The following is a 115343-nucleotide window of genomic DNA, read 5'->3' as shown; positions in this document are numbered from 1 at the left end:
ATTACTATTGATTCTTCTTGTGCTGCTTAAGAAAGTGCCGCGTGCTATTTCAAACGCAGCGCGCCCGATGCTTTCACATATGGCTTTATTTCTGATACCTGCAATGGTGTCGGTACTTCTGTATATGGAGGTGTTCGCGGAGCAAGCTCTAGCGCTATTGCTTGCTATTGTTGTGAGCACAGCGTTGAGTTTAGCACTAACGCTTTGGGCCGGGCATAAGTTGCTTAGTCGAGTGGAACGTAAGCTGGAAGATAGAGCGAACCATGGGCGCTGAAGATAGTTTATTTCACGTAGCCAAGCTATTTCAGCCTTTATGGTCAATTTCCCTTACTTATTTGATTAGTAGCGTGTTGGTTACCTTTGGTATTTATCTGGTTGCTCGGAAGCTTTACTTGCTCAGCCATCAGCATTCGTTGCTGCATCCTCTTGTTACAGCTACTGTATGTATTGGTCTTGTACTTCATGTGCTTGATCTTGGCGTTGAGGAGTATAAACAGTCAATAAGCTTGCTTGATTTGTTACTTGGGCCAGCAACCGTTGCTCTTGCTGTTCCGCTTTATCATCAGCTATCTACGCTAAGACAGTTAGGGTTTAAAGCTTTGCTACCTATTGTGATTGGGGGAACACTCGCTCCCATACTCGCATGGTGTAGCGTTTACATCCTCGACGCAAACACAAGCCTGCAGATGACAATATTGGTGAAGTCGATCACAACGCCACTGGCGATAGGCACTGCGGAGTTGATTGGTGGTTTACCTGAGCTATCGGCGGTTATTGTGATTCTTACTGGTATTGTTGGGGCCACTTTTGCGCCATGGCTAATACTGTTGACTAAAGCCGATTCGCAGTATGCTCAAGGCCTTGCGCTTGGCTCGGTAGCGCATGTAGTCGGCACTACCAAAGCACTAAGTATCAGTGAAACTTGTGGAGCATTTGCTACCTTAGGGCTGTGTATTAATGGCGTGTTAACTGCGTTTATCTTACCTCTTCTTTTCTCGTGAACTTCGCTCAAGTAACCGCCTTTTCGGTCGTTAACCTTTAGATAAGATATAACGCTGCTGCAATACGTTGGGCGCAAACACATGTCTAATTCAGCATGCAATAAATGCACTAATACATAACTTTGGTCTGTAAATGATTTCTATACTTATCTGCGACGACTCTCTTGTTGCCAGAAAGCAAGTGGCTAAGTGTCTTCCACAAGATTGGGACGTAAACGTACACTTTGCGAAACATGGTGAAGAAGCACTTCAAGCTCTGTGCGAAGGCAAGGGCCAAGTATTGCTACTTGATCTAAACATGCCCGTAATGGATGGGTATGAAACACTTCAGGCAATACAGAAACAACAATTGCTAACCAAAACGATTGTAGTGTCGGGAGACATTCAACCTGAAGCAAAAGCAAGAGTGCTCGCTTTAGGTGCCGTCGACTTTATTCAAAAACCGGTTAACTCAGAAGCTTTAGCCGCTGTACTGCGAAAGCATAAAGTACTTGAGTTAGAAGACAGTCCACAAGTTGAGCCAGAGGGCTTGGATGAGCAGCTTAGAGATTGTTATCAAGAAGTCACCAACGTAGCGATGGGTCAGGCCGGAGACCATCTTGCACGCATTATGAATGTGTTCGTTAAACTGCCAATCCCAAATGTAAACCTTATTGAAACATCGGAACTGCATATGATGCTTTCGGATGTTGAACAACACGAACAAACGTCTGGCGTTTGCCAGGGTTTTCTTGGCGATGGTATTAGCGGCGAAGCCCTTTGCGTGCTCAGCGACTCAGGCTTTGGCGACTTAGCCAATATACTTAACATTAATGAGTCGGTTGATGATGAAATGCAGTTAGAAATTCTAATGGACGTGGCGAGCATTCTCATCGGTACTTGCTTAGCAGGTTTAGCTAAGCAACTCGATATGCACTTTAGGCAAGGCCACCCGATGGTGCTGGGGCAACATCAAAGTGTGGAAGAACTCATTAAAACCAATAAAAGTAATTGGCGAAAAACACTCGCCATAGAGTTGAGTTATGGGCTTGAAGGCTACAATGTACAGTGTGACTTATTGCTTTTATTCACAGAGGATTCCCTCGACACCTTAAATTCAAAACTCGCTCATTTGTTGGAGGAATAACGATGTCGGATAGTGCCTTAGACGAAATACTAGAATTTCATTGGATGATGGACATGCTGCAAACGGTGGACGTAGGCATCGTGGTGTTGAATCGAGAGTTTGAAATAAAAGTCTGGAATGGCTTCATGGAAGCTCACAGCGGCTTGTTACCCAGTGAAGCGCGCGATAAAACCTTGTTCTCGTTGTTTCCCGACATTTCAGAAGAGTGGTTTAAACGAAAGGTCAAAGCTGTTTTTGAATTGCGAACCAGAGCTTTTGTGACGTGGGAACAAAGACCGTACTTGTTCAAGTTTAGGAACTTTAGACCTATTACAGGCACCGAGCCGTACATGTACCAGAACATTGCTCTTTCAGCTTTAGTTTCAGCCACTGGTGCAGTTGATCATATTTGTATGATGGTTTACGACATGACCGACGCTGCCGCTGCGAAAAAGCAGCTTCTAGCGCTACAAGTTCAACAACACGAAATGGCGCAGAATCAGTAGCTAACAATCATTCCTCCAAAAACCTTATCTTAAAACCCAATATTTTATAAATAGTGGTTTAATTTTTGCTCAGAACCTTCGTAGCGAGTATGCGTTTGCCTACTTATCAAATAAGTGTGAAATGAGTAACTGGAATATTTAATGAAGCGACTAAGAATGAAAGCGAGGACTCTGCGTGTTGCGCTGATGGGGGCTTGTTTATTGCTAGTTCAGGCCTGCGGCGGTGGCGACGCTGATAGGCCCGAGCCAAGCATGGTACTCGTGAATGCCGGTGCAGACTTCAGCGTTAATGAAGAAACGACGGCGACTTTGCAGGGCGATGCAAGATTGTCCGGCAGCGATAACGCCAGTTTAGTTTATGCTTGGTCGTCGCAACCAAGCTTGGTAATAACTCACGACGATACGACTACCGGCATTGCGAGCTTCAGTGCGCCAACGGTAACAAGCTCAGAGAGTTTCCAACTCACGCTCACAGTTACTTATGAAGATGGAACACAGGGCAGTGATAGCTTAATAGTCACGGTAAATCCAGTTAATCAACCGCCAATTGCCCTGATTTCAGTAGAGCAAGATCCTAATTACGATACCGATACTTTTCCTATACTCAGTACCATCTTATTGGATGGCAGCGGAAGTTCTGATGCCGATCCTCAAACAAGTGCTTCCGCAATCTCAGCATATTCATGGCAACAAACTGCCGGGCCAAACTTACTCAATGGGCTCAACGTAAACACTGCAAGCCTGCAACTGAGCTCACCACTCGTTGAGCAAGACACCGAGCTTACAATTGTGTTGGAGGTAACTGATCAAGAAGGGGCTGTGAGTCAGCAATCAAAAACGATTACCTTGTTAGCTGAATCGAAAACCATTCCAGAGCTTAGTGTGGGTAACCCGCAAGCGGTGAGCCCAGGTGAATACTTTAATTTGTCGGCTAGCGCAAGTAGCAAGGCTAGAGGGGCGGCACCTTTCTCAGTAAGGTGGAGCAGTAACTCGCCGTTGGCTCCGATTATAGATGACTTCAACAGCCTCAAGACCTTTAGTATCGCGCCAAGTGTTAGCGAAACAACAGCAATTACTTACACAGTGGAAATAGAAGATAGTTACGGAAACAAGAGAGAGCTGAGCACAGAAATGACAATACTTGCCCCAGTGCAAACCCGCATCAACGATACTGGTGTAAGCATCAATGCTAATAATATAGCCTTGCTGGAAACTTATCAGGGTGAATTTGCAGGCCAAGATGCCCACTTCGGAAACGATACCATAGCCCAGAGTGGCCTGGCTAACAAAGCTGGTAGAGGGGAGCGCGGATTTGATTTTACTCGACTTAACCAAAACGGTGATGAAATTGACCAAGACACCAGCGATTGGCGTTGTGTTCGCGATAATATAACGGGTTTAATATGGGAAAACAAAACCAACGATAGCAATGATATTCACTTTGCAGACAACACTTTTACTTGGTATCAACTGGCGGATAATGGCGGTTTTGAGGGCGCTGTGAACTCGTCGAGTATGACTTGCAATTTGAGTTCGCAAACTTGCAATACTGCGGCCTTTGTCGACGAAGTGAATGCGCAAGGCTTGTGTGGTTTCTTTGATTGGCGCTTACCCACGCATACTGAATTGATGTCGTTGGTGCATTTCGGCGCAACAAACCTTCCCTTGGTTGATAGTGAGTACTTTCCTTTTATGGGGCAAAGTAGTACTGACTTTTTATGGTACTGGACTTCTCAGACTAATGTTGATGGTGTAAATGAACTCGGCTCTCAAAGCGCATGGGCAATCGATTATTATTCCGGTGTAGATAATTTTATTGATAAACGTGAAGGTTTTAGAGTTAAGTTGGTAAGGGCAGGACGATGAAAAAAAACAAACTTAGCAAAGTTTCAAAGTTACTTTTCTGCATATTGATGTTTGCCACCGGGCAGCTTCATGCGGAGCAATTTTGCTTGTCTACCGCAGCCGTAACAGCTCCTGAAGATGAATTTTTAAAATTTGATAATGGGCAAGTTCTGCACCTCAGCACTAACTTGATGTGGATGCGCTGCAGTTTAGGACAAACATGGACAGGCGATGAATGCACCGGTGAAGCTTTGAGCCTCACTTGGAAAGAAGCCCTAAATATGAGTGTGGGTTACGAGTTTAATGAGTCAAACGGTTGGCGTTTGCCGAATGTGAAAGAATTGGCGTCGATCACCGAGCGCTCATGCGCCAGACCCTCTATAAATATCAGTTTGTTCCCCAACACACTCGAAGATGACTACTGGTCTTCAACGCCCTCTTTAACTGACCCTCAACGAGCTTGGGTAGTTGCCTTCTTTAACAGCAGTAACTCGATTAAAGAGAAAGATCGGGCAGTTTTTGTGCGTCTAGTGCGAACAGCGACAAGAGCCGAACGAGAACTGGAATAGTGTAGGGCTATCATCTCGATAGCTTATACAAACAGATCGAGTAAGCTATTTAGGTAGCGTTTGCCGAGGTCGGTAACTTGCCATGCGTCAGGGCTCTCATTGAGCAAGCCCATGGCGACTGCTTTTTCTATGTGTTGCTTATTGAGTTCAGATAACTCTGTGCCTGTACAGCGTTGGAATTCAGATTTTTGACAAACTTCAAATATTCGGAAGCGGTTCATAAAAAACTCAAAAGCAAGGTCGTCATGCTCAACGTCGATAATTTTATCAAGGTAGGGCTTAGTGAGATCCATAAAGCCCTTCGGATGCTTCACTTTCACCGTACGTTGTATCGTTAGGCTCGACTTTGCTGACGCTGATAGCCTAGACACCTCTGATAGCCCAGACACTTCCGATGGCCTAGAGATTTTGCCATGCGCGCCGCAGCCGATACCGAGGTAATCACCAAAACGCCAATAATTCAAATTATGCTGGCACTGATGCCCAGGCTTCGAATAAGCCGATATTTCATATTGCAAGTAACCCGCTTTAGCAAGCATAGCGTGGCCTTGTTCTTGAATTTCCCACAACACGTCGTCGTCGGGTAAGGTAGGCGGTTTTGAATGAAATGAAGTGTTTGGCTCAATCGTGAGTTGGTACCAAGATAAATGCGGCGGATTGAGCGCTATCGCTTGTTCGAGATCCTCCATCGCATCATCTATCGATTGACCTGGTAAGCCATGCATAAGGTCAAGATTGAAGCTACGTATATTCAAAGATGAGGCTAGCTCAATGGCCGACACTGCCTGTTGGCTATCGTGAATTCGACCCAGAGCGCTGAGCTGCTTTTGATTGAAACTCTGCACGCCCACCGATATTCGAGTGATGCCAGCTTCTGCAAAACCAACAAATTTGTCGGCTTCTACGGTTCCCGGATTCGCTTCCATTGTAATTTCAGCGCCAATTTTTACTGGCATACGCTGCTTAATACCCTGAAGCAAACGTGCCATGGCATCAACAGATAATAAGCTTGGTGTACCACCGCCAATAAAGATAGTGCTAACTTCGCGTAAACTGCCATCACTGCGCCGCACTAAGTCCAGATCAGCGCTTAGATCATCGAGGACATGACTCACATACTCACTTTCAGGCATGCCACCTTTTAAATTATGCGAGTTAAAGTCGCAGTATGGACACTTTTGCACGCACCACGGAATATGCACATAGAGGCCAAGACTCTGCTCGTTATTTGGAAGTGTCATGACCTGTGCTCTCTTACTAAAATAGGATTAAAAACGAACTTAATGGTATTCGCTGCTTATCATTTGTTATTTACATTAAAGAGCGCATTTTTTCCATAAGCTGCACCAATGCTTTACCACGATGGCTAACTGCATTTTTAGTACTTTTATCTAACTGAGCGGCGCTGCAGTTTTGTTCAGGTAGCCAGAATACAGGGTCATAGCCGAAGCCACCGTCACCATGACGCGTCGTGCTGATAACACCATGCCACTCACCTTGGCAAATGAGCGGTGTTGGGTCTAATTCATGCTCCATAAAAACCAGCACACAAAGAAAACGAGCACTGCGTAAATCGCCTACGGCGCGTTTTTCATCAAGCGCCCCGAGCAATTTATCTATATTGCTTGAGTCTGTGGCACCTTCGCCCGCATAGCGCGACGAGTATATACCTGGGGCACCGCCAAGTGCATTTACGGCTAAGCCGCTGTCGTCAGCAATCGCCGGCAAGCCAGTGACCTTCGCAGCATGGCGAGCTTTGATAATGGCATTTTCTACGAAGGTGGTGCCTGTTTCAGGCACTTCGGCAACGTCGAATTCAGACTGAGGTGATATTTTCACAGAATATTGTTCGAACAAAGAGGTGAATTCTGCCACCTTGCCTTTGTTGCCGGTGGCTAAAACGATGTGTTTAATACTGTTGCTAGTTGTCATTATTTCGCCTTTTTGCTCTTTGACCTAGTCTTCGATTTAGCTTTAGTCTTTGATTTGGATTTAGCCGGCGTTTTCACTTTTTTCTTTTTAGTCACTTGTGGTGGCTTGTTTTTTGGACGTAAGTCTTTAATAAAACGCGACTTTAATACTTCTTTAGTGTAACGCTCGACCTTACCTACCATTTCAAAATCATGTGCTTCAACAATAGATATTGCTGTGCCTTTAGCTCCTGCTCTGCCCGTTCGCCCTATACGATGCACAAAAACATCGGCGCTTCTAGGCATGTCGTAGTTAATAACATGGCTAATATTCTGAACATCGATGCCGCGAGCTGCCACATCGGTGGCAATCAAGATATTGGTTGCGCCAGTTTTGAAGCTTTCCAATGCGGCGTTGCGTTTATCTTGTGGCATCTCACCCTGTAAGTAAGTTACTTTGATGTCTTGCGATTGCAGGTAGTCTTTTAGATTGTGTAAACGCTCACGCGTTTTTACAAACACGATGCACGACGTGATAGTGTGTTGTAAGTGATGCATCAATATAGCGTTTTTATGCGTAAGATCATCGGCTAAGTGATACCACTGAATGATTTTGTTTTTTTCTTTTCTCGACGGGTTCGCTGAGTGCATAACCGGTTCGTTCAACAACTCTTTGGCAAACTCACGCACACCTCGGCCTTCGAGCGTTGCTGAGAAGAGCATACTTTGTTTGCGCCAGCGAGCCTCGCTTGCAATTTGATGAACGATTGACGAGAAGCCCATGTCGAGCATGCGGTCGGCTTCGTCCAGTATCAGCGACTCAACATCCCGACAATCAAAGCTCTCTTGTTCAATGTGTTCAAACAAACGCCCCGGTGTCGCAACAAGAATATCGCAGTGGCTCGACAGCGTGTCTCGGTCGGTGCCATAATTTATGCCACCGGTAATAACGCCACAACTTAAGTCGGTAAATTTGGTGATGGCAAGAGCTTGCTCATGCACTTGGTTGGCCAGTTCACGAGTAGGCACTAAAATCAGTACGCGGGATGACCCTGGTTCACGTCTCGGGTAGTCTAGTAAAAACTGACAAACAGGCAGCAAAAATGCAGCTGTTTTGCCAGTGCCGGTAGGCGCCTCGGCCATAATGTCTTTGCCTTCCATTGCATCTGGAATGACTAAAGACTGAATACTGGTGGGGCTAGCGTAGCCCATTTCGGCGACTGCTTTACACAGATCGTCGTCTAAATCGAGTTGGTCAAACATAAGTCTCTTAACTATCGCTTTTAATGCGCGTAGTTTACATCAATTGCAAGCAAAACCCTACAAGCATTGACTTAAAGCGTGATACTCGCTAGTTTATCCCAAGGATAATTATCGAAGCGCAGATTACGTGTATTTAAGCTATTTTGGGTTAGCGGACAACCCTTTTTCAATCGCCCCAAATCCCGACTACCTATTTATGAGCCCCCGTCATCGGGAGGCGCTCGCCCACCTCACTTTTGGTTTAAAAGAATCAGGTGGATTTGTCATGCTCACGGGTGAAGTCGGCACGGGTAAAACAACTGTGTCGCGCAAGCTTTTACAAGACTTATCCGACGACACCCAAACAGCGGTGATCCTCAATCCTACGCTTTCCGCGCTGGAACTATTAGCCACGGTTTGTGATGAGCTAGGTATTGCTTATGAAGCTCAAACTAGCAGCTTGAAGAGTTTTACCGACATGATATTACGCAAGCTTGCCGACAACCATGCAAACAATATCAGTACTGTATTGATTATCGACGAAGCACAACACCTTATGCCTGAGGTATTGGAGCAATTAAGGTTGCTAACAAATCTCGAAACCACGCGCGAAAAATTACTTAAAGTTGTGTTGATTGGCCAACCGGAACTTCAGCACTTACTAAGGCGCAATGAACTTCGCCAACTAGCACAGCGTGTTACGGCTCGTTATCACTTACTGCCACTTACAAAAGATGAGGTAGCCTTATATGTGGCGCATCGCTTACATGTGGCTAACGGAAACCCGAATATTTTTGCAAAAACAGCACTGAATACCCTGTTTACGATTAGTGGTGGTATTCCAAGAGTCATTAATTTGTTATGCGATAAGGCCATGACTTTGGCTTACACCATGCAAAAACCGACGATTAAACATCAACTTATCATGGCCGCTAGTTACCAAGTGTTAGGCGAGGACATTGTGCAACAGCGTGAAAATGAGCGCTGGAAAAAAATATTTATTAGCACTTTTGTTTCCTCGGTAGTTGTGGGTGCAGTAGTTGGAGGTTTTTATGCTTAAGCTTATGCCGGTATCAGCACTTCAACCCGGAATGATGGTTCACAAAGTAGTTGAGCAGCACGGCCCAGTAAAAATTCGTAAAGTTGGCATGATACGATCACCCGAAATGATAAAAGGCCTAGTTGAAATGGGTGTTACTGAGCTTGAAATAGACCTATCTCAAAGTGTTGGGATTGACCTAGGCTCTGAGGCGCAAGACTTTCATCAGCGGCAAGTTGATACATATGACTCTAACGCTCAAGAATTGGCTAGCCAACCAGCAATAACGCCAACCCAGCAGTTGTTACGTAATGAGCGGCAAATAGCCAAAGCATCGACTGCCGCCGAACAATTACATCATCGTTCTTTGTTTATGCCTTCGTCCGATTCTTTGCCATCTGCTTGGCAACTTTATGGTAAGAAGGTGAGTTTGTTGTCTATCCTGTTACTCGGCGGCTTATGTGTTGGCTGGAGCCTATCGCATACAGGACAATGGATATCGGCTATACAAGATAGTCGCTACATTGCTTCGATACCTGATGCTGAAAGAGCTGCTTCCAATGAAGAAGTCTTAAAGAAAGCGCAAATGCTGATAGACGCTCAACAACAGTTACTTGAAGAGCAGAGTGTCAACACGGCAGCCGCTGATAGCAAAGAAACGCAAATGTCTACCCCCTCGAGAGAGGAGCAAGCCGAAGCTGCAGAATCTATTCCAGCCCCTATTGTCTTGGGTTACCAAGAGGGGAGTGATATAGACTTGAGCGACTTGGCCGACGAGCAGGGGAGAGAGCTGACCTCGAATGATTTGTTTAGCGTTCAAGGCTCTGAAGAATCATCGTTATCAGGCCTTTCTGCCGACTTACTCAATAAAGTAAACCAAGCTGCTGCTGAGATTGACGAAAATTCTGAATTTACCGCTAGCCCTGAGACAGACTTAAGTCGCGCCAACAATGGTGAATACATATCGGGTAATCCTGCTCGGCAATCGAATAATGATTCCTTTCAAGATCTTCCTCGTATAGACCAGTTATCTATAGCTTTGCAGACTAAGATCCCGTCTATGCAGTTTTCAGCTCATTTATATTCATCGAATGCTGAAAATCGTTGGGTAAGAATCAATGGCCGACGTTTAATGGAAGGGGATTACATTGCTGAAGGATTGCAGTTAGTGAACATCGAACCACAATCAGTGGTGCTGGCATTTGAAGATGAGGTCTTCACCATGAATGCGCTCACCAATTGGTAGTTTGAAGCTTAACCAGCTTTTGGCATAAAGGCATTCTTGAAGAATTTACTTAAGTTCATGCTGAATTCTTCAGGCCTTACTCCTGTTATAATATTGTCGTCGGTAGTGCTGAGATCTAAGCGTTGAATTTCGGTATGTAATTGCGTTTTTAAAGAGTAAAACACCATCACGATAGGGTCGAGTGGATGCGCTGCTTGGCGCTGACTTACAATCGCTAACTTTTGGCTTTCTAGTTGTACTAGCGAGCCGACTGGGTGCAAACCAATAGCGTGAATAAATTCTTTTACCAAATCACGATCGAGGGATTCGTCTTGTTCTAGTTTTTTAAGCGCCACTGTGGCGTTGTCTGAACTACGGTAACCACGGTCGGAAATCATCGCGTCATAACTATCAACAATGGCAGCCATCTGTGAATATATGCTAATTTCGGAGGCGGTTTTTGCTTTCGGGTAGCCACTGCCGTTCACTCTTTCATGATGGTTTGCGATCACATCAAGTACTATCGGAGCAACGTCGTCGATACGTTCGATTAACTCAAGCCCAATATCTACATGACTGCGGATCATCGTCCAATCTGCTTCGCTAAAATCATTTGTTTTGGTGAGTAATTCTCGAGGTAGCGAAGCCATACCTAAATCCATAAGCAGGCCTGCCATGGTGAGATCTTCAATCTCAGCCTGCGACATTTTTCGAGAACTGGCAAAAATTGCTAACAGGATTGAGCAGTTCAACGCATGTTCAACTAAGTACTCTTCGGAGTCTTTCAGCATAATGAGGCAAGACAAAGCATCTGCGTTGTCGAAAACAGAGTCAATAATGTCCTGCGATAAGTTATTAAGCTCTTTAAGCTTAGGAGTGGCACCTGAGCGTAGTTGTTTCACAAACTCTTGCTGCACCTCTTTGGCTTGACCATAGAGTTCGTTAGCTTGTTGTAGTGACTCTTGGTGAAGAATCGGGTTTATGGCTGTGGCTGGAATGAGAGGATGACTATCCTCGGTTTCAGGCTTAAGTACTGGTGCATTTGGGTTTTCCATATGCGCGCTGTCGTCAAACGCTTCTACGGGCTCTTTCTTGGTTTCAGGCTTAGTTTCCGATGGAGGAAGCTTAGATTTCTCAAAATCAACCTCAACTTCAAGGATCCCCTTTTTCTTAAGCGCATCGAGAACGGCTTGGCTTTTGACCAAACCTCTGCTCTTTATACGAACATTACCTTTTTGCTTTACGACTTGTTCGACGTACATACCTAAAGTGAGATCAGAAATTGATATTATGCTAGCCATATATTCTTAAAAAATTTCCTGTACACGCGCTTCGAAAAAGTGCTCAAATTATACACCCTAAACCACTTTTCATTAGCAGGAAAAACATACTCGCCAAGGTATGTTTTTTAATATAAAAGTATAGTCAATAATGAAGATTAGCTACAACCATTGTGGTCTGGCAGCTTCAAATTGACTGATACTTGTGTCGTACTCGAGAGTTTGGCCAATAGCATCAAGCCCTTTTAACATATTTTGCTTATGATGCTCAGCAATATCGAAGGTAAAAGACAAGCTTCCAACCACTACGCTTTGGCTCTCTAAATCGATATGAAACTCCACAGATGGGTCTTCATTTACAGCTGCAAAAAGCGCATCCATCTCAGCACTTAATAAGGTTATCGGCAGCAATTGATTATTTATACAGTTTCCGTAAAAAATATCTGCATAACTTGTCGCGATAATACATTCGAAGCCAAAATCAGCGAGCGCCCATGGTGCATGTTCACGACTTGAACCACAACCGAAGTTTTCACGTGCTAGTAACACTTTTGCGCCTTTATGTTGATCTTTGTTAAGCGCAAAGTCGGGGTTTGGCTCTTGCTCATGCAAATCGAGATAGCGCCAATCATGAAACAAATGCTTACCATAGCCTGCGCGAGTGACACCGGTTAGAAATTGTTTTGGAATTATCTGATCAGTATCAATATTTGCTTGGTCTAGTGGCGCAGCTTTACCGCGTAAGCTCGTAAATCCAGTCATTATTTTTCTCTTTTGTTCATTCTTTCTATTGAAGCGCTCAGGCGCTCGCATAAATTGATGCTCTTGTGCCTAAGCTTCAAATTTTCTGGAATCGGTGAAGTTACCTTGTATTGCTGCAGCCACAGCCATTTCGGGGCTAACGAGGTGAGTTCGTGCGCCTCGGCCTTGGCGACCTTCAAAGTTCCGGTTACTCGTTGAGGCACATCTGTCGCCTGGCTGAAGAATGTCGTCGTTCATTCCTAAACACATTGAGCAACCTGGTAAGCGCCATTCAAAGCCAGCATCAATAAATACTTTGTCGAGCTTCTCTTCTTCGGCTTGCTGTTTAACTTCTACCGAACCAGGCACGACAATAGCAGTGATATCACTTTTAACTTTGCCTTTTGCCGCTACTGTAGCTGCTGCACGTAAGTCTTCGATTCGACTATTCGTACACGAACCGATAAATACGTGAGAGACTTTAACATCATCCCAAGTCTGACCTGCTTCTAAGCCCATATATTTAAGTGCTTTAATTGCCGACTCTTTCTCAATAGGGTCGTCAAAGTCATCTGGCGATGGTATTGCTTGATTCACGCCAACAACCTGCCCGGGGTTCGTACCCCAAGTAATTTGCGGTTCGATGTCTTTTGCTTGAAGTACAACAACAGCATCAAACTCGGCGTTGTCGTCGGAGTATAGACTTTCCCAATATTGACGGGCCTCATCAAATTGTGCGCCTTTCGGTGCAAATTCACGGCCTTGTAAATAGTCGACTGTTTTATTGTCTGGAGCAATTAGGCCAGCTTTAGCGCCAGCTTCGATACTCATATTGCAGATGGTCATGCGCTCTTCCATTGACAGCTCGCTGATTGCTTGACCACAATACTCGATAACATGACCTGTAGCACCGGCATGGCCAATTTCGCCAATAATCGCAAGAATGATATCTTTAGCTGTAACGCCAAGCGGTAAAGAACCACTTACTTCTACCTTCATGCTTTTGGCTTTGCTTTGTTTCAAGGTTTGGGTTGCCAGTACGTGTTCGACTTGAGAGGTGCCAATACCAAAGGCTAAGGCACCAAAAGCGCCATGAGTAGCAGTATGGCTATCACCACAAACAACCGTCATGCCCGGTTGAATTAGACCGAGTTGTGGGCCAATTACGTGCACTATTCCTTGGTTCTTATGGCCGACAGGATACAGTTCGATATTATGCTGCTCGCAGTTTATTGCCAGTGTTTGTAACTGTAATTTATTTTGTGGACCACAGGCATCAAGTGCCAAGGAGCGTGTTGAAATGCTGTGATCCATGGTGCCGAAAGTCAGGTCAGGACGACGTACTTTTCGTCCTTTTTCATTTAATCCTGCAAAGGCTTGCGGTGAAGTCACTTCATGTATCAAATGCCTGTCGATGTAGAGCAAGGTGTCTTCACCTAACTGCTCTACGATATGAGCGTTGAATACTTTGTCATAAAGGGTTTGAGCCATAATTTTTCCTTCCCTTTACTTAAGAGAGTTGTTGTAAAATGTAATCGCCAACTTGTTCAGTTGAGCTGGCGTTTTCGCGTTGTTCTTTTGGTAATAACTCGCCGGTTAACACGCCATCTTCGAGAGTTTTAACCACAGCTTTGTCAATTGCGTCAGCAGCAGCCTCTTCACCAAGACTATAGCGTAACATCATTGAGGCGCTGAGGATTTGCGCAATCGGGTTAGCAATTCCTTTGCCTGCTATGTCGGGAGCAGAACCGCCTGCGGGTTCATACATACCGAAGCCTTCACCATTTATACTGGCAGAGGGTAGTAAGCCCATTGATCCCGTTAGCATGGCGCATTCATCACTGATAATATCACCAAATAAATTAGAACAGAGCATTACGTCGAATTGAGCAGGATCGCACAGCAGTTGCATGGTCGCATTATCAATATAGATATGTTCTAGAGTTACGCTTGGATAATCGTTAGCCACTTCTTCTACAACTTCGCGCCATAGCCTACTACAAACCAATACGTTTGCTTTGTCGACAGAAGTGACTTTCTTACCGCGTTTCATTGCAGCTTCGAAGGCGCTGATGGCTATCCGACGAATTTCTTTTCTAGAATATCGCATGGTATCAAAGGCATACTGTTCCTCTCCGCTTCCTTCCAAACCTTTTGGTTGGCCGAAGTAAATGCCGGAGGTAAGCTCTCGCACCACCAGCACATCTACACCAGACTTTGCGATGTCGGTGCGCAGAGGAGACAAATGAGCCAAACCTTCGTAAATTTTGGCAGGGCGCAAGTTACTGAATAAGTCGAAATGACTGCGAAGCGTTAACAATGCCGCTCGCTCAGGGCGTTTTTCTAGTGGCAGAGAATCCCATTTTGGACCGCCTATTGAGCCAAATAATATGGCATCTGCTTTTTCACAGCCAACTAAAGTTTCTGGTGGAAGGGCTTCACCATGGTGGTCGATAGCATAACCGCCAACAGGGTAGGTGTTGCGCATCAAAGTGATGTTATATTTGTCGCATACTGCGTCTAATACGCGGTTTGCTTGTTTCATTACTTCAGGCCCAATACCGTCCCCGGGTAGCACTGCTATGTGGTATGTGGCCATACTATACTCCTGTAATTTGTTGTTTTTGTTCGTCTATTTGGTCGGCTAAATGAGTGTTGTTCAGCACAAATATTAATGCTCTTACGCCAGACTCAACTATGTCAGTTGCCAAGCCAATGCCATTGAATCGGCGGCCATTATATTCGGCTACTACACTCACTTGGGCGAGAGCGTCTGCACCTTCCCCTTTTGAGTCTAGTTTAAAGTCGACAATGGTAATTTTTCTACCTTTTACAACCTTCATGATCGCATTATAAGCAGCGTCAACCGGGCCATTCCCCGTTGACGATTCAGTAATGCTTTGCTCACCCACTTTTAACTTTACCGTTGCGCTTGGAATGATATTTCTTCCTGAGTTGGCTTGAAGGTATTCAAGTTGGTAATGAGCTTGCTCATGTTTTTGCTGATCGAAGAATAATAATGCTTCTAAGTCATAATCAAATACTTGACCCTTTTTATCAGCTAGCCTTAAAAAAGCTTCATAAATGGCGTCTAAATCGTATTCATCATTCTGATAGCCTAACTCGGCTAAACGGTGTTTTATCACGTGGCGCCCAGAGCGCGATGTCAGATTTAAATTGTTTTTATTAATCCCAACACTTTCTGGTGTCATTATCTCGTAAGTGTTTTGACCTTTCAGCACACCATCTTGATGTATGCCCGAAGAGTGACTGAAGGCATTTGCGCCAACGATCGCCTTATTTGCCTGAACGGGCATATTACAAAGGTTGCTAACAAGCTTTGAGGCTTTTGATATTTCTTGTGATTGAATGTTGGTATCAAGGCCGAGCATGGCGTAACGAGTCTGCAAAATCATCGCGATTTCTTCTAAAGAACAGTTTCCTGCGCGCTCACCAATACCATTAACCGTGCACTCTACTTGGCGAGCTCCTTGTTCAACGGCGGCAAGTGAATTAGCAACAGCTAAACCTAAGTCATTATGACAATGTACAGATATTATCGCTTTGTCGATATTTGGCACGCGATTGAATAGCTTGTGGATAATGCCACCAAATTCACTCGGCGTTGTGTAGCCAACGGTATCAGGTATGTTGACAGTTGTTGCACCAGCATTAATTGCTGCTTCTACCATTCGACACAAGTAGTCGATATGTGTTCTACCGGCATCCTCGCAACTAAATTCCACATCGTTAGTATAATTACGTGCGTGCTTAATGGCTTTCACTGCCATTTCGACTACTTCGTCTTGTGACTTTCTTAGCTTAGTATCAACGTGAATGTCGGAAGTAGCGATAAAAGTGTGAATTCTGAAGTGATCAGCGATGTTAAGGGATTGACCGCAGGCATCAATATCTTTCTCTAGCGCGCGCGACAAACCGCAAACGGTGGCATTTTTGACCTCTTGAGCAATCATGCGAACCGATTCAAAATCACCAGGCGATGACACTGGAAAGCCAGCTTCAATAATATCCACACCGAGTTTTTCGAGCATAAGAGCGATTTGTAGCTTGTCTCTTTTATTCAAGCTAGCAGGAAGTGCCTGCTCACCATCTCGAAGCGTGGTATCAAATATTTTGACTCGGTTTTTATCGCTATTCATTCTTTGCTACTCGTTAATATCTTACATTTAAGGCAAGCTGGAAAGCTTGTCATGGGCTACTTGTCGCTCGTTTTACTTACGTATACATACAAAAAACCCGTGCTTGGCACGGGTTTTTTTAATCAGTATTACTTACCCGTGCACTGAAGCGTCCATCAGTAGCAGGAGAAAAGAAATTGATGAAATTGTGTTTTTTGATGATAAATTTTTCATTTCAATCCCTTTTTGGCAAGTTTTATTTCAATACCGACACTTTACTTGCCAAAGCCTGTTGGGTCAACATGCTAAAAGCACTTTTTATTATTAACTTTGCGCTAATTTGGCCTTCATTTCCTTTCTGCGTTTGTGCAAAAGTGGTTCTGTATAGCCAGAAGGTTGCTCTTTTCCTAACAATATTAGGTCTTTAGCTGCTTGGAAGCCAATCGACTCTTTAGTGTTTGGCGTCATCGGAACATAGTCATCATCATCGCTGTTTTGAGCATCAACAAGTATTGCCATACGTTCTAATGATTCTAGGACCTGATCAGTAGTTACAAGTTTGTGCTCCAACCAATTAGCAATATGTTGGCTACTTATACGCAAAGTCGCCCTGTCTTCCATCAGCCCAACGTTATTTATGTCGAGTACTTTTGAACAACCGATACCTTGATGTACCCAACGTACTACGTATCCCAAAATACCCTGTACGTTGTTATCAAGTTCGCGCGTGATTTCTTGTGAACTCAGCTCGCGATCCTTTGCCATTAAAGGGATGTCGAGTATTTTATCGAGATAGTCTAAATGACTGTTTTTGTTATCACTTTGAATACCTTTTTGTACACCGAAAACGTCAATTTCATGATAGTGAAGGGCATGTAGGGTTGCGGCGGTAGGTGACGGAACCCAAGCGGTATTAGCGCCTGCATTTGGATGCACTGTTTTTGCTTCCATCATATTAGCCATTTGGTCTGGAATAGGCCACATGCCTTTGCCAATTTGCGCCTTACCCGATAAGCCAAAGTTTAGGCCTGTAGCTACGTTAGCTAACTCGTATGCATTAATCCACGGACGTGCTTTTAATTCTGCCTTCGGTGCAAAGCAGCCTTTGAGCATACTAGTGTGAATCTCATCGCCAGTGCGATCTAAGAAACCTGTATTGATAAATACTACGCGTTCGTTTGCTGCCTGTATGCAGGCTGCTAGATTGAGGCTTGTACGGCGCTCCTCATCCATGATGCCCATTTTAATAGTGTTTTTAGGCAAAGACAGCATGTTTTCGACGCGCGCAAATAAGGTGTTAGTAAAGGCAACTTCGTCGGCACCGTGCATTTTTGGCTTGACGATATAAATGCTATTTTGTTTCGCATTTTTGTAAGCACTGTTGTTTTGTATGTCATGTTTGGCAATTAAACTAGTGATCACGGCATCCATTATGCCCTCGGGAATTTCGTTTCCATTGAAAAGAACGGCATCGTTAGTCATCAGGTGCCCAACATTTCGAATAAACATAAGACTTCGTCCCGACAGGGTGAGCGTTGCATCACCTTGGGTAGGAAAGGCTCTGTACTCGCGATCTGCGTTCATCTTTCGAGTGAAAGTCTTACCGTTTTTTTCCACTTCAACGCTAAGACTCCCTTGCATAAGGCCTAGCCAATTTTGATAAACAAGGGTTTTGTCTTCAGCATCAACAGCGGCTACGCTATCTTCGCAGTCCATAATAGTGGTCAGCGCTGATTCTAAGAGTATATCTTTGAGATGACTTGGGTCAGACTTTCCAATTGCATGCTCTGCATCAAATTGAAGCTCTGCGTGCAAGCCATTATGCTTTATTAAAATCGTGTCGGGGCTAAGCTTGTTACCGGTGAAACCAACAAGTTGCTCTGGGTCTTTTAGTTCGCTTCTTTCGCCATTTTCAAAGCTTACAACTAAACCCGAATCGGTGAGGGCATAATTTATGGAAGAAGCATGTGAACCCTTCTCCAGTGGCGCAATGGTGTCTAAGTAATTGCGCGCTTTCGCAATTACCTTCGCCCCTCGTTTAGGGTTATAACCCTTTCCAGCTTCGGCGCCACCTTCATCGTCTATAACGTCAGTACCGTATAATGCGTCGTATAGACTGCCCCAACGAGCGTTAACGGCGTTAAGGGCATAGCGTGAGTTATTAATTGGAACGACTAACTGAGGACCAGCCATACGCGCTATTTCGTCATCGACATTTTCAGTTCGAATGGCTTGTGCTTCTGGCGCTTCAACTAAATATGAAATAGATTGGAGAAATGCCTTGTATTCAGCTGCACTGGCTTGATTGTTTTCTTGATGAAAACTGTCGATCTTAGCTTGCAAGTTTGCTCGTTCAGCCAAGAGAGCTTGGTTTAACGGGATTAAATCTTCAAGGATGCTTTCAAAGCCAGTCCAAAATTCATTGGACGTCGTGCCCGAGTTAGGCAGTGCATTATTTTCTATAAAATCAAACAGTACGGAGGCAACAGAAAGCGTGCCTTTATTTATATAGTGAGTTTGCATAATCATTGCCTTTTTAGTTGCTATTAGGATCTTAGCCACCAGTGTAGAGAAGGAAAGGCTAAAGTTTTAGTTTATGCTAAGTATGTTTGCTATAAATTGCATGAATAGTACTATGGTAAAGTCACAGAAGTGCTTACACAGGGCTAGCTTTAGCCCTGATATTCGCTATTCATGGCATTTGCGACGTCAGTAATTAGCCTACGTAGCCAAATATGGCCAGCGTCATGATGCAATAACGCACTCCATGCCATTTTTAAGGCAATCGGGGGAATATCAAAGGGGGGTTCTACTACTGTAACGCTGGGGTCGTCTTTGAATATTTTGGCCGCTTTGGTTGGTAACGTAGCGATGAGGTTCTGCGTTTTAGCTAACTGAAGGGCTGCATGGTAGTGACGAGTGAATACGCGAATATCACGTTGTTTTCCTATTTTGGTTAGCTCAGCATCAACCCATCCAAGCTTTTGTACTTCGTTCGGGTCGATACCAACGCCAACACCGAATCCTGTTTTACTCACCCAAATGTGTTGACCCTTTAAGTACGCGCTTAAGTCAAAATGGCTTTTTAACGGATGATCGCTACTAATGACACACGAGAATGAGTCGTACCAAATTACTTTTTGGTGGAAGGAAAGAGGTAGTTCATCGAAACGATTTATTGCCATATCTACCTTTCCTTGCTCAACGTCATGAAAAGTCACATCACTTGGTGTTATTAGGTCTAGCGTGATATTTGGCGCAAGTGTCGCGAGTCTGCCAATCAATTCAAGTAGTAAGGTGGACTCCGCATAATCACTGGTCATTATGCGAAAAGTACGAACACTTGTTTCTGGGCTAAATTCAACTTCAGGCTGAATAGACGATTCGAGTTTACTAAGAACATCTCTGATCACGGGCTGCAGTTCCAAGGCTCGTTTGGTTGGTGTCATACCATCACTGGTTCGCACCAAAAGAGGGTCTTTAAACAGATCACGCAAACGTTTTAAGCCATTACTCATTGCTGGCTGCGTGATACTGAGTTGATTCGCGGCTTTAGTAACACTTCCTTCTCTCAGTAGCACATCCAGATAAACTAAGAGGTTCAAATCAACTTTTGCAATATTCAATTTCTATATCCATTGGTTGTTGGGTTAACGGGTTATGAGGCTCGCCATCCCTTGCTTTTGTTTAATTCTATCAAATCGAAGGCCGGGGAGAAATATGTCGGTAGCTATTATATAAGCATAAACAAGAACGGATTGATAATACCTTGGTAGTGCAAATCAGAAGTAATTGATTTATATCAGTTAGTAATTGATAAAACAAAAAAACGCCCCGAAGGGCGCTGAACAAGAGATGTTTAGAGGTAGTGTGTTTATGCAACTACATCGAATTGATTCATGGTGTTATCTTCACCTGAAGCTTTAAGGGCCTGATCACCGGAGAAATATTCTTTGTGAGTGTCTCCGAGGTCTGAGCCAGCCATTGCTTGGTGCTTCACACATGCTAAGCCTTGACGCAACTCTTGGCGCTGAACTCCTTTCACATAAGCCAGCATGCCTTCGTCACCGAAGTAGCCTTTCGCTAAGTTGTCGGTAGACAATGCCGCTGTATGATAGGTAGGTAGTGTAATCAAGTGATGGAAAATACCCGCTTCCCTTGCAGCATCTGCTTGGAAAGTTCTGACTTTTTCGTCAGCCTCTAAGGCCAACTCACTGCTGTCATATTGTGCCGACATGAGCAGAGCGCGGTCGTAGTCTGACAAGTCTTTTCCAGCTTCAGCCCAGGCATCAAATACCTGTTGACGGAAGTTTAGTGTCCAGTTAAACGACGGACTATTGTTGTAAACTAGCTTGGCATTTGGTGCTTGCTCTCTGATAGCGCGAACCATATCACCGATCTGACCCACATGTGGCTTCTCAGTCTCTATCCATAATAAATCAGCACCATTTTGTAGTGAAGTAACGCAATCTAGTACTACTCGATCAAAGCCCGTATTTTCTTTGAACTTATATAGACCATTTGGAAGGCGAACAGGTTTCACAAGCTTACCATCTAGTTTTAGTACCGAATCACCTTCACCAAGATCATCTACTGAGTTGACCGGTGTGGTTTCTAAGAAAGCATTGTATTGCGCAGCTAAATCGCCTTTAGACTGTGATACAGGAATTTTTTGCGTCAGGCCAGCACCTAGTGAGTCGGTTCTAGCAACAATAACGCCATCGTCAACGCCTAGCTCAAGAAATGCATAACGCACGGCATTAATTTTAGCTAAGAAGTCCTCGTGTGGCACGGTTACTTTGCCATCTTGGTGACCGCATTGCTTAGCATCAGACACCTGATTTTCTATTTGTATACAGCAAGCGCCTGCTTCAATCATTTTCTTAGCTAGCAGATAGGTAGCTTCTTCATTACCAAAACCGGCATCAATATCAGCTATGATCGGTACAACGTGAGTTTCATATTCATCAATTTGTGTTTGTATCGCACTGGTGTCTTTGCCAGCTGCTCTTGCTGCATCAAGCTCGTCAAATAATTTGCCTAGCTCTCGTGCATCCGCTTGACGTAAGAAAGTATAAAGCTCTTCGATCAGCGACGACACAGATGTTTTTTCATGCATAGACTGGTCGGGTAGTGGGCCGAATTCTGAGCGTAAAGCAGCTACCATCCAACCTGACAAATATAAGTAGCTTTTATTAGTGGTACCTTGATGCTTTTTCACGGCAAGCATTTTTTGTTGCCCTATAAATCCATGCCAACAACCTAAAGACTGGGTATATTGTGACGAATCTTGATCATATTCGGCCATATCTTTACGCATAATAGCAGCAGTGTAACGGGCTATATCGAGGCCTGTTTTGAAGCGATTCTGTGCTTTCATTCTTGCCGCATACTCTGGGCTTATTGCATTCCAAGGAGCTCCCTGTTTGTTCTTCAATTCCGTCATGGCTGCTACATCTTTTTGATACTGTGACATGGTTGTTTCCCCTTGTTACTCTTCTGTAAACATGAATGTTGTAAAATTTATTAATAGTTGCGAGTGGATGTTTATACATACTGACTCGCTGACGACCTAAACATCCTAAATCCGTTCGTTAAATAAAAATAGATTATGAAAACTATCTTCATTATATGTTTGGTGAATGTTAAGTGGGAGGGGCTAGTCGCTCATTCGATAATGATGCAAAACAAGGAGCTAACTCTATGATTAATTTACTAAAGATATTCTGTAACAATTTTCTAATGTTGAGTTAAACATCGCTGCTTCATTCCGCTGAATAACGTGTATAATTTGGGTAAATGTTGACGACCTGTTCGTCTTAGTTGTTTTTCTATTTTGAGTCTTAATATGAAACTAAAAAATATTGCCTTTATCTCATTGGCGTCTGCAAGCACCTTATTGTTGAGTGCTTGTGGTTCTACGCCAGAGAAAAGTGATACTGATGTTGTGCCTAAAAACATCATAATGGTTGTCGCCGACGGTATGGGTCCAGCGTATACCACCGCATATCGTTTATACAAAGACCTGCCAGAAACGCCAATGATTGAACCTACGGTGTTAGATGAGTTTCTTGTGGGTACGGCAAGAACTTATCCGGCGCCTGTATCAGGCTATGTGACAGATTCAGCTGCGAGTGCAACCGCGCTTGCCGCCGGCGTGAAAACCTACAACGGTGCGATTGGTTTAGATGTAAATAAACAGCCCGTTGAGTCTGTGCTGCACAGAGCGAAGCGTTTAGGTAAAAAGACAGGTGTAGCAGTTACCTCGCAAATTGTACATGCCACACCCGCTTCATATATTGCTCACAATGAATCGAGAAGGAACTATGATGCCATCGCAGACTCCTTCCTTGATGATAGGCTAGGCGATGCAATGGTAGCAGACGTTATGCTTGGCGGTGGCTGGCGTTATTTCATCCGAGAAGACCGTAATCTTGTTGATGAATTTAAAGCTCAAGGCTATCAATACGCTGATTCATACACTGATTTACTTTCTCTTCCAAAAGGTAAACCAACGTTGGGTTTGTTCGCTGATGTTGGCTTACCGAAAGCATTGGATGACACAAATGAGCACCGTCTGTCGATGATGACAGAGGCAGCGATATCGCAGTTAGAAAATGCAAAAGGCTTTTTCTTGCTAGTTGAAGCTAGTCAAGTCGATTGGGCAGGGCATGCCAATGATATTGCTTCAGCGATGAAAGAAATGGAAGATCTTGAACAAACGATGCTTTTATTGAAAAACTATGTTGCCGCTAACCCGGATACGCTGGTGATTTTAACCGCTGATCACAGTACTGGTGGTCTGACTATCGGTGCGAATGGTGATTATCGTTGGAGTCCGGAATTTATTCATAATATGAAATCGTCGGTCACGGCAATATCTGAAGCTGTTCTTGAGCAGGAAGATATGGCCTTGTATGTTGAACAAGAGTTTGGCTTTGCATTAACTGACGAAGAAATCAATCTAGTAAGTACGCTTAATTCGAAAATGACACTACGAGAGCGAGAGGGTGTGTTGAAATTGATTATAGATGCTCGAACCAATACTGGTTGGACAACATCTGGGCATACCGGTGTTGATGTAGAAGTTTACGCTTTTGGGCCTGGTTCAGAAAACTTTGCTGGCAATCTAAATAATACTGATATCGCCGAAAAAATATTTGCTGTGCTTGGTAGTGTTAAATAATGAATATTGACTTAGGCCTGTTATCAAGTAGTAGTGTTTACCACTTAATGACGCAAAGCATTATACCAAGGCCTATAGCCTGGGTGCTGTCGGAAAATACTGATGCCAGCCATAACTTAGCGCCTTTTTCTTATTTTAACGCCATTGCTAGTGATCCGCCTCTTTGTGTTTTATCTATGGGTAAAAAGCCGAGCGGTGGGCCCAAGGATACCGCTGAAAACTTAACTAAAGGGAGCTTTTGTGTCGTGCATATTGCTTCCGCAGATATGGCCGCCGATGTAACTGCAACAGCAGCAACGCTGGACTATGGTGAGAGTGAGCTAGAGCATAGCGGTCTCGTAACATGTAAACACGAAAACTGGAAACTTCCTCGCGTAACGGCATGCCCCATTGCTTTTTATTGCAAAGTATATGACACCCAAGAGATAGGTAACGCGCCACAGCAACTTGTGTTCGTTGAAATTTTATCAATCTATATCGACGATGCTGTTTGCGGTGAAGATGAAAAAGGTCGGCTAAGTATTGATGCCTTAAAAGTAAATCCACTGGCCCGCTTAGGGGCAAATCAGTATGCTAGCTTAGGTGAAATACTTAACAATAAACGCCCTAACTAGAGAGTGCTTCATACCGATTAGTATTGATAGGGCGCGTTCACTTGCTTGTTTATGATTAATATCCGGTGAGCTCTAAGAAACCTTCACCAGATTCCGAGCCGCTTACCAGCACGCCTCCTTCATAATAGGGCAGCAAGGCTGGGTTATACTGGTCTTCCTTTTTAGCTTGAATCATTAGGTTGATGTTTTCGTCTGGAATAAGTAAACGCCACACTAGCGGAAAGGATTTGCTGCCAACGATGATATGTTCTACCGGCTCAAGTGATAGATCTGAGGGTGTTAGGTGTTTTGCTTTGCCAGTAGGCGAAATAAGAGTGCCAGTGATATAGTCTTCTTGCGAAGCTAAACGCATACGGAAAGCCATGATTTTTTCGCCATTGTCTAGGTGTAATGACAACCAGTCCCAGCCGAGAGTTTCCTCATCCAAAAGCTGTGATGTCCATTCTTGGTCAAACCAAGCCTTTCCCTGAACTTTCATCGGGAGTAGATCGCTAGACCTTGTGCTTTCAGAGTCGTTAAAGACCGGGGTAATACGGCCCTCAATTTCAATAAATGGGGCACTATAATAATGAGATGCATGTTGAGCATTTCCTGATTTGATGCTGTAACCCTGTTCACCTTGCAACACAAACGGACCTTTGTTTTCCAATGCCAAAGTGAGAGATAGAGTCGATGGAACTTCATTGCTTACTGCCTTTCTTGCTACGTCTTGTTTCACCAAATTCACGTTAAAATTCAGTTGCGCTGGAAGCAAAGCAAAACTCTCTTGGCTATTTCTCCACTGCCAATCGTCAATAAAAAGTGAGAAAACATCTTTAATATCATCAGATGAACTCGCTGCTGCGATACCTGTTCCGCCACGCGCAAACTTTTCACTGAACCAATGATGCTCTCCTGAATGCACTGAGGCGTGCGCCATATAGCTATGCTCGTTCGCCCAACTACTATTTGGCTCGTGATTCATCATATTTTTGAAGCGGAATAGTGTCCATTGCAAGTCGTAGTCTTTACCTTTTTCATCTTTTAAGTTGGCGGTTAGATACCACCACTCAATGTCAAAATCATTGTGCGAACCATGGTCTTTTGGAAAAGTGATTGTATAGTTGGGGTCCGCTTTTTTACCCGCAGTCATAGGATTGTTATCTGATGACTGGAAGCTACGTCCGAACAAAGCTGTGCTTTGTGAATTTGTTGCTTCGGAAGCGTTGCCATCAAGGGCTTTAGGTGAACTCTTTGTATTTACTAAAATTAGTACACTAACAATCAACACAATGGCTAGAAAGCAAAGCGTTTTAAAGTTGAACGACATAAAAGGACGGTTATTTTTCATAGTGCTCGCTCAGTTCATTTGTCGAATATCACTTATTAGCGGTCTTTTACCCGCACGAATAAGTGGTATGGCAATTACAATACAAACAACGCAGAGGCTGGTGACGTATACTTTTGCAATTTTGCTTGCGCTGAGCAATAGAGGGTAGGTCCAAGAGAATGCTTGGTAATTGATTTCAAATATGAGCACCCAACTCAATAAAATACCAAATGGTGTAGCAAATATGAGTGCGACAAAGCAAAGAAGTAAATATTGAAAGAGTGCCAATATTTGAGTTTTGAATGCCGACACACCGAGGCTGCGAACCAGCATATTCTGCGGGCGAACATCATTCATGATCACAACGATAGCACAGGCCAAAGACAAGGCAGCAACAAGCAAGGTAACGATATTCAAGCCGTCGGTGATAATAAAAGTGTCGTCGAAAGCCTTCATTGATAACTTGAGAAGTTCGCTTGTGGAAATCATTCTATCTTGCGCATCTAAACCCTTAGCTTCAAGGGCTTTTTTAAATGAAGAGAGTTGTTCGGGATTAGCTTGTATCGAATAGATGAAAAAAGCTGAGGTAGAGGGATCAAACATATCTACCGGCATAAGTACTTGAGGGCTCGGGTTGCCAAAGTCATAAATAATACCAAGAACAAGATAATTGTTGAGTTGACCAGTGCTAGGGTGAGGTATCGCGATTTGATCGCCAGCGCCCACGTCAAAGCCAAATGCAAATTGTTGGTTTATGAGTACTCCATTTTTTTCTTCGAAGCTGGCCCACAAATTTTGAATATTGTTTTGCTGAAAAGCGGGTGCTAGGTCATAAAACGACATCGCCTCTTGATAGCGCGGAGTTGAAGGGTAGCTAAACTGCTGGATGTCTTTGCCTTGGTATTTTGTGTAATTATCGAAACGTTGATGAATAATCACACCCGATGCCGCGGCTATGTCGTTAATGCCTAGCTCGGTGTTTGAATAAATATAGTAGTCGGCGCTTAGTCGTTGCTCTAACCAAGTGAAGGTGGCACCACGAAAGCTGTCAACCATCAGATTCATACCTATATTGCTGGTGGCAGCAATAAAAAAAGCACAGCAGGCTATTTTGGTTTTTCCAGACAGTGCCATGCTTTGTTTTGCACTCATACTAAGTAGGGGCATTGAAGAAGGGATTAACTTGTTGATTTGTTTCAATGCCAAGGGGTAATTGACTAACAGTACACAGCAACCGGCCAAAATAACGCATGCCGTTGCAATAAGAAGCATCCAAAGGGCTTGTGCGAAGTTAAGGAGTAAAAAGCCCGTGAATGAAAAGGCAATAAAAAGCCCCCATGTTATGCGTGTCCAGAGTTTTTGTCTAGCGGGATGGTCACTGCTTTTAGTTGAGCTAAGATCTTGATTGAGTTTTTGCAAGGGTAAAATACTTGCCGCAACACAACCTAATAAACTGATGAAAAAAACTTGTATGAACAAACCAGTGAGTGAAATATTTCCAAAGCCTACATTTACCTGATACAGATTCTCAAGTGTTGATTGGACTGTAGGTGATGCTAGTTTGGCGAGTTCAATACCCAACAACATGCCTGCTATCGTCGCGATAAGAGTCAATATAACAACTTCGCATAGTTGTACCAGAAATAGTTGTTGGCGGCCTATGCCGAGCTGGCGACATATTTTTAACCAAGCTAAACGAGCATGCAGCAATAGATTGACCGCATTAACGACTATAAATAAACATACCACAAACATAAGTAAAGCCATGGCCATCAAGTTTAGATGGAAACTATTGGTGAGCTCACTAGTTTGCGCCGCTGTGTTTAACTGTTGCAAGCTTAGATGCTCAGGAAGTTCTTCTTTTATACGTCTTACTCTGGTTGGTGAAAGTTCTCCTATAACCAGTAACGAACTGAGCTGAGAGTCAGGATAGAGAGCAAATAAGTTACTAATATCCATAATGATGTCATTACCCAAAGCGGCATTTTCAAGGCTCTGTAGTTGAGGCAATATGCGTGCATCTTCGGTCTTAAATTCCCCATCGTTTGCTTGGATTACTTTTGCAGCATCAATCAGGTTTTGATGAAGTTCTGGATGCAATAGTGCAACGCTGCCCCTGTCAGTTGATGAAAAAGCGAGTTGTGAAAAATTACCGGTGTTGAGCAGTGAAGAGTCTTCGTTGTCATTCTCAGTTGAGGTAGATGAAAGTGCTTTTGGCACAGACAAATAAGACAGTAATGCATAAGTGTCGATTCCGGTATATTCGATGCGCCGTTGGGTAATGCGCTTGCCTTCTACAAAGACGTGCTGTTGGGTTTGCGCAATCGCAATTAACTCTGTAAATCCTGCACGACGCAAATTGGCATAGTCTTGCTTAGTGAGTATTTTGTCGTTTCCTGCAGGGATGATTTGATGAAAAACATTTGGCACAAGAAATTGCTCGTTTGAGCTGTAGCTTTGTTTTGCACTGCTGTTAATGACCAGAACCGCACTTAAACCGGAGCAGGCTATGATCAATGAACACAATAACATCAGCAAACTAAATTTGCTGTTCCGATAACTAGCAAGTAAAACACCTAAGAATGGCCAATACATTGAGTTAAATGGCTCGCAATCGAGCGTCTTCCAAATACCATTGTTGCTCAGTTAAACGAGCCACTTTTTGGCTATGAGTCACCATTAATAGAGCGGTATTTTGAGCTTTACAAGTTTCAACTAGCAAGTGGCTGACACTATCAGAATTCTTGCCATCCAAATTACCAGTTGGCTCATCTGCTAGTAATAAGGGGGGCTTATGTGCCAAACCCCGCGCAATCGCAACGCGCTGTTGTTCACCGCCGGATAAACGATTAGGAAGCTTGTGACGATGTTGATAAACGCCTAATGAGGAGAGAAGTTCCTTAAGGAAGGCATCACTTTCTTCGCCGTAGGTGCCTTTACTTATTTGAATAGGTAGCTTGACGTTATCCCATACTGAGATACAGTCGATTAGGTTAAACCTTTGAAAAATCAATCCTACATGATGCTTACGATATTGGTCTGCTTGCTTTTCACTGAAGGTGCTTAAGTTAAGCATGCAGTCTTCATGTTGAAGCATAATTTTACCGCTATCAGGTTTATCTAAGGCAGCGAGTAGGTGAAGTAAGGTCGACTTTCCAGAGCCAGAAGCCCCTTGTATGCTAAGTGAATCACCTTGTTCAAATGACAAGCTAAGTTCATTGAGTATTACTCTAGTTTCACCGGCATCTGTATAGCTTTTAGAGATATTATCAATCGATATCATGTGTACCCAAGAGTAAACGCTTTAATGCATAAGTATACGCATATTTGTACATTTTGGGTGTATTTCAATGAGTTGAGTTGTTGTGTTCTGGAAGCCTAAAGAGTGGCTTCCAGACAATGCTATTGATGCAGAAAGCTTTCGACCGGTTCACCAGTAACGTTAGCTATCTGTTTAAACAAATAAATGAGAGCGCAAATGAGCAAAATCATGCTAGGGATAACGATAACTGGATAGCTTAATGCCGTCATCCGTCCTAACTCTTCTGTGTAAGCTGTGGTGCCTGGCTCTGAAACCAATATCCACTTGGCAAGTAAGTAATTTAATACCGAAGATAGGAAAAAAGAGCTCGCTACAATATAAGAACTTATTGCTACTTTGCCATTGAAGGTTTCAGTCAGATTTTTCTCTTCTAATGTGCTGTTTAATTTAGGCCAGTTCACAAGCTGCTCATTTAGTATAAGGGCTTTAACCAAGGGTTTTTTGCTGAATTGCGTAATTATCACAGCTAGACCGATAGCTAGGGGAATAGCGGCTTCTTTTATGGCAATGTACTCAGCTGGTAACTTTAATAAGCTGATACCGCCAGTCAGAATAACACTCACAATGCCTAGTACAGAAAAAATGTTTACTTTTTTTGTTTTCCTTAGGTCATATAAACCAAAAGCAATAGGGAAAGAGAGGGCTACCGCAATACTCCACATCGGGCCGAGATATTCGTCTGAACTTAAGTAACTCATTACAAGCACCGGAACAGCAATATTGAAGATTAAGTTCCCGAAGAAGCCTGTCTGTTGAGGCCTTTCTACATTTGTATCTGACATTATTTTTGATTTACCTAGTAGCAATTTACGCAACGAAATGTGCAAAGGGAGCCAGATTGTACGAAATAAAAACGCACAATCCCATCAGTATTTTGTATCTAATTGATTCGAATAGAGAGTTTATTTCAATCTAAAAAGCTAGCGCGGGTCTCTAGGATATCACCGAGCGCTTTGTTCTGAATATGTAGGCTAAAAATAAACCTGCAACAAAGCCAAAAAGGTGAGATTCCCAGCTAATATATGGCTGACTCGGCAGTACTCCCCAGATCATACCGCCATAAAAAAATGCCACAGCAACCGAAATAGCCATTAGTGATAGGCGCTTACTCAAAAAACCGGCAAGGACTAAGTAGCCAAAGTAGCCATAGATAACGCCACTTGCGCCAAGGTGATAGGCTGGTCTGCCCAAGCCCCAAACTAATAAGCCTGTGAGTATGACTAGGCCTACACTCACTTGAATAAAGCGACTAGCACCAAACTGTAACAACAGAACCGCAAATATTGCTAGCGTAATAACATTTGAAGCGAAGTGCCCAAAGTTAGCATGTAAAAAAGGGGCAGTAAAAATGAAGGCAAGGAAGTCAAGATCACGCGGGTAGATACTGTATTGATTAAACATTCTACCCGTAAGCATATTGAGTGCTTCAATGAGTGTTAATACGCCAACAAGATAAGCCACCCACATTACATGTCTTTTTAAATCTGACTTTGCTGTAGTTGGGGTGTTTATAGGCATAATAGGAGGACTCTCGGTAGTAGCTCTGTTTATCAAAGAATGATGTGTGGCAAATAGCGCGACATATCTTGAGTTATTGGTGATTCATCTTCACGAATAGAAATACCCGCGGCTTGTTCGTTCACCAGCCAAGAGCCTATGAGCGTGTAACTCTCGCCAAACTTTGGTAGCGGTGTGAAGGCTTGATAAACAAAGCCCTCTTCACCATAGGGACCATCGGAAGACAGCTTCATTCGACCATTTTCGAGAATATCAATATTCGCGCCTTCTCTTGAGAATATTGGCTTTTTCACCCATTTATCTACACCGCTTATCGTATTCATTTTGTGTAAATCGCTTTCGAAAAATGCGGGAAGCAGGTTAGGGTGGCCTTCAAACTCTTTCCACAAAGCAGGCAACAAGGCTTTGTTAGAAAGAATTGATTTCCAAATAGGCTCTAACCACGCTGTGTTAGATGAAAGCGCATACGGACCAAATTCTTCACGTTGCATGAACTCCCAAGGATATAGTTTAAAACAGTGAGAAATAACCTGGTCTTGCAAGTCGGTAAGCTCACCGCCTTGCCCTAAACCAATGTCTTCAACGAATACAAAGTAGTCGTCGATACCGGCTTCTTTCGCACAATCTTGTAAATATTGAACGGTACCTCGGTCTTCCTCGGTATCTTTGCAACAAGAGAAGTGCATGTGTTGCAAACCGTAGTAATGCGCAATAACTTTGAACTGATTTACCAGCTTTTCTTGGAGTGAATTGAATTGGTCAGCTGCCTTACTGAGCTTATTATTATCAACATTGCTTTCTAACCACAACCATTGCCAGAAACCTGATTCGTATAAGCTAGTCGGTGTATCGGCGTTATTTTCAAGTAGTTTTGCGGGCGATTTTCCGTCGTAAACAAAATCAAGACGAGAGTATAAAGAGGGTTCTTGAGCTTGCCAAGAGTCAGCAATCCCCTGCCAATAGTGCTCTGGTATGGCAAAAAGAGTCAGTAGCTCATCATTTTTACTTACTTTATCAACAATGTGTAGGCACATTTGATGAAGCTCTTCGGTAGGAGACTCTAGGTCTCTTTCTATTTGCTCTAGTGTAAATTGATAGTAGGCACTTTCATCCCAATAGGCTTGCCCATGCATCGTATGAAAATGGAAGCCGTAGTCGCGTGCCATTTGTTGCCAATTAGCACGCTGTTCTATCGGGAATCGAAGCACTTAGCCGCCCCAGCCTTTACCGCTGCTACGGCTTCCCCAAGATGATTTTGCTCGCACCGAGCTACCAAATCCACCTCGGCTGATGGTGCGTGTTACTGCGGGCTTTTTATCAAAAGCACTTGGTTTCACTTTCAAACGACGTTTTTTGGTGTCGCCGTAGTCATAGCCGTCGGCGCTTATCCAGTTATAGCGATAAGGTGAATAGCGAGAGTAGGAAGTAAACATGGGTTGATAGTATGGGCGTGGAGCCAGCATATTTCCGATCATGTAGCCTGCCATTAAAGGCATAAAGATAGAACTTCCTGATTCTTTATACACAACACATTGATTTGTGCCGAACTCATATTCACAGTCGTTTTTGCTATTGTATTTGGGTGCTGTTCTAGCAGCTTCTTCCAATGCACCTTGATAGGCGGTTTGGCACTTCGCAGCCATGTCAGGCAGCTGATTAACGCAGTCTTCAACGTTTTTAAATACCAAAGCTTCTTCTCGGCCACCCGAGCAAGCACTCACCAATATGGTCGCAACGCCAACAGCAAGAGGCTTAAAGGAAAATGATTTACGCATTTTAGCAAGATTGATACTGCTTGAGCGTTTGAGTTTTTGATCACTTGAAGTCATATTGATACTCCTTAGTAACTCATGCAAGCGGCATTGAGCATACCGACCGCTACCGACATTGAGCCGAGCATGACGCCAGCTGATACTTCATTATTGTTGATACGTTCTGCAATTTTAGGCATGAATGTAAAGCGAAGCAGAGCGAAGGCTACCAATTGTGCCAGAATAGCTACGACACCCCAAACAACATAGTCGAGTAAAAACTCGCTGTTGGTTACAGCTCCTGCCAGCGCAATACTGAAGCCGATCATTGCGCCGCCAAATCCAATAGCGGCAGCAGTATTTTTGTCTTCTTTTACCAGTTTCCATTCATCGTGTGGGGTGACAAAAGCGTATACGACTTTAAATACAAAAAATAAAGCAATTGAAATTGCGAAGTAAAGTGCGAAGTTTTGCAAGCCTGCAATTGAGTTAAGTACTGCGTCCATAGTTTTTCCTTAGCCGTTTATTGTTATATCTGCGGGGGTGAGGTTGAAACCGGTGCTAGTAACTAAGCATCGGTCATGATTATTGCCAACGATCTTTTCTTCGCCCGATACTAACACCGCTTCAATTTCATCTTCATCAATTGCTCTTTCATAGAGCATGATGAATTGGTCGGTGGTGGTAACGTCGCCGTCTTGTTCGAAGGTGGTTTCTGTCATTGCTACAGGCGGAGAAACATCGCCAACGGCTTCCCATACACGTTCATAAAGGTCGCCATCTATTTCATAAGCGGGCTGCGAAATACCATTGTTTAATAAACTCTGCCACTGTGACTCGGAGCCTACCGTCAGTGTTTCCCAAAAATACCATAATTTCACATCTGTGATGTGATTTTCCGTTTCACCACCGTCGGTGACAATTTGAAGAAAGGCGTCGTCGTCGGTGTAGAAGCGAAACATAGTGCCACCGGTATCTAATACAACTTTACCAACAGCTTGAATAAGATGCTGACTCGCCGCACCGTCGATCTTTAATTTGGGTTGTAATAGTTTCAGTTTAAGCGCATCAATTTCGAATGAACCACCAAGGTACAAGCCCATTATCTCGGGCGCATCCGGCTTGTGCGATGTATCCTTTTCTTTCTTACCAAATAATTTGCTAAACATCACTTACTCCTCATTGGCTTTATGAGTGAAACTCATTCCAGTCAACATTGTTGATTCGTTGAACGGCAATATAGAAAATTTTATCGCCCGGGTGAACTTCATCACCGAAGTCAGGGTTTACTGTGATCTTGTTTGCGTTATCGGCCGCTGCAAACCCAATAAAAGTGGCGTTGTAGCGCTTTTTTAAGCCGATAAATAATGCTTCAACACTGAGGTTTTTCGTATCTATGGGCAAGTCAACAGAGAATTGTGCTTGACCTTCTTCTACGTCTAACAGGTCGTGATGCAGTAGGCTTGAGCCAGGATCAAAAGCCGATTTAGCTAACATCTCTACTGCCACGCTCGGCGTGCACTCTACTTCGGGGCAGTGTTTTTGTAGCAGGCTTACTAAACCTTCATCTTCAAAGTAGGCCACTTTGTGGGCTGTTGGATTCCGCTTTGAGCAATAAAGGGCAGTTGTCATGGTGACATCATCATAAGGATTGTCGATAAGAATAGTGCTAGCACTTTCAATGCATGCCATGTCCATGTCTTCGTCTTTATTAAAGGATGAAACGCGCACGAATTCTATTTCGCTTGGACGAGGGTTTTCTATTTCTGCCCGCACGCACAGGACGATATCAGGGTTGTCGGGGGTGTCTTGCTTTTCTTTCAATAGCAATTTCAATAATTGGTCGGTGCGTTTTTCATTCCAACCGATAATTAAAATATGATTAGAAACATTTAATGGCTTCAAACCTCTCGCTCCTCTTTTCCATTGATAACTTACCCAAGACGCTATTCGTCCAACTACAAGTGCGAAAATACTCAGCCCAACAGGAATCACGTACAAAGCGACTATCAGTTTACCTGCATCGCTTGCGGGTGACATATCGCCATAACCTACCGTTGAGCCTGTAACTACAAGCCAATATAGAAAGTCGTTTATTTGCAGGAGACCGTCTTCATCGGCTAGATACAGCATGAGCCAAGTAGATACAGAATAGAATGCTAGAGCCAGCAGTAGCGTGTACCAGCGCATCTCTGAGAAGTATTTCATGCATAGTTTTTTGAGCTTTACCCAATGTAACATGTATGAAAATTCCCTTTATTAAGTGTTGATTTGCTTTTCATTAGAGAATAAAACAACCAGAAAAAAACGGCAATCGTTTAGATTGCCGTTATGTGTTTTTATTAACTTTTATTTGCCGAGAATACGAGCGAGTTCGTCATCGGCTGATGATGCACCGCCTTTAATGCCAGCACCCGCTAAACGTTTCTCCAAGTCATCAGTCGACTCGCTTTGCGCTAGTTCTTCAGCGGCTTCAAGTTCAGCATTGCGTAAGTTTTGCTTTTCTTGAATCCTAGATAATGACTCTGTGGCAGTTTTCATCTTGCTGTTCGCGCCCATGTGGCTAGATGACACAGCAACCTGTGCGCGCTGCACTGACTCTGTTGCTTTAATCATATCCACTTGTTGCTCCAGGCGGCGAAGGTTGTTCTTTGCGGTACCTATGTTGCCAGCAAGTTGCTTCTCAGACTTTTTAAATTGCTCAAGATAAGTCTGTTCAGTTTCAAGTTGACTACGTAACTCAGCTACGCGCTTCGCACAGTCTAACGCTAGCTCACGGTCTGTATCGGCCGCTTTGCGAGCATGCGCTTCATACTCTGCAATTGACTTATTCAAACCGTCTACTTTCTGTTGAGCAAGTTTGCACTTAGCAAGTATCTGAGTGCGAGCATGGTCTGATTTTCTCAGCTCATCTTTCGCTTCGCGGATCTCTTGCTCAAGGATTTTAATCGCTTGGCTATCAACAACCGCTTGTGCCGCTTCTGTCGCTGTACCTTTAACTGCAGTAAATAATTTTTTCCAAACTGACATGGTAATCTCCGGTTATTAACAAATTAATTAGTTAGTTTTCAAATAGCCTTGGTAGGCGTCTAAAAATGCTTCTACGTTTTGAAATAGCGTAGAAATTTCGATTAATACGCTTTCTTCTTTTGATTGCGAACTCAATGAACCAAACGCGGTGTAATATTGAGTACCTGCAACCGATGAAATACCGATTGTGGTAAGTGGGAAAATCATATGCGTTCGAAGAATTTCTTCGTTGAGCGCAGCTGCATCTTTCACCTCGTCTACAGAAAATAGTAGTGACTCTACCAATATCTGCTCGCCACTAATTGCTAACCAAGCGTCAATGCCGTCTTCATTTGCAATTAATAAACAATCGTTCTCGTGTGTAACAACATATCCCTCTTGAGCAGATATACTCTCTGCTAGTTGTGATAGCTCCCACGTCATTCATCTTCTCCTAAAAGTGTGTTTTACCATGTCGACGTTTATAATAGACCCTTACTATAATATGAACAACATGGCTGACCTGCTATTTGAGATAAGTATAGTCATGAGATGAAAATAATGTCAAATAAAATTTTCACATTTGTGCAAAATAATGTTTAAATGTGAATCATAGTTTACGTAAATAACCGATAAGTAGGTGTGTAATGCAGGCTAAATCCAGCGATTGGCGCAATTTGGTTCAGCGAGTTTTGAAGGCTGAACTATCTAAGAAGGGTGTGAAGTATCAAGACTTAAGCAATAAATTAAGTGCGATTGGAGTGGATCAGAGCGCAGATAATTTGCGTAATAAGATAAATAAAGGCATTTTAGGCGCCGATTTATTGCTACAAATAATGTTTGTGCTGAATATCAAGCAAATTAGGCACGAGGACATCACCGAAATGTTGGATGACATTGAAGGTGAATAATCTTGAAAGCGACGTAAAAAGACGAGGGACTTGACTGATTCACAATCCGAGTCAAATAACAGACAAAAAAATACCCGGATAAACCGGGTAAATAAGTTAGTTTGGGAGAACGTCACTTAATTTGTGTATGAATTGAGCATACTCGCTAAAATAACTTTTTAAGTATAAAGCTAGACCATTAAGTATTTTGAAATATACACCTTTGTTAGCGCACTCTTATAAAGACTGCCTAAATCAACACCTTAAGTAATATTGAGAAGCCATGAAGTTAGCAGATTTTAATTTTGATTTACCTGAGCATTTAATTGCGAAGCACCCCTGCGCGCAGCGCACTCAAAGCCGAATGTTGCACCTTGACGGGGCTACAGGCGAGGTTCAGCACAAGAATTTTATCGACATTATTGATTTATTGGAGCCGGGCGATCTGCTTGTATTCAATAATACTAGAGTGATTCCTGCGCGGCTGTATGGAACAAAGTCGTCGGGTGGCAAAGTCGAGATACTTATAGAACGTATATTGAGTGATGGAACTGCCTTAGCCCATTGTAGGTCGAGTAAGTCGCCAAAGTCAGGCGCTATGTTAACCATGGAGGGGGGCTTAAAGATTCAGGTTCTTGGCAGAGAAGGAACCTTATTTCACATTGAGTTTATGGATGAAGGTAACGCTTTTGATTTGCTTGAGCAATTTGGTCATATGCCACTTCCACCGTACATTGACCGTCCTGATGAAGATGCAGATAAAGAAAGGTATCAAACGGTATATAATGATAAGCCGGGGGCGGTAGCAGCGCCGACCGCAGGCCTTCACTTTGACGATGAAATCCTTCAAAAAATCCAAGCAAAAGGTGTCCATATCGCTTTTGTGACCTTGCATGTAGGGGCAGGCACATTTCAGCCTGTGCGAGTTGAAGATATTGAAGAACATACAATGCATGCTGAATATGCTGAAGTACCGCAAAACGTGGTGGATAAAGTACTTGCGACGAAAGCTGCTGGTAAACGCGTTGTGGCTGTTGGGACAACGTCAGTGAGATCAATCGAATCTGCGGCGCAAGCTAGTGAAGGCGAACTTATCAGCGAATTTATGTCGGATACTAATATTTTCATTTACCCAGGCTATAAATTTAAAGTTATCGACGCCATGCTAACCAATTTTCATTTGCCTGAGTCGACATTGATGATGTTGATTAGCGCTTTTGCTGGCAGAGAAAATGTAATGAAAGCCTACAGTGAAGCTATTGAGCAAGAATATCGTTTTTTTAGTTACGGGGATGCGATGTTCATTGAGAAGTTTGTTTGATATACTTCGCGCGCAAATTTACGGAGTCTAGCCCGCATGTTTAGGCTCTGTGTACTATCAATATTCTGTGCGATTAGGTGATATTAGTTATCACATTTACCTTTCTTTACACTACTAAAGAGGGCGAAATCGCATTGGATTCAACGTCCGATTGGCATGGCAACTGGGTTGAATCAAGCGTTTAGGTTTTTTGATGAAATTCAACTTAATGGCAACAGACGGCAAGGCACGCCGTGGGCAACTCGTATTTGAACGAGGTGTGGTTGAAACTCCCGCATTTATGCCGGTAGGTACTTATGGCACTGTAAAAGGAATGACGCCAGAGGAACTTTCTGACTCTGGTGCCCATATCTGCTTGGGTAATACCTTTCATTTAATGTTGCGTCCAGGCACAAGCATCATTAAACAGCATGGTGATTTGCACGACTTCATGCACTGGCAAAAGCCCATTTTAACAGATTCCGGCGGTTTTCAGGTTTTTTCGCTTGGTGATTTGAGAAAGATTACAGAAAATGGCGTTACCTTTCGCTCGCCCATTAACGGTGAAAAGATTCTTCTTACACCTGAAAAGTCGATGGAAGTTCAACGGGATTTAGGCTCAGACATTGTGATGATATTCGACGAGTGCACGCCTCATCCTGCTACCGAAAAAGAAGCCGCCGACTCAATGGAAATGTCACTACGTTGGGCCCAACGCAGCAAAGATGCACATGGCGACAACCCCTCTGCCTTATTTGGCATTATTCAAGGTGGTATGTACGAGCATCTGCGTGATGTTTCCCTTGAGGGGCTTGAAAAAATAGGCTTCGATGGCTACGCGATAGGTGGCCTGTCGGTGGGTGAGCCAAAAGAGGATATGATCCGCATTATTAATCACACTGCGCCTAAAATTCCGGAAAACAAACCTCGCTACTTAATGGGCGTGGGCAAACCTGAAGATATCGTCGAGGCGGTTCGTCGTGGTATTGATATGTTCGACTGCGTTATGCCTACACGTAATGCGCGCAATGGCCACTTGTTTGTTACCGATGGCATTGTGAAGATTCGCAACGCTGTGCATAAAACCGATACCGGGCCTTTAGATGAAAAATGTGACTGTTACACTTGTAAAAATTATTCTCGGTCATACTTACATCACTTAGATAAGTGCAACGAGATACTCGGTTCTAGATTAAATACTATTCATAACCTGCGTTATTACCAACGTATTATGGATGGTTTGAGAACTGCCATAGCCAAGGGAGAGCTTGAACTTTTTGTCGCCGACTTCTATGCGCAAAAAGGCATGCCAGTACCTGAGTTGGAAGACTAATTTAGTCGCACAAGCTACAGCGCCTATTCAAGCCACAGCGCCTGTTAAAGTGCAGCGGCATTGAGCGGCAAGAACTATTAAACAACAATAAAAACAGTAATAAACGAGGATGTATATGAGCTTTTTAATTTCAAGTGCACACGCACAAGACGCAGCAGGCCAGCCAGGTGGAGAGTTTGGTATGCTAATCATGCTAGGGGTGTTCGGTCTAATATTTTATTTTTTACTTTATCGTCCGCAAGCAAAGCGTGTTAAAGAGCACAAGAATCTTGTTTCATCATTAGGAAAAGGTGATGAAGTACTCACTCAAGGTGGCTTGGTAGGCAAAATTACTAAAGTTAGCGACGATAAAGACTTTATTGAAGTCGCTTTGAACGAAGGGAACAACATCGTGGTGCAAAAATCGGCGGTTAGCGCGGTTTTACCTAAAGGTACGATGAAGTCAATTTAATGTAGATAGCAAAGAACAGCGAGCCTTAAGTGCTCGCTTGTTGTTTTAGGATAACGTTGTGTTAAATCAAACGCCATTTTGGAAATATATATTAGTTATATTTGTAGTCGCCCTGACTGCACTGTATGCCGCGCCTAATCTGTATGGTGAAGACCATGCAATACAAATCTCAGCTAGTAAGGATGCTCCTGTTGAGCAAGAGCTAGCAGACTTAGTCGAAAGTGCCTTAGTCGCTGAAAATATTGAGATAAAACGCATCGAGCTTGAGCGTGGGCAGCTACTTGTTCGTCTGAACGATTCTGACGCACAATTGCTTGCTCAAGATATTATCGATCGTAAATTGAATGACGATTACGTTGTTGCCATGAACCTTGCCCCCGATACACCTGACTGGTTAAGAGCCTTTAATGCCGAGCCGATGAAACTTGGTCTAGATTTGCGCGGTGGTGTTCACTTCCTGATGGAAGTTGATATGAACAGTGCCACCACAAAAGCCTATGAAGATGTTGTTGGTGATTTCAGATTGCGACTTCGAGAAGAAGATATTCGTTATCGCAGCGCCAAGCAGAACCCAGATTCTGTGGATGTTGTGTTCAGAGATTCGGCTACCTTAGAAAAGGCCCAGTTCTTCCTTAGAAATCAATTTGGTAACTTGCAAATAAACGAACGAGACGGTCTGACTCTGCGTGCGACTTTCAGCGAAGCACGCTTAGCAGAAATTCGCGATGCCGCTGTAAAACAAAACATTACCATTATTAGAAGCCGCATAAACCAGCTTGGCGTGGCAGAGCCACTTGTGCAAAAGCAAGGTGCTGACAGAATCGTGGTGCAATTGCCTGGTATACAAGATACTGCGAAAGCAAAAGAGATACTTAATGCAACCGCTACCTTAGAATTCAGAATGGTAGATGGGCAAAATGATGTGCGTGATGCTCAGCGTGGCCGCGCTCCTGCCGGCTCTGAAATTATTATGCACAAAGATGGTTACCCCCAACTGCTCAAAAAGCAGGTGATGCTAACGGGTTCACATATTATCGACGCTAACAGTGGTGTAGATGAATACGGTGTGCCGAATGTAAGTATCGATTTAGATTCGAAAGGTGGTGCCAAATGGTCACGTGCAACCAAAGACAATGTTGGCAAGCCGATGGCAACGGTCTTCATTGAATACAAATCGACCGGTGAGCGTGGTCCTGATGGCAAGCTCATATTCGAGAAAAAAGAAGAAATTATTAGTATTGCAACTATTCGTGGCCAACTAGGCGCATCTTTCCAAATTACTGGCCTAGATTCTCCGCAGGAAGCTCGTCAACTCTCGTTACTTCTTCGCGCTGGTGCACTTATTGCGCCAATTCAAATCGTAGAAGAGCGCACCGTTGGGCCTAGTTTAGGTAAAGAAAATATCGAATTGGGTATGACAGCAATAATCTGGGGTTTGGCGGCAGTGTTAGTGTTCATGCTTATTTATTACCGGGCTTTTGGTGTCGTTGCTAACATCGCGTTGGTGCTCAACTTGGTTATGATCGTTGGTATCATGTCTATGATACCCGGCGCTACGCTCACACTTCCAGGTATGGCTGGAATAGTATTAACTGTTGGTATGGCGGTGGATGCTAATGTATTGATATTTGAGCGAATAAGAGAAGAGATTCGAGAAGGAAGAAGTCCGCAGCAATCAATTCATTTTGGTTACGACAGTGCTTTCTCAACTATCTTGGATGCAAACATTACAACCTTCTTGGCAGGTATGATTTTATTTGCAGTTGGTACGGGGCCGATAAAAGGCTTTTCAATTACATTGATGATAGGTATAGCTACATCAATGTTCACTGCGATTATCGTGACTCGTGTGCTGGTAAATAGCATATGGGGCGGTAGACGTGTGACTAAGTTAGCGATATAGGAGAGTCACATGGCATTTCAAATATTAAAGTTAAATTCAACGGTCAAGTTCATGAAGCTGAGAATACCAGCCATGATCTTATCGACACTACTGATATTGGGCTCATTAACGTCTTTGGTCGTTAACCAACTTAATTGGGGCTTAGATTTCACCGGTGGTACATTAATTGAAGTGGGTTACGAGCAACCGGCTAACCTTGAGTCTATTCGCGCCCAAATGGACGCCGGTGGTTATAGTGACGCCATCGTTCAAAACTTTGGAAGCAGTCAGGATGTGCTTATTAGATTAGCTCCCCGTGATGGCGTAAAAGCGGTTGAAATTGGCGACCAAGTCATGGAAACCTTACGTGCCGATGGCACAAAGGTTGACATGCGTCGGATCGAATTTGTCGGTCCAAATGTAGGTGAAGAACTCACCGAGCAGGGTGGGTTAGCCATGCTAGTGGCGCTTATCTGTATTTTGATTTACGTGGCTATGCGTTTCGAGTACCGCTTTGCACTCGGCTCAGTTGCGGCGCTTGCACATGATGTCATTTTAACTCTGGGATTGTTTTCGGTATTGCAGCTTGAGTTCGACCTAACTGTTTTGGCTGCTGTTTTGGCAGTAATCGGTTATTCACTGAATGATACCATTGTTGTGTCAGACCGAATTCGTGAAAACTTCAGAAAGATCAGAAAGGCTGAGCCAGAAGAAATCATTAACATTTCACTCACGCAAACCTTAAACCGTACTATCATTACCTCACTCACCACTATTTTAGTACTGATGGCGTTGTTTTACAAAGGCGGTGCGCTGATACACGGCTTTGCGACTGCGTTATTATTCGGTGTCGTCATTGGAACTTACTCTTCAGTTTACATTGCCAGTGCTGTTGGTTTGGCACTAGGTATCAGTAAAGAAGATCTAATGCCTGTAGAAGTTGAGAAAGAAGGTGAAGACTTAGAGCCACTCTAAAGAGAGTCACTTTGATGAGAAATACCTTAATTAGAACTACTTTACATTACGCATTTCAGTATGGTGCATGAAAAATAAAAAAGGCGATGTTGTGTTAACATCGCCTTTTTTGTATCTTGTGCGGTTTAAACAGCGCTTAGTTTTATTATTTCAGTTTTTTCACAAGTGCTTGCACAACGCGTGGGCTTCCTGCCACAATTTCACCACTGAGCATCGGGTCGTTTCCACCCGCAAAGTCAGTAACCAAACCACCTGATTCACGCACTAAAAGTTCACCAGCAGCGATGTCCCACGGTTTTATGCCGCGCTCCCAATAGCCGTCGAATCTGCCCGCTGCAACGTACGCTAAATCGAGTGCGGCTGAACCACCACGACGGATATCACCGCTTTGAGAAAATATCTCGGTGAAGCTCTTCATGTAAGTATCTAAAGTGTCTTTTGCTTTAAATGGAAAGGCTGTGGCAAGAACGGTGCTGCCTAGTTCTTTGGCTTGGCTAGCACGAATACGATGACCATTTAACTGAGCGCCTTGACCACGACCTGCAGTGAAAAGTTCACCACGTAATGGGTCGAATACAACGGCTTGGTCTAAACGACCTTTGTAAAGCAGAGCAATAGAAACGGCAAAGTGAGGGATGCCCTTAATAAAGTTGGTGGTTCCGTCAAGCGGGTCGATGATCCATTTGAAAGTGTCATCACCCTCAACAATACCGCCTTCTTCCCCGATGAATGTATGGTCAGGATAAGACTGCTTTATTTTTTCGATAATTGCTTGTTCTGCTTCCTTGTCAATCTTGGTGACGAAATCATTTTCGCCTTTTTGTTGAATTTGTAAATCGTCTACGTTTTCAAAGCCACGAGCGATAACACTACCTGCTGAGCGCGCAGCGCGAACAGCTATGTTGAGCATAGGATGCATAATTAACCACCAATTTGTAAAAAGAACAGTGACTCGATCGCGTTATTGCGGTCGAGTCTAAAAACGGCGCGGATAATAACAGACTCTTTCACTATTGTAAAAAAGAGTAGGCACGAGCAGCATTTTATTACTTACTTGTGGCGCGATCAGAAGCGGTTACTTAATTTCCACTTCATCATCAATCGCGCAAAGAAACCCGTGCTCGTAATTCTGCTTTCTAGCCGTGATCTCAATAATTTTTGAGCATGGGTTGCGAGATAATTTCCCGATGCTTCTTGATTATCCTGTTGGCATCGCCTTAATGCCGGCGTTATTCTTTCTAAACAATCCTCTAAGCTATCAGCGCCAAGCTGAACGGCTACTTTTAGTGTTGAGTATACATAGCGTTCAACCTCAATGAGTTCATGATAGTCAATTACATCTAGCTCGCTCTCATCAAATATACTGCCCTTGCGCCAATATTCGTAGAGATACCATAAACGCATATTATGCATGACGTTATCAGGGCGTCTTTGCATACCCAATTCCACTACTTTTCCTGCGTCATCCCAACACTCTTTAAACTGATAGGCGCAGCGTACTTGATAGAAGCAATACATTGATAAGTCATCTGGCTGCTCAAATTGCTCATATAGTTCAATGAGTTTATCGAATTTTTGCGCTCCTAATAACAACATACTGACCTGTTCAAAAATAGGAGAACTGCTCACTATACTCTTTTTATGTTGCTCAATAAGTTTGTAGTCTGGCTTAATGCCTTGGTCGTTCCATGACTCTAGTATGGCTCTGAGCGCACCACTAACGAGTTCTGGGTTGCTGCTATCGCCAATTTGTTTAATAACCGTTTTGTAGTGTTTTGCGCCTCGTTTACTTACGATGGTATCTGCCCATATATAGGCGTTAACTTCATTTAGGGTATCTAAGCGCTCATCAAATAAAGCAAGGCTACTCTCGATGCCAATCTTATCTACAAAACTTTCGAAAGGTTTATTAATACACCAATAATCGGCATCGTCTTGCTTGAGCAGATGGTCGAACAGGGTTAAGGCTTCATCAGTTCTATCTAAGGCTAGCAAACACAATATCTGACGAGCCGTACCGAAGCTTATTTGTTTAAACACCTCAAAGTCTTTTAATACCTGTAATGCCTCTTCAAATTGCTTGTCGTCGAGATATACATCAGCCAACGTTAATACGACATACTGATCATTCGGTGCTAATTTGAACGCTCGTAAAAGTTGTTCCTTCGCGAGACTTTGGTCGCTTTCATCACCCTCTTTTAAGAGTACTTCGCTGGCATAGCAAAGATTACTTGGGTCATGCTTATTTAACTCTATTTGCTTGTGGGCAGCTTCAACAATAGCTTTTTTATTACCGACTTTATAAAGCCACTCATAATAGTTTTGCCACAAGTTACTGTAACCTGGCTGAGAGTAAAGAAGCTCTCGCAAGGTTGAAATTGCATTTTCATACTGGCCTATTTGTGCAAACACGTTCGCTTTGTTGGTCATTAAATTGAAAGGTAAGTGCTCGCCCCATGGAGTATCATTAAAGGCATTGAGTGCGTTTTGGTAATCACCGTTGTCTAGGAAGTGAGAAACCAGAGCGACATAGGCGTTTTCATGTAAAGGATTGACAGCAATCGCCTTACGAATATTGGCATGTTGTTCCTCTCTATTTGTGCAAAGTTTGGCTAAGTTACACCATACTTGACTTACATGAGGGTATTTTTGAACCAACTCTCGAGCTGTGTCTATGGCCAAAGAAACTTGGTCAAATTGTTCGCCCAACAATTCAAGTTGTCGCCATGCCCATGGATAATCAGCTTGAAACTCAACTGCTTTCTTTAAATGAATGATGGCTTTTTCATCTTCTTTTTGTTGTAACAATAAGTCAGACAAGTACCCTTGTAGAATGCCATCGTCTGGTACATGCAGTAAGGTGCTTTCAAGTGCTGCCATTGCTTCAGGGATGGCAGATTTTTTTTCATATAAATCGACCAGAAGTTTTGTTACCTCTGGCCATGCCGGATTTATTTGCATGGCTGTTTTGTAACAAGCAATAGCGTGGTCAGAGCGCTCCATCAACTCAAATATATGACCTAACTCTTTATGTAACCTCGGCGTAAACGGGAACTTTTGTATTCCGGATTCAAAAAAGGCCACTGCTTCGTCTAAACTGCCTAACTGCTTATAATAGAAGCCTGCAATCGCATAGGTAAACCAAAGGTGAGAGTGCTTCTCTAGCAGGAGTTGTATAAAGCTTTCCAAATGTGCTTTATCAAACAAATTCTTGGCTTCAAACCAATAATTCCAAACACTGTCACCAAACACCACTTGCGTTGATATTTGTTCTAAAACAAAGCTCAATGCCTCACGTTTCTCATCGTTGTTTCTACAGGAAAACATAAGTTCGTCGAAAGCGATATCATTGTCTATCGCTTTTGATAGTACCGATTGAGCATGTATTTTTGCTTGTTCGAATTCACCATTTCTATTCAACGCGCGAGCTAAATAAGCTTCGTTTATTTCGTCGTTTTCTAGCAATTTGAAGCTATCTTTGGCTAACGCTAGGGCACTGACTTTGTCTCCTAATAACAAGTATTTGTCGATCAATTTGCGCCGTAGATCGCCATTGGTATCGCGCGCCTCAACAGACTTTATAAGTACTTCTTTTTTCAACTTGTCATTGCTGTGCCATTGGATCAGGTAATCACAGGCGTAGGCGTTGTCGGGGTTTTGCTCATACAATTCCTCAAGACTACTATCTAATTGCTTAATGTTTTGCAGGCGATAAAGTAGTGAAAAGTAATTGTCGGAGCTTTTTGACAAAAAGGGGCTTTCTTCAAACTTGCGTTTATAAAATACAAGCGCATCCGCAAAAATACCGCGCTTGATATTAATCTCGGCATGGAGAGAATCGTAGTCGTCACCAGAAAGACCCTGTTTAAATATTGGATCAAGCTCATTCAGTCTGTCAAAGCGACCATGCATAATTAATGCAGATGACAATAACTGGATAAGATCAATGTCCTTAGGGTGCTGACTGAGCGCCTTTTCTAACACTTCAATACCTTTGTGATCTTCGTTCTGCAATTCATATACACGAAACAGTGACATTGCTGGAGCAGGAGAGCGAAGAGCGTATTTATCTGCGCGTTGAAGCATAAAGTCGACGGCTTTTTGTTCCTGGCCTAAAAAGCGGCAAGCTTTAAAGTAATTTTCAATAAAGGTGTTGTTAGTTTCATCTAAACAATAAGCATAGCGATAATGTTTGCTAGCTATGTCGCGTTTACCTAAGCCCCAGTAGTAATGCCCCAGTGAATGGTGCACATCTGCCTGATGGCTTCCATAACGTCGTAATTTTTCAAGCAAACTGCGTAATAATGCCGGTTCTTTGTTTGAACCACAGAGTTCATCGAACAAGGTGTTTGTTAGGTCGACATTGAAGTGTTTATTTAGGTAAGTCTCAAGGCGCTTTAAACCTTCCTCTCTGCGCCCTAAGTCACGCAAACAGAAATATTGAGAACTGAGTAGGGTGGTTTCGTTAGGATAGCGCTTGAGAAGTTTTTCATTTACGTCTAACACAGTCGCATAGTCTGCCATAGAGAGTGCATAGTCGCGTTCAGCCTTCTCGCAAAGGCGGTGCTCTGGATTTAGTTTCTGTAGTGCGGCCAAAGAGTTTTTGGTTTTTGCAACATCATTCAGCTCCCGTGCCACCACGTATTCGTCCCAGACTTGGTAAATTGCAATGTCGTCGGATACGAATTTAGCTAATAAATCGGCCTTGTCATTAGGTACGAAAGCCATACATCTCGGGCCATGATAGGCTTCATGTTTGATTCCTTCGGCAATCAGCATTTCTTGCATACCGGAAAAACTTGGGTCCATGATGAACATACTGCCAACGTGTCGGTTGTAGCCAATGACTGCTTGCAGATGACTAGTAAAGCCGCTAGTGGTTACCAAACAAAACGGGATGCCTAAGTCGATAAGTTGATAAACATCTTGAGTCTTCAGATCAAATTCAACGAAACTAAAGTTATTGTCTCGCAACCATTGTCTTTCTTTTGTGTCGGGAGTACCGCTGAAACAAATTTGTTCAGCGATGGCTTTTGAATCAAAAGACTTGCCCCAAAAATTGGCAATTGCAGCCATAGTGGTTGGTGCACAAGTAAGATGCTCTTGGCGATAGAAGGGAACATCTAGCACCTTCGTTGCGGCGTCTTCAGGTGCAGAGCTTAAGTTTTCACAAACCGTTTTCCAGTATTCACCCTTGTGCCCCTGCAAAATCGAGAGTGCAGCCTGATAATCGCCTTTGTGAATCTTTATTTGTCCTTTGTAAGCAAGCAAGCGCTGGTCGTCGTATTTATCATCAAAGCTTTTGAGCTGCTCAAATTGAGAGATAGCATGCTCGCAGCCCTCCCAATCCAACTCTGTGGCACACATCGACGCTAGTTGCATCCACAATATGCAAGACTGATAAGCCTCGATATGCTCTTTTAAGAAGGCGATACCGCTTTTCAGATTCTCAATCTTCTGAATTACCATGATTAGCAATCGTAAATTGAGTACCGTCGGATTTTCCGCAAAAAAAGACTTGGCGACATCTAAGGCTTCTTTATCCTGCTCTTGGTCGAGCAATAAACGTACTTTTAGTGTTGGTATCCATTTGTCTTCGGGTTTCTTAGCGATGGCATCTGATAGATACATCTCGGCTTCAGTGAAGTCTTTCAATTCACGAGCTAATACCGACCTAAACGCAAGAACCTCGGCCTCTTTATCGGCATTTTTTTCTAGGGTAGGGATAAGGCCTTGCAAGAAATCATCTGCTAGGATCAATCCATGTCGATTTAAGCGATAAAAAAGCATACGCTCAATCAAGTCGCTTTGTTCAGGAGAGGCGCGGTAGGCTTTAATTAACAAAGCATCGCTTAGACGATCTCCACCAAGGTGATACATTAATCGTATGGCAATAATGACCTGTTCAGGCTCTGCCCAGGTCTTTATTGGGCCCCATTTAGATTCGGCAACGCGCTTAGCATCTTTGTATAGCCCCTTATCGGTAAGCTCGGTGATGCTACTAGCTATTGCTCCGACCTGATCTTCCTGTATCACTTTCCTTGCTCCTGCTGTGTATGGTGTATTCTTTGAAACGTGAATCTACATCACCTTGTCAAACTTTTTCATTGGCTTTCATTTCTTGCCCTCAGTATCTGATCTTAAGCACAATATTTCTAGTGTTAAAAAGGTCAGCAATCACGAGCGACTAATGCTTGAACAAATTAGCTGATGTTTCCGGTCAAATAAAGACAAGGCTGGGTCTACATGGTAGACTGCGCCGCGGGATTTTTGGCTGAGTTAGTAAATGTATTAACTCAGAGTTTGTCTTAAAATCACATTATTTCAACGATATACCATCAAGGGTTTGCTTGCATGCTTCCAGATATTCGTATTGTATTAGTTAACACTAGTCACACAGGCAACATTGGGTCAGCCGCTAGAGCTATGAAAACTATGGGTTTAAGTTCTTTATATCTGGTTGAACCGGTATCTGAGCCTGATGGTAAGTCGAGTGCCCTCGCAGCGGGCGCTGGGGATGTGCTAGCCAATGCCATTATAGTTGATTCACTTGAAGAGGCAGTGAAAGACTGTGGGCTAGTGGTTGGAACATCAGCGCGTTCACGCACTTTGCCGTGGCCCATGCTTAGCCCTAGAGAATGTGGCGAAAAGCTCGTCGTTGAAGCGAAGGAGTATCCTGTCGCTTTAGTATTTGGGCGCGAGAACAATGGGCTTAGCAACGAAGAGCTACAGCAATGCCATTTTCATGTATGTATTCCTGCAAACCCTGATTATAGTTCGCTGAATATTGCTGCTGCCGTACAAACTCTATGCTATGAAATTCGAGTGAACCACCTCGATATAGAAGCTGCTAAATTTGCTCCTTCAGTGGAAGCAGAGTACCCACGCAATGAAGACCTTGAACGCTTTTACGTTCATTTAGAAAAGACACTGCAGCAAACCAGTTTCATTGTCGAAAATCACCCAGGAATAGTCATGACCAAGCTCCGTCGCCTCTTCAATAGAGCGCGACCTGAGAAGCAAGAGCTAAATATTTTACGTGGTATTCTATCGTCAATAGATAAACTTACAGATACAATCGGTAAAGGCAAAGACTAGATCATGTTCAGTAAAGTTAAAGAAGACATCAACAGTGTTTTTCACCGTGACCCTGCTGCTAGAACGACACTTGAAGTGCTGTTTAATTACCCAGGGTTACACGCACTTTGGATGCATCGACTTAGTCATAAATTGTGGTCGTGGGGATTAAAGTGGCTAGCCCGTTTTATCTCCAATGTTTCTCGTTTTCTCACGGGCATTGAAATTCACCCAGGTGCAACTTTAGGCAGGAGAGTTTTTATCGATCATGGCATGGGCGTGGTGATAGGTGAAACAGCTATCGTCGGCGATGACGTGACGCTCTATCATGGTGTTACCCTTGGCGGAACAAGCTGGAAGGCAGGCAAACGTCACCCTACACTTGAAGCTAATGCGGTCATTGGTGCTGGCGCACAAGTACTCGGGCCAATTACAATTGGCAAAAATGCCAGAGTGGGGTCGAACAGTGTGGTTGTTAAGGATGTGCCGGACAATGCAACCTGCGTTGGTATTCCCGGGCGCATTATTATGCAAAAAGAAGATACTAGCCCCCAAGTGGCAAGCAAGCGTAAAGCAATCGCTCAAAAATATGGCTTCGATGCCTATGCCGTGGCAGAAGATAACCCCGATCCTGTAGCAAATGCGATGGGTATCATGCTCGAGCACGTACATCAAATGGATACAAAAGTAGAAGAAATGTGCAAAGTTATTCAGTCTTTGGGCGGCGATGTATGTTCTGAGTCGATTCCTAAACTAGATGTAGAAGATTTTGCTGGGACTGGTATTTCACCGGTGTTGAAGAAGGCTGCTGTAGAGGCTTTCGACCCGCATATTTAATTGGCTGTGTCGATGGGTGAAAATAAAGACGTTAAAATCTATGCAAATTGCAGCATGAAAAACGCGCTTTGATTTACCATTTAAGTGTCAGGTTTTTATACAATTATAGTTGAAAGGAAGTGTAACTAGCTGATTTGTGTTCTGATTATTTGTGGCCCGAGTATTGCTTTACCTAATTTGAATATAAATTATAGGATAAATAGTAATGAAAGTGTTTAAGACTCTTGCCATGATGGTCGCATGCGTGTTTTCAATTAGTAGCTTCGCAAACGTAATCAATGTGGCTGTTATTGGAGACAACACCGGCGGTGCGCAAACTAACGAAGTTATTGCCCAGTTAAACGACAGTTCAGTGTTTAACTTTAATGCTGTTTCGCTTGACCAAAGTGCAATAACAGATGTGACAAGTCTCAACTCATTTGACACCATTATTTTAGGTGGTAGCGGCACTTCTAGAACAGCTTATTCAACTTCAGCGTTAAACGCGGCGTTCGACTTTATGAGTAATGGTGGTGGGGTTGTTACCGCAGGCTGGTGGCACTTCGCAATTCAATCCTTGTCTGGTGCAGCAGATACTTTTGCTCAGGCAATCTCTCCGGCACTAACAACGGGTAGTTATAATTTCTCATCCGGCTCCTCAAGCATCTTGTTTAACAACACAGTCCATCCTATAACCCTTGGAATATCAGATTTCAGTTTTTCTGGTTGTTGCTTGGAAGAACCAAACGGAGTTGACGTTGGTGCAACTGCGCTTGCTCAAAACAATCAAGTAGTTTACCAAGACACCGTCGGGCGTTCTGTTTATTTAGGGCCTGTATATATGTCAAATGGTAGCTACTCAAATGACCAACTAAGAAGCGGCAATGGTGATCAGTTGTTTGAACAAGCCGTCGCTTGGTCTGCAAACGGAACTAGTGTATCTGTATCGTCACCAGCTACAATAGCATTGTTTTTATCTTGTATCCTTTTAGTCCTTATGCGTCGTAAAAAAATGTAGCTTACAACATTTTTTATACACAGGAGCGTAGTCGAATAGATTGTCGCTCCTGTCTTTTGAAATTTAATTATATCCCCCCCAATATTCGCTTATCATATTACTTTTGTTTTCAAACTATTTATCGCATAAAATACTCTGTGTTACTCAATTCAATTGACTGTTTGCAGCAAGCACATCAATCTGGTCAGCGTTCCTGACTCTCAAAAATGAGACTATATTTATGTCATCAATAATAACCTACTAAATTACTAGGTTATATACTTGACAATTTTACTCAGGTATATACAATTCCCACATTAATCAACTGATCAAGCAGGGAACAGTATGAAGCTAACGTCGAAAGGCAGATATGCGGTGACAGCAATGTTAGATGTTGCCTTGCACTCTCGAACAGGCCCTGTTTCTCTAGCTGATATTTCAGAGCGGCAGGAAATATCTTTATCTTATCTAGAGCAATTGTTCTCGCGTCTGCGTAAAGAAGAGCTAGTAACAAGCGTTCGAGGCCCCGGTGGCGGCTATCGTCTGGGTAAAGAAGCTGAACACATCGCGATAGGAGATGTGATCCGAGCTGTAGATGAGTCAGTCGATGCTACTCGTTGTCAGGGTCAGGCTGATTGCCAAGGCGGAGAGAGATGCTTGACACACACTTTGTGGCAAGATCTGAGTGATAGAATCAGTCAGTTTCTCAATAGCATCACAATTGGTGAGCTAATGACAAAAGCTGAAGTAAAAGAAGTTGCTGGGCGCCAAGATACAACTAAGGTGGCAGCAAGCAGTATCGTGAGCGATATTGAAATTAGTATGCAACTCTAATTGGAGCGATAATGAGCAATATTAAGTTACCCATTTATTTAGATTATTCGTCAACAACACCTGTTGACCCTCGTGTCGCTGAAAAGATGAAGGAATGCCTTACGAATGAAGGTAATTTCGGAAACCCCGCTTCACGTTCTCACCATTTTGGTTGGGTTGCAGAAGAAGCAGTTGACATTGCGAGAAATCAAATCGCTGATTTGGTTAATGCTGATCCACGTGAAATTGTTTTCACATCAGGTGCAACAGAATCAAACAACCTTGCGATAAAAGGCGCTGCGACTTTTTATCAAAAACGCGGCAAGCACATTATCACCCTCAAAACCGAGCACAAAGCCGTACTCGATACAACGCGTCAATTAGAGCGAGAAGGGTTCGATGTGACCTATATGTTACCTGAACCAAGCGGTTTGGTTGATCTCGAAAAGCTCAAAGCTGAAATGCGCGACGACACTGTGTTGGTCAGCATCATGCACGTGAACAACGAAATCGGCGTTATTCAAGATATCGAAGCGATAGGTAAAATCTGTCGCGAACGTAAGATCCTGTTTCATGTAGATGCCGCACAAAGCACTGGTAAAGTGCCCATCGATTTGCAAGCACTTCCAGTTGACTTGATGTCTTTTTCGGCCCACAAAACATATGGACCTAAAGGAATAGGAGCGCTGTATGTATCGCGTAAACCTCGGGTACGTATCGAAGCACAAATACATGGTGGCGGGCACGAGCGTGGTATGCGTTCAGGTACGTTAGCAACACATCAGATAGTCGGCATGGGCGAAGCCTTCAGGTTAGCAAAAGAAGAAATGGCTTCTGAAAATGAGCGCATCAAAATGCTTCGCGATAAACTGTACAATGGTGTAAAAGACATCGAAGCAGTTTATCTCAATGGTGATGCTGATAATAGGGTTGCCCACAACCTCAACATTAGTTTTGCATATGTTGAAGGTGAATCACTTATTATGGCACTTAAAGATATGGCAGTGTCTTCTGGTTCAGCATGTACATCAGCAAGTTTGGAGCCATCATACGTATTGCGTGCTTTGGGCCTTAACGATGAATTGGCGCATAGCTCTATCCGCTTCAGCATTGGCCGATTCACAACAGAAGAAGAAATAGACTACGTAATAAATGTGATTCGTAACGCAATCGATAAACTTCGCGAAATGTCTCCTCTATGGGACATGTACAAAGAAGGTATCGACTTAGATTCTGTTGAGTGGACCGCTCACTAGACACAAACGTTGGCTTGCCAACTTTTGTGTGGCAGGCATGAACTACCGTTACCGATAACAACGTCGGAACTGAATGAATTAAAAACACAAGGCAAATATCATGGCTTACAGCGAAAAAGTAATTGACCATTATGAGAATCCTCGCAATGTGGGTGGATTTGATAAAAACGACCCAACAATAGCGACAGGTATGGTCGGCGCACCAGCGTGCGGCGACGTTATGAAGCTTCAATTGAAGGTTGGCGAAAACGGTATCATTGAAGATGCTAAATTTAAAACTTACGGTTGTGGTTCGGCGATCGCATCTAGCTCACTTGTGACCGAGTGGGTAAAAGGCAAGAGCATCGACGAAGCAACATCGATCAAAAACACCGACATTGCCGAAGAGTTGGCCTTGCCACCAGTAAAAATTCACTGTTCAATTCTTGCTGAAGATGCCATTAAAGCCGCTGTTGAAGACTACAAGTCAAAACGAGCAAAGTAATCAGTAAAGGAGTAGGTAGTGGGTATTAAGGTCACTGATGCGGCTGCATCAAGAGCGAAAGCATTCATGGACGGACGAGGGTCTGGTCTGGGTTTACGTTTGGGCGTTAAAACCACTGGCTGCTCTGGGTTAGCATATGTGCTTGAGTTTGTTGATGAGCTCAACGCAGACGACGAGGTGTTTGAAGACAACGGTGTTAAGATCATTATAGACGGCAAAAGCCTTATGTATCTTGACGGTACCGAACTCGACTTCGCCAAAGAAGGCTTAAATGAAGGCTTTCAATTCAACAACCCGAATGCTAATGGCGAATGTGGTTGTGGCGAAAGCTTCAACGTATAAGATCTGACCCAAATGATGGCGCGCGATGACGCGGTGTCGACATTGCAAGTCGTAATCTAAGAGCTCCCTACATAGGTAGCTCTTTTTTTAACTGGCGTTTCATGAGTACTCTATCGCAATTTTATTTCAGGGCCCATCAATGAACTATTTTTCGCTATTTAATTTGCCTGCCGCTTTCACTGTCGATTTAGTGCAGTTAAAACAGCACTACCAAACCTTGCAAAAAATGACGCATCCAGATCGCTTTGCGAATGCCAGTGAACAAGAGAAGCGCATGTATCTAAGTAAAAATGCGCAAATTAATGATGCTTATCAGGTGTTAACGTCACCCGTTAGCCGTGGCGAACATCTATTATCCGTTAGAGGTTTTACATTAGTGGGTGAACAAGAAACGGTGGGGGATGTCAATTTCCTGATGCAGCAAATGGAGTGGCGGGAAGACTTGGAAGCAGCAAATGATATTGCCGCTTTGGATGCTTTGCTAGCAAGTAATGCTGCTAATTTAGCGGCACAAGAAGAAAAAATAGCTGGGCTGCTGAAAGCTGATACTGAACAGGACAACGCTAGTGCTGCTGATGAGCTTCGCAAAATGAAATTTTTAGTTAAGTTAGCATCAGAAATACAAGCTAAAATAGATGCGATTGAAGAATAAAGGGTTGTTATAAATATGGCTTTACTACAAATTGCCGAGCCTGGCCAAAGTGCTGCTCCGCATGAACGTAAAATTGGTATTGGGATCGATTTAGGTACCACTAATTCTCTTGTTAGCGCTGTGAGAAGCGGACAATGTACGACTTTAGCCGATGAGCAGCAACGTCACCTATTGCCCTCAGTTGTTCACTATTCAAGTGAGTCAATAGATGTGGGGTATCACGCGCGAGACAATTCCAACGCCGACCCCAAAAATACCATAATGTCGGTAAAGCGCTTTATGGGAAGAACCTTGAAGGATGTGACATCACACTGGGGAAACCTTCCCTACGAATTTGTTGAAGGCTCCGAGTCTCCTCGCTTTGTCACTCCTCAAGGGGAATTAAATCCTGTACAAATTTCATCACATATTCTTACTGCTCTTAAAGTCCGAGCTGAAGCCAGCTTAGGTGAAGAAGTCACCGGAGCCGTGATTACTGTCCCCGCTTACTTTGACGATGCTCAGCGTCAGGGTACAAAAGACGCTGCCAAGCTATCAGGTTTGAAAGTACTACGCTTACTCAATGAGCCAACCGCAGCGGCTATCGCCTATGGTTTAGATAGTCAAGAGGAAGGCTTGATTGCCGTTTATGATTTAGGCGGTGGCACTTTCGATGTGTCTATTTTGCGCCTCAATAAAGGCGTATTTGAGGTGCTCTCGACTGGTGGTGATTCAGCCTTGGGAGGCGACGATTTTGATCACAAAATCGCGCAATATTTTGCGTCGTCTCTAGGCTTAAGTGAGCAGGAACAAAGGCATAATCACAGAAGGTTAATGAATGCAGGTAAAGCGGCGAAGGAGGCACTCACCGACAACACTGATTACACCTGCCAAATAAGCTTGCTCATTGATAATGAGGAAGTGAACAAAAACCTCTCGATATCATTGGCCCAATTTAATGAACTGATCGCCGACTTAGTGCACAAAACAACGCGCATTTGTAAGCGAGCGCTTAAAGATGCAGAAGTCAGTCTAGATGAGGTCAACAGCATTGTAATGGTGGGCGGATCTACCCGAGTCCCCTTAGTGAGAACAGAGGTTTCCGCCTTCTTCAATAAAGAGGTACTCACCTCAATCGATCCAGATAAAGTGGTGGCTATAGGTGCGGGTATTCAAGCGGATATTCTGGTAGGAAATAAACCCGACAGCGATATGTTGCTGCTAGATGTGTTGCCTTTATCGCTTGGTATTGAAACCATGGGTGGATTGGTTGAAAAGATTATTCCGCGCAACACCACAATACCCGTTGCTAAAGCCCAAGAGTTTACTACTTTTAAAGACGGGCAAACGGCAATGATGGTTCATGTGTTACAAGGTGAGCGAGAGTTGGTTGAGGATTGTCGGTCATTAGCCAAATTTAGCCTTAGTGGTATTCCACCAATGACGGCTGGCGCTGCTCATATTCGGGTGACCTTTCAGGTCGATGCCGATGGCTTACTGAACGTGACGGCCATGGAAAAGTCGAGCGGTGTTCAAGCTGAGATTCAAGTAAAGCCATCCTATGGTCTGGAGGAATCAGAAATCTTGAATATGCTTCAGTCTAGTGTGCAAAACGCAAAACAAGACATGCAGGCGCGAATGTTGAAAGAACAACAAGTCGAAGCAAGCAGGGTATTAGAAGCCATGCAATCAGCACTTGCTGAAGATGGCGACGAATTACTCTCACCTGAAGAGCGAAAAGCCATTGATAACTCATTATTTGCGATGGTAGATGCAGCCAAAATGGGCGATGCTGACGCGATAAAAAAGGCGATTGAAGCCGTTGATAAATTAAGCCAAGCTTTCGCTGCACGAAGAATGGACAAGTCTATTCAGCAAGCGCTAGCGGGCCATTCTGTAGATGATATTTAGATTAGGAAGATAAGATGCCACAAGTAATATTTTTACCCCACGAAGAATTATGTCCGGATGGCGCTGTACTTGAGGGTGACAAAGGTACATCGGTACTCGACCTTGCGCTAAAAAACGGTATTGGAATCGAACATGCCTGTGAGAAAGTGTGTGCTTGTACGACTTGTCATATTATTGTGAGAGAAGGCTTTGATTCGCTAGCCGAGTCGGACGAACTCGAAGATGACTTGCTAGATAAAGCTTGGGGTTTGGAGCCGGATTCACGTCTAGGCTGCCAAGCTATAATCAGTGATGAAGATTTAGTTGTGGAAATACCCAAATACACGATTAATCACGCTAGCGAAGACCATTAGCAAGGAACGATGCGCTTGGCTATTAGGTAGTAGCTCGGTTCATCGTTAATTGCTGAGTGCTATTGAGGCCACTTTCAATGTAAAGGGGCCTTTTTGTTTTTGGGTGATCATTATCCCAACTTGCGCAATGTCATCCCAAGCTAATTTTTCAGCGTCGCGCACCGTTCGGCCTCTCCATACGGCTACAAAATCGTTTAATTCGAACTCGTGCTCAGTCATTTCACCCTCTTTACTTTGAAAGCCTGCAGCATAAGAAACGCCATCCATATACTTACTGGTTCTGAAGCGAAGTTGATAATATTGACCGTCACCTAAGACCTTAATTTTTACTTTGGCGGGCTTACTCTCGTTATTAAGTGCCTTTGTGGTAGGGGTCCAAAGGCGCCGTACGGAAGCAAAGCCACCATTATTTTCCAGAGATAAATTACCTGAAAATACGCCGAAATCATCCTCCAAATAAATGGTTGACGTCGACACTCCTCCCATAACTGAATCATTCACTCTTGCCCACCTACCCGCGTGCTCGGGTTTGTCGAAGGTGATAAGGTTTGGGCCATTATTAGTGCCAGCCTCGTTTCGTGCATGTAATTCTGAATGAATAAGTGGAATCATGGCTAGTAATGTACTCATGAGTATTGCTGAAAAATAGCGAGTGCCCATTGCTCTCTCCCTTAGTGCAGTAGTTTTTATACTCACTAGGGGGGATGTGGTTCATTTGTTCTGCCATAACTTCGCATTTATTTTGCACAAAAGGTGGGATTTTGTTGCTATCTTCTTTATAATCGCGCGAATTTTAAAATTAGCAAACTGGAAGAATTAACCATGGCTTTAGAACGTACTTTTTCAATCATTAAACCCGACGCTGTAGCAAAAAATGTTATCGGTGCAATCTATAACCGTTTCGAATCTGCGGGTTTGCGCATCGTTGCTTCTAAAATGGTTCACATGAGCAAAGAACAAGCTGAAGGCTTTTACGCTGAACATAGCGAGCGTCCTTTCTTTGGTGCTTTGGTAAGCTTCATGACATCTGGCCCTGTGATGGTTCAAGTGCTTGAAGGTGATAATGCAGTTGTGAAAAACAGAGAAATCATGGGTGCAACTAATCCGGCTGAAGCCGCAGCTGGCACATTACGTGCAGATTATGCTGAGTCAATTGACGAAAACGCATGTCATGGTTCTGACGCGCCAGAATCTGCAGCACGCGAAATTGCGTACTTCTTCTCAGACGAAGAGATTTGCCCACGCACTCGCTAAGCAAACGAAGTAATTCATCAAGGGAGCTTCGGCTCCCTTTTTAGTTTTAAGCTCAAGCAATAGTTAAATTGGGCTTTGCGTTGAATAATAAAAATATGAACGTGAACTAGGTAAAATCGCGTATACTTAGCTTAATAGCGCTAGCTATTAACATTCGAAGCATTCGAAGTTTAATTGCCAAGACCAGCGTTCATTTGAAATTTGTGATAGAGGTAAAAAATGTCGGCCAGCAGTGTACAAACAGTAACAAGCGAGAGCGTTGAAGCTCAAAAGAAAGTCAATTTGTTGAATTTTGACCGCCAAGGCTTGCGCGACTACTTTGCCTCCATCAATGAAAAGCCATTTCGAGCGGATCAGCTGATGAAATGGATTTATCAAATGGGCGAATCAGATTTTGATCAAATGAGTAATTTGAACAAAAACCTCAAAGCAAAGTTAAAAGAACTCTGCATTATTGAAGCGCCAACAATCTCTCAGCATCAGCAAGCTTCTGACGGCACAATTAAATTTGCATTGATGCTGGATGGTGGCCAAGAAGTAGAGACCGTTTGGATACCCGAAACTGACCGCGCAACGCTCTGCGTTTCCTCCCAAGTAGGTTGTGCGCTCGAATGTACTTTTTGCTCTACCGCACAACAAGGCTTTAATCGCAATCTATCGGTAGCCGAAATTATTGGTCAAGTTTGGCGTGTAGCGACCTTTATTGGCCTATCCAAAGATACTTCACAGAGACCCATCACCAATGTCGTCATGATGGGGATGGGGGAGCCGTTACTAAACCTTAAAAATGTTGTGCCTGCGATGCGCATCATGCTGGACGACTTCGGCTTTGGCTTGTCGAAACGCAGAGTGACCTTAAGTACATCTGGAGTTGTGCCAGCTCTTGATATGCTAGGCGACCAAATTGATGTGGCTCTTGCAATTTCTCTGCATGCACCAGATAACAAACTTAGAGATGAAATTGTACCGGTTAATAAAAAATACCCGATTGACGTTTTTCTAGCAGGCGTTCGTCGCTATTTGGAAAAGTCTAAGGCGAACCAAGGCAAGGTAACTGTCGAATATGTTATGTTGAGTAATATAAATGATAGTACCGATCAAGCACACGAATTAGCAAAAGTACTCAAAGATACCCCGAGTAAGATAAACCTGATACCCTTTAATCCTTACCCTGGCTCTCCTTACGTGTGTTCTAGCAATTCTCGTATGGATCGTTTTGCCAAGGTGCTTATGGACTACGGCTTCACCGTTGTTGTTCGAAAAACCCGCGGTGACGATATCGATGCAGCATGTGGGCAGTTAGTCGGTGACGTAGTTGATCGAACCAAAAGACTATTAAAAAAACAGATGAACGGAAAGCCAATTTCGGTAAAAATAGCGGAATAGTAATCATTTGAAGGAGCGAAAGTGACCATGTTGAAAAAGCCACTAGCGACACTGTTATTACTGTCTTTCACAGCGACACTTTTAACAGCTTGTGTTTCGGAGCCTCGAGATCCAGCCTTTGCCGGCGCTGAAGCTGTTGATGAAGATGAAGCGTCGAAAACACGTGTGAGTTTGGGTCTTACCTATCTAAGGACAGGCGATTTTACACGCGCAAAAGCGAATTTGGATAAGGCCTTGGAGTTTGCTCCGCGCTCGGCGAATGCTAACTTCGCAATGGCGTATTATTATCAGCAAGTTGACGAGATTGATTTGGCCGATGACTATTACAATCGTGCGATTCGCTACGACTCAGACAACGCAGATATTATCAATTCATATGGTGCTTTTCTATGTGAGCAAGGCGACTATAAAAGAGCTAAGTCGTATTTCCTAAAAGCAGTTAACAATAAAAGTTACATTTCTACAGCCGAGACATATGAGAACCTTGCTATTTGTGCTCAAAGCCAAGGTTTGCCGCAAGAAGCCTTAGGGCATTTTCAGTCAGCATTGAATCACCAGCCTACGAGGGGCAGAAGCTTGTTTTTGCTTGCTCAACAACAGGCTGAGCTCGGTGACTACGTTGAAGCGAAAAAGACATTATGGAAATACGACAGGATAGCTCGGGTATCGCCGCAATCCTTGTGGTTGTCTTACCAAATAGCCAAGGGCTTAGGGGATACACAAGCCGCTTTGGGCTATGGTGAAATCTTAAAGAGTATGTTCCCTGACGATCCTAATACCCGTAAATTTAAAGAGGAAATGGGTGAGTTTCAGCCGACGGTAAGAGTTACTTCGAAGCGCAAAATACAACTACCAGTAAATCCAGTCGACATTAGCAGCACAAACGCTGCGAATGCCGCAGTTGTCACAGCCGCTGAAAACACAACACAAGCAAGCCTTGATTTACTTAGTGATACACTGGTCGATAGTATTGATGAGCCCATTACCGTCGATGCTGAGACTGTCGTAGTTGCGACCACAAAAGATAATCTCATAGACAAGCCCACAGACAACCCGACAGACAATATAACGGGCGACGTAACAGACAGTGCAACACAAACTAGCGTTGATTTGCTTGGCGATGAACAAGCCCTTAGTGTTGACGTGTCAACCACTGTCGATGTTGCGAATACTGCGGCCGTGACAACGTCAAACAGTCTATCAGAGACTGCAACACAAACTGGTACCGAGTTGCCTAGCGACGAGCAGGCCGTTATTGTTGAAGCGCCTACTACCGTCGATGTACCTACCACAGAGGCAATAATCGCCGCAGTTGAGTCGCGTTTTGCATCAGCATCCTCAGCTCAAGTTGAAAAGACGACGAAAGTCATCGAGCCTGAACTTTCTGCTGCCGACTCGGCCCTTGAAAAGCTAGAATCAGAAAACAAGATTGATACACAAAGCCAAGCGGTGGTTGAACAAGCGGCTGAGGTTTTAGAAGGCCTTGCTCAAACGGTTGAAGATACGGCAGAGCAACTTGATGACATGGCGTCTGATGAAAACTATGCTGCACGAGAAGCGGAATTGGAAGCTGCTTTTTTGAATACTGAGAGTGAACCAAAAGCGGAGACTGTTGCCGAAGATGGTTCAGCCGAACAAGCAGCAACAAACGCTATCGCATCAACAAATGATGTGACGAGTGAAGCATTGCAAGATGCTTTATTTCATGTTGTCGCACCCAAGGAAAACTTGTATCAAATATCACTTCGATACAACGTTAAAATGAAGTATCTAATGCAATGGAACGACCTAGAGGATGCATCCTCTATTAGAATCGGTACCAAATTGCGGGTAAAGGACCCAAATACAAATGACTGATGAACATAGCAATAAAAAAGAAGCGACGGTAGAGTCGACAAACGCTACACCAGGTCAAGAATTACGAAAAGGTCGTGAGGCAATGGGCTTAACTCAGCAACAGGTTGCTGACAGACTCCATTTGCGTCTCAATGACATCCAAGATATTGAAGCAGATATCTCTAAACCGGGAGTGTCGATAACCTTTACTAAAGGTTATGTGCGCATTTATGCAAAACTGTTGGGTATGGTGGCAGAGCCATTATTGGAAGCTTTCGACGTGTTACACCATGGCGAAAAACAACCTGCAAAGCTACAAAGTTTTTCTCAGCGTGTCGCAAAGCAAGCCAATGACGATCGTTGGATGATGGTGACCTACTTGATCGTGTTTCTGGTGTTGGCATCTCTCGTTATTTGGTGGTTTCAACAAGCGGATTCTGATGATAAGTCGCTCATGGATCGCTTTTCATGGTTTAGTAGTGTTGAAAGCGAGCAAGTAGCTGAAGAAGGCGAGCTCGTTTCCGTTTTAAATGATAATGACACGCTCGAGGAGCTACCCAACGCAAACCTTCCCGACGAATTAGCCGTGCCCGAAAGCGCATTTGATGGTCTTATTGAGCAACCAAATTCTGCCCAAGACGAAGTTGAGCAAAATGCCGATGATATCAGCGATAGCATGAGTCAAAACGTAAATGACGCTCAAGATAATGTGGTCGAGTTAGCTGACCAAGTGAATGATGAGTTGTTGTCTTCAATGAATGAGACGGCTACTACAATTGAAGACGCTGATGAGCTTGCCACTATTGATGCTCCTGTTGTTGAGGTAAGCCGTGAGAGTTTTGGTGATATCGGCGATTACCAAATGTACGATAACGGCACGGTTGATGTCGTTTTTACCTTTTCAGAAGATTGTTGGTTGCAGGTAACCGACGCTACTTCAGATGTTAAAGCTGTGGGTGTTAAGGTGAAAGGGCGAGTAATGCCTATAACGGGGGTGCCGCCTATTTCTGTAAATATGTGTCCGCCCGAGTATGTGCAAATTAACTTTGCTGGTAAAGACGTTGATTTATCATCTTATACTCGGGGTGTGCCGGTTAAATTTGAATTATCTGTTACGGGTGAATAATGTTTTCTGATTCTCCAATTATTCGACGAAAGTCGACGCGAATTAATGTCGGCAGCGTGCCTATTGGTGATGGTGCGCCCATAGCTGTGCAGTCCATGACCAATACACCGACCACCGACGTAGCTGCAACGGTTGATCAAATTAACCGCATACAAGCGGTTGGTGGCGAAATTGTGCGTGTTTCAGTGCCCACAATGGAGGCAGCGGAGGCGTTTAAGCAAATCAAACAGCAGGTATCGGTGCCTTTGGTTGCAGATATCCACTTTGACTATCGCATTGCACTTAAGGTTGCTGAATACGGCGTCGATTGTTTGCGCATTAACCCAGGTAATATCGGTAATATGGAGCGTGTACGCTCAGTGGTTGACTGTGCAAAAGACAAAAATATTCCCATTCGTATTGGCGTAAATGGCGGATCTTTGGAGAAGGATATTCAAGAAAAATATACTGAACCCACCGCTGAAGCCTTGGTTGAATCGGCAATGCGGCATGTGGATATTCTCGATAAGCTTAACTTCGATCAGTTCAAGGTGAGCGTTAAAGCCTCAGATGTTTTCTTAGCCGTTGGAGCTTATCGTTTGTTGGCCTCAAAAATTGAGCAACCGCTACATCTAGGAATTACTGAAGCAGGTGGTTTCCGCTCGGGCGCAGTAAAGAGTGCAGTGGGTCTGGGTATGCTTCTAGCTGAGGGGATTGGAGACACTATTCGTATTTCCCTAGCAGCTGACCCAGTAGAAGAAATAAAAGTAGGTTTCGATATTCTTAAGTCTTTGCGGATCCGATCCCGAGGTATTAATTTTATTGCGTGTCCTAGTTGCTCACGTCAAGAGTTTGATGTTATCTCTACGGTTAACGCGCTTGAGGAAAGGGTAGAAGATATACTCACACCTATGGACGTATCTATCATTGGTTGTGTCGTGAACGGCCCTGGCGAGGCAGAAGTGTCAGACCTTGGTTTAACGGGTGCCAGAAACATGAGTGGCTTCTATCTTGATGGTCAGCGTCAGCGTGAACGCTTGGCAAATAATGACTTAGTCGACCAGCTCGAGAAGAAAATTCGGGCCAAGGCAGCTGCCCTAGATGAAAAAAACCGCATTGCCGTCACGCAAGTGGCAAAATAGTTGATTAAAGCCCTTTTAAAGGGCTTTTACATTTTACCCCGCCCAACAACTTCTTTATAATGCTGGGCTACTTTCATTAATCATAGAGACAGCAGTGGCAAAGACGATTCAAGCAATTCGAGGTATGAATGACTGCCTACCATCACAAACCAGCATTTGGCAGTTTATTGAAGCTAACATACGTCAGGTTGTTGCTAACTATGGTTATCAAGAAATACGCACGCCAATTGTTGAAAGCACCGACTTATTTAAGCGCTCTATCGGCGAGGTTACCGACATCGTCGAAAAAGAAATGTATAGCTTTGATGATCGCAATGGTGACAGTCTAACACTCCGTCCGGAAGGAACAGCATGCTGTGTTCGTGCTGGCAATGAACATGGGTTGTTATATAACCAACAGCAGCGTTTGTGGTATATGGGGCCAATGTTTCGTCATGAACGCCCGCAAAAAGGGCGTTATCGCCAGTTTCATCAGTTTGGTGTTGAGGCTTATGGTTTAGAAGGCCCTGACATTGATGTAGAGATGATTCTTATTGGTGCACGATTATGGAAGGCCTTTGGCATTGAAGGCCAAGTTGAACTGCAAATAAATTCGCTTGGATCGGCTGAAGCTAGGGCAAAGTACAAAGCTGTTTTGGTTGAGTTTTTACAACAACATCACGATAAGCTTGACGAAGATAGTCAGCGTCGTTTGTTAACTAACCCTCTGCGCGTTCTTGATAGTAAAAACCCTGATGTTCAGAGCATTGTAAAAAATGCACCCAAGCTGATAGATCATCTTGATGAAGAGTCTCAACAGCATTTTTCACTTTTATGTGAACGTTTAGACAATTTAGGTATCGAATACACAGTAAACCCAAGTCTTGTTAGGGGCTTGGATTATTATAATCGCACTGTTTTTGAGTGGGTAACCACACTATTAGGTGCTCAGGGTACAGTTTGTGCTGGTGGGCGTTACGATGGTTTGGTCGAGCAACTTGGCGGAAAGTCTAGCCCTGCGGTCGGTTTTGCGATGGGACTTGAGCGTCTTGTATTATTAGTCGAAAGTCTCAATCTGCCAAATATTCACAAACAGGGTGTTGATATATATTTAATGGCGATGGGCGAGAGTGCACAGCGCTCTTTAGCTAATATTGCAGAAGCGGTTCGAAATACAAACCCTTCTTTACGAGTGCAACAACATTGTGGCGCAGGTAATTTCAAGAAACAAATGAAAAAAGCGCTTGCGTCAAAGGCCAAATTAGCGCTAATTGTCGGCGATGACGAGCTGGAAAATAACACCGTTACGGTGAAGTTTTTGGCAGAAGACAAAGAACAAATAAACCTAGAGATGGCTAAGCTAGCATCGCTAGGTAGCATGATATAACGATAATCACTAGTGCCAGCAAGTTAGCTAGTAATTTATTTTAAACAGATTTAAGCAGTAGGCTCAGAGGATAAAGATGGAACGTTACGAAACTGAAGAACAACAAGTTGAAGCGATCAAAAGTTTTTTTAAAGAAAATGGAATAGCCATTGGTGTTGGAATCGTTCTTGGTCTTGGCGGCTTAGGTGCTTGGCAATGGTATGGTAACAAGGTGATTACCGACAAAGAGACTGCTTCCATCGCCTTCCAAGAATCTATTGAAAAGTTAAATGCTGAAGACGGTCTTGCGGCTGTCGAAAGCTTTGCGAAAGAGTCGGGTAACAATGGCTACTCTGTTTTGGCCAGTCTAATGGCTGCGCAGAAAGCGGTTGAGGCGAAAAACTTTGAATCGGCTAAATCACATTTAAATATGGCTGTTGAGAACTCGCCCAGCGTAGCGATATCTGATCTTGCCAAAATACGCTTAGCAAGAGTTGAACATGCCTTGGGTGATAGCTCAGCGGCGCTATCTACACTCGACTCTGTAGCTAGCGAGGCCTATGCTGGTCAAGTGAATGAAGTTAAAGGTGACATTTACGTTGCTACTCAAGACTTCGATAAAGCGAAACAAGCCTACGATTCAGTGTTAAGCAGTCAACCGACTAATAGGTTGGTAGAAATGAAGCTGAGTAATCTAAATTTCGCAGCAATTCAAAGCTCAGGTGATGCTAGTGAAGAATAAGTTAATTATTGCGGCCTTAGCTTTATCGCTTTCCGGTTGTGCCAGCATATCAGATTGGTTTGCAGATGAAGAAGAACTCGAAGTTCGTCGCCTGAAGCCAATTGAAGCAAGCTTCAACCCATCCATTAAATGGGACATTGAAGTTGGAGATGGCGTTTACGATTATTTTTCTCGCCTAACGCCGGTTGCTGCTTACGATAAAGTGTTTGCCGCTAGTCGCGATGGTTTAGTTGTGGCGGTTGATCCTAACAGTGGTAAGACCCTGTGGGAACAAGACTTCGCTAACTACGATAACTACAGTTTACGAAAAGCGCTTCTTTGGTATTCGAACAGAGCTGTTTCTGCCAAAATTTCCGGTGGTTTAGTTGCTGCGTACAATAGCGTATTTTTCGGCACCGAAGATGGCTATGTCTATTCTCTGAATGAAGCTACGGGTGAAGTGAATTGGAAAGTGAGTGTTCCCGGTGAAGTAATAGCTCCTCCTGCAGTAGATGGCGGTGTAGTGTTGGTAAATACGACATCGGGTCAGCTTATTGCGTTAAACCCCTCTGATGGCGTTCAGCGCTGGGTAAACGAAACTGATGTACCACCTTTGAGTTTGCGTGGCGTTTCTGCCCCAGCCGCAGACAGTGGTGGCGCAATCATAGGTACGCCAGCGGGAAAGCTTCAAGTGAGTATTCTTGAAACGGGCTTAGTTGCTTGGGAAACTCAAATAGCATCTCCGTCTGGTGCCACGGAACTCGAGCGTATCGTTGATATCGATGTCAAACCGCTCGTGTTCGGCGGAAATGTTTACGTTATTTCTTACAATGGTGCTTTGTCTGCTGTTGAATTGAGGACTGGCCAAGTTGTTTGGACTAGAGAGTATAGCTCGTACAGAAATGTCTCCATTGCAGGCAATCGACTATTTGTTGTCGATAAAGAGAGCCAGCTTTTTGCTATTGATCGCCGAAGCGGCGTTGAGATGTGGTCGAACGTAGTGCTCAAAGGTCGCAACATTACCGCTGCTACGCCACATGGAGATTACGTTGTTGTGGGTGATGAATACGGCTTTGTTCATTACTTCAGTCAAGACGAAGGCAAACTAGTAGCTCGCATTGCTGTAGGCGATGACGATGAAGAAGAAGGCATTTATGTAGAACCTGTAAGTGCCGATGATGTTTTATATGTGCAAACACGCGATGGCAAGTTAGCGGCTGTTGTAAAGCCATAATACGCTCGTAGTGAAAGTACTTTTTTATACGCCAATGGATTGCCGTTGGCGTTTTTTGTAGAGGCAAAAAAATGTTACCTGTCGTGGCCCTTGTTGGCCGTCCAAATGTTGGCAAATCTACTTTGTTCAACCGACTCACCAATACCAGAGATGCATTGGTTGCTGATTTTCCCGGGCTGACGAGGGATCGCAAATATGGGCCAGCCAAGTTCGAGGCCCGAAGTTTTATCGTTGTCGATACTGGCGGAATAACGGGCGATGAAGAAGGTATTGATGCTGCGATGGCAGAACAGTCTTTATTGGCTATCGACGAAGCTGATGTTGTTCTTTTCTTAGTTGATGCAAGGGCTGGGCTTACGCCTGACGATATTGGTATTGCTGAGCATCTTCGCAAACAGAATAAAGCGATGTATTTGGTTGCCAACAAAGTCGATGGAATTGATGGTGATAGCGAGAGTGCTGACTTTTACAAGTTAGGCTTTAATGAGGTATTACAGATTGCCGCTGCTCATGGTCGAGGCGTATCGCAGCTTATGACACATGTGCTTGAGCCTCTTGCCAAAAGCTTCCCCGACATGGCGATTGTTGAAGAAGAGTTTGATGAAGAAGAAGATGCCGAAACGAAGCTAAAGCGATTACAAGACTCACCTATCAAGCTCGCAATAGTGGGTAAGCCAAATGTAGGTAAGTCTACGCTGACGAATCGAATTTTAGGTGAAGATCGTGTGGTTGTTTATGACCAGCCCGGCACTACGAGAGACAGTATCTTCGTTCCAATGGAGCGTGAAGGCCGAGAGTATGTATTGATCGATACTGCAGGTGTTCGCAAACGCAAGAAAATTTCCGAGGCTGTCGAAAAGTTTTCAATAGTCAAAACCCTGCAAGCCATCGAAGAAGCTAATGTGGTCTTATTAGTCATAGATGCCAGAGAAGGGATTACTGATCAGGACTTATCGCTTCTAGGTTTTGTCTTGAACTCTGGTAGATCACTAGTCTTGGCCGTCAACAAGTGGGATGGTCTTGAAAAACACGTAAAGGAAGAAATAAAACGGGAACTCGACCGACGCCTAGGCTTTGTTGACTTCGCTCGTTTACATTTTATTTCAGCCCTGCATGGAACTGGCGTTGGACACTTGTTTGAATCAGTGCAAGAGGCATACGCTTCAGCCACTCAGCGAATTAATACGTCAATGCTGACTCAGATTATGGAGATGGCACAAGTCGATCATCAGCCGCCTTTACTTCGAGGTCGCAGAGTAAAGATGAAATATGCCCATGCTGGTGGTTACAACCCTCCGGTTATCGTGATACACGGGAATCAAGTATCTGATTTACCAGAGTCATATAAACGCTATCTCATGAACTACTATCGTAAAGCACTCAAAACAATGGGTACACCTATTAGGATAGAGTTTAAAGAAGGCGCGAATCCTTTCGAAGGTAAGAAAAACAAGCTTACCCTAGCGCAAGAGCGCAAGCGTAAACGCCTGATGACTTTTCATAAGAAGAAGTAGTCGTCAAGTCGTCTTACGATAAATAAGAAGATCAAAGAGCCTCGTTGTGAAACAAGGCTTTTTTTGTTTTATTGTAAATCACCGGACAGCGACTGCATGCTGGATGTTTTGAAAAGTAGAACTAAGTCTGATTTTACTCCAATGACATCTAAAATTTGATTGAAAGTATATGTAAACTATCCCCTTGGTTCCATTTTTGTATACAGTTTACTAAAAGGTTTACATAAACTGCACTAGAACCTACATTTGTTGCGTATTTTACTTAAAACGGAACAATAAACATGAAAACTCAAATAAGCCATCCACTTAAATCAATCACTCTTGCTGGCTCATTAGCACTAGCCTCTCTTATAAGCTTACCTGCCTCTGCTGAGGGTGGTTCAGTTCATCATAGCGGGCAAGCGAGCAAGCATACAGTGTTGTCTACTGCGCATGGTGTTGGTAATAGCGCGAAAGTAGCCAGCGCTGTTGTTGCCGTGCCGATAATCGTCAGTGGTGGTCTTAGTCTAGCGGCAGGAAGCGCCGCGACAGCGGTAGGTGAATCAATCGGTGATAGCGCACAAAATATCTCAACACATCATAAGCACACCGAGGCAAATCAGCCTCTTTATATTACCGAGATTACGGTTACAGCAGATCCCGCGCCTAACCAAATAGGCAAGGAAGCAAACGATAGAATCGACACTAACAACAATAGCCCAAAATTAAAAAGCAAAATTACTACCACTGAACTGAAGCAAACGACGGTTATTAAAGAACAAAACTAAGTTAGCTAAATTTACATCAAGGTAAGCAAAGCTGAACAAGTCTTTGCTTACCTATTAAAGGGGTTGAAATGATGGGCGTCAAAAAACAATTTGTCACAATAATACTCGCGTTTATAGGCATTGCATTTACTGGTTCGTATGTTCAGGCTGGCAGCCAGCAACATACTGAGGTTCGACACAAGCCAGAAGTCGTTGCCACTTTTGCTAAGAACGTAGAAAAGTACGCCGCATCAAAGGGGGCCAGAGCCTTCATCGTTGCTAGAGTAGGAAGGCCCGTTAAAGACTTACCAAAAGGCATTAAATTCACCCATACAGCCATTGCTGTATATTCAGCCATTACACTTGGGTCGGGTGAAGTGGTAAATGGGTATGCGATTCATAACTTGTATCAAAACGCGGATAGCAGAAATCGTAGTGATTTGATTGTGGATTATCCGGTGGATTTTTTTTGGGGGGCATATGAGTTGAAGGCTGGGATAGTCATTCCTAAGCCGTATATTCAAGGAAAGCTCATTGAGCTTATCAAAAGTGGTGATAATCGCGTGCTTCACAATCCTAAATATACAGTACTTGCTAGTCCGTTTAATAGTATGTATCAAAACTGCACTGAACATACCTTAGACATGTTGAATGCAGCAATTTATGACACCACAAATATCGCGCAGCTGAAAGCGAATACACAAGCACATTTTTCTGCACAGCGGGTTAAAACAAGCCGCTTTAAATTATTGCTTGGCTCGGCACTAATGGAAGACATCACAACTCGTGACCATCAAGGCAAAGTAAAAACAGCGACATTTACCAGTATCGCTCACTACTTGAATCAATACGACTTAGCACAAAATGCGGTAACTTTAGACGCAAATCTAAACGCTATAGATATTTGAATTTACAATTTGAGCTACATCCAAAACAGAATAACAGGAAAATTATATGAGTAAATTAGTAGAAGCACCAACAAAGGCTTTTCGAATTGCCGCTATTGTTGCCTTAATGGTTGGCGGGCTGTCATACGGCCTTGGCTTGTTTAACGCAGATATGATGTTAAACGAGAAAGGTTATTATTTGGCTGTGATGCTATTTGGTTTGTTTTCAGCAGTATCGGTACAAAAGTCGATTCGGGACAAAACAGAGAAAATTAAGACCTCCACTGTTTACCATTTGCTGTCCTTGGCTGCGGCTGCCAGTTCCATTGCCTTACTGAGTGTTGGGCTTTACAACGCTGAGCTGTTGCTAAGTGAAAAAGGCTTTTTTGGTATGTCATTTGTATTGAGTTTATTCGCTGCAATTACTGTTCAGAAGAATGTGCGCGATATGCAAGCGTCAAGGCCTGACACGATGGAAGAGCAAAAAAATCCGCATGCTTGGACAAAAGCCTCAGGTGAAATACATCAAACGGATAAGGTTGATTCCTCGGAGTCAGCGGCTTAATTCGGGTAACGCATAGGGTTAGCACTATAGGAATACGAGCAGGGAAGCTCTATGCAATCGCGCTCATCCAACTCACTATTAGTTATTGATTCACTTACGAGTTTACTGAGGCGAGTAGAGGCCCTCTGACTTCCTTCATAAAGGCAGACATTTTGGGGACCTTTATGTCTTTTGATGCAGCTAAAATCAGCGGTTTAACTATTCTTTGCGGCATATTGGCGCTAAATTTAACTATCTTATCTTCTTGAATGTAAGCGTATTGGGTAACAAATAAAGGCTCGCCTTGTGTTTCGAGCGTAGCGTCAAAAGAATAAATAACCCTGCTTAATTTCTTGCTTAATTCCTTATCAATAGAAATACGACTCATCGTTAAAACGCCTTCCGAGAATGCCTTACTTATAAGCGTTATGTCGTTCTGCTCGCTTTGTAATGTTTGCATTAGCTGGTGCTGAATATCTTGGGCATTAGCAATTGGATAGACGTAAATGTCGAGTACCGCTAAATCAAACTCTTTATGAATGTAGCGACTTAAACTACCTGCGAATGGGTCAGTATAAATATGTTGTTTTGTCAGTAGGAAATTATTGACACTATTTGGAACATTAAGTTCTTTTTCATAGTCGCTAGCGCCGATAAAGGTGTGCAAATAGGAAGTTGAAAATGCATTATCTTTTTGTATGATTATGTTCCATTTTTCAATAGCTAAGGCAAGCGCATGCTTTATCGATTGTGTTCCATCTTTTAGCCGCACCATAACGCTATACTCGTGGATCGGTATGCCCTGCCATTGCAAACTAATTTCAAGTGCTAGACTTTGCCTTTGCTTATTGGTTTTGGCACTGTTTATGTCGATATTATAGTCAGTATTGTCGCTCGAGATTAAGGTACTTGCTAACAGGAGTTCGTAACCATCTTTAAGTTTTTCAGCAATCGGTAACAGAGCGATTTGTTTCTCGTAATCAGCTTGTTTAATGTCATTTTCAAGGCATTGAGTTGTAAGTGAAGCGCACTTTTTTTCTAGGTTATCAGAGAGATAAGCGGCATAAACTGGTAGCTCAGAACTTTCTAGGACACTTTGTGTTGTGTTACTCAATTTAGCTGTAGAGCTGGAATATGCGTCAACTGCTTGAAGCGCAAATGCAGGAGACACCAAAGGCTTCGATGCCAAAACGAAGCTTAACAATATGGCGGATAACAAGTGTGTATAAAATCTGCTCATTTATAAATCTGTCCATGGCGCGTTTGATATGAAACGCTCAGTCCTTTATTTGTAAACCATAGCAGATGTGATTGCAGATAAAAAGTATTTAAAAATCAATGTCGTAAATCAATAATCCTGTCGCAAATGTCGCAAATGTCGCCAATGTCGCATTATGATGTTGGCTGATAAAGGAGAGGTTGTCGCTAATTAAGCACTCAGGCTAAGGAGTCTTACTTGCTGTCTATTTGAGTGATCGTAGATCGAATTTTGCCATCGCTCAAACGAGTAAGGAGCGTATCTCCAACAGCAATATCACCAATTTTCCTTACCACATCTTCATTTTTAAATGAGATGCTATAGCCTCGTGATAGGGTCGATAGAGGACTTACTGAATTCAGAATGTCGGCAATACGTTGAAGTTGTTGTCTTTTGTGTGTTAAAGAATGTTGTTGGGCATTCTGCATAGCATGTTGCAGTTGCTCAAGTCGTACTTGTTGCCTTTTTAGCTCCGACGCAGGTGACTGATGCTGCAGTCCCATAAGACTACGGTCATGATAGCTATTCTTTTGCTCTAATAGTGTTGTCATTGATTGCTCAAGACGCAGTAGGAGATTATCGCTGTGTTGCACCGCCTGTTTTATTTGCACTGCGGGATGCACGTTTGCGAGTCTCGACTCAAGTAGCTGGGTACGGTAACGAAAGCTCTGTAGAAGTTGCTGAAAACTCTGGGCTAGTTGGTTTTCAAGCTGCCTGATCTGGCGTAATAACTGGCTTTTATCAGTGCTCACAAGCTCTGCTGCTGCCGATGGTGTGGGTGCACGAACATCAGCGACGTAGTCGGCAATGGTAACATCAACTTCATGCCCAACTGCAGAAACAATAGGTAAGGTAGATTCAGATATGGCATACGCGACAGCTTCTTCGTTGAATGCCCATAAGTCTTCTAAGGAACCGCCACCACGGCCAACGATAAGAATATCGACTTCTGCGCGGCGATTAGCAATTTGAATTTGTGTCGCAATACTTTGAGCGGCGCTATCACCTTGCACTATAGAAGGGTAGAGAACAACTTCTATACTAGGGTTACGTCGTTTCAATACGTTTAGAATATCATGAACAGCAGCGCCGGTAGGAGATGTCACAATGCCCAAGCGCTTTACGTTTTCTGGAATAGCTTGTTTGTTATCCATCACAAACAGACCTTCGGCAGATAATTTGGCTTTTAAGGCCTCGTAAGCTTGTTTGAGTTGGCCCAAACCCTCTGGTTCCATATGTTCGGCGATGAGCTGGTAGTCGCCGCGCGCCTCGTATAAACTCAAATTCCCTCTAACCACCACCTTATCGCCGGCTTTGGGGATGAACTTAACCGAGCGATTCGCGCCTTTAAACATTGCCGACTTTATCTGTGCTTTGCTATCTTTCATGGTGAAGTACCAATGTCCAGATGCGGCAGCAACAAAATTAGACAACTCTCCACTCACCCAAACCTGCCCGATTTCTGATTCGAGTACTTGCCTAGCAAGTCGATTTAACTTGGTTACAGAGATAATGCTGGGTTGTTTTTGCTGAGTTGAGAACATAAATACTTATTTTTATCTATTTGAAGCGAATTGTAGTTTACCTAGATCTAAAAAAACACTACAATTACGCCGCAATTAACCACTGCCCTAAGGTGTTATTTGCATGTTACGAATTATCAAAGAAGCGTTAACCTTCGACGACGTTTTATTAGTTCCAGGTCACTCGACCGTTTTACCCCACACAGCCGACTTAAAAACACGCCTTACTCGCGGTGTCTCGCTGAATATGCCATTAATTTCTGCTGCTATGGATACCGTGACAGAGGCGCGTTTGGCGATTGCACTCGCACAAGAAGGCGGTATCGGCTTCATTCACAAGAATATGACTGCTGAATCTCAAGCGGCACACGTGCTTCAAGTGAAGAAATATGAAAGTGGCGTGGTGTCTGATCCAGTGACAGTAAGTAAAAACGAAACTATCGGTAGTACGAAGGCTTTGAGCAAGCGCTTGGGTTACTCCGGCTTCCCTGTCATTGACGAACAAAACAACCTCATTGGTTTGGTGACGGGGCGTGATCTGCGTTTTGAGAACCGTCTCGACCAGCCAATCAGTAAAGTAATGACGCCGAAAGACAAGTTAGTTACGGTAAAAGAAAACACTCATCCCGATGTCGTGATGGACTTAATGCACGAGCATCGAATCGAAAAAATTCTAGTGGTTGATGATGCCTTCAAACTTAAAGGGCTAATTACCGTTAAAGACTTTCAAAAAGCCAAAAGTAAGCCTAATGCGTGTAAAGATGATCTCGGTCGTTTGCGTGTAGGCGCTGCTGTTAGCGTTGGTCCTGGTACTGATGAGCGCATTGAATTACTTGTGAACGCAGGCGTTGATGTATTGTTGATTGACACCTCTCATGGTCATTCTGCTGGGGTGATTGAGCGCGTGAAAAAAGTGCGTGAAAGCTATCCTGACATTCAAATTATTGCAGGTAACGTAGCTACTGGTGAAGGAGCACTAGCCCTCGCTGAAGCTGGCGTAGATGCTGTGAAAGTTGGTATTGGCCCGGGTTCAATTTGTACGACTCGTATTGTTACCGGCTGTGGAGTTCCACAAATCACCGCCGTGTCTGATGCGGTTGAGGCACTCAAAGATCACGATATTCCGGTGATAGCAGACGGTGGTATTCGTTTCTCTGGTGATATTGCCAAGGCCCTTGTTGCTGGCGCGAGTTCTGTGATGGTAGGCAGTATGTTGGCTGGTACAGAAGAAGCCCCAGGTGAAGTTGAGCTTTATCAAGGTCGTTATTACAAGTCATATCGTGGCATGGGCTCACTAGGCGCCATGAATCAGAGCAACGGGTCTTCCGACCGTTACTTCCAAGATAGTAGCAACGCAGAAAAGCTTGTGCCTGAAGGTATTGAAGGTAGAGTCGCTTATAAAGGCCCCATATCAACGATTATTCACCAACAGCTTGGCGGTTTGCGCTCAGCGATGGGCCTAACGGGTTGTGCAACTATCGAAGAATTGCGCACTAAACCACAGTTTGTCAAGGTGACGGCTGCAGGGATGGGCGAGTCGCACGTACATGATGTTAGTATCACAAAAGAAGCGCCGAATTACCGTTTAGGGTAAAACATTTTAATTGTATTGAGCTAACACTACCGCTACGCATTGTGTGAAACGGTTTGTTAGCTCTTTTATTTAGGTAAAATAATGTCTGCTAATATACATAGCCAAAAAATATTAATTCTCGATTTCGGATCGCAATACACTCAATTAATCGCGCGACGCATCAGAGAAATCGGTGTCTACTGTGAACTTTGGGCGTGGGATGTAACTGAGAATCAAATTCGCGATTTTGCTCCCGACGGTATCATTCTCTCCGGAGGCCCTGAGTCAGTGACTGAAATGGGATCACCAAGAGCACCACAGTACGTCTTTAATGCAGGTGTGCCCGTACTCGGTATTTGCTACGGCATGCAAACTATGGCACATCAATTAGGTGGTGCAGTAGAGGGCTCTGATAAACGCGAATTTGGCTATGCTCAAGTAGAAGTGTTATCGGCTTCCTGTATTTTTGAAGCTATCGTAGACGATACTAATCATAATGGTAATCCTTTGCTTGATGTGTGGATGAGTCATGGTGACAAGGTAAGCCGAGTGCCAGATAGCTTTGAAACCATTGCGCAAACTCCGAGTTGCCCACATGCGGCGATGGCGGACACCAGTAAACACTTTTATGGTGTGCAATTTCATCCAGAAGTTACCCATACTAAACAAGGGTTGGAGCTGTTGCGTCGTTTCGCTTTTGATATCTGTAAACTTGATGCATTGTGGACGCCAGCGTCTATTATCGAGGATGCAATAGAGCGCATAAAGCAGAAGGTTGGTGATGACGAGGTCATTTTAGGACTTTCTGGTGGCGTTGATTCATCTGTAACTGCAATGTTACTGCATCGCGCTATTGGTAAAAACCTTACCTGCGTATTTGTTGATAACGGCTTACTTCGGCTGAACGAAGGCGAGCAAGTGATGGATATGTTTGGCGATAAGTTCGGCCTTAACATTATCAAGGTGGATGCAGAAGAACGTTTCTTAAATGCACTTGCTGGTGAAGACGAACCCGAGGCAAAACGTAAAATAATCGGTGGTGAGTTTGTTAAAGTGTTCGACGAGGAATCACAAAAGCTGGTAAATGCAAAATGGCTTGGTCAGGGAACTATCTACCCTGACGTGATTGAGTCAGCAGGCTCGGCTACCGGCAAAGCGCATGTCATTAAATCTCACCATAACGTTGGTGGGCTACCCGACGACATGAAAATGGGTTTGGTTGAACCATTACGTGAATTGTTTAAAGATGAAGTGCGTAAAATCGGACTTGAGCTTGGCTTACCGTATGACATGTTATTTAGGCATCCCTTTCCTGGCCCTGGCTTAGGTGTGAGAGTGCTGGGTGAAATCAAAAAAGAATATTGTGATTTACTGCGTCGTGCTGACGCAATCTTTATTGAAGAGCTTCTCGCTGCTGACCTTTATCATAAGGTCAGCCAAGCCTTTACGGTTTTCTTACCAGTCAAATCAGTCGGTGTGATGGGAGATATGCGCAAATACGACTGGGTTGTGTCTTTACGCGCCGTTGAAACGATTGATTTTATGACTGCTCATTGGGCGCACTTACCTTATGATTTCTTAGGGAAGGTGTCGAATAGAATTATAAATGAAATAGACGGTATCTCTAGGGTAGTTTACGATATTTCAGGCAAGCCACCCGCCACTATTGAATGGGAATAGCGCTGTTACTAGCCCCTGATAAACAGCTTAGATAGAAACATCTCATATAAGCGGAGTGCGACTCCGCTTTTTTATTTTTCATAATTTAACCCCTTTCTATTTGCAGCAGCGTTAGTGCATTAAGAGCAATGAATTTGCTTTTAAAAGTGACTAAATAATAGTGACAAGCATTAATATTTTAGGGGTAATTATGAAAATACACAAAACAGCAGCAAGTCAGCTTCATACTTCAGCAATTTCATCAGCTACAAGGCACCCATTGCTCAATTCGCAGGATGCTTCCAACAATGCTTTTTCTTTACCCAAGTTTTTACGCCTTAGTGGGTCGGTATTAATTGGAGGCGTTGCGACATTTGCGATATTTGTCATGATGCACAAATTAATTCAATCTGACGCTGAGACTCAGGTTTTTCCGCCAGTAGTTGCATTAGACTCCATTGTGTATGAAGAGAAAGAGACAGATGTAAGAAAGATAACTAGAGTCAAACCAAAACCGCCGGTGATAAAAGCACCGAAAGTCGACAGAGTTGTTCCGCCTGTTGAAATCGACCCAGGAATTGGCGAAATTTCTGATTGGGTATTTGAAGCTCCTCAGGATACTATTGGTAATACATTCGACTCTTCCATGCTCGACGGCGATACACGACCGCTTGTGCGTTTTCCAGCTAACTATCCTGCCGAAGCTGCGCGACAAGGAATACAAGGTTGGGTTGAGTTAGGCTTTTCAATTGATGAAAAAGGTGAGGTTGTTGATATTCAAATATTAAACGCAGAACCCAAACGCATATTTGACCGTGAAGCAAAACGAGCCCTCAAACGCTGGAAATACAAGCCCAAAATAGTTAACGGCCAAGCTGTTATGCAAACCGGTTTGAGTGTTATGCTAGATTTCACGCTTGACGAATAAACATACAAGTAAGTTAGTTTTGGTTAATATGCTCGTTTGCAAAAGGGTGAGCGAGCAAAAAACACCTTAAGATAGGACGGAACGTGAGCATATCGCTAAACATCACAGCTTGGTTTCAACACATAAGGCTAAGCGAAGATAACAATGAGACCTTAATGCTGAAGTATGCCAAAACACAGAATAGTGCACTTTTGGCTAGGCTCTATGATAATTGCGCTCACGACCTTCTAACATTCCTGTCGACCTTGAGTGATCAAGATTTAGCTGAGGAGATTGCTCAACGCACTTGGTTAAAAGTGATCGACAAAGCACACTTGTATGGTCAACAAGGGCAGTTCAAGAGCTGGTTGTTTACCCTTGGACGTAGAACCCTTATAGATGAATACCGTAAACAAAATCGTTTCGTTGAGTTAGACGAACAAGAAATAGTGCCACAGGCTGCCATAGCATCAGAGCAAATAAGTACAGAAGCGACAGTGAGCAATGCTGAGCTCAATAGTGACTTTCTCGATGCCTACGACCGCGCGTTATCAAAACTTTCATTTGTACAAAAAGAAGCATTTTGTTTACAACAAGAAGGCTTTTCGCTCGCTGAAATAGCCTCAATAACTAATATGGAACAAGAAAGTATCAAAAGTAGACTGCGATACGCCAAACAAAGCTTACGCACTGCCTTGCATGATCTACACCCTGTTGTTGATTCAACAAACGATAAGGTAAACGAAAGGGTTGGAGAGGAAAGATGACTGATCACAAAACGACAAATAAAACGGACGATGACGTGGATGAGTTCAAGGAAGTGCATAATAAAAGTAAAGCAAGAAAGAAATCACAATATCAAAGCCAAGTGCTGTTAGCAAAACGAGAGCTGTTGTTGCAAGCCAAGACGAAACAGCGACAGTCCTATCATTGGTCAGAAGCACTGTCACGTTGGTTTAGCTATTCTAAAGGTCTGAGTGCAACAGCTGCTGTTGGCTTATTGGTAATAGTGGTTTGGTACGGCCAAATCCATGTATTTTCGCCAAATGACCATAATAATCTTGCCAATCATTATACGAACGTTGAATTTACTAGAGTCGATAGCCATGAATTACAAAGCGAGTCGCAGTTGGTGGGTGCTAACTTTAGGATAAAATATGATAAAGCTTATAAAGACTATTTGAGGTCAAAAGGTGTGATCGCCGCCCATCATCAAAGCTCGGCTAAGTTGCGAATGTCAAAAAGTGGCTGGGAGTTGGCAACGTGCGACAATGAGTTAATAAAAGTAAGCGACGAGCTTCTCTCATTGCTCGATGACATTGAAAGAATTGATAGTGATTTAAAAGTCGGCGAGACAGTCGATATCATGTATGCGATGGATGGCCGTATTATGCAGATTTTACGTTCAAATGAAGTGCTTAGATGCTAGATAGCTTTGTGATATGATTTTGATGAATTTAGATTAATGATAAGGACTTCATCAATGTACAACCAATTTACGCGCAGGGCGATCTTCTTCGTTTTATTGCTTTTCTGGGGAAATTCATTCGCCCAGAACACTTTTACCGACACTTCCACCGACAGTTATGCCAAGTTCGCCGAGTTTTCCGAAGACGCCTCCCTCGAGATGGATTTCAGTATCGTAGACCAACTTTTACATGCTGGTGTAATGAACATGGGGCCGTCAACTCGCGCTTATGCGGAACTTTCTCGTCCTCCAACGGGAACTCGTTTGAAACAAACTATCGATGGCGCTACTGAAAATGAAGCCAATCGCTTTTTTTATGAAAACCTAGCGAAAGAACAACATAAAATACTCAAATTGAGAAAAGAGCTGGAAGCTATTCCGGCTGCGACTCCCCTTAAGCTTTATACTAAAGAGGCTCAGTTAGCTTATTGGCTTAACCTTTACAATGTTAGCTTGATTAACGAATTGGCCGTGATTTACCCTCTGAATAATTTGCGTCCGGTCTTAACTGGCGATACTTCCATTCTTGATAAAAAAATTCTGCTTGTCGATAACTTAGCACTCAGCCTGAATGACATCCATTACCATATTCTTCCGGTTTTATATCCCGAAAACCCCCTGTATATCTATGGTTTGCATCAAGGGATAAAAGGTAGCCCCAATATTAGAACTAAAGCGTACAAGGCAAAAAGCGTCATCCGCGACCTTAAGGAAAATGCTCGGGAGTTTGTGAACTCTAATCGAGGCACACAATTTAATGGTGGGAAAAAACGTGTACGTATATCTAGTTTTTACAAGAGAAACAAACATGTGTTTCCTGACTTTGATAACAGCTTCAAATCTCACCTTCTGGAGTTTGCAAATGGCTCAATCAGTGGACTAATTGAAAATGCTGAGACTTTCAAGGCTAATATTAATAATTGGCGTATCAATGATTTCTACGGGAGTATGCGCCGCAGAGATGTGGGCCTCTACGTTAGCTCTGGTGACGGTAGTCGCTTCGCCAGTGGATTACAAATATCTCCAGAACAACGAGCTCAACTGGCCAATTTAATGAGAGTAAGGGCAATTAACTTTGGCGGAGGCTCAGTGACCGTAACTGATCTTGATCCAGGTCGGGACAGGGAAGCTGACGTTAAACCAGAAACGAAGGCTACAAAAGGCGATGATAATGGGAACTAAGGTTTAAGCTTGCTTGTAGCGATGTGCTGAGTTTTAGTGCATCGTGCAATCTGTGTATTGCTCAGATGCTCTAAAAGCAAGTAACTCTGACTTCATCTCCCGCATTGCGCCAAACTCGCCTTCACCCTCTATGTTGGCTAAATAGCTTCTGAGTAGTTTTTCATATTGAAATATGGTGACAAACAAATCATGTTCTGAGTCTTTTATTCTTAAGTTATCCCGTCTTTTTTGAGCTTGCAAAAAAAGCTCTGTGTTACCTTCACTCTCATAAATCTTTTGCTGTAAAACGATGCCATTGATCGATGGCCTGGGTTAAATCATTGGTGGTATTTGTCTTGGTAAACTCATGCGCTTGGGTATCAAGCTCGACAACAGTAAGGTCTTTGGCCTGCTGAGCATCCTTGTTAGTATGAAGCGCTTTGTCTGCTGTATTGAAAACCAGGAGATAAACTCCGAATGAGATCAAAATGAACAGCAGAATAATTACTTGCTTAGGATAGCTGGGCATAAAGTGCTACTCATAGGTTGTTATTATTATCTCGGCTTTGTCGAATAAAACGGTTGCTGGCGTCGTAGTCACTCTTTGCTAGTCTATCGTAAAGCACGACATTCGCGGTTGCGGCTAAGTTCATGCTGTTTTTTGTTGGAATATATACCACGTGATCAGCTTGTTTTACGATGTCGGGTGACACTGACGCATCTTCAGGGCCAAAAATATAAAAGGCCTTATTAGGGTGCTCAAATTCGGGCAGCGGTGTGGCATCTTCGACAAGTTCAATCACCACGGTTTTTGCGTCTTTTGGTTTGATTGCCAGCAAGTCGTCTACGCCAACGGTTGGTATGATGTGTCGCATACGCTTTGTGTCGGCATTGAACTCTTTAGCATAACCAAAGCGCTGACCGGTATAGAATACGGAGCTTGCACCATAGCAACTGCAAGCCCGCAAGATGCTAGCAACATTTGTTGCAGACTTTGGATTGATCAAGCCTATGCTGACGTAATTATCAATAAAGCGCTGCGAACGAGTGCTTGCTGAATGTTCATCAGTAAGGTTGATTGTATGCTCATAACTTTTCATTGTTGTCGCTAATCCCGAATTACAGCAACTTGAGTTGAATACCTAGGCTAACACGCTGCTGGTGTTGGTTATAATCAATAAGCGAATCGCCATAGCCGTTGAAGTATTGAAATAACCAATCGTAACGGTCGTTGATAGGATAGGTAAGGTTCAGTTCAACGCTACCTCTATTTTTACTAAACGACAGGTTGTTCCGTAGCCTAGTAAGCGCATTAAATTTGCCCAACTGCAGCCCATAGCCGAGCTCTAGCTTCCCTACAAAGTCAGTGATGTCGGGATTGTCGTCGCCATTCGGGTCGAGGGGGAATTCTTTGTCATCTTCTGGAAGCCGATACCATGCCTTTACATAATAAAGTGAATCGATGTCACTGAACATGGCACTGGCGTAGAGCCTATTCCAACTGCGTGACTTCAGGCCGCTTTGCCCATTAGACTGATGGTTGATGCCAATATTCGCCGTGTTAAAACGGTATCCAAAAAGGTCCCAATCTGTTTGCCATTGATAATAAACTTCGGGTTCATAATTCGTTTCGCGAAACGGCTTTGATACATCGCTGTTATAAACCTGCCAGAAAGATATCAAGGTCATGCCGAAAAACACGCCGCTTGCATCGTCGTCTTGCAGATACAAAGGCATATTAACGCTAATTTGATACTTCGCTTCAAATTGATCAACGTTTTCCTCGGTTAAGCCATCAACTGAAATCGGGTTAGGTGCTTTTGCATAGCTCAATGGTAATAAATAATTTTGACGATATTGCGAAATCGAAAAAGGATTGACGTTCGCTTCTTTCATCAGATCTGTTCGTTCGTCTAGTATGGAATTTGTAGTGGTTTCACCATCACGAGCTTCCGACATCACCTTTTTTACTGAGTCGATAATAGACTCAGGATCGCTTGGTGGCGGCGGTGTTTCTTGTTGCGAGCTCTGTTGTGCGTAAGAAGGCAGTAAAATAGAGGTGAATAAAACAGCTATCAGTAGTTGGTGGAAATATGTGCGAAATTTCAAGCTGGAATCCTTTGCCTTTATTTTTTCCGCAATAGTACAGTAAAGATGATTAAAATTCGATAACTTGGTTTTCTCTTGCCGCGTAACAGACTAAATCCATTCCGCCTGCTTCAATCACTTCATTGCATTGAGCGATAATAGCGTCGATATCGTCGTCAGTACGTTCTGGGTCATGGCTATATAATGCAAGTACTCTAACACCGCATGCCATAGCAAGCTTCACTGCTTCTTCGGCAACGCTGTGCCCCCAGCCTGATTTAGCTGGCATATCAGACACCAAGTATTGTGCATCGTGGATTAATATATCTGAGCCTTTAGCAAAACCTACAAAATCTAGAAAGTCAGTTTGTTTTTCGTAAGGAGGATATAATTCATTATCGGTGATGTATGCTATTTTGTGACCGTTTTCTTTAACCGTATAACAGCTTCCGCCCCCAGGGTGATTCATTTTCATTCGACTGACTAAAGCGTTAGAAATATACCATTCATCGTCTTCTTCAACGGCACGCGGTTCTACACGGATGTCGGCGCCTAAATCATTGCGATGCACTGGGAAGAACGATCCGGTCATTTGGTCGAGCACGGCCTCGGGTTGGTTCATATCAGTGAGCCCTGGCGTAATAATGATTTGGCGTCCGGGTTGATAAATAGGAATAAAAAAAGGGAAACCTTGAATATGGTCCCAATGATTATGACTTAATAATATGTGAACAGGCGACTTTTTTGCAGCTAGGCGCTTTCCTAACTCGCGAATACCCGTTCCAGCATCGAGCACTAGATCGGTTCCGTCGCTTAATTCAATGTGCACGCACGCAGTATTACCGCCATACCGCACAAATTCAGCGCCGGGCGCGGGTGTGCTTCCGCGCACACCACAAAAAGTCAGTTTCATTAAATTACTTAACCTAGGTTTTGAATGTGAGAAACAACCTCTTCAATATTGAGAAGTATTTTCTCACCAGATTTTCTGTCTTTTACTTCGACTTGTTGATTATCAAGATTTCGCTCGCCGATTACAATGCTATTAGGTATGCCAATTAATTCCATATCATTAAACATGACACCTGGTCGCTCTTTGCGGTCGTCAAACAAAACCTCAACGCCAGCTTCGCTTAGCTCTTTGTAGAGCTTTTCGGCCGTTTCCATAACTCTATGAGATTTATGCATATTCATTGGAATAATGACCACTGAAAAAGGCGCGATACTTGTAGGCCAAATAATGCCATATTTGTCATTGTTTTGTTCAATAGCCGCTGCAACGATGCGCGTAACACCAATGCCATAGCAGCCCATCTGCAATACTTCGTGTTTTCCTGTTTCGTTTAGAACGCCGCAATTCATAGCGGTAGAATATTTGTCACCAAGTTGAAAAATATGACCAACTTCAATGCCCTTAGTAATGGCTAACGTGCCTTTACCATCTGGAGAGGGATCGCCTTCAACAACATTACGTAAATCGGCAACACTGTAGTCTTTTACATCAGACTCCCAATTCGCCCCAACAAAGTGTTTATCATCTTGATTCGCGCCACAAACGAAGTCAGCTACGCGCTCAGCACTGCGGTCAACTATAACGGGAAAGCCAAGTTCGACTGGACCCAGCGAACCGAAATCACATGAAAGCTTAGCTTTTACTGCTGCTTCGTCTGCCATTTGAAGTGGGCTGGCGACGAGTTCCAGCTTTTCTGCTTTGATATTATTTAAACTATGGTCACCACGCAGCACCAAAGCTACAAAATCATGCTCTGATTCTTCACTCGCATTAACTATCAGTGTTTTTACAGTCTTCGTGATATCGCATTCCAATAGCTTGGAAACGGCATCAATTGTTTTTGCATTTGGCGTATCGACTAGCTTGATGCGTTGAGATGGCGCGGTTTTTTCGCCTACAGCGAGCGCTTCAGCCAATTCAACGTTTGCAGCGTAATCACTGCTATCGCTGTATGCTATATCGTCTTCACCGGAGTCAGCGAGCACATGAAATTCATGAGACACCGCACCGCCAATAGAGCCAGAATCGGCAATAACGGGGCGATATTGTAAACCAATTCTCTCAAAAATATTGCAGTAAGCTTGATGCATACGTTGATAAGTTTCATCAAGGCTTTGTTCGTCGATATGAAACGAGTAGGCATCCTTCATAATGAATTCACGGCTTCGCATGATACCAAAGCGCGGACGAACCTCATCTCTAAATTTAGTCTGTATTTGATATAAGTTAAGAGGAAGTTGTTTGTAGCTATTTACCTCAGTTTTTACAAGGTCAGTGATAACTTCTTCATGCGTTGGGCCTAATACGAAGTCACGTTGATGGCGATCTTTGATTCGCAGTAACTCAGGCCCGTAGTCATCCCATCGCCCCGATTCGACCCACAAGTCGGCAGGTTGCACAACCGGCATTGATATTTCGATAGCGCCCGCCTTGTTCATTTCGTCTCTGACGATTGCGGCAACTTTATTTACCACGCGTAGACCTGAGGGAAGCCAGTTATACAAGCCTGATGCTAACTTTCTTACCATACCGGCACGCAGCATTAACTGATGACTAGCAACTTCGGCTTCGGCAGGTGTTTCTTTTTGAGTAGCGAGTAAATATTGTGAAGTGCGCATTATCTTATTTTACCTTGATATTTTTGTGCTCGAGCTTCAATGCTCGTGATTGGGCAGAAGTTTATCAGCCGAAGCGCTTGGTAAAAAGAATAAAATGCTATTTGCTGCGTAATTTGCCACTACATGTTAGCTTTTAGTCATACTAATCTTTAAAACACGAATCGAATTTTGTTCCACAACCCAAGCGATATCATGTTTATACAAACTGATATGGTAGGTTTTATTGTCGCTTTGCTTTCTCTTGTATGCTGGCCTTGGGTCTTGCTGTAGCACATTGATCAATAGTGCTGAAAAATCGGGTATCTGTTTGTCGATAAGCTTCAGCGACTCACCCACCATGTTATCAATAAATACCGCTTTCACATCAGGCTTATCTTCAGCATAGCCAGAGAATACAGCCGTAGAATCGTGTGCCGATTTTGTTATAAATTCGGGTTGATCGGCGTAGGCTATGTAGGGCTTTATATCAACGATGGGTGTTTGATCAAGTAGATCGACACCTTGCACTAGTAATTCACCCTGAGAATTTAAGCCCTTGTTCTTTACCAGAGACAAACCAAGCGGATTCGGCCGGAAGGTACTTCTGCTGGCAAATACGCCTATCTTTTTATTTCCACCTAAGCGCGGTGGCCGCACGGTATCGCTGTAAGCTGCATCCATATTTTCATGGAATACAAAGCTCAGCCATAGGTGAGAGAACTGCTCCAGTCCTCGACAGGCGTTCTGCGGGTTAATATTTTCCGAAAATGTTATTTTACCACGTGCTTTACTCAAGGCTTGAGATTGCCGTGGAATCCCAAATTTTTGGTCGAAAGGTGTGCTTATATAAGCGATAGGGTAGATTGAAATAGCACTCATTTAACGACCACCTTACTTTTTGGCATCAACCTTAGTGCTTGCTACTGTCGTAGCCGAGTATTTGTTTGAAGAATTCTGCACCCAAACTTTGAGCATGGCGAATATTACGCTCTGGAATAGCTTCAGGGTTAGGGAAGTGATTCAATGCCTTTTCTAAGCTTTCCTCTCGAATGATGTGAAGCATAGGGTAGGGCGACCGGTTAGTATAGTGGCTTGGGTCATCGGCCGGCGCGCCATCAAACAGATAAGCTGGATGGAAGGTTGCTAATTGGAAAATGCCCTCGTAGTCCTCTTTTACCAGTAACTGGTTTGCCATATCAACTAGGTCGAGATAATCAAAAAAGTCCAAATAGCTACTTGGCAAAATGAAAAGCGTTGTTTCTGTCTTTGGATTTTCTTCAAGATAGGCAAATTCGTCGAGCAAAGCTTGTAGTGTATATTCAGTGCTTTTTTCATCACAACACAGGGCTCTAATTGACTGTTGGTCCCGTTCTTTTTTTGCAAAGGGACACAAATTTTCGCCAATAATAACCTTATCTACCCAGTGTAGGGTATTTTGAATGGCGCGATTTGGGTCGATATTACTTGTCACTGCGAGTGACTCGTCTGCGTCGCTTTCGCCGAAGCAGAGTGGTACTTAACGTAAGCTTCCAAGGTGTTTTCAATTAAACTGGCGACAGTCATAGGGCCGACACCGCCGGGAACAGGCGTGATCCAGTCTGCTCTATCTTTTGCGAGATCAAATTCAACATCCCCTGTGAGCTTACCATCGTCTAGACGGTTTATGCCCACATCGATAACGATCGCTCCTTTTTTTATCCACTCACCAGGAATAAAGTGAGGCTTACCTACAGCGACGACTAATAGGTCAGCGCGCTGTACATGGCTTTTCAAGTCTTTAGTAAATTTGTGGCAGGTAGTCACAGTGCAGCCGGCAAGCAGAAGCTCTAGCCCCATTGGGCGACCCACGATATTGGATGCACCTATGATCACTGCGTCTAAGCCTTTAACTGGGCGCTTTGTCGCTTCTATCATTGTCATGATGCCCTTAGGGGTACATGGTCGCAGCGCTGGCATTCGTTGAGCCAAACGGCCAATGTTGTAGGGATGGAAACCATCGACATCTTTGTGAGGATGAATTTGTTCAAGCACTTTCTCTGCATTTAGACCTGCCGGAAGCGGGAGTTGCACGAGAATACCATCGATTTCATCGTCTTTATTTAAGGTGTCAACCAATGCTAATAATTCGCTTTCGTTGGTACTAGCGGGAAGGTCATAGGTGCGAGATAAAAAGCCAACTTCTTCGCAGGCTTTTGTTTTATTACTTACGTACACTTTTGAAGCTTCATTATTGCCCACTAGCACAACCGCGAGACCTGGTACGCGTTTGTTGGCCTCTTTCAGCGTATCTACATAGGCATGGACATTGTGTCGAACGTGTTTGGCAATCTTTTTGCCATCAATTAAGTGAGCGGTCATGTACTGTGTCTTTGTGCTGCAGAATCAATGCGCTGTAGTTTAATCAAAACAGCATCAAAAATATACTGCTACGAGAGCTGAATGCGCAAAATCTGACTGCTTTTTGAACAAGTGAAAAAAAACTTAAATTCATCGCAAAAAGTGTTTGACGATATCAGGTCAAGTCGGTAATATGCGCCCCCCGTAGCGGTAGTGTTCTATCGTTACATTGTTCGGTGAGTGGCGCAGCTTGGTAGCGCACCTGGTTTGGGTCCAGGGGGTCGTAGGTTCGAATCCTATCTCACCGACCATTTGCTTTTGATTCGACGAGCGTCCGTAGCTCAGCTGGATAGAGCACCCGCCTTCTAAGCGGGTGGTCGCAGGTTCGAATCCTGCCGGACGCGCCATACGAGCGTGAGCAGATGAGGCGATAAATAGTGTAAGAAACAGTGGTGGGCGTAGCTCAGTTGGTAGAGCTCTGGATTGTGATTCCAGCGGTCGTGGGTTCAAACCCCATCGTCCACCCCACTTTTCTGCCAGGTTTGAATGCAAGCTACATCACCAGTAGGTTCAGGCCAACGGCAAGCTCTAAAGATTACTTTAGGCACAGTTTTGCGGGAGTGGTGGAATTGGTAGACACGCTGGATTTAGGTTCCAGTGCTTCACGGCGTGAGAGTTCAAGTCTCTCCTTCCGCACCATCTATAATTGCAAGTCATAAGTTGCAAGTTACACAGCATTAACGGCTTCCGTCATTACATGTTGCAAAGAAATAATGGCGGTGAGTGGCGCAGCTTGGTAGCGCACCTGGTTTGGGTCCAGGGGGTCGTAGGTTCGAATCCTATCTCACCGACCACTTTTCAGTTCTAATATCTTCAATAAGCTCTATACAGCAAGCTAATTTTAGCAGAGCGTAAAATCTTTATATCCGCTAGTGTTAACTCCATCTTTGCGTAAATATGGAGTGTTTTATCGTCTTTGCTAATTAATTTTCAATAAATGTAGCTAATTGCTCGACTCGACACCCTGCTCTCTGTATAATTCCGCGTCCTTTTTTAAACACGTGTGGGCTTTTTATACCCACATTCGGCAACACCACGGCGTACGCCGAATAAGAGTGTTGAATCATGTAAAGCGCAATGAAGCGCAAGTTGAGGTAGAACAATGCAAGTGTCAGTCGAGACGACTCAAGGTTTAGAACGCCGTCTTACTATTACCGTTTCTGCAGATTCTGTAGATTCAGCTGTTAAAGCACGTTTACAACAATTAGCAAAAACACAACGTATTAACGGTTTTCGTCCAGGTAAGGTGCCAGTAAGTGTGATCAAAAAGCGTTTTGGTCAAGCTGTTCGTCAAGAAGTGGCTGGTGATGTTATGCAGCGTCATTTCTATGAAGCGATTACTAAAGAAAAGATTGCTCCAGCAGGCATGCCTACTTTTGACTTAACAAAAGACGTTGACGGTGAAGATCTGGAGTTTGTTGCTACTTTTGAAGTATATCCAGAAGTAAAAGTTGAAGGTCTTGACAAAATTAAGGTCGAAAAGCCAGTTGTAGAAATTTCTGAAAAAGATTTAGATACAATGATGGAAACTTTGCAGAAGCAACACGCATCGTGGAAAGAAGTGAAGCGTAAAGCAAAGAAAGACGACAAGGTTACCATTAACTTCGTTGGTACTATCGACGGTGAAGAATTTGAAGGTGGAAAAGCCGAAGATTTCCCATTAGAGCTTGGCAAAGACCGTATGATTCCAGGGTTTGAAAAACCGTTAGTAGGTGCTAAGAAGGGCGAGGAAGTTGTTTCTGAAGTAACTTTCCCTGAAGACTATCATGCGGAAGCATTAAAAGGTAAAGCTGCGTCGTTTGCCATTACTGTGACTAAAGTTGAAGGTCTTGACTTACCGAAAATAGATGACGAGTTCGCAACATTGTTCGGTGTTGAAGAAGGTGGTGTTGAAGCACTTAAAGCTGAAGTTAAGAAAAATATGCAGCGAGAACTAGACCAAACCTTGAAAGCAACCGTAAAAGAGAACGTGATTGCAGGTTTGTTGGAAAACAATGAACTAGATTTACCGAAGGCTTTGGTTGACCAAGAAATTGATGCTTTGCGTGAACAAGCTAAGCAACGCTTCCAGCAGCAGGGTAATGGTGCTGAAGTTCCTGAACTTCCAGCTGATTTATTCCAAGACAATGCTAAACGTCGCGTTAGCATTGGTTTGTTGTTAGGCGAGATAATTAAAGATAACAAACTTGAAGCTGATGAAGCGAAGGTTAACGCATTGATTGAAACCGCAGCTTCGGCTTACGAAGACCCGAAAGAAGTGGTTGAGTATTACCAGACAAATGCTGAGTTAAAGCAACAAATGCAGAATCTTGCATTGGAAGAACAAGCGATTGAGGCAATTCTTGAAAAAGCAAAAGTGAAAGAAGTTAAAAAAGCTTTTGACGAAATCATGAACAAAAACGCTTAAATTGTTCTTCAACAATTGACTTAACAGGCAATGAACTGATTAAATGCTCGGACTATCCGGGCATTTTTTTTATGACGACTTTCTATTAAGAGATTTATGACAAATATAATTACAGATCCGCAAAACGCACTCGTGCCAATGGTTGTTGAACAGACAGCTCGCGGCGAACGTTCTTACGACATTTATTCGCGCCTTCTGAAAGAGAACGTTATTTTCATGGTTGGCCAAGTTGAAGATCACATGGCAAATCTGATTGTTGCTCAAATGTTGTTCTTGGAAGCTGAAAATCCAGAGAAGGATATATTTCTTTATATCAATTCTCCCGGTGGGTCGGTAACGGCGGGCATGGCTATTTACGATACCATGAATTTTATTAAACCGGATGTAAGCACAGTATGTATCGGTCAAGCGGCAAGCATGGGAGCATTCTTATTGTCTGCTGGCGCAAAAGGAAAACGCTATTGTTTGCCGAATTCACGCGTAATGATTCATCAACCATTAGGTGGATTCCAAGGGCAAGCGTCTGATTTTGAAATACATGCCAAAGAAATCCTGTCTATTAAAGAGAAGATGAACCGCTTAATGGCTGCTCACACCGGCCAAGATTACGATAAAGTAGCAAAAGATACCGATCGTGATAATTTCCTCAGCGCACAAGAATCTGTTGATTATGGTTTGGTAGATGCAGTGATGGCCAGTCGAGATGATGTATTGAAAAACTCAGTTTAGTCGCCATTATCAGTTATAGTATAAGGGTTGCATGCTAATTCTTCCTAGCAACCTGTTTTAAAAACCCGCTAAGGGTACGAAAAAAGGCAATATTTATGAGTGATGACCATGAAAAAGACGGCGATAGTAAGTTACTCTATTGTTCGTTCTGTGGTAAAAGCCAACACGAAGTAAGAAAGTTAATCGCTGGGCCAAGCGTATTCATCTGCGATGAGTGCGTAGAGCTATGCAATGACATCATTCGTGAAGAAATAAAAGAAATTTCACCGAAGCAAAAGAACGACGCGTTACCAACGCCCAGTGAAATTCACAAACATCTCGATGATTATGTTATTGGCCAAGAACATGCCAAAAAGGTTCTTGCTGTCGCAGTGTATAACCATTACAAGCGCCTCAGGAACAATGATACTCATGAAGGCGTAGAACTTGGAAAAAGTAACATTCTGCTGATAGGCCCAACGGGTAGCGGAAAAACATTGCTTGCCGAGACCTTAGCGCGACTCCTAGATGTGCCGTTTACGATGGCGGATGCAACAACACTTACTGAAGCCGGTTATGTTGGCGAGGATGTTGAAAATATTATTCAAAAGTTGCTTCAGAAATGCGACTACGACCCAGAAAAAGCGCAACGCGGAATTGTGTATATCGATGAAATAGACAAGATTTCACGAAAGTCTGATAATCCTTCAATTACCCGTGACGTATCGGGTGAAGGTGTTCAACAAGCACTCTTGAAGTTAATTGAAGGCACCATTGCTTCTGTGCCGCCTCAAGGCGGCAGAAAACATCCGCAACAAGAATTTTTGCAGGTTGATACGTCAAAAATTCTCTTTATTTGCGGTGGCGCATTTGCGGGCTTGGATAAGGTTATTGAACAACGAGCAGCAAAGGGTGCGGGAATTGGTTTTGGCGCTGAGGTCAAAACAACTAATGAGAAAAAGGCCGTTAGTCAGTTATTTAAAGAAGTTGAACCTGAAGACCTAGTTAAATATGGTTTGATTCCCGAATTCATCGGTCGTCTACCAGTGGTAACTAGTCTTGAAGAGCTTGATGAAGACGCCCTTATACAAATATTGAAAGAGCCTAAAAACGCTATCACTAAACAATACGCTGCTTTGTTTGCTCTTGAGGAAGCTGAACTAGAGTTTAGAGACGATGCTTTACATGCAATTGCATCTAAAGCTATGCAACGTAAAACAGGTGCTCGCGGTTTACGCTCCATAGTGGAAGCTGTTTTGCTTGATACCATGTACGACCTCCCATCTAACCCTGATGTGAGCAAAGTAGTGATTGACGAGGCGGTTATACGTGGCGAGTCCAAGCCTTTGTTAATGTATGAAAGTGGTCAAGATAAAAAGGCGGCATCTGAATAAATTTCTTTATTCGAAAAGAGCCTTTACAGAAAGTTGAATTGTAAGCCGATTATTGAGAAATAGTCGGCTTTTTATTTGTCCAGCGAAGCTGGCATACCTAGCAGGACAATAGATGCCTAAGTTACCGTGCTTGAGGGGAAAAGGTAAGGACTCATTATATTTATATGATCAACTTCTTACTAATGGGCGACTGTGTAAGACATTTAAATAGGTTTACAAAGCGAAAGACGCGGCGGGAATGGATATACAGAGTCTATATGAGTTCTCCTAGAGTGTTGACAATGAGCTTGAACATTTTCTCCTTGAACTTTAGAGCAAGCAATACCTTGTCCAAACGGCCAGACAGGTAGGCATCCCAACAGACAAGGGTGGCACGAGACTGTTAGGAATAACAACAGTTCGCGATAGAGTGGTTAAACAAGCGTACTTTTTGTCATTGCGGATAGGGGGTATGACAGTGATGGATTCAGAAGTTATTTTGTGTCTTTTGGATACGATTTAAAAATTCTCTAAACACAGAATAAAAAAGAAGTAACTCGCACATGGATTGGTGCTTATGTCGCTATTGCCACATGGTCGAGAATGCTTTTATGAAAATAAAAAATACAAAGCAATGGTATCTTTAGCATTTTGAATGATCCTGCTACCGATGAGTGTTGATTGAACTATGAACAAAGACCAACGCGCTACAGTCTCGAAAATTTTAATAGTCGTTTATAAAAACTGAAAAATGCCGTTTTTCAAGCTATTGAAAACTTGTTATTCTTGCTGACGTATTTAAGTTGCGCAAAATTTAAGCTTGACATCAAAGAACTTGCAAGGCATTTTGTCCAAGGTAATAAGACAAAAAATATCAAGGACGAGATAAATTATGTTTTCTATGCGAAAATTATAGCTATTCCGGTATTAGCAATTACCGCTTTCTTAGCTCATTCAGCTCAACAGAACCTAAATAAAGAAACGCCAAACTCTTTAAAAGACTTACCCTCTTATGTGAACAATTTCGAGATTGAAATCCCTAATCCAGGTGGCGGAGGCGGTGGCGTCGGTCGCACAGAAATTGGTCTAGTACCCGACTATATCGAACGCCAAAACGTAGAAGAGCGTCTTAAGCCATTCGGCGAGAATTTACTGGGTGATTCGTTGGATATTAAAACAGGCGTTGTGAGTTTTAGTAATACTGATATTAGTATCCCGGGTAATTTTTCAATTCCAGTATCGTTTACTCGAACCAGAGGCAGTACCTATGTTACTGGGACTTCTGACCACGCAATCGATTATGCTAGATTGCCTCTACGTATATAGATCCAGATGGTAGAGAAATAACCGCTACCACCAGAACTTATCAGCTTGGTTATGCATCTATTCAACATACTAAGATTAAATTTACGGGCAATATGACAGATAAAACTGGTACAAAGAGTAGTGCCGATATTTCTGCACTGGCAACAAGAATGGAAGCACAAGTAGAATCCTCTTTCAGCGGCAGCGATGGCAACAGTACTTGGACTACTGATGCGGTCATATCTACTGGTAATGCTCCTTCCAACGGTGAGCACGAAATAAATATTCAGCCTTCTTCTTTTTTCTCAGCACCTGGTGTCTTAGGGAATGTGGACAAAATAGGGGGTAACCAAATTAACATTAACGACTCTATATCGTCGCTGACTCCAACTAGTACAAATTCAAACGCTAGCTTTGAACGAACAGCAGCTCATGAAGTTGGTCATGCCGCAGGACTACGGCATGGGTCTGGTGGCTTGATGGAGCAAACACGAAATAGTAATAGTCTAGAGATAAATAAGTCGCAAATAAAAGATATTGTTGAAAACAACTAATGAGGATTCCTATGCTAAAAATCAAAGTTCTTTCAATTTTTATTCTGTTTTTTTCTGTTTTCACTAAAGCAAGTGAACACATCAGTTTAACCCTTGATTTACAAAGTGGCTTTACAGGTCAAGACGTAGAGATTTTTATTAATGATATAAAGGTTTTAGAGTTAACAGAGATAGAATCTGATCCAGTTCTAGATCTTGCACACTCTTTCAAAACTGAAATAAAGGAAAGAGGTTATGTTACTGTGAAAGTTCTCGCTGGGGATAGCAAAACCGAAATTTGCATTGAGGTAACAGAAGAGCAATATTTAGGAATTGAAAGGTCTATAAATGGAAAATTAGTGCATACACTATCTTCCCATCCGTTTCTTTATGATTGATTTTGTTCTTATTATTCGGTGGGATTGTTCGCTAAGGTTAAGTTAGGTTCGTAGAAATTTGATTGCAAAATTACAAGAAAATAATTAGACACCCACATTAAGAAGGGAAAGAAAATAAAGGGGTCAGTGTCATTAACGATATTGTAAATCAGTTTTTTGAAAAACTGGGATTAAGATAAAACCTAAAACATGGCAAGAGCATCGCACTGAGATGCAAAGAAATAACTGGACACCCATCATATTGATTTTTAAAAAGTCGCTTATATGAAATTAAAAACATGGTAAGAACACCGCAGTGAGATGCGACAAGAAGACCGCCGAGAATGGCTACAAGTGGTAGCGATATCAATTGGCGTGAAAGCAGCAGGCGCACTGCTGGCATATCTCATAGCTTAACAAAACAAGCAACGGGATCTTAACCGGTTTGGTCATAATGGAAAGCGGGAGTTGATGATTTCGGTTCCCGCTTTTTTACTGTTTTTATTGTCACACATAACGCATGGTGGCCATGCTAATGAAAAGCAGTTACTTATTGGGCTGAGCGTGGTGGCAAGCATCGTTTTTAAATTATCAGAGTGGTAGCAAGATGGTCTTCAACACTTAACTGGCGAGGCTTTAACATGGTGCACGCTTATTAGATGTATACGTTCAATTTAGGTGGCTGTGCTGGGCGAAGCGAAAGACAAAACACTTTCTTTTTAATGGCGATGCGTTTGGCTAACCCATTCAGAGTGATGGGCAAATGGTGAAATTTTTATTCGCGCGTAGCGTATTTTTTTTGTTCTAGCTGCCTGTCTTTTTTACTTAGCCGCTCTCTTTCTTCTTGTTATAACGCGCCCAGTCGCCCATTAGCAAGGAAGTGATACGTTTGCTAGGCAGTTCATAAAAGACGGTATTATTTGATGGCATGGGTCGACCCCATAGATAAAAAACGACGTTATGAGTACATGTTCATTTTTTTAGTTTTGCTTTGTACTACTATGATATAGAGTACTCTTCTAGGTTAGATTTGAATGTGTCTTTCACAGCAAGATAAGTTGATACAAACCCTTTAAACAATTAATTATACAGCAATCCATTAGCTCAGAAAAAAGTGTTCACTGGTGTGTTCAATGTTTTTTTTCGATAATTTGTTTTTTTGGTTTGAACTTTGCTGGTCAAGCCCCATATAAACAATCATAAGTAAACACAAGAGAGAAATATGACGACTGAGCAATCCAACCTCAGAACGATGCCAATTTTGGCGCTGCGCGACGTGGTGGTTTATCCACACATGGTCATCCCTCTGTTCGTTGGCAGAGAGAAGTCTATCCAATGCTTAGAAGCTGCTATGGAAAACGATAAGCAGATATTCTTGGTTGCGCAAAAAGACGCTGCCGTTGACGAGCCTAGTACTGACGAAATATACACCGTTGGCACAGTCGCAACGATATTGCAATTGCTCAAGCTACCAGACGGCACGGTCAAAGTACTTGTTGAGGGTAATCAACGAGGCAGTATTGAAGACTACCTCGATGTTGAGCCTTTCTTTACTGGTCAAATAGTTACATTGAGTCCAGAGCTTATTGACGAGGCTGAAGAAGAAGTGTTAATTCGCTCTGCGGTCTCACAATTTGAAGGATACGTAAAACTTAATAAAAAGATACCACCAGAAGTCCTGACTTCACTCAATGGCATAGAAGACGCAGCAAGGCTTGCCGACACAATGGCTGCTCACATGCCACTGAAGCTTGTCGAAAAACAAAAAGTACTCGAGATGGACGTCATTGTTGAGCGCTTGGAGTATTTGATGGCATTAATGGAGGGCGAGATCGACCTTCTACAGGTTGAGAAGAAAATTCGCACCCGCGTTAAGAAGCAAATGGAAAAAAGCCAACGTGAGTATTACCTCAATGAGCAAATGAAGGCGATTCAAAAAGAGCTCGGCGAGATGGATGATGCGCCTGATGAATTTGAAGCACTTGCTAAAAAAATTAACGAAGCAAAGATGCCAGCAGATGCTAAAGAGAAAGCGGATGCAGAGCTTAATAAGTTGAAAATGATGTCGCCGATGTCGGCGGAAGCCACCGTGGTTCGTAGTTATATTGACTGGCTCACATCGGTTCCATGGCATAAACGCAGCGTCGTAAAGAAAGATCTGGCTAAAGCAGAAGCGGTGCTTGATAACGACCATTATGGACTAGAAAAAGTCAAAGAACGTATAGTCGAATATCTTGCGGTTCAGCAACGTGTGAAAAAATTAAAGGGGCCGATACTTTGTTTGGTAGGTCCTCCTGGTGTTGGTAAAACTTCTTTAGGCCAATCAATCGCAAAAGCAACAGGGCGGAAATATGTTCGCATGGCGCTAGGCGGCGTGAGAGATGAAGCTGAAATTAGAGGGCACCGCAGAACATACATAGGTTCCCTACCGGGTAAGCTGATTCAAAAGATGTCGAAAGTAGGGGTTAAAAATCCGCTATTTTTGCTAGATGAAATAGATAAAATGTCGTCCGATATGCGTGGCGATCCGTCGTCTGCGTTATTAGAGGTATTAGATCCTGAACAAAATTCGAGTTTTAGTGACCACTATTTAGAAGTTGATTATGATCTCTCCGATGTTATGTTCGTCGCTACGTCCAACAGCATGAACATTCCTGGTCCTCTGTTAGATAGGATGGAGGTTATTCGACTTGCAGGTTATACAGAAGACGAGAAGCTCAATATAGCGACACGTCACTTAATATCTAAGCAAATGTCCAGAAATGGCCTCAAAGACAAAGAGTTATTAATAGAAGAGTCAGCAATAATCGGCATTGTACGTTATTACACTCGTGAAGCCGGAGTGAGAAGCTTAGAGCGTGAAATTTCAAAGATTTGCAGAAAAGCAGTTAAACACATATTGCTAAACAAAGGCAGCAAGCAAGTTGTGGTAAATCAAGAGAACCTAAAAGAGTATTTAGGTGTTCAACGCTATGACTATGGCAAAGCCGACAAAGAAAACCAAATTGGTCAGGTAACAGGCTTAGCATGGACGCAGGTTGGTGGAGACTTACTCACAATCGAAACGACCTCGGTTGTTGGTAAAGGGAAAACGACCTTTACTGGATCACTCGGAGACGTTATGCAAGAGTCGATAAAGACAGCGATGACGGTTGTTAGATCTCGGGCTGATAAATTGCGTATCAACGAAGATTTTCACGAAAAACGCGACATCCATGTTCATGTACCAGAAGGCGCGACGCCGAAAGATGGCCCGAGCGCAGGTATTGGAATGTGCACCGCTTTAGTTTCATCGCTCACTGGAAACCCAGTTAAATGCGATGTTGCTATGACCGGTGAAATAACCTTACGCGGAGAAGTGCTCGCCATCGGCGGTCTTAAGGAAAAGTTACTTGCAGCTCACAGAGGCGGAATAAAAACCGTCGTTATTCCAAAAGACAATGAAAGAGACTTGGAAGAGATCCCAAAAAATGTGATCGGCGACCTTGATATACACCCTGTAAGGTGGATAGATGAAGTACTCAGCATTGCTCTACAAGAGCCGGTGGAGAGTATCGAACTGCCGTCATAGCCAAGAAAACGTTTACATAATCACGTCGGTTGTTCATAAAATCGACGTTTTTTGTAAAAAAAGTGCGATTTTTTAGCTTTTTTTAAATTTTAGGGCTTCAAATGCTCTGTAGTTATGCTACCTTTAGACTGTACTCGCTTAAGGCCTTGTCACGAAAGGGATAGCAAGCGATTTACTAGGAAGTTAAAAAATTGTTAATCATTGCTTGAAGTTCCACTTCAAGATTGTTATAACTTTTAGACAATATAAATTTGCATTAAGCAATATAATAAAAAACAAAGAGGATCAATATTGTGAACAAGTCTCAACTAATCGATACAATTGCTGCTAGCGCAGATATTTCTAAAGCTGCAGCAGGTCGCGCATTAGATGCATTCACGGACGCAGTTACTTCTGCACTTAAAGATGGCGACCAAGTTGCTCTTGTCGGTTTTGGTACATTCTCAGTTCGTGAGCGTGCTGCACGTAGCGGTCGTAACCCACAAACTGGTGAGACTATCCAGATTGCTGCTGCTAAAGTACCTTCGTTCAAAGCAGGTAAAGCACTTAAAGACGCTGTGAACTAAAAACATTAGTTTTACATTGAAAAAGGCGATGGCTAGTCCATCGCCTTTTTTATTTTTATACGCTAAAAGGACTTGTAATAGTCGCGTAATACCCCATCTCAATGTATACTAATCGCCTTTAAATTTAGGTAGTCCTGAGGCACACAGCAAGCTAGCGGTGTCGAATAATAAGCAAGTTATACAAGGTTGTTTTAACTCATGTTAGAAAGAATTAGAGAAGGTTCACAAGGGCCTTTAGCCATGACAATTGTCGGCTTAATCATTATTAGTTTCGCAGTTACTGGTGTCGGTAGTTATTTAGGCTCGTCTACTAGCGAGGCCGCTGCTGTTGTCAATGGCGAAGATATCACCGTGCAAGAAGTAGAAGTTGCATATCAGAATCAAAGAGCTCGAATGGAACAGCAGTTTGGTGAACAAATCGCATCTGCTTTTGCTAATGAGACCTACCTGGCGAATTTTAAGTCACAAGTACTCGAACAACTCATATCCGAAAAGCTCGTAGAGCAAAAAGCAAATGAAATGGGTTTAAGGGTGAGTGACGAGCAAATAAAAGAAGCTATTTTTGACATCGATGCCTTCAAGATTGCAGGTCAGTTCGACAATGATACCTTCAAAGCTATACTTCAGCGTCAGGGTTTCACGGCAGTTTCTTTCAGAGATTACATGCGCCAGCAAATGACCACTGAACAATTAAGTACCGCCTTAACAGCTTCTAGTTTCAGTTTAGAAGACGAAGTGGCAGAGGTGCTTAAGCTTCAACAACAAAAACGCGATGCGCAAACACTAGAGGTAAATGCTGCAGACTTTGCTGGCGACATTGAGTTGAGTGATGAAGAAATCAACGATTATTATCAGGCTAATTTGTCTAACTTTGATACTCAAGAAGAAGTTAAACTTGCTTATGTGAGCTTGTCTGTTGAAGATCTTATGGCAAATGAAAGCGTGACTGAAGAAGAAGCTCGCCAGAATTATCAAGATAACATTGCTGCATATCAAACCATAGAAGAACGACGCGTTTCTCACATACTGATTGAATTTGGCGATGACGAGGCTGCTGCCGAAAGTAAAGCTGAGGCGGTATTAGCAATGGTAAATGAAGCTGATGCAGACTTCGCAACGATTGCAGCTGCTGAGTCTGCTGACATCGTCAGTGCTGAAGAAGGTGGCGATCTTGATTACATCGTGAAAGGCGATTGGAGTGAAAGCTTTGAAGAGGCTGTTTTTGGCTTGGAAAAAGTAGGTGACACAACAGGCTTAGTTAAAACTGAGTTCGGTTTTCACATAATCAAATTGACAGATCTTAAGCCTCAGGTAACAACGCCTTTTGAAGAGGTTCAGGAAGAGTTAACGGCATTACTATTGAAAGACAAAGCAACGGATACTTTTTTCAGCTTACAAGAAGAAATTGCAAGTGCTGCATTTGAATCACCAGATAGTTTAGAGGAAGTGTCTAACATCTCCGGTCGACCGATTATTCAAACGGCTTTTTTCTCTAGTGGAAATTATCCTGCTTCGGTTAATTATCCTCAGGTAGAGAATGTTGCCTTTAGTTCGGAACTCATTGACGACAAAGTAAACAGCGATATCTTACAGGTAAATGACGAAAAGATTTTAGTCGTTCGTGTAGCTGAGCACAAACCGCAACGTACGCTTGCCTTGGAAGAAGTAAAGGCTAGTATTACAACGCAGTTGTCGGCAGAGAAGACACAGCAAGCTGCGCTAGATTGGACTGAAGCATTGAAACAGAAGCTATTGAACGGAGAGAGCGTGTACGACACGCTAGCTGCCAAGTCTTTAGAGTGGAATGAAGTAAGCGGTATAGAACGTTTTGCCTCCTCTCTTCCGAGTGAAATGACTAAATCTATATTTAGCCTAGCGCCAGCAGCAGGGCAAGATGTTGATGTTGTATCACTTGCAAACGGAAATGTTGGACTGGTTAAATTAACTGCTGTAGAAGCGGTTGATGAAATTAAAGCGGAAGACATTGAAGCAACATTGCAGGGGCTAGCAAATAATAATAGTCGTCAGAGCTATGACAGCTTTGTTGCTGCGCTGGTAGATGAAGCGACGATTGAACGTATCACTCGCTAGTATCATTCGTTAGCTAAACGATTACTAACAAAAATACCGTCCTCATTGAGGGCGGTATTTTTTTGTCTATAGTTCGTGTAGTGAAGTTACTTATCTTGAATACGTCACAAAGTCTATTGTCTTAAGTGTTGGCGACTGGCAACTCTCAATGTAGTTAGAGCAAAACCATCAGTAATGTGAAGGAAGCTAAGATGGTTGCTGATATGACGATGATATAAATAAAGCCTTGCTTGCCTTGTGCTAAGCTGTGGCCGCGGCTTTTTAGAAAGGCAATCCACAACAAACAGAGTATGACAGGTATTAAAAATAAAAACTTAAACAACTCGGCGACTCCTTTTGAGCGAAAAAAGAAAGTGCATATACAATAAGTATAAACAACATTTCATACTTCGTGCACCTACGATATGTTTCTTACGTGCTCGCTCAATAAAGGGAACAATTTTTATAGATTTATTGCGCAATACATAAGCTGCAACTCATAGGCTTTTGATACCCAAAATCAAGGCAAAAAAAACGCCATCATAAGATGGCGTTTTGGTATTTTGTAAAATATCGCCTCTAAGCGCTTAGCAAAGAGAAATATTTTTAAAGTGCGTTAACTTGTGCGTTAAGGCGACTCTTATGGCGTGCAGCTTTATTTTTGTGAATAAGGCCCTTAGTAGCCATACGGTCAAGCACAGGCACTGCTGCATTCAACGCTGTTTGAGCTGCTTCTTTATCACCAGCTTCGATAGCTGTAAGAACTTTCTTGATGGACGTACGAGTCATGGAGCGACGGCTTGCATTATGCTGGCGACGCTTCTCAGCTTGAATTGCACGTTTCTTAGCAGACTTAATGTTAGCCAAGGTGTAACTCCTAAATAAATTCATGTCAAAATTGAGGGTGCGGATTATCCAGTTTTTTGAAATGTCTGTCAATCGAAATGGTGAAATAAGCCTAAAATAACTATAAAAATGCGTCATTGTATAAATATTTTAGATGGGGTTGTTTTTTTGTTTGTCGACTAAATCATAATCCAGCACAGTTAGAATTATTTAGCTATTTTCAATTACTATATCATTTTCAATACTTTGCAGGTGCTTAGTGTTTGCTTTAGGTGCCATAAAAGTGCGACTATAGCCATCTTTGCTCTCAGATATAACAAGGTCCATTTACATGCTCAAGTCAGGTATCGTCGTTAGTTCAATGACATTCTTGTCTCGTATATTGGGTTTAGTTCGAGACGTGGTAGTGGCAAATTTTTTAGGTGCTGGTGCCGCGGCAGACGTATTCTTTTTTGCCAATAAAATCCCCAATTTTCTTCGCCGCTTGTTTGCTGAAGGTGCCTTTGCGCAGGCCTTTGTACCCGTGCTCACCGAAGTCAGAGCGCAAGACGACCCGCGGGTAATGCAAGACTTTGTTGCCAAAGTATCAGGTACCTTAGGCGCCATTGTTTTTATCACGGCGATTCTAGGCGTTATTTTTTCACCCGTGCTTGCAGCCATCTTTGGTGGAGGGTGGTTTGTCGATTACGTAAATGATGGTGATAAGGCAGATAACTTTGTGCTGGCCTCGCAAATGCTGAAAATTACCTTTCCTTATATCTTTTTTATTTCTTTGGCGGGTTTAGTCGGGGCCGTACTTAATACGCTTAACCAGTTTGCTGTCGCTGCATTTACTCCCGTTTTGCTAAATGTGAGCATTATTGTTTGTGCTTTGTTTTTGGGGCCGATGCTCGACACGCCAGCATTTGCATTGGCGTGGGGCGTGTTTTTTGGCGGCATTGTCCAGCTTGGTTTTCAATTACCTTTTTTGTATCGCGCAGGATTATTGAAACGTCCGCGGTGGGGTTGGAAGGACCCAAATGTGACCAAAGTACGCACATTGATGATCCCTGCATTATTTGGTGTCTCCGTCAGTCAAATTAATTTGCTACTTGATACGCTAATTGCAACTTTTCTCGATCTTACGGGGTCAATTAGCTGGCTTTATTATAGCGATCGGCTTCTGGAGTTTCCGCTAGGCCTATTTGGAATCGCTATCGCGACTGTTATTTTGCCCACCTTATCGCGAAATCATGTTGGTAAAGATGCGAATGCGTTTAAAAATAATCTCGATTGGGCCTTAAAAATCATTTGTTTACTCGGCATTCCCGCCGCTGTTGCATTAGTGCTGATAGCTGAGCCATTACTCATGGTGATTTTCCAGCGAGGCGAATTCAGCGTAAACGACGCCAGAATGGCTTCGTACAGTCTCATGGCCTACGGCAGTGGTCTACTTAGCTTCATGTTGATTAAAATTTTTGCGCCAGCTTTTTACTCTAGGCAAGATACTAAAACACCCGTGAAATACGGCATCATAACAATGGTGGCGAACATGGTATTGAATCTTATTCTAGCTATCCCTTTCGGTTATGTTGGACTGGCTATGGCAACGGCCTTATCGGGTACGCTAAATGCGCTATTGCTATACATTCGCCTACATCGCACGGGCGTATACCAAGTAGAAATGGCTACGCTGTTGTTTATTTGTAAGGTTGCTTGCAGTTCAATAGCAATGGCACTGTTGTTGATGTATTTGAACGCCAAAATTGATTGGGCACAGTTAGCCTTGTTAAATAGAATAATAGAGCTGCTAATGCTAATTGGCTCAGCTGTACTCCTCTACTCATTGTGCTTATTATTCTGCGGTATTAGGCCAAAAGAGTTGTTGGTAAAAAAATAAAATAAATTCAGCAGTTATGTCTCTTCCCATTGGTATTCATGCTGGGGTCGGCTATAATCTGCGCTTTTGAAAATGAAAGCGATAGCGAGGCAGTTTGGAGTTAGTTCGGGGTTTACATAATTTACGCGAAAAACATCGCGGCTGTGTGCTTACAATCGGTAAGTTCGACGGTGTTCATAAAGGGCATCGCGCAGTGTTGTTGAATCTTATTGAAAAAGCGAAAGAACGAAGCCTACCTGCCACTGTTATGATTTTCGAGCCTCAGCCTGAAGAGGTATTTGCGAAAGAAAATGCACCAGCTCGGCTATCTCGTTTTCGCGATAAATATGAGATGTTTAAAGAGTTGGGTATTGACCGCCTTGTTTGTGTACGCTTCAACCCATCTTTTTCGCAAATGAGTGCTGATGAGTTTATCCATGATTTGCTTGTACGTGCATTGGGCGTTTCGTTCTTGGTGGTTGGAGATGACTTTCGTTTTGGCTGTAAAAGAAAAGGTGACTTTTCATTACTAAAACAAGTGGGTCAAAATGAAGGGTTTGATGTGGTAAGTACCGCAAGCTTTCGTTTGTCTGATTGCAGGATCAGCTCTACCGAAGTTCGAAATGCGCTGAGCGCTAGCGAATTTGCTAGGGCAAAAGAAATGCTTGGTCGAGAGTACACTATATCTGGTCGCGTGAACCATGGCGACAAAAAAGGCCGAACCATTGGTTTTCCAACCGCTAATGTATTGCTAAAGCGTTGTAAGTCACCCGTAAATGGTGTCTTCGCGGTGAAAGTGACTATTGCTGAGCGTAGCTATTTTGGCGTTGCTAATGTAGGGCACAGGCCGACAGTAAACGGCATACGCTCGCAGCTTGAAGTGCACATTTTTGACTATAACGCTGATCTCTATGGTGAATATATTGAGGTCGCTTTCCTCATGAAGATTCGAAATGAGCAAAAATTTAAAGACTTTGCTGAGTTGCATAGGCAAATAGAAATCGATGCGGCAAAGGCGAGAGAAATAACATCAAATATCAAGGGATAAACGAACACTGTTTAGGCCCTATACAAGAGCATTTGCTCTGACTGACAATTAATACAGATAACAAGAAGTGGAATACCAGACATGACTGATTATAAACCTACGCTTAACCTGCCTGAAACTGGCTTCCCTATGCGTGGTAACTTGGCAAATCGTGAGCCACAAATGCTAAAAAAGTGGACTGAGAAAAAGCTTTATCAGAAAATCAGGGAAGCGAAAGCGGGTAAAACACCCTTTATTCTTCATGATGGTCCTCCTTATGCTAATGGCGATATCCATATTGGCCATGCAGTTAACAAAATTCTAAAAGACATTATAGTGAAGTCAAAAACCTTGTCTGATTTTGATTCTCCTTATGTGCCGGGCTGGGACTGCCATGGTCTGCCAATCGAACTCATGGTTGAGAAAAAGGTTGGTAAGCCTGGAAAAAAAGTATCTGTTGCTGAATTTAGAGAAAAATGTAGAGCATACGCAGAGCGACAAATAGATGGTCAACGCAAGGATTTTATACGTTTAGGCGTATTAGGTGACTGGCAAAATCCATATAAAACAATGGACTTTCGTTCAGAGGCCAATATTATTCGCGCCTTAGGCGACATTGTTGAGTCAGGACACTTGGAAAAAGGTTTTAAACCAGTTCATTGGTGTACGGATTGTGGATCAGCATTGGCGGAAGCGGAGGTTGAGTATCAAGACAAAGTTTCACCGGCAATCGATGTGAAATTTGTCGTCGATAATAACCAAGCCTTTGCTGACGCTTTCAACGTAGATGTTGATTCAATTAATAATAGCAAAACGTCCGTTGTTATCTGGACAACAACTCCTTGGACTATTCCGGCAAACAGAGCGATAAGCTTGCATCCTGAGCTTAGCTATGAGCTAGTAGAGGTAAGTCTGGATAATGACGTCGAAAACTATATTCTAGCTGCTGATCTTGTGGAACAATCGATGACGCGTTATGGCATCGAGAACTTCAAGGTGTTAGCAAGTTGCAAAGGAAGTGACTTAGAACGCCTTAGCGTTCATCATCCTATCAACCCTATTCAAGTGCCACTAATACTCGGCGAGCATGTTACTACTGAGTCTGGAACTGGCTGCGTTCATACTGCTCCAGCACACGGTGTCGACGACTTCAATGTAGGCAAAGCATACGACATTGAAGTGTATAATCCGGTTGGTGGCAATGGTGTGTATCTCGATAATACTCCTTTGTTTGCCGGGCAACACGTATTTAAAGCAAATGACAGCATTATTGAAGTACTCAAAGATAAAGGCGCGCTGGCTCTCAACGTTAAGTATGAGCATAGCTATCCACATTGCTGGCGACATAAATCTCCCATCATCTTCAGAGCTACACCTCAGTGGTTCATTAGCATGGATAAAAAGGGTCTGCGTGATGCTTCAATAGAACAGATTCATCAGACTAAATGGATCCCAGCTTGGGGTGAGAGTCGAATAAAAAGCATGGTCGAGGGTCGTCCTGATTGGTGTATATCGCGTCAGCGCACGTGGGGTGTGCCAATTGCCTTGTTTATACATGAACAAAGCGGAGAATTGCACCCAAACACTGCACAGATCATTGAGAAAGTTGCGCAAGCTGTTGAGACAAAAGGCATTCAGGCGTGGTGGGATATCGATAGCGCTGAGCTTTTGGGTGACGATGTAAATGATTATGCAAAGGTAACCGACACTCTCGACGTTTGGTTTGATTCAGGAGTGACACATTACTTTGTCGTCGATAAACGCGATGACATTCCTGCGCCTGCCGACCTCTATCTTGAGGGTTCGGATCAGCACCGCGGGTGGTTCATGTCTTCGTTGATGTCTTCTACTGCGATTAATGGGCATGCTCCTTATAAAGAGGTACTTACTCATGGCTTTACGGTCGACGCGCACGGCAAAAAAATGTCGAAGTCGTTGGGCAATGTTATTGCTCCTCAAGAGGTCACGAATAAGTTAGGTGCAGATATTCTTCGCTTATGGGCTGGTTCAACAGATTACCGTGGAGAAATGACAGTCTCTGATGAAATCTTAAAGCGGTCGGCCGACGCCTACAGGAGAATAAGAAATACTTGTCGATTCTTATTGGCAAATTTAAACGGGTTTAATCCTGCTACAGATATCGTTCCTTTTGAGGACATGGTTGAGTTAGACCAGTGGGCAGTGGCAAAAGCAAGTGAGGTTCAAGAACAAATTCTAGCTAGCTATGAGCAATATGACACTCTCATCGTTTGCCAAACGCTAATGCAATTCTGTTCGATAGAGATGGGTAGTTTCTATCTTGATATTATTAAGGATCGACAGTACACAGCTAAAACTGATGGCTTGGCACGACGCTCCTGTCAAACTGCGCTGTATCATATCGCCGAAGCTTTAGTGCGTTGGATGGCACCTGTGATGAGTTTTACTGCACAGGAAGTCTGGGAAGCCATGCCTGGAGAGCGTGACGAGTTTGTGTTTACTGGGCAGTGGTATCAAGGCATGCCAACAGATAATGAGGTGAGTTCTACATTTGATAACGCATTCTGGCAGTCTGTAATGGAAGTAAAAACCCAAGTGAATAGCGCCTTAGAGAAGGCTCGTACCGACAAGGTAATAGGAAGCTCACTGGAAGCTAAAGTAGTGCTCTATGTGAGTGATTCGAGAGCTGAGCTACTTGCCAAACTTCAAGATGAGTTACGTTTCGTGTTAATTACATCCGAAGCAGAAGTGAAACCTTTATCAGAGAAAACCGTTACGGCTGTTTCTCTTGATCATGATGACATTTTTGTTGATGTGCTAGTAGCTGACGGCGAAAAATGTGTACGTTGTTGGCATCACAAACCTGAAGTAAATTCAGATCCTAAACACCCTGAGCTATGTAACAGATGTATACAAAATATCGAAGGCGAAGGAGAAGTACGTCACTATGCCTAATATTATTAGCGGCACAGGTTTACGGTTTTTATGGATATCGGTGATTGTATTCGTATTAGATCAATGGACTAAGTACACTATTGTTGACACCATGTCGCTGTATCAGTCGATTGAAATAATGCCATTTTTTAATTTTACCTATGTACATAATTACGGTGCAGCGTTTAGTATTTTATATGATGCAGGAGGCTGGCAACGCTACTTTTTGAGTGCTGTTGCATTGGCAGTCAGTGCGGTTATTTTATGGTGGTTGAAAGGTACTAGAAGAGATCAATTACTGCTTCCCGTGGCATTCTCGTTTATATTAGGGGGTGCTTTAGGCAATGTTTATGACCGCATGTTACACGGTTATGTTATTGATTTTTTGGACCTTTATTACGGAAACTATCATTGGCCGGCGTTTAATATTGCAGATTCAGCGATATTTATAGGCGCTGCTTTGTTGATTATTGATATGTTTAAAAACAAAGAGGCGGACGAAAATGACGACTGAGTCATTAGCTATTGGCGACAATTGTGAAGTAATTCTTCATTTCGATTTGAAGCTTGAAGATGGTTCTGCGGCGGATAGCACGCGTGTTAACAACAAACCAGCAAAAATGGTTATGGGTGACGGCAGTCTTACAAAAAACTTTGAAGATTGCTTGCGCGGCTTGAAGATAGGCGACAAAAAAGCCTTTGAGCTTAACGCCGACGATGCTTTTGGTATGCCTAATCCTGATAATGTTTACCATGTCGATAGAAGCAAGTTTACCGCAGATACACCTGTTGAAGAGGGAATGATAATAGCCTTTGCACAGCCTGATGGAAGTGAGCTTCCAGGTGTTATCCGCAGTGTCGCTGGGCACTCTGTGACCGTTGATTTCAATCACCCACTTGCAGGGCAAAACCTTGTGTTTGATGTTGAAATAATTGATGTAAAACAGCTTAAGGCATAATAAAATGCAAATTCATTTAGCAAACCCTCGAGGATTCTGCGCTGGTGTTGACCGCGCTATTACCATTGTAGAGCGAGCACTTGAAATGTTTGGGCCGCCTATTTACGTTCGTCATGAGGTAGTGCACAATAAGTTCGTCGTCGACGGGTTAAAGGATCGCGGGGCAGTGTTTGTCGATGAGTTAGCTGAAGTTCCAGATGATACTATTGTGATTTTTTCAGCTCACGGTGTGTCTCAAGCAGTGCGAACCGAAGCTGATGCTCGAGGACTGAAAGTATTTGACGCAACATGTCCACTTGTTACTAAGGTACATATGGAAGTGATGCGAGCAAGCAAGCGCGGCGCGGAATGTATTCTGATTGGGCATCAAGGTCATCCTGAGGTTGAGGGGACAATGGGGCAATATTATAATAAAGAAGGTGGTATTTACTTAGTCGAGTCGCTTGATGATGTGGCGTCTCTCGAAGTAAAAAACCCCAATGATCTTTATTATTGCAGCCAGACAACCTTGTCGGTCGACGATACCGCAGATGTTATTGAGGCCCTTCGACGAAAGTTCCCGAATATAGATGGTCCGCGTAAAGATGATATCTGTTATGCTACGCAGAATCGACAAGATGCAGTGAGGGAGTTAGCTTCCGATTGCGATGTTTTACTAGTCGTCGGCGCTCAAAACAGTTCTAATTCGAATCGTCTACGAGAGCTAGCTGAAAAAATTGGTGCCAAAGCACATTTAATCGCTGATGCAGACTGCATTCAAAAAGGGTGGTTGGATGGCGTTGATGCAATAGGTGTAACTGCCGGTGCGTCAGCTCCAGAAGTTTTGGTCCAAGGTGTAGTAGATAAATTAATGTCTTGGGGCGCAGTTAAGTCGTCTGAACGCCCAGGAAGAGAAGAAAGTATAGAATTTGCCGTGCCAAAAGAGCTACGCATTAAACAACTTTAGGTTATAATTTGGTCGTTTTTTGCTGTTGCATCCTTGTTTTTAAAGGCCTAGAGCAGCGGAGTCGGAATTTCTAATATTACGACCAGTTTTTATACCTTTTTAATACGTTAGACTCATTCAAAATAACCAATTGGACACGGACATAGTTTAAAGTGATGCCATGGAAAAGCTATTTGTGAAAACGATGAAGGCAAAGAATAACAATGCGGTTTACCAGTTAACCAAGCGAAAATCCCAGTTCGGCGTTGGCATGGTAGAGGTGCTCGTTACCCTATTTATCCTGTCGGTCGGCCTTTTGGGCGTGGCCTCGCTTCAGTTTGTTGGCTCGTTCTCGAACGCCGACGCCTTGAACCGAACTCAGGCCTTATTTGTCGCGCAACAGTTTAGTGAACGATTAATCGCAAACGCTATCCCGTCTGACGAAACTGACGGTTTTATTGTTGATAATGCGTACTTCGACAATGATATATATAATTTTAGTACTCTTACCTGCTCAACTTCGGGCGCCTTGCCCTATGACTGTTTCTGTAAAACCCATCCAGCTGAAATTCCAAACTGTCAGACCGGTGATTGTAGTTCAAGTGAACTGGCTCAATTCGACGCTTATCAAATGTCATGCGCGACGGTCATGTCAAACCCCAATGCGACTATCAACCTTTCCTGCCAAGATAAGGATAATGGTGATACAGATTTATGCACTGCGGGCTCAATACATGAAGTTATCGTGCAGTGGCCAGTAGAAAACTGGCAAGGACAAGAACGTGTTGAAAATCCGAAGTGTAATACAAGCTCCACGGATTCGAACGATTGTGTCGTCATTGAGGTAGCGTTATGAGGAAGTTCTTGGTCAGACACAACAAGCAGAGTGGCTTTACCCTAATCGAGCTCATGATTTCATTGGCGTTGGGTTTAGTCATCGCAAGTGCTGTGATACAAGTGATGGTGAGTAACCAAGTCACCGAAAAGCTAAACAGGGCCGTCGCTTCTACCCAAGAAAGCGGGCGCTTCATTATCAATCGATTGCGCAGCGAGATGTTAATGGTCGGTCTGTACGATCAATTGAGTCCTAATATAAATACTAGTGTCGACATCGTCGATGAAAATGTATTCGTACGTAATAATCCGGTGATTTTGCCAGGCACCTTTGCTGTCAGAAATGCGCTCGGCTCCATACAAGGCGCGAGCGGTGCAAATGATACTTTGGTTGTGAGTCTGCAGGGCTCACAGGACTGCAGAGGTTATAATCTAGGCTATTTGAATGATGATGAGTTTTACGTTGTAAATGAATATTTTGTGTCAGATAACAGATTACGCTGCAGAGGTTTTGATGGAAGGTATCTGAGAGGGCAGAAAGCAGCAGAGGGGCATAACTCGCACAATGCAATTACCATTTTAGACGATGTTGAGAGTTTCCAAGTGACTTATGGGGTTACTAGCATGGCCGCAACAAACGGTTCAGCAATTCCAACACGTTTCGTAACCGCCGATGGCATTCAAAATGAGATTGACAACGGAAAGCTGATTGTTGCAATTAGAATAGCTATCGTTGTTAAAGGAGATAGTGAGATTTCGATGGACAAGAAGGCTTCATTTAAATTATTGAACGAAAATTCTTTCACGGTGAGTGATTTTGGTTTGTACAAATCATTTGAAACCACGATTACATTAAGAAATATGAAAAATTTCGTAAGGAGTAGCGCATGATTAAGCAGCAAGGTTTGGTGATGGTGTTTGCCCTGTTAGTACTAATGTCGCTCACTATTCTGGGCGTAGCGTCGGTTTCTAGCGGTCTAATGCAGACAAAAATGGCAGCATCTATGGAGCGGAAATCTTTTGCATTCGATGCTGCTGAAGCAGCTATTGCGGGTGTTGTATTTGAATCTGAAGACGAGTCTTTGCTATCAGACCCACTTAAGAGCGATCCTCTTTCAGAAGCGCGTCAGCTTAATGCAATAGACTTGGTTAACGATGAGCTAAGCTGTTTTGATAATAACCGAATAGACAGATTTATCACCGACGACGGTTTAACTCGCGGTAGAATGCATGTTGATAATGGTAACTTTCGTACAAATCCAGAGACTAGAAGTTGGTCCAAAAGCGCTTTCGTAAGGGAAGAGGCGTGTCGTGGCTCGAGCAATGTCATCGGTGGCAGCAACATTAGCTGTCATATATTTCTTGTCAGAGGTTGTGGTCAAACAGTAGGAAGTAACTTTGCTGTTGCCAATACCATAAGTGCGGCCGTTTTCGCACCAGCATCTAATTGAGGTAAGGACAATGAAAATCAAAAAGATAGTAAATTCATTTAGTGCATTCGCGCTCACCATGCTCGTTAGCATGAGCGCTATGGGCGATGACCTTGAAATTTATTTGGGTACTGGTAGTACGTCGAGTACTTATAATCCAAATGTACTATTCATTATGGACACCTCTGGATCAATGGGTGAAAAAGATGGTACAAGTCAAACGAGAATGCTTCGTGTACAAAATGCCTTGAAGGACACCTTGCGCTCGGCCACAAATATTAATGCCGGTTTGATGCGCTTTTCTGATTACGGTGGTCCAATTCTTTTCCCTGTTAGAGATATTGATAGCCCAGTAGCGCCTGAACTGATACTACCAATTACATCAAGTCAAAATGATGCCACTGAAATTGATGAAGAGGTGAATCTAACTTCTAATCAACTTGAGCTGACCAAAGGCACTGAAGAGGTGTTTACTGGCTTGCGCTACGAAGAAGTCAGAATTCCTCGTGGTGCAGTGATTACCGGCGCCTATTTGCGATTTACTTCAACGAATATGAATACCTCGCAAGCCGAGATTACGATAAAAGCTGAAGCGGTTGGTAATTCAACGGCATTCTTGGCACAGGATGATAATATTTCCGATCGTTCAACGACAGGTGCAGCCGTTATTTGGGAAACAGATAATGATTTCCCATTAGCGGAAGAAACAGTGAATACACCCGACCTTTCTGCTGTTATTCAAGAAGTAGTTAATCGCGGCGATTGGTGCGGTGGTAATGCGCTCAGCATGATAATTAGGGGTGAAAGTAACGTGACGGCGAGTAATCGCACAGCTGCGTCGCTTGATGCCGGTACGGGGCGAACCCCTCAGCTTATCATTACCTACGATGAGAGCACTGCGACAGGTTGCATGCGCGAGCGTCTGATTTATCAAATTGAGAGTCAGGGTGAGAATGCCGAAGAAAGGTGGGATGGGAATGAATCAACCGGCACCGAACTCACTTTTGACAGCGCCAATAATCGCTTTGTAGGTTTACGATTCCAAGGTGTTAATGTTCCCCAAAATGCCGTTATATTAGATGCATATTTAGAGTTTACTGCGCACAATACTTATAACGAAAGTGGCGCTAGAATGACAATACAGGGGGTTAATGAAGATCACCCTAACGATTTCAATCCCTACGTAAGGTACATGCAGCGAGACAAAAGCAAAACGGCGCCAGTAAGTTGGGACAATATTCCAACCTGGAGCGCGAATAATGATTATCGCAGCCCGTCGATTAAAACTATAGTTCAAACGATAGTGAATCGCTCAGGTTGGAGAAACGGTAATAAAATGATGTTTATCATGTCGGAATTCACGGGCGCGAAACGTGGTGGTTACACCGTAAACGGTAAACCTTCGGGTGCGGCTCGTTTAATTATTGACTTTGAAGGAAATGCAACGCCAGGCGCATCTTCAACCGTAAGACAGCATCTTATGGGCAAAGTTGATGAGCTCTCGCCGAATGGTTATACGCCCATTGTAGATACTCTTTATGAAGCCGCCAATTACTTCGGTGGAAACGAGGTATTATATGGGCTCAAGCGTGGGCTCGATGATGTAAATTGGCGCGTGCGTGCAAGTACTCGAGTTAGTCACCGAGCATCGTACATAGGGGCTAACGCTGTTCGTCCTGAAGGCTGTGATGCAGATAACCTAAGCGACCCTGACTGTATTCAGGAATACATTCCAGATGGAGCAGAATATATTTCCCCCGTTGTTGATCTGCAGTGTCAGGTTAATAATCACATCGTTTTATTATCAGACGGTATCGCGAATAACAACCACAGTGTTGATGAAATTCAAGCAATGCTGGGTACTTCATGCTCCGGTAGCGGCGGCGAGAAGTGCGGTGTCGACCTAGTGACAAATATAAGCGATTCAGACGACTCTGTTATCGATGCGCGTGTGGTAACACATACAATTGGCTTTGCTGCCAATTCGACTGCAAACAGTTTCTTGAATCAGCTAGCGCTGCAAAGCGGTGGTGGTTTTTATCAAGCAGATAATAGCGAAGACTTAGTACAAGCATTTCAAACCATCCTTAGAAGCGTTAAGGATGTTAATGCGACCTTTGTATCTCCTGGTGTAGCGGTAAATCAGCTGAACCGATTAACCCACAGAGACGAACTGTACTTCGCTTTGTTCAAACCGTCAGAAGGTGCGCTATGGCCCGGTAATCTGAAGAAGTACAAAATCAGCGGTGACACCGTGCTTGATCGCAACAACATGAATGCAGTCGACGGTTCAACCGGCTTCTTTAGTGAAAATAGTCAGTCTTATTGGTCTACTACAACTGATGGTAACGATGTTCGTGAGGGAGGCGCTGCGAGTCGCTTGGACCTAGTGCGCAGAGTGTATTTCTTTGACGGCGAAGGTTCAGTTATAACGGCGGCCAATGAGCTGAACGAAAACAATACAAACATACTCGACGTAGACTTGAACTTAGACTCAACCTCTGATCCCGCAGGTACCCGTGAACTTATATTAAAATGGGCTCGAGGCGTTGATGTGCGCGATGACGATGGAGATGGTTCCACCGAGGACGTGCGCTTACAGATGGGTGACCCCATACATTCGCAACCGGTTATTGTTAACTACAGTGCGACAGACAGTGCGGTATTTGTTGCCACGAATCACGGCTTCCTTCATTCGATTGATGCTGAAACTGGAGAAGAGAACTTTGCGATTATGCCAAAATCGCTGATGGGTAACCTAAATGAGTTTTATCGAAATGCGAGCTCTTTCAATCACATTTACGGCATCGATGGAGACATGGTGTACCGTGAGTATGAAGGCAAAAAATATATATATATTGGTATGCGTCGAGGTGGAACAAACTACTATGTTGTTGACGTGACATCCAAGCTGGATCCGAAAATTGTGTTTACCATAGAAGGTGGTCAAGGTGACTATTTCAATCTAGGGCAAACTTGGTCGCGGCCTACTATTACCAAGGTAAAAATTGGTGACGTTATTAAGAACGTAATGATTATTGGCGCTGGTTACGATGATGATCAAGATGATAAGGCCGAGCGCAGTGCAGACACAGTTGGTAACTCTGTGTATATTATTGACGCTGATAATGGAGACCTGTTGTGGTCAGCGAGCAATAGTAACACTGCTGATTTAAATCTACCTGATATGCAGTATTCAATACCTGCTCGCATTGCTGTTATTGATCGCGACAATGATAGCTTAGCTGATCACATGTATGTTGCTGATACCGGCGGGCAAATATTCCGCCTAGATATCTATAATGGCGAGCCAGTGAACAAGTTGGTCAGTGGCGGTCTGCTAGCTCAAACTGGTGGCGACGAGCCTGAGAACAATCGTCGCTTCTACTACGCACCAGACGTCTCTGAGATTTCCACGGTTAATGAACACTATTATGCCGTTGCTATCGGGTCAGGCTTCAGAGCGGGGCCGCTAAATACGACTATTAATGATAATTTTTACATGATAAAAGACGATGGCGTATTTGTCAGAGACTCTGCTAATAAATTCACCTTGCCGTCGACACCTCTTCAGTTGAGCGATTTGTACGACGCGACTGAACATCTGCTCACTAGCGATAACGAAGAGGAGCGAGCAATCCAAAATACGCTGTTTTCGTCAAAAAGTGGCTGGATGATCAGGTTAACAAGTGGCGGTGAAAAGGTACTTGCCTCTCCACTTATTCTTGATTACCAGATATTTTTCACCACTTATCTGCCCTCGAGCGCAAGCACTAGCGCCTGTGCTCCACCAACGGGTAATAGTCGTGCTTACTTAGTGAACTTGGTAGATGGAAACGCGGTTGAAGATCTTAATGACAATGACCAGCAGGATGCCACCGACCGTTATGCACAATTGAAGCAAACAGGCATAGCACCAGACACCAAGATACTCATCGAGAATATTGTTAGTCCGGTGGTATGCTTAGGTGCCGAGTGTGTGTCGGCGGTAATAGAAACGGACGAAAATGGTGATATTAGACCATGCGGCTCTGACTTTGAGTGCTTAGCTCGTAATATCTATGGACGGTTTGAGCGTGTTCAGAAGAACACTTGGAAAACTGAAGTGGAGCGTCAATAATGAATAAGCCACATGAGCAAGGTTTTACCTTAATTGAGCTTATGATTGTTGTGGCTATAGTCGGTATTATTACGGCGATTGCATTTCCTAGCTATCAAGCTATGGTTGCATCGTCGTCTCGTAGCACGGCGCAGGCCGACTTAATGTCGTTTGCAACCGCAATGGAAAGGCATAACGCTTCTAATTATACCTACAGGGGTGCAGCAACTGGCGGCAATGATACAGGTACTCCAGATGTTTTTGCTGCACACAGCCCTAGCTCAGAACCGGCGGCAAAAAGGCAATACGACTTAACGATCGATATTGTGTCAGCCAATGGCATTACTTATCGATTGATGGCC

Annotated in this window: 102 protein-coding genes and 5 tRNA genes (2 of these 107 cut by a window edge); 69 read left to right on the top strand and 38 right to left on the bottom strand. The window is 43.3% G+C overall.

The genetic code is table 11. The features are described 5' to 3' along the window. The 6 genes from ISG33_RS15685 to ISG33_RS15660 all read left to right on the top strand — a co-directional run. Nucleotides 1-274 carry the 3' portion of a CidA/LrgA family protein gene (locus tag ISG33_RS15685; protein ID WP_195734581.1) on the top strand. 122 nt of this gene lie to the left of the window's left edge, so the window shows 274 of its 396 coding nt (coding positions 123-396); its start codon lies off the left edge, out of view; it ends in the stop codon at nt 272-274. Further along, nucleotides 264-1001 (top strand): LrgB family protein, encoded by a 738-nt coding sequence (locus ISG33_RS15680; RefSeq protein WP_195734580.1) that lies wholly within the window; start codon nt 264-266, stop codon nt 999-1001. Before ISG33_RS15685 ends, ISG33_RS15680 begins: the two co-directional genes overlap by 11 nt. Before the next feature lie 133 nt (nt 1002-1134). Beyond that, entirely contained in the window at nt 1135-2127 is a 993-nt protein-coding gene (locus ISG33_RS15675) for a response regulator (protein WP_195734579.1), read from the top strand. Nucleotides 2128-2129: 2 nt separating this feature from the next. After that, nucleotides 2130-2612 (top strand): PAS domain-containing protein, encoded by a 483-nt coding sequence (locus ISG33_RS15670; RefSeq protein WP_195734578.1) that lies wholly within the window; start codon nt 2130-2132, stop codon nt 2610-2612. Nucleotides 2613-2753: 141 nt separating this feature from the next. Beyond that, entirely contained in the window at nt 2754-4478 is a 1725-nt protein-coding gene (locus tag ISG33_RS15665; RefSeq protein WP_229333641.1) for an Lcl C-terminal domain-containing protein, read from the top strand. Further along, a complete protein-coding gene (locus ISG33_RS15660) occupies nt 4475-5026 on the top strand; it encodes an Lcl C-terminal domain-containing protein (protein ID WP_195734577.1) in 552 nt (183 codons plus the stop codon). Before ISG33_RS15665 ends, ISG33_RS15660 begins: the two co-directional genes overlap by 4 nt. A gap of 23 nt (nt 5027-5049) precedes the next feature. Here ISG33_RS15660 and hemW read toward each other — a convergent pair whose 3' ends face one another. The 3 genes from hemW to srmB form a co-directional block, all read right to left on the bottom strand. After that, nucleotides 5050-6267, bottom strand: a complete 1218-nt coding sequence (hemW, locus tag ISG33_RS15655; protein ID WP_195734576.1) for a radical SAM family heme chaperone HemW — start codon at nt 6265-6267, stop codon at nt 5050-5052. Nucleotides 6268-6337: 70 nt separating this feature from the next. After that, the gene (gene rdgB, locus ISG33_RS15650; protein ID WP_195734575.1) at nt 6338-6958 is read right to left on the bottom strand and encodes an RdgB/HAM1 family non-canonical purine NTP pyrophosphatase; all 621 of its coding nucleotides are present in this window, start codon (nt 6956-6958) and stop codon (nt 6338-6340) included. Then, on the bottom strand, nt 6958-8199 hold the full coding sequence (srmB, locus tag ISG33_RS15645; RefSeq protein ID WP_195734574.1) for an ATP-dependent RNA helicase SrmB: 1242 nt from the start codon (nt 8197-8199) through the stop codon (nt 6958-6960). The genes rdgB and srmB overlap by 1 nt, the downstream gene beginning before the upstream one ends. A 127-nt stretch (nt 8200-8326) precedes the next feature. Here srmB and ISG33_RS15640 point away from each other — a divergent pair, with 127 nt between their 5' ends. Continuing rightward, nucleotides 8327-9238, top strand: coding sequence for an ExeA family protein (locus tag ISG33_RS15640; protein WP_195734573.1), 912 nt, complete (start codon nt 8327-8329; stop codon nt 9236-9238). After that, nucleotides 9231-10463, top strand: a complete 1233-nt coding sequence (locus tag ISG33_RS15635) for a general secretion pathway protein GspB (protein ID WP_195734572.1) — start codon at nt 9231-9233, stop codon at nt 10461-10463. Before ISG33_RS15640 ends, ISG33_RS15635 begins: the two co-directional genes overlap by 8 nt. Nucleotides 10464-10471: 8 nt before the next feature. On the opposite strand, the gene ISG33_RS15630 is transcribed toward ISG33_RS15635, so the two are convergent. The 8 genes from ISG33_RS15630 to ISG33_RS15595 all read right to left on the bottom strand — a co-directional run bounded on the left by ISG33_RS15630 (nt 10472) and on the right by ISG33_RS15595 (nt 22078). Further along, nucleotides 10472-11743 (bottom strand): cyclic di-GMP phosphodiesterase, encoded by a 1272-nt coding sequence (locus ISG33_RS15630; RefSeq protein WP_195734571.1) that lies wholly within the window; start codon nt 11741-11743, stop codon nt 10472-10474. A gap of 141 nt (nt 11744-11884) precedes the next feature. Next, nucleotides 11885-12484: a 3-isopropylmalate dehydratase small subunit gene (gene leuD, locus ISG33_RS15625; RefSeq protein ID WP_195734570.1), complete on the bottom strand. Its 600-nt coding sequence runs from the start codon at nt 12482-12484 to the stop codon at nt 11885-11887. Between the two features lie 69 nt (nt 12485-12553). Next, on the bottom strand, nt 12554-13954 hold the full coding sequence (gene leuC / locus ISG33_RS15620) for a 3-isopropylmalate dehydratase large subunit (RefSeq protein ID WP_195734569.1): 1401 nt from the start codon (nt 13952-13954) through the stop codon (nt 12554-12556). 19 nt (nt 13955-13973) lie between these two features. Further along, nucleotides 13974-15062 carry a 3-isopropylmalate dehydrogenase gene (gene leuB / locus ISG33_RS15615; RefSeq protein ID WP_195734568.1) on the bottom strand — a complete coding sequence of 363 codons (1089 nt, stop codon included), beginning with the start codon at nt 15060-15062 and terminating at the stop codon, nt 13974-13976. Nucleotide 15063: 1 nt separating this feature from the next. Continuing rightward, the gene (leuA, locus tag ISG33_RS15610) at nt 15064-16623 is read right to left on the bottom strand and encodes a 2-isopropylmalate synthase (RefSeq protein WP_195734567.1); all 1560 of its coding nucleotides are present in this window, start codon (nt 16621-16623) and stop codon (nt 15064-15066) included. A 303-nt stretch (nt 16624-16926) separates the two neighbouring features. Continuing rightward, entirely contained in the window at nt 16927-19125 is a 2199-nt protein-coding gene (locus ISG33_RS15605) for a malate synthase G (RefSeq protein WP_195734566.1), read from the bottom strand. Nucleotides 19126-19274: 149 nt separating this feature from the next. Then, a complete protein-coding gene (locus tag ISG33_RS15600) occupies nt 19275-20228 on the bottom strand; it encodes a LysR family transcriptional regulator (protein WP_195734565.1) in 954 nt (317 codons plus the stop codon). Nucleotides 20229-20476: 248 nt separating this feature from the next. Further along, nucleotides 20477-22078, bottom strand: coding sequence for an isocitrate lyase (locus tag ISG33_RS15595; RefSeq protein ID WP_195734564.1), 1602 nt, complete (start codon nt 22076-22078; stop codon nt 20477-20479). A gap of 372 nt (nt 22079-22450) precedes the next feature. Between ISG33_RS15595 and ISG33_RS15590 the strand changes: the two genes are divergently transcribed. Further along, entirely contained in the window at nt 22451-23788 is a 1338-nt protein-coding gene (locus ISG33_RS15590) for an alkaline phosphatase (protein WP_195734563.1), read from the top strand. Then, on the top strand, nt 23788-24402 hold the full coding sequence (locus ISG33_RS15585; protein WP_195734562.1) for a flavin reductase family protein: 615 nt from the start codon (nt 23788-23790) through the stop codon (nt 24400-24402). The genes ISG33_RS15590 and ISG33_RS15585 overlap by 1 nt, the downstream gene beginning before the upstream one ends. 55 nt (nt 24403-24457) lie before the next feature. Here ISG33_RS15585 and ISG33_RS15580 read toward each other — a convergent pair whose 3' ends face one another. From ISG33_RS15580 to ISG33_RS15525, 12 genes are all read right to left on the bottom strand, one after another. Next, entirely contained in the window at nt 24458-25732 is a 1275-nt protein-coding gene (locus ISG33_RS15580; RefSeq protein ID WP_229333640.1) for a lipocalin-like domain-containing protein, read from the bottom strand. Nucleotides 25733-25741: 9 nt separating this feature from the next. Then, a complete protein-coding gene (locus ISG33_RS15575; protein ID WP_229333639.1) occupies nt 25742-28141 on the bottom strand; it encodes an ABC transporter permease in 2400 nt (799 codons plus the stop codon). Nucleotides 28142-28310: 169 nt separating this feature from the next. Beyond that, nucleotides 28311-28994, bottom strand: a complete 684-nt coding sequence (locus ISG33_RS15570) for an ABC transporter ATP-binding protein (protein ID WP_195734561.1) — start codon at nt 28992-28994, stop codon at nt 28311-28313. Nucleotides 28995-29113: 119 nt separating this feature from the next. Next, nucleotides 29114-29815, bottom strand: coding sequence for a VC0807 family protein (locus tag ISG33_RS15565; protein ID WP_195734560.1), 702 nt, complete (start codon nt 29813-29815; stop codon nt 29114-29116). 151 nt (nt 29816-29966) lie between these two features. After that, a complete protein-coding gene (locus ISG33_RS15560) occupies nt 29967-30551 on the bottom strand; it encodes a rhomboid family intramembrane serine protease (RefSeq protein ID WP_195734559.1) in 585 nt (194 codons plus the stop codon). Nucleotides 30552-30583: 32 nt separating this feature from the next. Beyond that, a complete protein-coding gene (locus tag ISG33_RS15555; protein WP_195734558.1) occupies nt 30584-31759 on the bottom strand; it encodes a glutathionylspermidine synthase family protein in 1176 nt (391 codons plus the stop codon). Beyond that, entirely contained in the window at nt 31760-32380 is a 621-nt protein-coding gene (locus tag ISG33_RS15550; protein ID WP_195734557.1) for a DUF1190 domain-containing protein, read from the bottom strand. Between the two features lie 11 nt (nt 32381-32391). After that, a complete protein-coding gene (locus ISG33_RS15545; RefSeq protein ID WP_195734556.1) occupies nt 32392-32808 on the bottom strand; it encodes a DUF350 domain-containing protein in 417 nt (138 codons plus the stop codon). Between the two features lie 9 nt (nt 32809-32817). Further along, a complete protein-coding gene (locus tag ISG33_RS15540; protein WP_195734555.1) occupies nt 32818-33471 on the bottom strand; it encodes a YjfK family protein in 654 nt (217 codons plus the stop codon). Between the two features lie 19 nt (nt 33472-33490). Further along, the gene (locus ISG33_RS15535; RefSeq protein ID WP_195734554.1) at nt 33491-34543 is read right to left on the bottom strand and encodes a potassium channel family protein; all 1053 of its coding nucleotides are present in this window, start codon (nt 34541-34543) and stop codon (nt 33491-33493) included. 108 nt (nt 34544-34651) lie between these two features. Next, complete coding sequence (locus tag ISG33_RS15530; protein WP_195734553.1) at nt 34652-35332, bottom strand: PspA/IM30 family protein; 681 nt, start codon at nt 35330-35332, stop codon at nt 34652-34654. A gap of 27 nt (nt 35333-35359) precedes the next feature. After that, nucleotides 35360-35755 (bottom strand): DUF2170 family protein, encoded by a 396-nt coding sequence (locus ISG33_RS15525; RefSeq protein ID WP_195734552.1) that lies wholly within the window; start codon nt 35753-35755, stop codon nt 35360-35362. Nucleotides 35756-35958: 203 nt separating this feature from the next. On the opposite strand from ISG33_RS15525, the gene ISG33_RS15520 reads away from it, so the two are divergent. The 6 genes from ISG33_RS15520 (at nt 35959) to secF (ending at nt 42142) form a co-directional block, all read left to right on the top strand. Next, entirely contained in the window at nt 35959-36222 is a 264-nt protein-coding gene (locus ISG33_RS15520; protein ID WP_195734551.1) for a DUF6471 domain-containing protein, read from the top strand. Between the two features lie 262 nt (nt 36223-36484). Further along, nucleotides 36485-37522: a tRNA preQ1(34) S-adenosylmethionine ribosyltransferase-isomerase QueA gene (gene queA, locus ISG33_RS15515; protein ID WP_195734550.1), complete on the top strand. Its 1038-nt coding sequence runs from the start codon at nt 36485-36487 to the stop codon at nt 37520-37522. A gap of 193 nt (nt 37523-37715) precedes the next feature. Beyond that, the gene (tgt, locus tag ISG33_RS15510; RefSeq protein WP_195734549.1) at nt 37716-38834 is read left to right on the top strand and encodes a tRNA guanosine(34) transglycosylase Tgt; all 1119 of its coding nucleotides are present in this window, start codon (nt 37716-37718) and stop codon (nt 38832-38834) included. Between the two features lie 115 nt (nt 38835-38949). Beyond that, nucleotides 38950-39285 carry a preprotein translocase subunit YajC gene (yajC, locus tag ISG33_RS15505; RefSeq protein WP_195734548.1) on the top strand — a complete coding sequence of 112 codons (336 nt, stop codon included), beginning with the start codon at nt 38950-38952 and terminating at the stop codon, nt 39283-39285. Nucleotides 39286-39343: 58 nt separating this feature from the next. Next, a complete protein-coding gene (gene secD / locus ISG33_RS15500; protein ID WP_195734547.1) occupies nt 39344-41188 on the top strand; it encodes a protein translocase subunit SecD in 1845 nt (614 codons plus the stop codon). A 9-nt stretch (nt 41189-41197) separates the two neighbouring features. Then, complete coding sequence (gene secF / locus ISG33_RS15495; protein ID WP_195734546.1) at nt 41198-42142, top strand: protein translocase subunit SecF; 945 nt, start codon at nt 41198-41200, stop codon at nt 42140-42142. A 145-nt stretch (nt 42143-42287) separates the two neighbouring features. On the opposite strand, the gene suhB is transcribed toward secF, so the two are convergent. Both suhB and ISG33_RS15485 read right to left on the bottom strand, forming a co-directional pair. Beyond that, nucleotides 42288-43061 carry an inositol-1-monophosphatase gene (suhB, locus tag ISG33_RS15490; RefSeq protein ID WP_195734545.1) on the bottom strand — a complete coding sequence of 258 codons (774 nt, stop codon included), beginning with the start codon at nt 43059-43061 and terminating at the stop codon, nt 42288-42290. 146 nt (nt 43062-43207) lie between these two features. Then, nucleotides 43208-48178 (bottom strand): C39 family peptidase, encoded by a 4971-nt coding sequence (locus ISG33_RS15485; protein WP_195734544.1) that lies wholly within the window; start codon nt 48176-48178, stop codon nt 43208-43210. 318 nt (nt 48179-48496) lie between these two features. Here ISG33_RS15485 and trmJ point away from each other — a divergent pair, with 318 nt between their 5' ends. From trmJ to fdx, 10 genes are all read left to right on the top strand, one after another. Then, a complete protein-coding gene (trmJ, locus tag ISG33_RS15480; protein ID WP_195734543.1) occupies nt 48497-49240 on the top strand; it encodes a tRNA (cytosine(32)/uridine(32)-2'-O)-methyltransferase TrmJ in 744 nt (247 codons plus the stop codon). A 3-nt stretch (nt 49241-49243) separates the two neighbouring features. Continuing rightward, nucleotides 49244-50056, top strand: coding sequence for a serine O-acetyltransferase (cysE, locus tag ISG33_RS15475; protein WP_195734542.1), 813 nt, complete (start codon nt 49244-49246; stop codon nt 50054-50056). Between the two features lie 205 nt (nt 50057-50261). Next, nucleotides 50262-51053: a hypothetical protein gene (locus tag ISG33_RS15470; protein ID WP_195734541.1), complete on the top strand. Its 792-nt coding sequence runs from the start codon at nt 50262-50264 to the stop codon at nt 51051-51053. A 324-nt stretch (nt 51054-51377) separates the two neighbouring features. Next, nucleotides 51378-51866 carry a Fe-S cluster assembly transcriptional regulator IscR gene (gene iscR, locus ISG33_RS15465; protein WP_195734540.1) on the top strand — a complete coding sequence of 163 codons (489 nt, stop codon included), beginning with the start codon at nt 51378-51380 and terminating at the stop codon, nt 51864-51866. Between the two features lie 11 nt (nt 51867-51877). Beyond that, a complete protein-coding gene (locus ISG33_RS15460; RefSeq protein WP_305040893.1) occupies nt 51878-53101 on the top strand; it encodes an IscS subfamily cysteine desulfurase in 1224 nt (407 codons plus the stop codon). A gap of 100 nt (nt 53102-53201) precedes the next feature. Further along, nucleotides 53202-53585 carry a Fe-S cluster assembly scaffold IscU gene (gene iscU, locus ISG33_RS15455; RefSeq protein ID WP_195734539.1) on the top strand — a complete coding sequence of 128 codons (384 nt, stop codon included), beginning with the start codon at nt 53202-53204 and terminating at the stop codon, nt 53583-53585. A gap of 18 nt (nt 53586-53603) precedes the next feature. Continuing rightward, on the top strand, nt 53604-53927 hold the full coding sequence (gene iscA, locus ISG33_RS15450; RefSeq protein ID WP_195734538.1) for an iron-sulfur cluster assembly protein IscA: 324 nt from the start codon (nt 53604-53606) through the stop codon (nt 53925-53927). 139 nt (nt 53928-54066) lie between these two features. After that, on the top strand, nt 54067-54579 hold the full coding sequence (gene hscB, locus ISG33_RS15445; RefSeq protein WP_195734537.1) for a Fe-S protein assembly co-chaperone HscB: 513 nt from the start codon (nt 54067-54069) through the stop codon (nt 54577-54579). 15 nt (nt 54580-54594) lie between these two features. After that, complete coding sequence (gene hscA / locus ISG33_RS15440) at nt 54595-56469, top strand: Fe-S protein assembly chaperone HscA (protein WP_195734536.1); 1875 nt, start codon at nt 54595-54597, stop codon at nt 56467-56469. Between the two features lie 14 nt (nt 56470-56483). Next, complete coding sequence (gene fdx, locus ISG33_RS15435) at nt 56484-56822, top strand: ISC system 2Fe-2S type ferredoxin (protein ID WP_195734535.1); 339 nt, start codon at nt 56484-56486, stop codon at nt 56820-56822. Between the two features lie 45 nt (nt 56823-56867). Here fdx and ISG33_RS15430 read toward each other — a convergent pair whose 3' ends face one another. Continuing rightward, entirely contained in the window at nt 56868-57482 is a 615-nt protein-coding gene (locus ISG33_RS15430; protein ID WP_195734534.1) for a CIA30 family protein, read from the bottom strand. 162 nt (nt 57483-57644) lie between these two features. Here ISG33_RS15430 and ndk point away from each other — a divergent pair, with 162 nt between their 5' ends. The 12 genes from ndk (at nt 57645) to yiaA (ending at nt 70557) form a co-directional block, all read left to right on the top strand. After that, on the top strand, nt 57645-58076 hold the full coding sequence (gene ndk, locus ISG33_RS15425; RefSeq protein WP_195734533.1) for a nucleoside-diphosphate kinase: 432 nt from the start codon (nt 57645-57647) through the stop codon (nt 58074-58076). A gap of 219 nt (nt 58077-58295) precedes the next feature. Then, nucleotides 58296-59462: a dual-specificity RNA methyltransferase RlmN gene (rlmN, locus tag ISG33_RS15420; protein WP_195734532.1), complete on the top strand. Its 1167-nt coding sequence runs from the start codon at nt 58296-58298 to the stop codon at nt 59460-59462. Nucleotides 59463-59489: 27 nt separating this feature from the next. After that, entirely contained in the window at nt 59490-61319 is a 1830-nt protein-coding gene (gene pilW, locus ISG33_RS17130) for a type IV pilus biogenesis/stability protein PilW (protein WP_229333657.1), read from the top strand. Further along, nucleotides 61312-62424, top strand: coding sequence for a RodZ domain-containing protein (locus ISG33_RS15410; RefSeq protein ID WP_195734531.1), 1113 nt, complete (start codon nt 61312-61314; stop codon nt 62422-62424). The genes pilW and ISG33_RS15410 overlap by 8 nt, the downstream gene beginning before the upstream one ends. Continuing rightward, nucleotides 62424-63545 (top strand): flavodoxin-dependent (E)-4-hydroxy-3-methylbut-2-enyl-diphosphate synthase, encoded by a 1122-nt coding sequence (gene ispG, locus ISG33_RS15405; protein ID WP_195734530.1) that lies wholly within the window; start codon nt 62424-62426, stop codon nt 63543-63545. Before ISG33_RS15410 ends, ispG begins: the two co-directional genes overlap by 1 nt. A gap of 94 nt (nt 63546-63639) precedes the next feature. Beyond that, nucleotides 63640-64911 carry a histidine--tRNA ligase gene (gene hisS / locus ISG33_RS15400; protein WP_195734529.1) on the top strand — a complete coding sequence of 424 codons (1272 nt, stop codon included), beginning with the start codon at nt 63640-63642 and terminating at the stop codon, nt 64909-64911. A 76-nt stretch (nt 64912-64987) separates the two neighbouring features. Further along, nucleotides 64988-65632 (top strand): YfgM family protein, encoded by a 645-nt coding sequence (locus ISG33_RS15395; protein ID WP_195734528.1) that lies wholly within the window; start codon nt 64988-64990, stop codon nt 65630-65632. Continuing rightward, nucleotides 65616-66845 (top strand): outer membrane protein assembly factor BamB, encoded by a 1230-nt coding sequence (gene bamB, locus ISG33_RS15390; protein ID WP_195734527.1) that lies wholly within the window; start codon nt 65616-65618, stop codon nt 66843-66845. The genes ISG33_RS15395 and bamB overlap by 17 nt, the downstream gene beginning before the upstream one ends. Nucleotides 66846-66916: 71 nt before the next feature. Further along, nucleotides 66917-68359: a ribosome biogenesis GTPase Der gene (gene der / locus ISG33_RS15385; protein WP_195734526.1), complete on the top strand. Its 1443-nt coding sequence runs from the start codon at nt 66917-66919 to the stop codon at nt 68357-68359. 281 nt (nt 68360-68640) lie between these two features. Continuing rightward, entirely contained in the window at nt 68641-69126 is a 486-nt protein-coding gene (locus ISG33_RS15380) for a hypothetical protein (protein WP_195734525.1), read from the top strand. A gap of 68 nt (nt 69127-69194) precedes the next feature. Next, nucleotides 69195-70013 carry a DUF2145 domain-containing protein gene (locus ISG33_RS15375; protein WP_195734524.1) on the top strand — a complete coding sequence of 273 codons (819 nt, stop codon included), beginning with the start codon at nt 69195-69197 and terminating at the stop codon, nt 70011-70013. Nucleotides 70014-70059: 46 nt separating this feature from the next. Then, nucleotides 70060-70557 (top strand): inner membrane protein YiaA, encoded by a 498-nt coding sequence (gene yiaA / locus ISG33_RS15370; protein ID WP_195734523.1) that lies wholly within the window; start codon nt 70060-70062, stop codon nt 70555-70557. A 94-nt stretch (nt 70558-70651) separates the two neighbouring features. On the opposite strand, the gene ISG33_RS15365 is transcribed toward yiaA, so the two are convergent. Together ISG33_RS15365 and xseA are read right to left on the bottom strand one after the other, a co-directional pair. Further along, nucleotides 70652-71776, bottom strand: coding sequence for a hypothetical protein (locus ISG33_RS15365; protein WP_195734522.1), 1125 nt, complete (start codon nt 71774-71776; stop codon nt 70652-70654). Nucleotides 71777-71988: 212 nt separating this feature from the next. Beyond that, on the bottom strand, nt 71989-73338 hold the full coding sequence (gene xseA, locus ISG33_RS15360) for an exodeoxyribonuclease VII large subunit (protein ID WP_195734521.1): 1350 nt from the start codon (nt 73336-73338) through the stop codon (nt 71989-71991). 103 nt (nt 73339-73441) lie between these two features. Here xseA and guaB point away from each other — a divergent pair, with 103 nt between their 5' ends. The 6 genes from guaB to ISG33_RS15330 all read left to right on the top strand — a co-directional run bounded on the left by guaB (nt 73442) and on the right by ISG33_RS15330 (nt 80106). Beyond that, on the top strand, nt 73442-74911 hold the full coding sequence (guaB, locus tag ISG33_RS15355) for an IMP dehydrogenase (protein WP_195734520.1): 1470 nt from the start codon (nt 73442-73444) through the stop codon (nt 74909-74911). 81 nt (nt 74912-74992) lie between these two features. Further along, nucleotides 74993-76570 (top strand): glutamine-hydrolyzing GMP synthase, encoded by a 1578-nt coding sequence (gene guaA, locus ISG33_RS15350; protein ID WP_195734519.1) that lies wholly within the window; start codon nt 74993-74995, stop codon nt 76568-76570. A 190-nt stretch (nt 76571-76760) separates the two neighbouring features. Then, nucleotides 76761-77477: an energy transducer TonB gene (locus ISG33_RS15345; RefSeq protein WP_195734518.1), complete on the top strand. Its 717-nt coding sequence runs from the start codon at nt 76761-76763 to the stop codon at nt 77475-77477. 83 nt (nt 77478-77560) lie between these two features. After that, nucleotides 77561-78223 (top strand): RNA polymerase sigma factor, encoded by a 663-nt coding sequence (locus ISG33_RS15340; protein WP_229333638.1) that lies wholly within the window; start codon nt 77561-77563, stop codon nt 78221-78223. Continuing rightward, nucleotides 78220-78885 carry a hypothetical protein gene (locus ISG33_RS15335; RefSeq protein WP_195734517.1) on the top strand — a complete coding sequence of 222 codons (666 nt, stop codon included), beginning with the start codon at nt 78220-78222 and terminating at the stop codon, nt 78883-78885. The genes ISG33_RS15340 and ISG33_RS15335 overlap by 4 nt, the downstream gene beginning before the upstream one ends. 54 nt (nt 78886-78939) lie before the next feature. Then, nucleotides 78940-80106, top strand: coding sequence for a DUF547 domain-containing protein (locus ISG33_RS15330; RefSeq protein ID WP_195734516.1), 1167 nt, complete (start codon nt 78940-78942; stop codon nt 80104-80106). Nucleotides 80107-80139: 33 nt separating this feature from the next. Here the strand turns inward: ISG33_RS15330 and ISG33_RS15325 are convergent, their stop codons facing one another. The 9 genes from ISG33_RS15325 to folD all read right to left on the bottom strand — a co-directional run bounded on the left by ISG33_RS15325 (nt 80140) and on the right by folD (nt 87141). After that, nucleotides 80140-80346, bottom strand: coding sequence for a hypothetical protein (locus tag ISG33_RS15325; protein ID WP_195734515.1), 207 nt, complete (start codon nt 80344-80346; stop codon nt 80140-80142). Between the two features lie 25 nt (nt 80347-80371). Further along, nucleotides 80372-80614: a hypothetical protein gene (locus tag ISG33_RS15320; protein WP_195734514.1), complete on the bottom strand. Its 243-nt coding sequence runs from the start codon at nt 80612-80614 to the stop codon at nt 80372-80374. A 10-nt stretch (nt 80615-80624) separates the two neighbouring features. After that, nucleotides 80625-81185, bottom strand: coding sequence for an RNA methyltransferase (locus tag ISG33_RS15315; RefSeq protein WP_195734513.1), 561 nt, complete (start codon nt 81183-81185; stop codon nt 80625-80627). A gap of 19 nt (nt 81186-81204) precedes the next feature. Further along, nucleotides 81205-82194, bottom strand: coding sequence for a phospholipase A (locus ISG33_RS15310; protein ID WP_229333637.1), 990 nt, complete (start codon nt 82192-82194; stop codon nt 81205-81207). Nucleotides 82195-82243: 49 nt separating this feature from the next. Further along, nucleotides 82244-83086: an MBL fold metallo-hydrolase gene (locus tag ISG33_RS15305; protein ID WP_195734512.1), complete on the bottom strand. Its 843-nt coding sequence runs from the start codon at nt 83084-83086 to the stop codon at nt 82244-82246. Nucleotides 83087-83094: 8 nt separating this feature from the next. After that, nucleotides 83095-84804, bottom strand: a complete 1710-nt coding sequence (locus tag ISG33_RS15300; protein ID WP_195734511.1) for a proline--tRNA ligase — start codon at nt 84802-84804, stop codon at nt 83095-83097. 126 nt (nt 84805-84930) lie between these two features. Beyond that, nucleotides 84931-85662 (bottom strand): tRNA (N6-threonylcarbamoyladenosine(37)-N6)-methyltransferase TrmO, encoded by a 732-nt coding sequence (gene tsaA / locus ISG33_RS15295; protein WP_195734510.1) that lies wholly within the window; start codon nt 85660-85662, stop codon nt 84931-84933. Between the two features lie 31 nt (nt 85663-85693). Continuing rightward, nucleotides 85694-86254 carry a DUF1415 domain-containing protein gene (locus ISG33_RS15290; RefSeq protein ID WP_229333636.1) on the bottom strand — a complete coding sequence of 187 codons (561 nt, stop codon included), beginning with the start codon at nt 86252-86254 and terminating at the stop codon, nt 85694-85696. Then, nucleotides 86251-87141, bottom strand: a complete 891-nt coding sequence (gene folD / locus ISG33_RS15285) for a bifunctional methylenetetrahydrofolate dehydrogenase/methenyltetrahydrofolate cyclohydrolase FolD (protein ID WP_195734509.1) — start codon at nt 87139-87141, stop codon at nt 86251-86253. Before folD ends, ISG33_RS15290 begins: the two co-directional genes overlap by 4 nt. A 213-nt stretch (nt 87142-87354) precedes the next feature. On the opposite strand from folD, the gene ISG33_RS15280 reads away from it, so the two are divergent. From ISG33_RS15280 to ISG33_RS15210, 14 genes are all read left to right on the top strand, one after another. Then, a tRNA-Pro gene (locus tag ISG33_RS15280) sits at nt 87355-87431 on the top strand. Between the two features lie 19 nt (nt 87432-87450). Next, nucleotides 87451-87527, top strand: a tRNA-Arg gene (locus ISG33_RS15275). A 45-nt stretch (nt 87528-87572) separates the two neighbouring features. Further along, nucleotides 87573-87648, top strand: a tRNA-His gene (locus ISG33_RS15270). An 86-nt stretch (nt 87649-87734) separates the two neighbouring features. Next, nucleotides 87735-87819, top strand: a tRNA-Leu gene (locus ISG33_RS15265). Nucleotides 87820-87897: 78 nt separating this feature from the next. Beyond that, a tRNA-Pro gene (locus tag ISG33_RS15260) sits at nt 87898-87974 on the top strand. A 308-nt stretch (nt 87975-88282) separates the two neighbouring features. Beyond that, on the top strand, nt 88283-89587 hold the full coding sequence (gene tig, locus ISG33_RS15255; protein ID WP_195734508.1) for a trigger factor: 1305 nt from the start codon (nt 88283-88285) through the stop codon (nt 89585-89587). Between the two features lie 96 nt (nt 89588-89683). Next, complete coding sequence (clpP, locus tag ISG33_RS15250) at nt 89684-90316, top strand: ATP-dependent Clp endopeptidase proteolytic subunit ClpP (RefSeq protein ID WP_195734507.1); 633 nt, start codon at nt 89684-89686, stop codon at nt 90314-90316. Between the two features lie 95 nt (nt 90317-90411). Beyond that, the gene (gene clpX / locus ISG33_RS15245) at nt 90412-91689 is read left to right on the top strand and encodes an ATP-dependent protease ATP-binding subunit ClpX (protein WP_195734506.1); all 1278 of its coding nucleotides are present in this window, start codon (nt 90412-90414) and stop codon (nt 91687-91689) included. 765 nt (nt 91690-92454) lie between these two features. Beyond that, nucleotides 92455-92994, top strand: a complete 540-nt coding sequence (locus ISG33_RS15235; protein WP_195734505.1) for a hypothetical protein — start codon at nt 92455-92457, stop codon at nt 92992-92994. Beyond that, nucleotides 92976-93527: a matrixin family metalloprotease gene (locus ISG33_RS15230; protein WP_370545344.1), complete on the top strand. Its 552-nt coding sequence runs from the start codon at nt 92976-92978 to the stop codon at nt 93525-93527. The genes ISG33_RS15235 and ISG33_RS15230 overlap by 19 nt, the downstream gene beginning before the upstream one ends. 11 nt (nt 93528-93538) lie before the next feature. After that, nucleotides 93539-93904 carry a hypothetical protein gene (locus tag ISG33_RS15225; protein WP_195734503.1) on the top strand — a complete coding sequence of 122 codons (366 nt, stop codon included), beginning with the start codon at nt 93539-93541 and terminating at the stop codon, nt 93902-93904. A gap of 1201 nt (nt 93905-95105) precedes the next feature. Beyond that, nucleotides 95106-97454, top strand: coding sequence for an endopeptidase La (gene lon, locus ISG33_RS15220; RefSeq protein WP_195734502.1), 2349 nt, complete (start codon nt 95106-95108; stop codon nt 97452-97454). 293 nt (nt 97455-97747) lie between these two features. Beyond that, the gene (gene hupB, locus ISG33_RS15215) at nt 97748-98020 is read left to right on the top strand and encodes a nucleoid-associated protein HU-beta (protein ID WP_006009977.1); all 273 of its coding nucleotides are present in this window, start codon (nt 97748-97750) and stop codon (nt 98018-98020) included. 198 nt (nt 98021-98218) lie between these two features. Further along, on the top strand, nt 98219-100111 hold the full coding sequence (locus ISG33_RS15210) for a SurA N-terminal domain-containing protein (RefSeq protein WP_195734501.1): 1893 nt from the start codon (nt 98219-98221) through the stop codon (nt 100109-100111). Between the two features lie 585 nt (nt 100112-100696). On the opposite strand, the gene rpsT is transcribed toward ISG33_RS15210, so the two are convergent. Further along, on the bottom strand, nt 100697-100957 hold the full coding sequence (gene rpsT, locus ISG33_RS15205; protein WP_195734500.1) for a 30S ribosomal protein S20: 261 nt from the start codon (nt 100955-100957) through the stop codon (nt 100697-100699). Nucleotides 100958-101267: 310 nt separating this feature from the next. Between rpsT and murJ the strand changes: the two genes are divergently transcribed. The 11 genes from murJ to ISG33_RS15150 form a co-directional block, all read left to right on the top strand. Next, nucleotides 101268-102815, top strand: a complete 1548-nt coding sequence (gene murJ / locus ISG33_RS15200; protein ID WP_195734499.1) for a murein biosynthesis integral membrane protein MurJ — start codon at nt 101268-101270, stop codon at nt 102813-102815. A gap of 94 nt (nt 102816-102909) precedes the next feature. Beyond that, nucleotides 102910-103842 (top strand): bifunctional riboflavin kinase/FAD synthetase, encoded by a 933-nt coding sequence (ribF, locus tag ISG33_RS15195; RefSeq protein WP_195734498.1) that lies wholly within the window; start codon nt 102910-102912, stop codon nt 103840-103842. Between the two features lie 81 nt (nt 103843-103923). Beyond that, nucleotides 103924-106755 (top strand): isoleucine--tRNA ligase, encoded by a 2832-nt coding sequence (gene ileS / locus ISG33_RS15190; protein ID WP_195734497.1) that lies wholly within the window; start codon nt 103924-103926, stop codon nt 106753-106755. Continuing rightward, a complete protein-coding gene (gene lspA, locus ISG33_RS15185) occupies nt 106748-107248 on the top strand; it encodes a signal peptidase II (protein WP_195734496.1) in 501 nt (166 codons plus the stop codon). The genes ileS and lspA overlap by 8 nt, the downstream gene beginning before the upstream one ends. After that, entirely contained in the window at nt 107238-107693 is a 456-nt protein-coding gene (gene fkpB / locus ISG33_RS15180) for an FKBP-type peptidyl-prolyl cis-trans isomerase (protein ID WP_195734495.1), read from the top strand. Before lspA ends, fkpB begins: the two co-directional genes overlap by 11 nt. A gap of 4 nt (nt 107694-107697) precedes the next feature. Then, entirely contained in the window at nt 107698-108639 is a 942-nt protein-coding gene (gene ispH, locus ISG33_RS15175; RefSeq protein ID WP_195734494.1) for a 4-hydroxy-3-methylbut-2-enyl diphosphate reductase, read from the top strand. Nucleotides 108640-108823: 184 nt separating this feature from the next. After that, on the top strand, nt 108824-109474 hold the full coding sequence (locus ISG33_RS15170) for a prepilin-type N-terminal cleavage/methylation domain-containing protein (RefSeq protein ID WP_370545343.1): 651 nt from the start codon (nt 108824-108826) through the stop codon (nt 109472-109474). Beyond that, entirely contained in the window at nt 109471-110343 is an 873-nt protein-coding gene (locus ISG33_RS15165) for a PilW family protein (protein ID WP_195734493.1), read from the top strand. The genes ISG33_RS15170 and ISG33_RS15165 overlap by 4 nt, the downstream gene beginning before the upstream one ends. After that, on the top strand, nt 110340-110903 hold the full coding sequence (locus ISG33_RS15160) for a pilus assembly PilX family protein (RefSeq protein WP_195734492.1): 564 nt from the start codon (nt 110340-110342) through the stop codon (nt 110901-110903). The genes ISG33_RS15165 and ISG33_RS15160 overlap by 4 nt, the downstream gene beginning before the upstream one ends. 10 nt (nt 110904-110913) lie before the next feature. Beyond that, the gene (locus ISG33_RS15155) at nt 110914-115002 is read left to right on the top strand and encodes a VWA domain-containing protein (protein ID WP_195734491.1); all 4089 of its coding nucleotides are present in this window, start codon (nt 110914-110916) and stop codon (nt 115000-115002) included. Beyond that, nucleotides 115002-115343, top strand: the 5' portion of a protein-coding gene (locus ISG33_RS15150; protein ID WP_195734490.1) for a type IV pilin protein. Its footprint extends 126 nt past the window's final position; 342 of the gene's 468 nt are visible here — the first part of the coding sequence; it begins with the start codon at nt 115002-115004; the stop codon falls past the right edge of the window. The genes ISG33_RS15155 and ISG33_RS15150 overlap by 1 nt, the downstream gene beginning before the upstream one ends.

The organism is Marinibium conchae (assembly GCF_015595035.1).
Lineage (GTDB): Bacteria > Pseudomonadota > Gammaproteobacteria > Enterobacterales > Alteromonadaceae > Glaciecola.
Note: the sequence above shows the minus strand (reverse complement) of the source record. Positions and strands in the feature narration are given on the sequence as shown.

Coding starts and splice junctions, on each gene's coding strand:
- ISG33_RS15680 (WP_195734580.1), top strand. CDS start 264: ATGGGCGCTGAAGATAGTTTATTTCACGTAGCCAAGCTATTTCAGCCT.
- ISG33_RS15675 (WP_195734579.1), top strand. CDS start 1,135: ATGATTTCTATACTTATCTGCGACGACTCTCTTGTTGCCAGAAAGCAA.
- ISG33_RS15670 (WP_195734578.1), top strand. CDS start 2,130: ATGTCGGATAGTGCCTTAGACGAAATACTAGAATTTCATTGGATGATG.
- ISG33_RS15665 (WP_229333641.1), top strand. CDS start 2,754: ATGAAGCGACTAAGAATGAAAGCGAGGACTCTGCGTGTTGCGCTGATG.
- ISG33_RS15660 (WP_195734577.1), top strand. CDS start 4,475: ATGAAAAAAAACAAACTTAGCAAAGTTTCAAAGTTACTTTTCTGCATA.
- hemW (WP_195734576.1), bottom strand. CDS start 6,267: ATGACACTTCCAAATAACGAGCAGAGTCTTGGCCTCTATGTGCATATT.
- rdgB (WP_195734575.1), bottom strand. CDS start 6,958: ATGACAACTAGCAACAGTATTAAACACATCGTTTTAGCCACCGGCAAC.
- srmB (WP_195734574.1), bottom strand. CDS start 8,199: ATGTTTGACCAACTCGATTTAGACGACGATCTGTGTAAAGCAGTCGCC.
- ISG33_RS15635 (WP_195734572.1), top strand. CDS start 9,231: ATGCTTAAGCTTATGCCGGTATCAGCACTTCAACCCGGAATGATGGTT.
- ISG33_RS15630 (WP_195734571.1), bottom strand. CDS start 11,743: ATGGCTAGCATAATATCAATTTCTGATCTCACTTTAGGTATGTACGTC.
- leuD (WP_195734570.1), bottom strand. CDS start 12,484: ATGACTGGATTTACGAGCTTACGCGGTAAAGCTGCGCCACTAGACCAA.
- leuC (WP_195734569.1), bottom strand. CDS start 13,954: ATGGCTCAAACCCTTTATGACAAAGTATTCAACGCTCATATCGTAGAG.
- leuB (WP_195734568.1), bottom strand. CDS start 15,062: ATGGCCACATACCACATAGCAGTGCTACCCGGGGACGGTATTGGGCCT.
- leuA (WP_195734567.1), bottom strand. CDS start 16,623: ATGAATAGCGATAAAAACCGAGTCAAAATATTTGATACCACGCTTCGA.
- ISG33_RS15605 (WP_195734566.1), bottom strand. CDS start 19,125: ATGCAAACTCACTATATAAATAAAGGCACGCTTTCTGTTGCCTCCGTA.
- ISG33_RS15595 (WP_195734564.1), bottom strand. CDS start 22,078: ATGTCACAGTATCAAAAAGATGTAGCAGCCATGACGGAATTGAAGAAC.
- ISG33_RS15590 (WP_195734563.1), top strand. CDS start 22,451: ATGAAACTAAAAAATATTGCCTTTATCTCATTGGCGTCTGCAAGCACC.
- ISG33_RS15585 (WP_195734562.1), top strand. CDS start 23,788: ATGAATATTGACTTAGGCCTGTTATCAAGTAGTAGTGTTTACCACTTA.
- ISG33_RS15580 (WP_229333640.1), bottom strand. CDS start 25,732: ATGAAAAATAACCGTCCTTTTATGTCGTTCAACTTTAAAACGCTTTGC.
- ISG33_RS15570 (WP_195734561.1), bottom strand. CDS start 28,994: ATGATATCGATTGATAATATCTCTAAAAGCTATACAGATGCCGGTGAA.
- ISG33_RS15565 (WP_195734560.1), bottom strand. CDS start 29,815: ATGTCAGATACAAATGTAGAAAGGCCTCAACAGACAGGCTTCTTCGGG.
- ISG33_RS15560 (WP_195734559.1), bottom strand. CDS start 30,551: ATGCCTATAAACACCCCAACTACAGCAAAGTCAGATTTAAAAAGACAT.
- ISG33_RS15550 (WP_195734557.1), bottom strand. CDS start 32,380: ATGACTTCAAGTGATCAAAAACTCAAACGCTCAAGCAGTATCAATCTT.
- ISG33_RS15545 (WP_195734556.1), bottom strand. CDS start 32,808: ATGGACGCAGTACTTAACTCAATTGCAGGCTTGCAAAACTTCGCACTT.
- ISG33_RS15540 (WP_195734555.1), bottom strand. CDS start 33,471: ATGTTTAGCAAATTATTTGGTAAGAAAGAAAAGGATACATCGCACAAG.
- ISG33_RS15535 (WP_195734554.1), bottom strand. CDS start 34,543: ATGTTACATTGGGTAAAGCTCAAAAAACTATGCATGAAATACTTCTCA.
- ISG33_RS15530 (WP_195734553.1), bottom strand. CDS start 35,332: ATGTCAGTTTGGAAAAAATTATTTACTGCAGTTAAAGGTACAGCGACA.
- ISG33_RS15525 (WP_195734552.1), bottom strand. CDS start 35,755: ATGACGTGGGAGCTATCACAACTAGCAGAGAGTATATCTGCTCAAGAG.
- ISG33_RS15520 (WP_195734551.1), top strand. CDS start 35,959: ATGCAGGCTAAATCCAGCGATTGGCGCAATTTGGTTCAGCGAGTTTTG.
- queA (WP_195734550.1), top strand. CDS start 36,485: ATGAAGTTAGCAGATTTTAATTTTGATTTACCTGAGCATTTAATTGCG.
- tgt (WP_195734549.1), top strand. CDS start 37,716: ATGAAATTCAACTTAATGGCAACAGACGGCAAGGCACGCCGTGGGCAA.
- yajC (WP_195734548.1), top strand. CDS start 38,950: ATGAGCTTTTTAATTTCAAGTGCACACGCACAAGACGCAGCAGGCCAG.
- secF (WP_195734546.1), top strand. CDS start 41,198: ATGGCATTTCAAATATTAAAGTTAAATTCAACGGTCAAGTTCATGAAG.
- suhB (WP_195734545.1), bottom strand. CDS start 43,061: ATGCATCCTATGCTCAACATAGCTGTTCGCGCTGCGCGCTCAGCAGGT.
- trmJ (WP_195734543.1), top strand. CDS start 48,497: ATGCTTCCAGATATTCGTATTGTATTAGTTAACACTAGTCACACAGGC.
- cysE (WP_195734542.1), top strand. CDS start 49,244: ATGTTCAGTAAAGTTAAAGAAGACATCAACAGTGTTTTTCACCGTGAC.
- ISG33_RS15470 (WP_195734541.1), top strand. CDS start 50,262: ATGAAAGTGTTTAAGACTCTTGCCATGATGGTCGCATGCGTGTTTTCA.
- iscR (WP_195734540.1), top strand. CDS start 51,378: ATGAAGCTAACGTCGAAAGGCAGATATGCGGTGACAGCAATGTTAGAT.
- ISG33_RS15460 (WP_305040893.1), top strand. CDS start 51,878: ATGAGCAATATTAAGTTACCCATTTATTTAGATTATTCGTCAACAACA.
- iscU (WP_195734539.1), top strand. CDS start 53,202: ATGGCTTACAGCGAAAAAGTAATTGACCATTATGAGAATCCTCGCAAT.
- hscB (WP_195734537.1), top strand. CDS start 54,067: ATGAACTATTTTTCGCTATTTAATTTGCCTGCCGCTTTCACTGTCGAT.
- hscA (WP_195734536.1), top strand. CDS start 54,595: ATGGCTTTACTACAAATTGCCGAGCCTGGCCAAAGTGCTGCTCCGCAT.
- fdx (WP_195734535.1), top strand. CDS start 56,484: ATGCCACAAGTAATATTTTTACCCCACGAAGAATTATGTCCGGATGGC.
- ISG33_RS15430 (WP_195734534.1), bottom strand. CDS start 57,482: ATGGGCACTCGCTATTTTTCAGCAATACTCATGAGTACATTACTAGCC.
- ndk (WP_195734533.1), top strand. CDS start 57,645: ATGGCTTTAGAACGTACTTTTTCAATCATTAAACCCGACGCTGTAGCA.
- rlmN (WP_195734532.1), top strand. CDS start 58,296: ATGTCGGCCAGCAGTGTACAAACAGTAACAAGCGAGAGCGTTGAAGCT.
- pilW (WP_229333657.1), top strand. CDS start 59,490: ATGTTGAAAAAGCCACTAGCGACACTGTTATTACTGTCTTTCACAGCG.
- ISG33_RS15410 (WP_195734531.1), top strand. CDS start 61,312: ATGACTGATGAACATAGCAATAAAAAAGAAGCGACGGTAGAGTCGACA.
- ispG (WP_195734530.1), top strand. CDS start 62,424: ATGTTTTCTGATTCTCCAATTATTCGACGAAAGTCGACGCGAATTAAT.
- ISG33_RS15395 (WP_195734528.1), top strand. CDS start 64,988: ATGGAACGTTACGAAACTGAAGAACAACAAGTTGAAGCGATCAAAAGT.
- bamB (WP_195734527.1), top strand. CDS start 65,616: ATGCTAGTGAAGAATAAGTTAATTATTGCGGCCTTAGCTTTATCGCTT.
- der (WP_195734526.1), top strand. CDS start 66,917: ATGTTACCTGTCGTGGCCCTTGTTGGCCGTCCAAATGTTGGCAAATCT.
- ISG33_RS15380 (WP_195734525.1), top strand. CDS start 68,641: ATGAAAACTCAAATAAGCCATCCACTTAAATCAATCACTCTTGCTGGC.
- ISG33_RS15375 (WP_195734524.1), top strand. CDS start 69,195: ATGATGGGCGTCAAAAAACAATTTGTCACAATAATACTCGCGTTTATA.
- yiaA (WP_195734523.1), top strand. CDS start 70,060: ATGAGTAAATTAGTAGAAGCACCAACAAAGGCTTTTCGAATTGCCGCT.
- ISG33_RS15365 (WP_195734522.1), bottom strand. CDS start 71,776: ATGAGCAGATTTTATACACACTTGTTATCCGCCATATTGTTAAGCTTC.
- xseA (WP_195734521.1), bottom strand. CDS start 73,338: ATGTTCTCAACTCAGCAAAAACAACCCAGCATTATCTCTGTAACCAAG.
- guaB (WP_195734520.1), top strand. CDS start 73,442: ATGTTACGAATTATCAAAGAAGCGTTAACCTTCGACGACGTTTTATTA.
- guaA (WP_195734519.1), top strand. CDS start 74,993: ATGTCTGCTAATATACATAGCCAAAAAATATTAATTCTCGATTTCGGA.
- ISG33_RS15345 (WP_195734518.1), top strand. CDS start 76,761: ATGAAAATACACAAAACAGCAGCAAGTCAGCTTCATACTTCAGCAATT.
- ISG33_RS15335 (WP_195734517.1), top strand. CDS start 78,220: ATGACTGATCACAAAACGACAAATAAAACGGACGATGACGTGGATGAG.
- ISG33_RS15330 (WP_195734516.1), top strand. CDS start 78,940: ATGTACAACCAATTTACGCGCAGGGCGATCTTCTTCGTTTTATTGCTT.
- ISG33_RS15320 (WP_195734514.1), bottom strand. CDS start 80,614: ATGCCCAGCTATCCTAAGCAAGTAATTATTCTGCTGTTCATTTTGATC.
- ISG33_RS15315 (WP_195734513.1), bottom strand. CDS start 81,185: ATGAAAAGTTATGAGCATACAATCAACCTTACTGATGAACATTCAGCA.
- ISG33_RS15305 (WP_195734512.1), bottom strand. CDS start 83,086: ATGAAACTGACTTTTTGTGGTGTGCGCGGAAGCACACCCGCGCCCGGC.
- ISG33_RS15300 (WP_195734511.1), bottom strand. CDS start 84,804: ATGCGCACTTCACAATATTTACTCGCTACTCAAAAAGAAACACCTGCC.
- tsaA (WP_195734510.1), bottom strand. CDS start 85,662: ATGAGTGCTATTTCAATCTACCCTATCGCTTATATAAGCACACCTTTC.
- folD (WP_195734509.1), bottom strand. CDS start 87,141: ATGACCGCTCACTTAATTGATGGCAAAAAGATTGCCAAACACGTTCGA.
- tig (WP_195734508.1), top strand. CDS start 88,283: ATGCAAGTGTCAGTCGAGACGACTCAAGGTTTAGAACGCCGTCTTACT.
- clpP (WP_195734507.1), top strand. CDS start 89,684: ATGACAAATATAATTACAGATCCGCAAAACGCACTCGTGCCAATGGTT.
- clpX (WP_195734506.1), top strand. CDS start 90,412: ATGAGTGATGACCATGAAAAAGACGGCGATAGTAAGTTACTCTATTGT.
- ISG33_RS15225 (WP_195734503.1), top strand. CDS start 93,539: ATGCTAAAAATCAAAGTTCTTTCAATTTTTATTCTGTTTTTTTCTGTT.
- lon (WP_195734502.1), top strand. CDS start 95,106: ATGACGACTGAGCAATCCAACCTCAGAACGATGCCAATTTTGGCGCTG.
- ISG33_RS15210 (WP_195734501.1), top strand. CDS start 98,219: ATGTTAGAAAGAATTAGAGAAGGTTCACAAGGGCCTTTAGCCATGACA.
- murJ (WP_195734499.1), top strand. CDS start 101,268: ATGCTCAAGTCAGGTATCGTCGTTAGTTCAATGACATTCTTGTCTCGT.
- ileS (WP_195734497.1), top strand. CDS start 103,924: ATGACTGATTATAAACCTACGCTTAACCTGCCTGAAACTGGCTTCCCT.
- lspA (WP_195734496.1), top strand. CDS start 106,748: ATGCCTAATATTATTAGCGGCACAGGTTTACGGTTTTTATGGATATCG.
- fkpB (WP_195734495.1), top strand. CDS start 107,238: ATGACGACTGAGTCATTAGCTATTGGCGACAATTGTGAAGTAATTCTT.
- ispH (WP_195734494.1), top strand. CDS start 107,698: ATGCAAATTCATTTAGCAAACCCTCGAGGATTCTGCGCTGGTGTTGAC.
- ISG33_RS15170 (WP_370545343.1), top strand. CDS start 108,824: ATGAAGGCAAAGAATAACAATGCGGTTTACCAGTTAACCAAGCGAAAA.
- ISG33_RS15165 (WP_195734493.1), top strand. CDS start 109,471: ATGAGGAAGTTCTTGGTCAGACACAACAAGCAGAGTGGCTTTACCCTA.
- ISG33_RS15160 (WP_195734492.1), top strand. CDS start 110,340: ATGATTAAGCAGCAAGGTTTGGTGATGGTGTTTGCCCTGTTAGTACTA.
- ISG33_RS15155 (WP_195734491.1), top strand. CDS start 110,914: ATGAAAATCAAAAAGATAGTAAATTCATTTAGTGCATTCGCGCTCACC.